This window comes from Flavobacterium potami (assembly GCF_020026915.1).
Lineage (GTDB): Bacteria > Bacteroidota > Bacteroidia > Flavobacteriales > Flavobacteriaceae > Flavobacterium > Flavobacterium potami.
In genome coordinates, this window is the sequence record NZ_JAINUY010000001.1 from 173,015 (window position 1) to 288,357 (window position 115,343).

General features: G+C 33.6%; 102 protein-coding genes and 1 riboswitch (1 of these 103 cut by a window edge). Of the genes, 50 read left to right on the plus strand and 52 right to left on the minus strand.

Annotated elements, in window-relative coordinates:
* Positions 1 to 119: 119 nt before the first annotated feature.
* The 6 genes from K6T82_RS00810 to K6T82_RS00835 all read right to left on the minus strand — a co-directional run bounded on the left by K6T82_RS00810 (position 120) and on the right by K6T82_RS00835 (position 4,462).
* Positions 120 to 713, minus strand: a complete 594-nt coding sequence (locus K6T82_RS00810) for an HPP family protein (RefSeq protein WP_223704126.1) — start codon at positions 711 to 713, stop codon at positions 120 to 122.
* 53 nt (positions 714 to 766) lie between these two features.
* Positions 767 to 2,047: a chloride channel protein gene (locus K6T82_RS00815; protein WP_223704127.1), complete on the minus strand. Its 1,281-nt coding sequence runs from the start codon at positions 2,045 to 2,047 to the stop codon at positions 767 to 769.
* Positions 2,048 to 2,419: 372 nt separating this feature from the next.
* The gene (gene gloA2 / locus K6T82_RS00820; protein ID WP_160782056.1) at positions 2,420 to 2,809 is read right to left on the minus strand and encodes an SMU1112c/YaeR family gloxylase I-like metalloprotein; all 390 of its coding nucleotides are present in this window, start codon (positions 2,807 to 2,809) and stop codon (positions 2,420 to 2,422) included.
* Positions 2,809 to 3,384 carry a sugar O-acetyltransferase gene (locus K6T82_RS00825; RefSeq protein ID WP_223704128.1) on the minus strand — a complete coding sequence of 192 codons (576 nt, stop codon included), beginning with the start codon at positions 3,382 to 3,384 and terminating at the stop codon, positions 2,809 to 2,811. The genes gloA2 and K6T82_RS00825 overlap by 1 nt, the downstream gene beginning before the upstream one ends.
* Before the next feature lie 3 nt (positions 3,385 to 3,387).
* Complete coding sequence (locus K6T82_RS00830) at positions 3,388 to 3,846, minus strand: YciI family protein (protein ID WP_223704129.1); 459 nt, start codon at positions 3,844 to 3,846, stop codon at positions 3,388 to 3,390.
* 157 nt (positions 3,847 to 4,003) lie between these two features.
* A complete protein-coding gene (locus K6T82_RS00835) occupies positions 4,004 to 4,462 on the minus strand; it encodes a DinB family protein (protein ID WP_223704130.1) in 459 nt (152 codons plus the stop codon).
* Positions 4,463 to 4,602: 140 nt separating this feature from the next.
* On the opposite strand from K6T82_RS00835, the gene K6T82_RS00840 reads away from it, so the two are divergent.
* The 8 genes from K6T82_RS00840 (at position 4,603) to K6T82_RS00875 (ending at position 11,170) form a co-directional block, all read left to right on the plus strand.
* On the plus strand, positions 4,603 to 6,756 hold the full coding sequence (locus tag K6T82_RS00840; protein ID WP_223704131.1) for a TonB-dependent receptor: 2,154 nt from the start codon (positions 4,603 to 4,605) through the stop codon (positions 6,754 to 6,756).
* Positions 6,757 to 7,027: 271 nt separating this feature from the next.
* Positions 7,028 to 7,648: a hypothetical protein gene (locus K6T82_RS00845; RefSeq protein ID WP_223704132.1), complete on the plus strand. Its 621-nt coding sequence runs from the start codon at positions 7,028 to 7,030 to the stop codon at positions 7,646 to 7,648.
* A gap of 21 nt (positions 7,649 to 7,669) precedes the next feature.
* Positions 7,670 to 9,022: a histidine kinase gene (locus K6T82_RS00850; RefSeq protein ID WP_223704133.1), complete on the plus strand. Its 1,353-nt coding sequence runs from the start codon at positions 7,670 to 7,672 to the stop codon at positions 9,020 to 9,022.
* A complete protein-coding gene (locus K6T82_RS00855; RefSeq protein WP_223704134.1) occupies positions 9,022 to 9,348 on the plus strand; it encodes a 2TM domain-containing protein in 327 nt (108 codons plus the stop codon). The genes K6T82_RS00850 and K6T82_RS00855 overlap by 1 nt, the downstream gene beginning before the upstream one ends.
* On the plus strand, positions 9,329 to 9,658 hold the full coding sequence (locus K6T82_RS00860) for a 2TM domain-containing protein (protein WP_223704135.1): 330 nt from the start codon (positions 9,329 to 9,331) through the stop codon (positions 9,656 to 9,658). Before K6T82_RS00855 ends, K6T82_RS00860 begins: the two co-directional genes overlap by 20 nt.
* Entirely contained in the window at positions 9,649 to 9,966 is a 318-nt protein-coding gene (locus K6T82_RS00865; protein ID WP_420828323.1) for a 2TM domain-containing protein, read from the plus strand. The genes K6T82_RS00860 and K6T82_RS00865 overlap by 10 nt, the downstream gene beginning before the upstream one ends.
* Positions 9,967 to 9,984: 18 nt before the next feature.
* Positions 9,985 to 10,365: a 2TM domain-containing protein gene (locus K6T82_RS00870; RefSeq protein WP_223704137.1), complete on the plus strand. Its 381-nt coding sequence runs from the start codon at positions 9,985 to 9,987 to the stop codon at positions 10,363 to 10,365.
* Between the two features lie 37 nt (positions 10,366 to 10,402).
* Entirely contained in the window at positions 10,403 to 11,170 is a 768-nt protein-coding gene (locus tag K6T82_RS00875; RefSeq protein ID WP_223704138.1) for a LytR/AlgR family response regulator transcription factor, read from the plus strand.
* 114 nt (positions 11,171 to 11,284) lie between these two features.
* Here the strand turns inward: K6T82_RS00875 and K6T82_RS00880 are convergent, their stop codons facing one another.
* On the minus strand, positions 11,285 to 12,310 hold the full coding sequence (locus K6T82_RS00880) for a COX15/CtaA family protein (protein ID WP_223704139.1): 1,026 nt from the start codon (positions 12,308 to 12,310) through the stop codon (positions 11,285 to 11,287).
* 15 nt (positions 12,311 to 12,325) lie between these two features.
* The gene (locus K6T82_RS00885) at positions 12,326 to 13,759 is read right to left on the minus strand and encodes a CCA tRNA nucleotidyltransferase (protein WP_223704140.1); all 1,434 of its coding nucleotides are present in this window, start codon (positions 13,757 to 13,759) and stop codon (positions 12,326 to 12,328) included.
* A gap of 541 nt (positions 13,760 to 14,300) precedes the next feature.
* Between K6T82_RS00885 and yaaA the strand changes: the two genes are divergently transcribed.
* The gene (gene yaaA / locus K6T82_RS00890) at positions 14,301 to 15,059 is read left to right on the plus strand and encodes a peroxide stress protein YaaA (protein ID WP_223704141.1); all 759 of its coding nucleotides are present in this window, start codon (positions 14,301 to 14,303) and stop codon (positions 15,057 to 15,059) included.
* Between the two features lie 195 nt (positions 15,060 to 15,254).
* On the opposite strand, the gene K6T82_RS00895 is transcribed toward yaaA, so the two are convergent.
* The 24 genes from K6T82_RS00895 to K6T82_RS01010 form a co-directional block, all read right to left on the minus strand.
* Positions 15,255 to 16,841 carry an MDR family MFS transporter gene (locus K6T82_RS00895; RefSeq protein ID WP_223704142.1) on the minus strand — a complete coding sequence of 529 codons (1,587 nt, stop codon included), beginning with the start codon at positions 16,839 to 16,841 and terminating at the stop codon, positions 15,255 to 15,257.
* Between the two features lie 4 nt (positions 16,842 to 16,845).
* Complete coding sequence (locus K6T82_RS00900) at positions 16,846 to 17,925, minus strand: HlyD family secretion protein (RefSeq protein WP_223704143.1); 1,080 nt, start codon at positions 17,923 to 17,925, stop codon at positions 16,846 to 16,848.
* 12 nt (positions 17,926 to 17,937) lie between these two features.
* Positions 17,938 to 19,260, minus strand: a complete 1,323-nt coding sequence (locus K6T82_RS00905; protein WP_223704144.1) for a TolC family protein — start codon at positions 19,258 to 19,260, stop codon at positions 17,938 to 17,940.
* Positions 19,250 to 19,879: a TetR/AcrR family transcriptional regulator gene (locus K6T82_RS00910; protein ID WP_223704145.1), complete on the minus strand. Its 630-nt coding sequence runs from the start codon at positions 19,877 to 19,879 to the stop codon at positions 19,250 to 19,252. Before K6T82_RS00910 ends, K6T82_RS00905 begins: the two co-directional genes overlap by 11 nt.
* 174 nt (positions 19,880 to 20,053) lie before the next feature.
* A complete protein-coding gene (locus K6T82_RS00915; protein WP_223704146.1) occupies positions 20,054 to 20,767 on the minus strand; it encodes a hypothetical protein in 714 nt (237 codons plus the stop codon).
* Between the two features lie 10 nt (positions 20,768 to 20,777).
* Positions 20,778 to 21,539, minus strand: coding sequence for a tryptophan synthase subunit alpha (trpA, locus tag K6T82_RS00920; protein ID WP_223704147.1), 762 nt, complete (start codon positions 21,537 to 21,539; stop codon positions 20,778 to 20,780).
* A gap of 155 nt (positions 21,540 to 21,694) precedes the next feature.
* Entirely contained in the window at positions 21,695 to 22,432 is a 738-nt protein-coding gene (locus K6T82_RS00925) for a carbon-nitrogen hydrolase family protein (protein WP_223704148.1), read from the minus strand.
* 11 nt (positions 22,433 to 22,443) lie between these two features.
* Positions 22,444 to 22,761, minus strand: a complete 318-nt coding sequence (locus K6T82_RS00930) for a gamma-glutamylcyclotransferase family protein (protein ID WP_223704149.1) — start codon at positions 22,759 to 22,761, stop codon at positions 22,444 to 22,446.
* An 80-nt stretch (positions 22,762 to 22,841) separates the two neighbouring features.
* Complete coding sequence (trpB, locus tag K6T82_RS00935) at positions 22,842 to 24,023, minus strand: tryptophan synthase subunit beta (protein WP_223704150.1); 1,182 nt, start codon at positions 24,021 to 24,023, stop codon at positions 22,842 to 22,844.
* Between the two features lie 12 nt (positions 24,024 to 24,035).
* Entirely contained in the window at positions 24,036 to 24,668 is a 633-nt protein-coding gene (locus tag K6T82_RS00940; protein ID WP_223704151.1) for a phosphoribosylanthranilate isomerase, read from the minus strand.
* Positions 24,669 to 24,835: 167 nt separating this feature from the next.
* Entirely contained in the window at positions 24,836 to 25,615 is a 780-nt protein-coding gene (trpC, locus tag K6T82_RS00945; protein WP_223704982.1) for an indole-3-glycerol phosphate synthase TrpC, read from the minus strand.
* An 87-nt stretch (positions 25,616 to 25,702) separates the two neighbouring features.
* The gene (gene trpD / locus K6T82_RS00950) at positions 25,703 to 26,695 is read right to left on the minus strand and encodes an anthranilate phosphoribosyltransferase (protein WP_223704152.1); all 993 of its coding nucleotides are present in this window, start codon (positions 26,693 to 26,695) and stop codon (positions 25,703 to 25,705) included.
* 119 nt (positions 26,696 to 26,814) lie between these two features.
* Complete coding sequence (locus tag K6T82_RS00955; RefSeq protein WP_223704153.1) at positions 26,815 to 27,222, minus strand: GNAT family N-acetyltransferase; 408 nt, start codon at positions 27,220 to 27,222, stop codon at positions 26,815 to 26,817.
* Between the two features lie 79 nt (positions 27,223 to 27,301).
* A complete protein-coding gene (locus K6T82_RS00960) occupies positions 27,302 to 27,868 on the minus strand; it encodes an anthranilate synthase component II (protein WP_223704154.1) in 567 nt (188 codons plus the stop codon).
* Positions 27,869 to 27,960: 92 nt separating this feature from the next.
* Positions 27,961 to 28,401 (minus strand): hypothetical protein, encoded by a 441-nt coding sequence (locus K6T82_RS00965; protein ID WP_223704155.1) that lies wholly within the window; start codon positions 28,399 to 28,401, stop codon positions 27,961 to 27,963.
* A gap of 142 nt (positions 28,402 to 28,543) precedes the next feature.
* On the minus strand, positions 28,544 to 29,944 hold the full coding sequence (locus K6T82_RS00970) for an anthranilate synthase component I family protein (protein ID WP_223704156.1): 1,401 nt from the start codon (positions 29,942 to 29,944) through the stop codon (positions 28,544 to 28,546).
* A gap of 298 nt (positions 29,945 to 30,242) precedes the next feature.
* The gene (locus K6T82_RS00975) at positions 30,243 to 31,520 is read right to left on the minus strand and encodes a hypothetical protein (protein WP_223704157.1); all 1,278 of its coding nucleotides are present in this window, start codon (positions 31,518 to 31,520) and stop codon (positions 30,243 to 30,245) included.
* A 210-nt stretch (positions 31,521 to 31,730) separates the two neighbouring features.
* Positions 31,731 to 32,297, minus strand: coding sequence for a YceI family protein (locus K6T82_RS00980; protein ID WP_144218559.1), 567 nt, complete (start codon positions 32,295 to 32,297; stop codon positions 31,731 to 31,733).
* Positions 32,298 to 32,335: 38 nt separating this feature from the next.
* Positions 32,336 to 32,968: an NAD(P)H-dependent oxidoreductase gene (locus K6T82_RS00985; RefSeq protein WP_223704158.1), complete on the minus strand. Its 633-nt coding sequence runs from the start codon at positions 32,966 to 32,968 to the stop codon at positions 32,336 to 32,338.
* Between the two features lie 4 nt (positions 32,969 to 32,972).
* Complete coding sequence (locus K6T82_RS00990; RefSeq protein WP_223704983.1) at positions 32,973 to 33,434, minus strand: MarR family winged helix-turn-helix transcriptional regulator; 462 nt, start codon at positions 33,432 to 33,434, stop codon at positions 32,973 to 32,975.
* 299 nt (positions 33,435 to 33,733) lie between these two features.
* Positions 33,734 to 35,311, minus strand: coding sequence for a glycerol-3-phosphate dehydrogenase/oxidase (locus tag K6T82_RS00995; protein WP_223704159.1), 1,578 nt, complete (start codon positions 35,309 to 35,311; stop codon positions 33,734 to 33,736).
* A 265-nt stretch (positions 35,312 to 35,576) separates the two neighbouring features.
* Positions 35,577 to 36,053 carry a DUF6691 family protein gene (locus tag K6T82_RS01000; protein ID WP_223704160.1) on the minus strand — a complete coding sequence of 159 codons (477 nt, stop codon included), beginning with the start codon at positions 36,051 to 36,053 and terminating at the stop codon, positions 35,577 to 35,579.
* Positions 36,054 to 36,063: 10 nt separating this feature from the next.
* Complete coding sequence (locus tag K6T82_RS01005) at positions 36,064 to 36,627, minus strand: YeeE/YedE family protein (protein ID WP_223704984.1); 564 nt, start codon at positions 36,625 to 36,627, stop codon at positions 36,064 to 36,066.
* A 153-nt stretch (positions 36,628 to 36,780) separates the two neighbouring features.
* Positions 36,781 to 38,199 carry an MBL fold metallo-hydrolase gene (locus tag K6T82_RS01010; RefSeq protein WP_223704161.1) on the minus strand — a complete coding sequence of 473 codons (1,419 nt, stop codon included), beginning with the start codon at positions 38,197 to 38,199 and terminating at the stop codon, positions 36,781 to 36,783.
* Positions 38,200 to 38,454: 255 nt separating this feature from the next.
* Here K6T82_RS01010 and K6T82_RS01015 point away from each other — a divergent pair, with 255 nt between their 5' ends.
* From K6T82_RS01015 to K6T82_RS01045, 7 genes are all read left to right on the plus strand, one after another.
* Positions 38,455 to 39,045: an HD domain-containing protein gene (locus K6T82_RS01015; protein WP_223704162.1), complete on the plus strand. Its 591-nt coding sequence runs from the start codon at positions 38,455 to 38,457 to the stop codon at positions 39,043 to 39,045.
* A 163-nt stretch (positions 39,046 to 39,208) separates the two neighbouring features.
* A complete protein-coding gene (locus K6T82_RS01020) occupies positions 39,209 to 40,555 on the plus strand; it encodes a cytochrome ubiquinol oxidase subunit I (protein WP_223704985.1) in 1,347 nt (448 codons plus the stop codon).
* 2 nt (positions 40,556 to 40,557) lie between these two features.
* Complete coding sequence (cydB, locus tag K6T82_RS01025) at positions 40,558 to 41,634, plus strand: cytochrome d ubiquinol oxidase subunit II (RefSeq protein ID WP_223704163.1); 1,077 nt, start codon at positions 40,558 to 40,560, stop codon at positions 41,632 to 41,634.
* A gap of 282 nt (positions 41,635 to 41,916) precedes the next feature.
* Positions 41,917 to 42,378 (plus strand): hypothetical protein, encoded by a 462-nt coding sequence (locus tag K6T82_RS01030; RefSeq protein ID WP_223704164.1) that lies wholly within the window; start codon positions 41,917 to 41,919, stop codon positions 42,376 to 42,378.
* A gap of 2 nt (positions 42,379 to 42,380) precedes the next feature.
* On the plus strand, positions 42,381 to 42,752 hold the full coding sequence (locus K6T82_RS01035; protein WP_223704165.1) for a hypothetical protein: 372 nt from the start codon (positions 42,381 to 42,383) through the stop codon (positions 42,750 to 42,752).
* Positions 42,753 to 43,028: 276 nt separating this feature from the next.
* Entirely contained in the window at positions 43,029 to 43,433 is a 405-nt protein-coding gene (locus tag K6T82_RS01040) for a hypothetical protein (RefSeq protein ID WP_223704166.1), read from the plus strand.
* Positions 43,434 to 43,662: 229 nt separating this feature from the next.
* Positions 43,663 to 44,049, plus strand: a complete 387-nt coding sequence (locus K6T82_RS01045) for a helix-turn-helix transcriptional regulator (protein ID WP_184160094.1) — start codon at positions 43,663 to 43,665, stop codon at positions 44,047 to 44,049.
* Positions 44,050 to 44,174: 125 nt separating this feature from the next.
* On the opposite strand, the gene K6T82_RS01050 is transcribed toward K6T82_RS01045, so the two are convergent.
* Together K6T82_RS01050 and K6T82_RS01055 are read right to left on the minus strand one after the other, a co-directional pair.
* The gene (locus K6T82_RS01050) at positions 44,175 to 44,960 is read right to left on the minus strand and encodes a sulfite exporter TauE/SafE family protein (protein ID WP_223704167.1); all 786 of its coding nucleotides are present in this window, start codon (positions 44,958 to 44,960) and stop codon (positions 44,175 to 44,177) included.
* Positions 44,961 to 45,141: 181 nt separating this feature from the next.
* Positions 45,142 to 45,771, minus strand: a complete 630-nt coding sequence (locus K6T82_RS01055) for a Crp/Fnr family transcriptional regulator (RefSeq protein ID WP_223704168.1) — start codon at positions 45,769 to 45,771, stop codon at positions 45,142 to 45,144.
* A 360-nt stretch (positions 45,772 to 46,131) separates the two neighbouring features.
* On the opposite strand from K6T82_RS01055, the gene K6T82_RS01060 reads away from it, so the two are divergent.
* The 9 genes from K6T82_RS01060 to K6T82_RS01100 all read left to right on the plus strand — a co-directional run bounded on the left by K6T82_RS01060 (position 46,132) and on the right by K6T82_RS01100 (position 58,021).
* Positions 46,132 to 46,443: a rhodanese-like domain-containing protein gene (locus K6T82_RS01060; protein ID WP_095951866.1), complete on the plus strand. Its 312-nt coding sequence runs from the start codon at positions 46,132 to 46,134 to the stop codon at positions 46,441 to 46,443.
* A gap of 73 nt (positions 46,444 to 46,516) precedes the next feature.
* Positions 46,517 to 48,097 carry an NADP-dependent glyceraldehyde-3-phosphate dehydrogenase gene (locus tag K6T82_RS01065; protein ID WP_223704169.1) on the plus strand — a complete coding sequence of 527 codons (1,581 nt, stop codon included), beginning with the start codon at positions 46,517 to 46,519 and terminating at the stop codon, positions 48,095 to 48,097.
* A 289-nt stretch (positions 48,098 to 48,386) separates the two neighbouring features.
* On the plus strand, positions 48,387 to 50,264 hold the full coding sequence (locus tag K6T82_RS01070; protein WP_223704170.1) for a M1 family metallopeptidase: 1,878 nt from the start codon (positions 48,387 to 48,389) through the stop codon (positions 50,262 to 50,264).
* 159 nt (positions 50,265 to 50,423) lie between these two features.
* Positions 50,424 to 51,038 carry a tetratricopeptide repeat protein gene (locus tag K6T82_RS01075; protein ID WP_223704171.1) on the plus strand — a complete coding sequence of 205 codons (615 nt, stop codon included), beginning with the start codon at positions 50,424 to 50,426 and terminating at the stop codon, positions 51,036 to 51,038.
* A gap of 80 nt (positions 51,039 to 51,118) precedes the next feature.
* The gene (locus K6T82_RS01080; RefSeq protein WP_223704172.1) at positions 51,119 to 51,523 is read left to right on the plus strand and encodes a GNAT family N-acetyltransferase; all 405 of its coding nucleotides are present in this window, start codon (positions 51,119 to 51,121) and stop codon (positions 51,521 to 51,523) included.
* Between the two features lie 154 nt (positions 51,524 to 51,677).
* Positions 51,678 to 52,052, plus strand: a complete 375-nt coding sequence (locus tag K6T82_RS01085) for a hypothetical protein (protein ID WP_223704173.1) — start codon at positions 51,678 to 51,680, stop codon at positions 52,050 to 52,052.
* Between the two features lie 175 nt (positions 52,053 to 52,227).
* Complete coding sequence (locus K6T82_RS01090) at positions 52,228 to 53,310, plus strand: efflux RND transporter periplasmic adaptor subunit (RefSeq protein WP_223704174.1); 1,083 nt, start codon at positions 52,228 to 52,230, stop codon at positions 53,308 to 53,310.
* Between the two features lie 99 nt (positions 53,311 to 53,409).
* The gene (locus tag K6T82_RS01095; protein ID WP_223704175.1) at positions 53,410 to 56,577 is read left to right on the plus strand and encodes an efflux RND transporter permease subunit; all 3,168 of its coding nucleotides are present in this window, start codon (positions 53,410 to 53,412) and stop codon (positions 56,575 to 56,577) included.
* Positions 56,570 to 58,021 carry a TolC family protein gene (locus tag K6T82_RS01100; RefSeq protein WP_223704176.1) on the plus strand — a complete coding sequence of 484 codons (1,452 nt, stop codon included), beginning with the start codon at positions 56,570 to 56,572 and terminating at the stop codon, positions 58,019 to 58,021. Before K6T82_RS01095 ends, K6T82_RS01100 begins: the two co-directional genes overlap by 8 nt.
* 93 nt (positions 58,022 to 58,114) lie before the next feature.
* Here the strand turns inward: K6T82_RS01100 and K6T82_RS01105 are convergent, their stop codons facing one another.
* Positions 58,115 to 59,584, minus strand: coding sequence for an ATP-binding protein (locus K6T82_RS01105; RefSeq protein ID WP_338083342.1), 1,470 nt, complete (start codon positions 59,582 to 59,584; stop codon positions 58,115 to 58,117).
* 291 nt (positions 59,585 to 59,875) lie between these two features.
* The gene (locus tag K6T82_RS01110) at positions 59,876 to 60,055 is read right to left on the minus strand and encodes a hypothetical protein (RefSeq protein ID WP_223704178.1); all 180 of its coding nucleotides are present in this window, start codon (positions 60,053 to 60,055) and stop codon (positions 59,876 to 59,878) included.
* 562 nt (positions 60,056 to 60,617) lie between these two features.
* Between K6T82_RS01110 and K6T82_RS01115 the strand changes: the two genes are divergently transcribed.
* Together K6T82_RS01115 and K6T82_RS01120 are read left to right on the plus strand one after the other, a co-directional pair.
* Positions 60,618 to 61,247 (plus strand): hypothetical protein, encoded by a 630-nt coding sequence (locus tag K6T82_RS01115; RefSeq protein WP_223704179.1) that lies wholly within the window; start codon positions 60,618 to 60,620, stop codon positions 61,245 to 61,247.
* A 338-nt stretch (positions 61,248 to 61,585) separates the two neighbouring features.
* Positions 61,586 to 61,951, plus strand: coding sequence for a hypothetical protein (locus K6T82_RS01120; RefSeq protein WP_223704180.1), 366 nt, complete (start codon positions 61,586 to 61,588; stop codon positions 61,949 to 61,951).
* Between the two features lie 281 nt (positions 61,952 to 62,232).
* Here K6T82_RS01120 and K6T82_RS01125 read toward each other — a convergent pair whose 3' ends face one another.
* Positions 62,233 to 63,585: a GH1 family beta-glucosidase gene (locus tag K6T82_RS01125; RefSeq protein ID WP_223704181.1), complete on the minus strand. Its 1,353-nt coding sequence runs from the start codon at positions 63,583 to 63,585 to the stop codon at positions 62,233 to 62,235.
* A 395-nt stretch (positions 63,586 to 63,980) separates the two neighbouring features.
* Here K6T82_RS01125 and K6T82_RS01130 point away from each other — a divergent pair, with 395 nt between their 5' ends.
* A complete protein-coding gene (locus tag K6T82_RS01130; protein ID WP_223704182.1) occupies positions 63,981 to 64,394 on the plus strand; it encodes a lipocalin-like domain-containing protein in 414 nt (137 codons plus the stop codon).
* A 100-nt stretch (positions 64,395 to 64,494) separates the two neighbouring features.
* Here K6T82_RS01130 and K6T82_RS01135 read toward each other — a convergent pair whose 3' ends face one another.
* Both K6T82_RS01135 and K6T82_RS01140 read right to left on the minus strand, forming a co-directional pair.
* The gene (locus K6T82_RS01135; RefSeq protein WP_223704183.1) at positions 64,495 to 68,514 is read right to left on the minus strand and encodes a PAS domain S-box protein; all 4,020 of its coding nucleotides are present in this window, start codon (positions 68,512 to 68,514) and stop codon (positions 64,495 to 64,497) included.
* Positions 68,515 to 68,525: 11 nt separating this feature from the next.
* Positions 68,526 to 68,975, minus strand: coding sequence for a response regulator (locus tag K6T82_RS01140; protein WP_223704184.1), 450 nt, complete (start codon positions 68,973 to 68,975; stop codon positions 68,526 to 68,528).
* A gap of 535 nt (positions 68,976 to 69,510) precedes the next feature.
* Here K6T82_RS01140 and K6T82_RS01145 point away from each other — a divergent pair.
* On the plus strand, positions 69,511 to 70,956 hold the full coding sequence (locus K6T82_RS01145; protein WP_223704185.1) for a glycosyltransferase family 2 protein: 1,446 nt from the start codon (positions 69,511 to 69,513) through the stop codon (positions 70,954 to 70,956).
* A gap of 74 nt (positions 70,957 to 71,030) precedes the next feature.
* Here K6T82_RS01145 and K6T82_RS01150 read toward each other — a convergent pair whose 3' ends face one another.
* Together K6T82_RS01150 and K6T82_RS01155 are read right to left on the minus strand one after the other, a co-directional pair.
* Complete coding sequence (locus K6T82_RS01150) at positions 71,031 to 71,738, minus strand: AAA family ATPase (RefSeq protein WP_223704186.1); 708 nt, start codon at positions 71,736 to 71,738, stop codon at positions 71,031 to 71,033.
* A 29-nt stretch (positions 71,739 to 71,767) separates the two neighbouring features.
* Positions 71,768 to 72,499, minus strand: a complete 732-nt coding sequence (locus tag K6T82_RS01155) for a YggS family pyridoxal phosphate-dependent enzyme (RefSeq protein ID WP_223704187.1) — start codon at positions 72,497 to 72,499, stop codon at positions 71,768 to 71,770.
* 455 nt (positions 72,500 to 72,954) lie between these two features.
* Here K6T82_RS01155 and K6T82_RS01160 point away from each other — a divergent pair, with 455 nt between their 5' ends.
* The gene (locus tag K6T82_RS01160) at positions 72,955 to 73,218 is read left to right on the plus strand and encodes a DUF2024 family protein (protein ID WP_223704188.1); all 264 of its coding nucleotides are present in this window, start codon (positions 72,955 to 72,957) and stop codon (positions 73,216 to 73,218) included.
* Between the two features lie 210 nt (positions 73,219 to 73,428).
* Here the strand turns inward: K6T82_RS01160 and pdxR are convergent, their stop codons facing one another.
* Positions 73,429 to 74,841 carry a MocR-like pyridoxine biosynthesis transcription factor PdxR gene (pdxR, locus tag K6T82_RS01165; RefSeq protein ID WP_223704189.1) on the minus strand — a complete coding sequence of 471 codons (1,413 nt, stop codon included), beginning with the start codon at positions 74,839 to 74,841 and terminating at the stop codon, positions 73,429 to 73,431.
* A 160-nt stretch (positions 74,842 to 75,001) separates the two neighbouring features.
* Here pdxR and K6T82_RS01170 point away from each other — a divergent pair, with 160 nt between their 5' ends.
* Entirely contained in the window at positions 75,002 to 75,955 is a 954-nt protein-coding gene (locus K6T82_RS01170; RefSeq protein ID WP_223704190.1) for a glycoside hydrolase family 43 protein, read from the plus strand.
* A 68-nt stretch (positions 75,956 to 76,023) separates the two neighbouring features.
* On the opposite strand, the gene K6T82_RS01175 is transcribed toward K6T82_RS01170, so the two are convergent.
* Positions 76,024 to 76,485, minus strand: a complete 462-nt coding sequence (locus K6T82_RS01175) for a DUF1810 domain-containing protein (RefSeq protein ID WP_223704986.1) — start codon at positions 76,483 to 76,485, stop codon at positions 76,024 to 76,026.
* A gap of 451 nt (positions 76,486 to 76,936) precedes the next feature.
* Between K6T82_RS01175 and K6T82_RS01180 the strand changes: the two genes are divergently transcribed.
* The 4 genes from K6T82_RS01180 (at position 76,937) to K6T82_RS01195 (ending at position 81,757) form a co-directional block, all read left to right on the plus strand.
* A complete protein-coding gene (locus tag K6T82_RS01180; protein ID WP_223704191.1) occupies positions 76,937 to 77,245 on the plus strand; it encodes a hypothetical protein in 309 nt (102 codons plus the stop codon).
* 101 nt (positions 77,246 to 77,346) lie between these two features.
* On the plus strand, positions 77,347 to 79,002 hold the full coding sequence (locus tag K6T82_RS01185; protein ID WP_223704192.1) for a peptidase domain-containing ABC transporter: 1,656 nt from the start codon (positions 77,347 to 77,349) through the stop codon (positions 79,000 to 79,002).
* A gap of 3 nt (positions 79,003 to 79,005) precedes the next feature.
* A complete protein-coding gene (locus K6T82_RS01190) occupies positions 79,006 to 80,358 on the plus strand; it encodes an HlyD family secretion protein (RefSeq protein ID WP_223704193.1) in 1,353 nt (450 codons plus the stop codon).
* A 1-nt stretch (position 80,359) separates the two neighbouring features.
* Positions 80,360 to 81,757 carry a TolC family protein gene (locus K6T82_RS01195; RefSeq protein WP_223704194.1) on the plus strand — a complete coding sequence of 466 codons (1,398 nt, stop codon included), beginning with the start codon at positions 80,360 to 80,362 and terminating at the stop codon, positions 81,755 to 81,757.
* Between the two features lie 110 nt (positions 81,758 to 81,867).
* Here K6T82_RS01195 and K6T82_RS01200 read toward each other — a convergent pair whose 3' ends face one another.
* Positions 81,868 to 82,434: a helix-turn-helix domain-containing protein gene (locus K6T82_RS01200; RefSeq protein ID WP_223704195.1), complete on the minus strand. Its 567-nt coding sequence runs from the start codon at positions 82,432 to 82,434 to the stop codon at positions 81,868 to 81,870.
* A gap of 110 nt (positions 82,435 to 82,544) precedes the next feature.
* Here K6T82_RS01200 and K6T82_RS01205 point away from each other — a divergent pair, with 110 nt between their 5' ends.
* The 14 genes from K6T82_RS01205 (at position 82,545) to metQ (ending at position 100,069) form a co-directional block, all read left to right on the plus strand.
* Positions 82,545 to 83,204, plus strand: coding sequence for an HAD-IA family hydrolase (locus K6T82_RS01205; RefSeq protein WP_223704196.1), 660 nt, complete (start codon positions 82,545 to 82,547; stop codon positions 83,202 to 83,204).
* 14 nt (positions 83,205 to 83,218) lie between these two features.
* Complete coding sequence (locus K6T82_RS01210) at positions 83,219 to 86,017, plus strand: TonB-dependent receptor (protein WP_223704197.1); 2,799 nt, start codon at positions 83,219 to 83,221, stop codon at positions 86,015 to 86,017.
* 63 nt (positions 86,018 to 86,080) lie between these two features.
* Positions 86,081 to 87,595, plus strand: a complete 1,515-nt coding sequence (locus tag K6T82_RS01215) for an alkaline phosphatase D family protein (RefSeq protein ID WP_223704198.1) — start codon at positions 86,081 to 86,083, stop codon at positions 87,593 to 87,595.
* A complete protein-coding gene (locus K6T82_RS01220; RefSeq protein ID WP_223704199.1) occupies positions 87,588 to 88,673 on the plus strand; it encodes a zinc-binding dehydrogenase in 1,086 nt (361 codons plus the stop codon). Before K6T82_RS01215 ends, K6T82_RS01220 begins: the two co-directional genes overlap by 8 nt.
* A 2-nt stretch (positions 88,674 to 88,675) precedes the next feature.
* Positions 88,676 to 89,875 (plus strand): MFS transporter, encoded by a 1,200-nt coding sequence (locus tag K6T82_RS01225; RefSeq protein WP_223704200.1) that lies wholly within the window; start codon positions 88,676 to 88,678, stop codon positions 89,873 to 89,875.
* 105 nt (positions 89,876 to 89,980) lie between these two features.
* Complete coding sequence (gene nagA / locus K6T82_RS01230) at positions 89,981 to 91,102, plus strand: N-acetylglucosamine-6-phosphate deacetylase (RefSeq protein WP_223704201.1); 1,122 nt, start codon at positions 89,981 to 89,983, stop codon at positions 91,100 to 91,102.
* A 154-nt stretch (positions 91,103 to 91,256) separates the two neighbouring features.
* Complete coding sequence (locus K6T82_RS01235) at positions 91,257 to 92,471, plus strand: hypothetical protein (protein ID WP_223704202.1); 1,215 nt, start codon at positions 91,257 to 91,259, stop codon at positions 92,469 to 92,471.
* A 14-nt stretch (positions 92,472 to 92,485) separates the two neighbouring features.
* On the plus strand, positions 92,486 to 93,490 hold the full coding sequence (locus tag K6T82_RS01240; RefSeq protein ID WP_223704203.1) for an NHL repeat-containing protein: 1,005 nt from the start codon (positions 92,486 to 92,488) through the stop codon (positions 93,488 to 93,490).
* A gap of 211 nt (positions 93,491 to 93,701) precedes the next feature.
* A riboswitch (SAM riboswitch) is annotated at positions 93,702 to 93,802 on the plus strand.
* Between the two features lie 243 nt (positions 93,803 to 94,045).
* A complete protein-coding gene (locus tag K6T82_RS01245) occupies positions 94,046 to 95,044 on the plus strand; it encodes a TlpA disulfide reductase family protein (RefSeq protein ID WP_223704204.1) in 999 nt (332 codons plus the stop codon).
* Between the two features lie 81 nt (positions 95,045 to 95,125).
* Positions 95,126 to 96,604, plus strand: a complete 1,479-nt coding sequence (locus K6T82_RS01250; RefSeq protein WP_223704205.1) for an aminotransferase class V-fold PLP-dependent enzyme — start codon at positions 95,126 to 95,128, stop codon at positions 96,602 to 96,604.
* Positions 96,605 to 96,767: 163 nt separating this feature from the next.
* Positions 96,768 to 97,238 carry a cupin domain-containing protein gene (locus K6T82_RS01255; protein WP_223704206.1) on the plus strand — a complete coding sequence of 157 codons (471 nt, stop codon included), beginning with the start codon at positions 96,768 to 96,770 and terminating at the stop codon, positions 97,236 to 97,238.
* Between the two features lie 273 nt (positions 97,239 to 97,511).
* Positions 97,512 to 98,543, plus strand: coding sequence for a methionine ABC transporter ATP-binding protein MetN (gene metN / locus K6T82_RS01260; RefSeq protein ID WP_223704207.1), 1,032 nt, complete (start codon positions 97,512 to 97,514; stop codon positions 98,541 to 98,543).
* Positions 98,536 to 99,189: a methionine ABC transporter permease MetI gene (locus K6T82_RS01265; RefSeq protein WP_223704208.1), complete on the plus strand. Its 654-nt coding sequence runs from the start codon at positions 98,536 to 98,538 to the stop codon at positions 99,187 to 99,189. Before metN ends, K6T82_RS01265 begins: the two co-directional genes overlap by 8 nt.
* 67 nt (positions 99,190 to 99,256) lie before the next feature.
* A complete protein-coding gene (gene metQ, locus K6T82_RS01270; RefSeq protein WP_223704209.1) occupies positions 99,257 to 100,069 on the plus strand; it encodes a methionine ABC transporter substrate-binding lipoprotein MetQ in 813 nt (270 codons plus the stop codon).
* A gap of 49 nt (positions 100,070 to 100,118) precedes the next feature.
* On the opposite strand, the gene K6T82_RS01275 is transcribed toward metQ, so the two are convergent.
* Positions 100,119 to 100,604 (minus strand): hypothetical protein, encoded by a 486-nt coding sequence (locus K6T82_RS01275; protein ID WP_223704210.1) that lies wholly within the window; start codon positions 100,602 to 100,604, stop codon positions 100,119 to 100,121.
* 263 nt (positions 100,605 to 100,867) lie between these two features.
* Between K6T82_RS01275 and K6T82_RS01280 the strand changes: the two genes are divergently transcribed.
* A complete protein-coding gene (locus K6T82_RS01280; RefSeq protein ID WP_223704211.1) occupies positions 100,868 to 103,012 on the plus strand; it encodes a catalase in 2,145 nt (714 codons plus the stop codon).
* Between the two features lie 519 nt (positions 103,013 to 103,531).
* On the opposite strand, the gene K6T82_RS01285 is transcribed toward K6T82_RS01280, so the two are convergent.
* The 7 genes from K6T82_RS01285 to K6T82_RS01315 all read right to left on the minus strand — a co-directional run.
* Positions 103,532 to 105,022: an aminotransferase-like domain-containing protein gene (locus tag K6T82_RS01285; protein WP_223704212.1), complete on the minus strand. Its 1,491-nt coding sequence runs from the start codon at positions 105,020 to 105,022 to the stop codon at positions 103,532 to 103,534.
* A gap of 284 nt (positions 105,023 to 105,306) precedes the next feature.
* A complete protein-coding gene (locus K6T82_RS01290) occupies positions 105,307 to 106,578 on the minus strand; it encodes an acyltransferase family protein (RefSeq protein ID WP_223704213.1) in 1,272 nt (423 codons plus the stop codon).
* A gap of 64 nt (positions 106,579 to 106,642) precedes the next feature.
* On the minus strand, positions 106,643 to 109,639 hold the full coding sequence (locus K6T82_RS01295) for a serine hydrolase domain-containing protein (protein ID WP_223704214.1): 2,997 nt from the start codon (positions 109,637 to 109,639) through the stop codon (positions 106,643 to 106,645).
* 17 nt (positions 109,640 to 109,656) lie between these two features.
* Positions 109,657 to 111,162, minus strand: coding sequence for a sodium:solute symporter (locus K6T82_RS01300; protein WP_223704215.1), 1,506 nt, complete (start codon positions 111,160 to 111,162; stop codon positions 109,657 to 109,659).
* 165 nt (positions 111,163 to 111,327) lie between these two features.
* Entirely contained in the window at positions 111,328 to 112,155 is an 828-nt protein-coding gene (gene murQ / locus K6T82_RS01305; protein ID WP_223704216.1) for an N-acetylmuramic acid 6-phosphate etherase, read from the minus strand.
* 255 nt (positions 112,156 to 112,410) lie between these two features.
* Positions 112,411 to 113,613: an exo-beta-N-acetylmuramidase NamZ family protein gene (locus K6T82_RS01310; protein ID WP_223704217.1), complete on the minus strand. Its 1,203-nt coding sequence runs from the start codon at positions 113,611 to 113,613 to the stop codon at positions 112,411 to 112,413.
* Between the two features lie 252 nt (positions 113,614 to 113,865).
* A protein-coding gene (locus K6T82_RS01315) for a RagB/SusD family nutrient uptake outer membrane protein (protein WP_223704218.1) crosses the window boundary here: on the minus strand, positions 113,866 to 115,343 show its 3' portion. Its footprint extends 259 nt past the window's final position; 1,478 of the gene's 1,737 nt are visible here — the last part of the coding sequence; the start codon falls outside the window, past its right edge; its stop codon occupies positions 113,866 to 113,868.

Here is a 115,343-nt window from a genome sequence, read left to right on the forward strand (position 1 = left end):
TGAAAAGATTTTAGAATGTTGATTTTTAATAGTTTGTCAGGCTGAGCGAAGTCGAAGCCCTTTTTCCAATTGGAACGCCCTTCGACTTCGCTCAGGGTGACATTCGATAAAACAAAAAATTACTTTCTCGCCAATCTTTTTCGAATTTTATGATAATGTTTGTGGTAATTACTAGGATAACTTCTGCTCGGCGTCATGTTATTAAAAACCAAAGCGGTTAAAAGTAAAATCAGAACTCCTGTAAAAACTGGAGAAAGCACATACATATAACCTAAAGCTTTTACTTTTTCTGTTCCGATAACTGCGATTAAAGCTGTTGCTCCTCCGGGTGGGTGAAGCGTTTTGGTAATCTGCATTAAAATAATGGCAATTGAAACTGCTAAAGGCGCAGCAATCCACATAATATCTGGAACCAATTTGTGAACCGTAACTCCAACAAGTGCTGAAATTACATGTCCGCCAACTAAATTACGCGGTTGAGAAAACGGACTCTGAATAATTCCGTAAACCAAAACACTCGATGCTCCAAAAGAACCAATAAGATAAACTGCATCAGGACCGGAAAAATGTATGGATTGTACATAAGCCAGAATTCCAATTCCGACGAAAGAACCTAAAAAGGACCAAAAGTGCTCTTTATAATCAATTAAAGTTTCTTTGTAAAGGATGTAACGTGTTTTGCGATAGCTTCTTCTTATTTTTTCAGTTGGCATTGTGGTGGTATTTATTTTGCGTGTTATGCTTTTTAATGTACTTTGCTCTGAGATTATTTAATTAAACTTGGAGAATAACTGTAAACGGTATACGGATAAATTGTTTTTGCAGTATATTTTGAAATCAAACAAACTACCAAAATTGGAAAAAACAAAGTATAATCGTTTGTAAGTCCGCAAACTAAAAATATTGCTGTAAAAGGGGCGTGAATACTAGCACTTAGAACGGCCGCCATTCCGATAATCATAAAGTTAACCGGAATTACATTTACATGGAAAAAGCTGTTTAAGATAGAAGCGACTAATAAGCCTAAAAATGCTCCAATGAACAAACTTGGTGCAAAAACACCTCCGTCGCCTCCAGAAGCCAATGTTATAGAAGTAACAATTGGTTTTAGAATTAAAATTCCGATAAAGGTTAAGGCTAAAGTTATAGTCAATTGCATTTGTGCAGCTCCTCCAAAAATTCCTTTAATAGCATGATAACCTTCTCCGTACAATTGCGGGAACATAAATAATGAAGCACTTAAAACAATAGACCCTAAAATGATTTTGTAATAATGTGTGTCGATTTTACCGAATTGTGATTTAAAGAATAAAACGCAACGTGTTAAGTAAACCGAATTCATTCCTGCTAAAATTCCTAAAAGAATGAAGTACGGAATTGCTTTTAGATTCCAAGTTGCAATTGAAACAGCAAACAATGGTTCTTCTTTTAAAATGGTCAATAAACCAAATGCGATAGAAACTGCAATTAAATTTGAAATTACAAATGCACGAGTTACTTTTCTAGAAATAACTTCAAAAGCAAATAAAACTCCCGCAATCGGACTGCTGAAAAGTGCTGTAACACCAGCCGCAACTCCTGCACAGATTAATTCTGTTTTATATTGACGGAAAACATTTTCTTTTTCGTGAGCAACAGAACCAATTGTTGCTGTAGCGACAACGGTAGAAACTTCGATTCCTGTAGAACCTCCAAAAATAACCGTTAATAATCCGTTGATGAAGTGAGATGGAATTTTGTAAGAAGGAAGATTTTTTGATTTTGATGCTGTACTTTCAAAAACTTCTTTGATTCCTTTGTTTTCTTTTTTCTTGAAAAGATATTGTCTTAAGAAATAAATTACTGATAATCCGAAAACTGGAAATACGATGTAGAATATTGGGTGAACCGAAACTTCATGAAAGAAGATTTCTTCGTAATACTCTGTTATTTTTTTAAGTGAAATTCCGAGGAAGGCTGAAAGAAAGCCAATTAAAATAGAAACAATAACTAATTTTCGGAATTTGATTAATTGATGATTTTTTTTGATTTGCGCCGTTTTGTTCATCACTATAAATTTGAAGATCCGCATTTTTTTTCTGCGGGTTACAAAATTAAGCATCAAAATCGGTTTTTTCTAGGAAATATTCATTTTAGTGTGTTAAAACTGATATAAACAGGAAAAATCTTTCTTTTTTTGTTAAAAGGAACAAAGGTTCAAAGTTACAAAGTTACAAAGGTTTTTTGAATTGGTTCCACCTTTAGCTGGATGTAGGGTAAATAAAAAGAAGGGCTTTAGCCAAACAATACGTTATTTGCCTAAAGCCCTTCTCTCAGGTTATATTTATTCATCCAGCTAAAGGTGGACGCAATTCATAGAAAATTATTGCTGCAAACCTCTGTCCCTCTGTTCCTTTGTAACTTTGAACCTTTGAAAAACCTATCTCTCATAGAATTCTATTGGCAACAAATCTGGATCGGCAATAAAAGTAAAACGTTTTTCTGTCGTTTCATCAATTCTGATTGGCTCAGATTCTATGTTTTTTGAAGTTAAAAAAGCAATGGTTTCTTCCAGATTAATTACTTCAAAAGCCAAATGACGCAAACCAACAGCTTCTGGTCTTGAAGGTCTTTGTGGCGGATTTGGGAATGAGAATAATTCGATAACATACGAGCCATTTAAAGCCAAATCTAATTTATAAGACTGGCGTTCTTCGCGATAGATTTCTCTAATTATCGTTAAACCCAAAATCTGAGTATAGAAATATTTCGATTTTTCGTAATCGGAACATAAAATGGCAATATGATGGACTTTATTAAGGGTAAGCATTATTTTTCTGATTCAGGTTCTGGATTTAATTTTCGAATGACTTTCGCTGGATTTCCAACTGCTAGTGAATTGTCTGGAATATCTTTTGTAACAACAGATCCAGCTCCAATAACACAACCTTTTCCGATGGTTACTCCCGGACAAATAACCGAATTTCCGCCAATCCAACAATCGTCGCCAATGGTTACAGGATAAGCATTTTCTAATGTTTTTCTCAATTCAGCGTCAAGCGGATGAGAAGCAGTGTAGATTTGAACATTTGGTGCAATAAACACATTCGATCCGATATTTACCGGTGCACAGTCCAAAACGACACAATTTACGTTGAAATAAACGTTTTCTCCGCAGAAAATATTATAACCATAATCGCAATGAAAAGGAGGTTCGATATACAAACCAGCTCCAGCATTCGGAATTAGTTCTTTTAGAATCTCTTTTGCTTTTTTGGTAACTCTGTATTCTTTTACGTTTAAGGTGTGCAGTAAATTTTTAGCATTTCTGCGTCCTTTAAACAATTCTGGATCAAAGGCGTTGTAATATTCGCCAGAGATCATTTTTTCTTTTTCTGTTTTCATATTTTACATTTTCGTCTTGGCAATTTTATCATGCATTTTCGGGATTTCCTGTAAAGCTGCGGTGCAATACCAAGGCGTTAATTCGGCTTCAAGTAAATTGGCTTTTATTGCAGGATCGGTTGCGACAAGTGCTTTGGCCTCGTCAATGGTCTCTACATTAAAGATGTAAATGCCACGATAATTTCTATCATTTTTCATGAAAGGTCCAGCTACAACGAGTTTTCCTTCTTTGGCTAATTTCCCAATGTTTGCCATATGACCTTCAAATAGTTTTTTGCTTTCTTCTTTTGAAACAGTTGTATTGCTTCCAGATTTTAAGAGACAAAAAACATATTTCTTCATTCCGTATTCGTCAGCGTGAAGCGATTTTGCTAAAGCTTCATCGTATTTCGCTTCGGTTTCTTGTGAAAAACCGATTGTACTGAAAAGTAAAAATGCTAAAATAAAAATGGAGTTTTTCATATAATGTTTTTTTATTTTAACACATAGAAACATAGTTGTAAAACGTGTTGAAGGCATTTCATTTGCATATATTCACATAGCTATGGGTAAAATCTAGATTTTCTAAATATTCTTTTCTAGAAATAAAAAATCTATGTTTCTATGTGTTTAAATTAAATTAAAGCAATTTCTTCAAAATAACAATCTGTCCTAAATGGTAAACGTCATGCTGAATAATTCCATGAAGATGTTCATAATAAGTATGACCGTTATTGACATAGATTTTGGCTAAATCAGCATCATCAAAAGTTTCAAAAAAAGTGTTCCAAGAATCTTGAGATTTTGCCAATGTTTGGAGTGATTGTTCCCAAGCTACTTCAGAAGGATCAATGACAGGAACAAAATAATTATGATCAGGAGTTGTAATTACTTCTCCTTGCATGCGCTCTAAAATATTTCTTCTCCATTGAATCAAATGATTCACTATTTCCCAAATTGTATTCAGGTTTGGATTTATTTTTCTGTACGCTTGCTCAGCGGTTACATTTTGTAAAGTGTTGGCTAGATTAACTTCCAACCAAGGATTTCCATTATAAATGGATTGATATAAATTTGAAATTCTAGTACTTTCTGACATAGATGGTAATTTTTTGGAATTGCTAGCTAAGATACAAATAAGTTCATTTACAACTCATCCTTAAAATTCTACAATTGGGTTATTATATATTTTTTAACAGGAATTGTTAAAATACATTTGCTTCATCAAAAACCAATATCATGAAAACCAGAATTACTTTTATTTTATTATTGTTAAGCACTTTTACTTTTGCCCAGAATATTATTTCAGGAAAAGTAACAGATCCAAAAGGGAAACCAGTTGTAGGTGCCAACATTTATATTGACGGAACTTACGATGGAGCTACAAGTTCTGAAACGGGAGAGTTCTCTTTTGAAACTACCGAAACTGGAAATAAATTTTTAGTAGTAAGCTTTCTAATTTTCGAAACTTTCAAAACCGAAATAGATGTTGCTAATTATAAAAATCAAATCATAAAACTGCGAGAAAACATGAATGCGCTAGATGCAGTTGTCATTACGGCAGGAACGCTAGAATCTGGAGATAAAGCAAGAGTTTCTGTCTTAAAACCTTTGGATATTGTAACAACTGCTGGTTCTGCTGGAAATATTGTCGCTGCTTTGCAAACTTTGCCAGGAACACAAAGTGTAGGCGAGGACGGACGTTTATTTGTACGTGGAGGAGAAGCAAACGAAACGCAAACTTTTGTTGACGGAATTCGTGTTGCACAGCCTTACGGCGCTACAACTAATAATTTGCCAACAAGAAGTCGATTTTCTCCTTTCTTATTTAGCGGAATCGCTTTTTCTACGGGAGGGTATTCTGCAGAATATGGTGAGGCTTTATCGAGTGTTTTGCTTTTAAATACACAAGATGAAGAAGATCATGAAAAAACAGATATCGGATTTATGACGGTTGGATTGAGTTTAGGAAATACACAAAAATGGAACAAAAGTTCTTTGAGTGTTAATATGATGTACGTTAATCTAGCACCTTATCAGGCAGTTATTCCTCAAAACGTAGATTGGAATAATCCTTATCAGTCTTTAGGAGGTGAAACGGTTTACAGATATAAGTTTACAAACGGTATCTTCAAATTGTATGCTTCTTTTGATTCAGAAAAATTCGATTTAAACCAAAAGAATGTCAATTTTGAAAACCCAATCAGAACGGATATGAACAATAATAACTTCTATTTGAATTCGTCTTACAAAGGAAGTATTGGACCAGGCTGGCAGCTAACATCTGGAATCAGTTACGGTTATAGTAAAAATAAATTGAAATATGATATTACAGGAATTGACAGTCAGGAAAATGCAGCTCAGTTAAAACTAAAATTATCAAAAAAGGTGTCAAACTATTTTAGATTGTCTTTTGGTTCTGATTATTTCATTACCAGATATAATGAAGATATTGCTAGTACGACAGCTATTCAAAACGGTTATGACTCTAATATCTTTGCATCTTATGCAGAAGGAGATATTTCGTTTTCTACAAAATTGGCTTTAAAAGTAGGTTTAAGATATTCGAACAATAGTTTGTTAAATGAAAATAATATTGCACCGAGAGCTTCATTAGGTTATAAGCTTTCAAAAGCTAGTCAGTTTTCTTTTGCCTACGGAGATTTTACGCAGACACCGGTTGTAGATTACGTTAAGTATTCAAAATACCATCAGTTCGAGAGCGAAAAAGCAAGACATTATATTTTGAATTATACGTTTTCAAAACCTGGGCAATTACTGAGAACAGAGTTGTATTATAAAGATTATAACAACTTGGTTCAATACGATACGAGAGATATTCAATACAATTCGGTTTTCAATAACAATGGATCAGGTTACGCAAAAGGATTCGATTTGCTTTGGGGAGATAGTAATCTGTATAAGAACTTAGAATATTGGATTTCTTATTCTTACATCGATTCAGAAAGACAGTATAAAAACTTTCCAAGTATGGTAACGCCAAGTTTTGTTGCCAATCATAATCTATCTGTTGTAACAAAATATTTTATTACAGACTGGAAATCGCAAATTGGTTTTACAAACAGTTTTAGTTCAGGACGTCCGTACAACGATCCAAATCAAACACAATTTATGAATGGAAAAACAAAATCATACAATAGCTTGAGTTTCAACTGGGCCTATTTATTAACCACTCAAAAAATCCTTTATTTCTCGGTTTCCAACCTTTTAGGAACAAAAAATGTTTTCGGATACGATTATGCAAGAAATCCAGATCCAAGCGGAGTATATCAAAGACAAGCAGTAATTCCAACCGCAGACAGATTTTTCTTCGTAGGTTTCTTCTGGACGATCAGCCAGAATAAAAATGAGAATCAGTTGAAGAATCTTTAATTAAAGGGACAAAGGTTCAGAGGCTCAAAGGTGCAAAGGCTCTCTAGAATTAGCAAAGAAACCTTTGCCACTTTGTAACTCTGAACCTTTGTAACTCAAAAAGAAACAATTCAGTAACCAAAATCAACAACTCAGTATCATTTAATTTTATAAGACTAAAAACCGACATACTTTTGAAGTATAAATTAACAACCAGAGTTTTAATCATCAACAAAAGAAAAACTCAGAATCTTAGAATCTCAGAACCTTAGTAACTTTAAAAAAAGAAATCATGACCAAAATTATCACCATTATTACATTGTTTATTTGCAGTTTATTATCTGCTCAAACACAATTTGAACAAGGAATGACAAAAGCTTTCGGGCTTTGGAAAGAAGGAAAAAACACAGAAGCTTCTCAATTATTTGAAAGAATTGCTGCTGCAGAAAAAAACAGCTACTTGCCAAATTATTACATTGCTTTAATTAATACAACAGCGGTATTTACAGAAAAAGATAAAACAAAAATAGATTTGTTATTGACAAAAGCGCAAGATGCCTTAGATGCTGAAATGATAAAAGATCAAAGTAATTCAGAATTGTACGTAATGCAGGCTTTAATCTACACTGGATATGTTGTAGCAGACCCAATGACAAACGGAATGAAATATTCTGGAAAAGTTATGGAGGCTTACGCAAAAGCAAAAGCATTAGATCCAAACAATCCGAGAGCCGTTTTTGGTGAAGCTGATTATCAATTAGGCGGTGCAAAATGGACGGGAGTTGATACAAAACCTTTATGTGCACAAGTTGATAAATCTATTGAACTTTTTAATAATTTTAAACCAGCAACTCCTTTTTCTCCAAAATGGGGATTAGAAAGAGCTTTGGAAATTCAAAAAACTTGTAAATAATAATCCTATAAGCAGTATATAATGAAAGAAAGAACATTTACCGATCTAAAAAGTGGAACAATAGTCTGTTTCAAGATTTCTATGATCTTTGCCGTAATATTTTCAGCTTCTTTAGGAGATGATCTTAATGTTAGAAATGTTCTTTTAACTTTTTTTATAAGCTGTTTGTATTCCTTTGGATTAGGCTTTGGTAACGGATTTCTAAATGTACTACTAGATAGAAAATGGGACTGGCTGGAGCAAACAAATCTTAGAGTTTATTATGGGATTTTGGTGACTGTTTTGTATACCGTGCCTGTAGTTTTAGCCATCAACTATTTCATTTTTGTGGTACTTCAAGATGTGAGTTTAGAAGTGTTTTTTGGAGGAAGAATGGTATGGGTTCATCTTTTTTATATCATCTTATCTTTGGGAGTTTCCACTTTTTTGCAAGCGAGAAGTTTCATGGTAAAATGGAAAAAAGCTTCAAAATTTGAAATAACACAACAAAAAATTATTGCAGGAACAGCGAGTGCAAAATTTGAAAGTCTAAAAAATCAGATCGACCCACATTTTCTTTTTAATAGTTTGAATGTTTTAAGTTCTTTAATTGAAGAAAATCCAGATAATGCACAACGTTTTACCACTTCTTTGTCTAAGGTTTACCGATATGTTTTAGAACAAAAAGACAAAGAATTGGTTTCTGTTGAAGATGAATTATCGTTCGCAAAAACCTATATGAACCTGCTGAAAATGCGTTTCGAAAATAGTTTGTTTTACGAATTACCAACAGAAAATAGTAATCCAGATGCAAAAGTGGTACCGCTTTCTTTGCAGCTTTTATTGGAGAATACGGTAAAGCATAATATCGTGAGCGAACAAAAACCGCTTCATATTAGAATATTTATTGATGGAGATTATTTAGCAATACAAAATGATTTTCAGAAGAAGGAAGTTCTGCAAGATAGACAAGGTGTAGGATTGCAGAATATTGTAAATCGATACGGAATTATAACGGATAGAAAAGTGAAAATTGACCAGGACGAGAAAAATTTCACAGTTAGAATTCCAATTTTAACCAAACAAATTACAGTTATGGAAATGAGTGCAGAATATACAGACGAAGCAAAAGCATATTATAGAGCCAAAAAGAGAGTAGAAGAATTGAAAGGATTTTATGGAAATGTAATTTCATACCTATGTGTAGTTCCGTTTCTGGTTTTTATCAACCTAAAATATTCGCCAGGATTTCAATGGTTTTGGTTTTCTGCTTTAGGCTGGGGATTTGGAGTTGCCATGCATGCTTTTAAAGTTTTTGGATACAGCTCAGACTGGGAAGAACGAAAAATCAGAGAAATTTTAGAAAGAGATAACAAACAAAAAACGTGGAAATAATGACTGAAAAAGATTTTACTGAAGCGGATCGTTATTACGACGCTCAGAAAAAGGTAAAAGAAATAAGAGGATTTTACGAGCATCTGACCGTTTATGTTTTGTGCAATCCGATTGTAATTGTGGTCAATTATATGGTGTCTCCAGAATACCTTTGGTGGATTTGGTCGGTAATGGGATGGGGAATAGCAATAGTTTTACACGGGTTGAAAGCCTTTGAATTTCCACCTTTTTTCAATAAAAAATGGGAGGCTAGAAAAATTCATGAACTTTTAGAAAAAGAAAACAAACGCAGACTTGAAAGTAATCATGGAAACAAATTTGAATAGCGATCAGGAACTAGCTATTTTGAAGGAACTGGCTAGTAAAAAAGTAAAACAGCTGAAAGGTTTTTACAATCATTTGTTTGTGTATGTTATCGCAATGATTGTATTTCTTCTAAAAGAGTATACCAATCTACCATTGCAATTTTTTCCAATAAAATATATCAATTGGGTAGTAATGATTATTTGGTCGGCGGTAATATTAGGCTCGGCAATCGATTTGTTCGCATCGTATAAGATTTTCGGGCAGCAATGGGAAGAACGTAAATTGAAAAGTATCTTAGAAAAAAAATATAAAAAACAAAAATGGGAATAATCATGGAAAGGAAATTAAGCGAAGAAGAAAGATATATTCAGGCTAAAAAGAAAGTCGAAAATATAAAAGGTTTTTATGGAAATTTGGTTTCTTACATTTTAGTAAATGCCATTTTAGTTTTCATAAACTTATATACATCGCCACAATATTTATGGTTTTTCTGGCCGATGCTATGGTGGGGAGTTGGTGTTGTTTTTCACGGATTAAAGGTTTTCGAGGTTTTTCCTGGAATGGGAAAAGACTGGGAAGAAAGAAAAATCCAGGAATTTATGGAGAAAGAAAAAGAGAATAAAAATAAGTGGCAATAATTATTAAAAAAATATACAATGGGACGTTTTAGAAGACAGATGTACGAAGAATATGCAAACCAGCATTCAAACGAATACAGCAATGACGAAAGTTACAATGCTGCATACAAAAAAGTGAAAAAAATAAAGGGTTTTTACTCGCATTTGAAAGTTTTCATTATTGTAAATTTGATCATTATTGTATCGAGTTTAACGAGAGATAATTTGCATGGAGGAATTGATTTCAGCGGTTTATCACAATGGCATACCTATTCGACTGCATTTTTTTGGGGAATTGGTTTAGTAGCGCACGGCTTGTCTGTTTTTGGATCAGATTTGTTTTTTAGTTCAGATTGGGAGCAAAAGAAAATTCAAAAATATATGGATAAAGACGCCGAAAATAAAAATAAATGGGAGTAGTTTTGAATTAGTATTTTTTCAAATTTCACAGTAGTAAATGATCACTTTAATTATAGAAGACGAAAAACCAGCGGCAAGATTGCTGCAAAGAAAACTTGAAAAGTTAGACGTAACCGTAGAAACAATGCTTCATTCTGTTGAAGAATCTGTTGAATGGTTTGAGAATAATCCGCATCCTGATTTGATTTTTCTGGATATTCAATTGTCAGATGGTTTGTCTTTTGAAATTTTTGAAAAAATAGACATAAAAAGTGCCATCATTTTTACAACGGCATATGATGAATATGCTTTAAAAGCATTCAAACTAAACAGTATCGATTATCTTTTAAAGCCAATTGATGAAGATGATCTCGAAACTGCGGTTTCAAAATATAAATCAAGAATTCCTAAAGCTACTGCCGAAACATCAAATCTGCAATTAGATTTTGAACAGATTCGTCAAATGCTGTCCAATCCTTTTGAGAAAACCTATAAAAAGAGATTTACAGTAAAAATAGGGCAGCATTTAAAAGTAATTACCACTGAAGAAATCGAATGTTTTTTCAGTGAAAATAAAGGAACTTACATTCATACATACGACAATCGCGATTACTTAATCGATTCTACTTTGGAGATTTTAGAACAGGAACTCGACAAGAAAGAGTTCTTTCGCGTAAGCAGAAAATTTATTGTTCCGCTAAAAGCAATCAAAGAAATTCAGGTTTACACCAATTCTCGTTTAAAAGTTATTTTACCAAGTTACAAAGAAGATGAGGTAATTGTAAGCCGTGAAAAAGTTCAGGATTTTAAAAGTTGGTTGGGATAGATTTTTTTTGTTAGAAGAAAGAAGAAAGATGTGAGATGAAAGAGCTTCATGTACGACATATAAAAAAAAGGGACGAAAATTTTCGCCCCTTTTTTTTTATCTAAAATCTCTTTATTATTTACTCAATCTGTGCAAGGTAAATGTCATCGCGCTCAAAAGGAAAAATGCCATAATCTGGTGAATTAATCCTAAAGCCAATGGTACGCTATATAATAAAGTGAATACTCCAAGTAAAAACTGAATGAAAACAAAAACAACTAATAAGTTAATTCCATTCGCCTGAGTTGTAGTAAGCGTATATTTTTTGCTTTTGAAGAAAAGGAAAAGAATAATGGCAACTACTACATAAGCAAAAGTTCTGTGTACAAACTGAACACCACTTTTTCCTTCAATTAAATTTTTGATTAAAGAAGATTGTTCAATAAAAACCGACTCATGAATAAATTCTCCATCGCTCATTAAAGGCCAGTGATTGTGAATTAATCCAGCATTCAAACCCGCTACAAATCCACCATAAATAATTTGGATCAATAAAGCTACTAAAGCAAAACGAGCAATTTTACGAAGTGGTAAAATCTTATTGATATTTCGTTCCGGATAAATCAAATCTAATGCTACCCAAAGCGTATAAGCAAAAGTAATAAAGGCAAAAGTTAAGTGTAATGAAAGTCTAAAATGGCTTACATCTGGATTGTCAATTAATCCGCTTCTTACCATAAACCAGCCTAAGAATCCTTGAAAACCTCCCATCGCCAAAAGAACGATGCATTTTTTGATGGTATCTGTGTCTAATTTCTTTTTAGCTAAAAAGTAAACAAAAGGCACAAAGAAAACCAAACCAATAATACGGCCGATAAAACGGTGAAACCATTCCCAGAAATAAATGAATTTATAATCGGCTAATTGAAAATCGTTGTGAATGTTGATTTTTTGGTATTCAGGGAATTTCTTGTATTCGTCAAAAGCAGCTTGCCATTTTGACTCGGTTAAAGGCGGGAAGGTGTCGGTTACCAAATGCCAATCGGTCATAGATAAACCTGAATTAGTTAAACGTGTTATGCCACCTACGACAACCATTAAAAATAATAAAACACAACCCGATAGTAACCAAATGATTACTGATTTATTTTCTTTTTTCATTTTATTAAATAATACTTATTTCTCAACTTTTTTTAAGCCTAACTTTTCAGCTCTTTTAATCACAAAATCGTAAGCCGCTTGATATTCATTTGGAATATCTCCTTCTAAAATGGCTTCTTTTACAGCCTCTTTTAAAATACCAATTTCTCGAGAAGGTTTCAAATCAAACATTTCCATAATTTCTTCTCCTGTAATTGGCGGTTGAAAATTACGAACCTGATCGCGTTCTTCGACTTCAACTATTTTTTTGCGAACCAGTTCGAAGTTTTTGTGATATTTCTTGAATTTAGCAGGATTTTTGGTTGTGATATCCGCTTCGCATAAAGTCATTAAATTTTCTACATCTTCGCCAGCATCAAAAACCAAACGACGAACTGCACTGTCCGTTACAATATCTTGCGCCAAAACAATCGGACGAGAGCTCATAATAACCATTTTTTGAACGAATTTCATTTTATGGTTCAAAGGCATGTGTAAACGTTCGAAGATTTTCTTCGCCATTTTTCCACCAAGAAATTCATGACCGTGAAAAGTCCATCCTTGTTTTTTGGTGAAGCGCTTTGTTGGCGCTTTTCCAATGTCATGCAATAAAGCAGACCAGCGCAACCAAACATCATCAGTATTTGGGCAAATGTTATCGACAACTTCTAGCGTATGATAAAAATTGTTTTTATGGGTATGACCTTCAATTTCCTCTACCTGATTCAACGCTGTCAATTCAGGTAAAATAATATCTAAAAGCCCAGTTTTGTATAAAAGTAAAAATCCAGTTGAAGGTTTATCCGTCATGAGGATTTTGTTTAATTCATCAACGATTCTTTCGCCTGAAATAATTTTGATTCTTTCTGCATTTTTTGTGATGGCATTCAATGAATTTTCTTCGATTTCGAAATTCAATTGAGTCGCAAAACGAATCGCACGAAGCATTCGCAAAGGATCATCAGAATATGTAATGTCTGGATCCAAAGGCGTTTTGATTGTTTTGCTTTCTAAATCTGTTAAACCATTAAATGGATCTAAAAGATCTCCGAAATTATTTTGATTTAAAGAAAGTGCGAAAGCATTGATCGTAAAATCACGACGATTTTGATCATCTTGTAAAGTTCCGTTTTCAACAATCGGATTTCGGCTGTCGCGGCTATAAGATTCTTTTCGTGCACCAACAAATTCAATATCGGTATCTTCAAAACGAAGCATTGCTGTTCCATAACTTTTAAAAACCTGAACTTTTGGTTTGTTTGGGAGCAAATCTGAAACTTTAAGTGCTAATTCAATTCCGCTTCCAACTGCTACAACGTCAATATCTTTTTTAGAACCTCGGTTTAAAAGCAAGTCACGAACAAATCCGCCGATCACGTATGAGTCAACGTTTAATTCCTGAGAAGCTTTCGAAATAATATCGAAGATTTTGTTTTGTAAAGCAGATTTATAATTTGTTTGTACAGCCACGAATTCACTAATTTTTTGAGTAAAAATGCAATTTGAATTTCAGACGAAATAAATTGCACGCAAATTTACAACATAGAAAATGCCTATTATAATCTATCGCTCACTTTTTTGAAGAATTTAATAGTTTTTGATGTTGATTTTTGTGAAAATTGGAAAAGGGTTGCCACGAATTACGCGAATTACTTGAATTTCTTTTTTTCTGCCACAGATTAAAGGATGAAAAAACTTGATAATATTTGTATAAGAATAAATTATGTATTTGTGCAGGTAAATGATCTACCACAAATTACACAAATTAACACAAATTTATTTTTAATAGTTCAGATTTAAAATGATTCAGAATCTTTGTAAATCTTATATCTCGATCACTATAGAATGACAATTAATTTAGTCAATGTACGGAAGATTAATTTGTGTTAATTTGTGTTAATTTGTGTAATTTGTGGTTAAAAAATATTTATGCGGAAATAGAACAAATCAATTGCGATAATCTATTTTTAGAAATGCAATTTGTATTTTTGAAACATACAAAAACGTACAAATGAAAATTGTTATATCTCCAGCGAAATCATTGAATTTCGAAAAAGAATTACCAACATCTCAATATACAGAACCGTCTTTTTTAAAAGAAGCAAGAGTGGTTCATAAAGTAGTAAAACAAAAAAAGCCATCTGAATTATCAGAATTAATGTCGATTTCAGACAAACTAGCCGATTTAAATTGGAAAAGAAATCAAGATTGGAAAACACCTTTTACGCCAGAAAATGCACGCCCTGCAGTTTATACTTTTGATGGCGATGTTTATACGGGTTTAGATGCTTATACCATTCCGTTAGATAAATTAGAGGTTCTGCAAGATAAACTTCGAATTTTATCTGGACTTTACGGACTTTTAAAACCTCTAGATTTAATGCAGGCATACCGCTTGGAAATGGGAACTAAAATGCCAGTTGCAGAATCTAAAAACCTACACGAATTCTGGAAACCAACAGTTACAAAAGCTTTAAACAAAGAATTGAAAAAAGATGAGTTATTTGTGAATTTGGCAAGTAATGAATATTTTTCTGCAGTTGATGTAAAAGCTTTAAAAGTACCCGTTATTACGCCAGACTTTAAAGATTACAAAGACGGAAAATTAAAAATGATCAGTTTTTTTGCTAAAAAGGCGAGAGGTATGATGGTTCGTTATATAATCGACACAAATGCTGAAACTATTGATGATCTAAAAGGTTTCAATTACGAAGGATATCAGTTTGATGCGAATCTTTCAAAAGGGAATCATTTGGTTTTTACGAGATAGATTTTTTGAGGTTCTAAGGAGCTAAGATGCTAAGGTTCTAAGTTGCTAAGATTCTGAGTTTTTAAAAGAGCCGGAGGCTCGATGCATATTGTATGCAGGGATTTCAATCCCTGTGGATTTCGAAGAAATCAATAAAAAACAACGCCGAATTCAATTAAGAATTCGGCGTTTTTGCGTATTATAAATCTATTATTATTAATGCATTGCGTCGGCTGCACTAATTTTGTTCTTTCCTTTTTTAATGAAAAGGATGATAGGAATACAGCATAAAAACATAATTCCTAGATACATGAAAATATCCATGTAGGCCATTACGGTACTTTGTTTCATTATAGAATATTCTATTGCCTGATACGCTTTTTTCAAAGCAACATCTGCGCTATATCCTTTAGCCATAAAGGCGTGTTGCATTCCTGCAATACGTTGTTGTACGTCAAACTTTGCTGGATCTAAATTGTTTATTAAATCTACTCTGTGCGACTGACTGAAACGAGTAATAAAAGTGGTAATAATTGCAATACCGAAAGATCCGCCTAACTGACGCATCATTCCTGTAAATGCTGCTCCTTCACCAATTTGTTTTCCTTTCAAAGTAGAAAGAGAAAGTGTTGTAATAGGTACAAAAAGTAATCCTAGACCGATTCCTCTTAAAATTAAAGGCCAGTACATATGTTCAACTCCGGTGTCTGGTGTCATACGGCTGTACATCATAAAGGTAAAGAAGAAGAAAACTAAAAACCCAACTCCAACCATGTAAGCTTGAGGAACACCTTTTTGGATCATATTTCCAACAAATGGCATCATAATCGCGGTTGTTATCGATCCCGGAATTAATAATAAACCGGCATCAGTTGCTGTCCATCCTAAAATAGACTGCGTATAAATTGGTATAATTAATGTCGAACCATATAAACCAAAACCAAGAATGAAACACATTACGGTTCCGATTCTTAAGTTTCCGTCTTTTAAAACACTTAAGTTCACGATTGGATATTTATAAGTAAGCTCTCTCCATATAAATAATACCAATCCAAGAACTGTTACAACACTTAAGGTTACAATTAAAGAATCGTTAAACCAGTCATCTTGCTGTCCGTGTTCTAGTACGAATTGTAACGAACCGATAAAGGCACTCAACAAAATAATTCCCCACCAGTCAACCTGATTGGCTTTTAATTTTTCTCCATATTTTGGACTTCTAACAAAAGTTAAAGCCAAAATAGTTGCAATAATTCCTAACGGAATGTTGATGTAGAAAATATAAGGCCAAGAATAATTATCAACCAAATAACCTCCTAAAGGTGGTCCCAGAGTTGGTCCAACAATTACACCCATTCCGTAAATCGCTTGCGCCATTCCACGTTTTGCCACAGGGTAACTTTCTGTAATAATCGTCTGGGCTGTTACTAGAAGCGCTCCACCACCCATACCTTGTACGAATCGGAAGGCTACTAGTTCCCATATATTTGTGGCATTACCACACAAGAAGGAACAGACTGTAAATATTATGATCGAAGCCACAAAATAATTTCGTCTTCCAAATTGCTGCGATAGCCAGCTCGTCATCGGAATTACAATAACATTCGCAATTGCGTATGCTGTAATTACCCATGCAACATCGGTCAAGGTAGCACCAAGACTCCCGCGCATGTCTGTTAGTGCAACGTTTACAATCGTCGTGTCAACAATCTCCAGCAATGCACAAAGTACTGCCGTAATCGTAATGACAACACGTCTGAAACCGTATTCTACTAAATCGTCATCTTGTACTGCTGTTGCCATTTATTTATTTTACATGTACATCTACATCAACGTTCATTCCTGGGCGTAATAATTTTACTTTTTCAGGATCGTTAGATTGATCTAAACTAATTTTTACTGGTAATCTCTGAATTGTTTTTACGAAGTTTCCTGTTGCGTTATCAGGAGGTAACAATGAAAAACGAGATCCTGTTGCAGGAGAAAATGATGTTACAATTCCTTTGAATTCGTAGTTTGGATAAGCATCAACTTTTAAGCTTACTTTTTGTCCAACAACCATTTTGTTCAATTGCGTTTCTTTAAAATTAGCTACAACCCAAGCTTCGTTGTTGTTGATGATGTAGAATAAAGATTGTCCTGGCTGAACCAATTGTCCTGGCTGAATATCAACTTTAGAAACCTGACCGTCAATTGCAGCAGTAACTACAGTATAAGAAAGATTTAAGTGAGCAACATCAAGCATAGTTTTTGCTTTTTTAATGTTTGCTGCAGCAACTTCTGTTTGTTTGTCTGAAACTTTAGATTTTGACTGAATAACAGACTTTTGGTAAGAAGTAGCTTTTTGTTGTTGTTCTAAAACACGTACTTGATTTTCAGCTTCGTCTTTTGCTGCCTGAGCTTGCTCAAATTGCTGTTTTGTAATTGTATGTGTTTTGTACAAGTTATTGTAACGGTTAAAATCGTTTGTTAATTGTCTCAATCTAATTTTTGCACTTTCGATAGAACCGCTTGCAGATCTCATTTGAGCATCTGAAACAGATATGCTTGCATATGCACTTCCAATATCAGCTTTTGCAGCTTCGTATTGACCTTCAGCTCCTAGTAATGCAGCATTAGCTTCATCAATCTTCAATTGATAATCTCTCTTGTCGATAGTAAATAAAGTATCTCCTTTTTTTACATAATCATTATCTTTCACATAAACTTTGCTGATATATCCAGAAACTCTCGGGATAATCGGATTCATTTTTTTCTCGATCTGAGCATCATCTGTTTCTTCGTGTGCTTGACCGTGTAAGTATTTAGATATTCCGTAAGTTCCTCCCAATAAAACCATTACGGTTAGTATGATGATGAATTTTTTATTTGTCTTTTTCTTTTCCATGAGAGCTATCGATTATATTTTAGAAAGATTGAATGATTGTGATAATTGTCCTGATACTGAAAGTAATTCGTAGTATTTTTGAATGATTGTTGCTTTAGATACAGCGGTATTAATTTTGGCACTTAAATGTTCAACATCTGCTTCAACTAAATCATTAGTATCAGCAAGACCATTGTCGAACTTGTCTTTTACCAGTCTGTAATTTTCAGCAGCTTGCTGAAGAGCTTCATTGTAAACCACACTTTGGTTGATTGCTAAGTCATAATCTTCAAGAGATTTTTGAACTTCAACTTTAATACGGTCTGTCATAATAGCTTCAGTATTTTTTACTTCCAAAGCTCTACTTTCTGCCTCTTTTACGTGTGCACTGTTTTTTAAGATTCCAGATAAATCATAAGATAAACCTAAACCAAAATTCATTGCATATTTTACTGTAATAATATCTTTAAGATCTAAAGCAGTATAGCCTCCAAGTAATGAAAGAGTTGGGTAGTAAGCCGCTTTTGCAATTCTAATATTGGCTTCAGAAGCTTTAGATTGCAAACGAATTGCTTCTAAATCTTTTCTACTTTCAAGTGCCAATGCATCTGTTGTTGGGGCATTGTTTGTTTTTAAATTAAAGAAATCATCTTCGTTAACTTGAAGCTTTGTTTCTGGAGCTAATTTAAGTAAAGTTGTTAGATAAAAATTGATATTGTTTAAGTTGTTAGTAGCTTCGTCAATAGATAATTGAGTTTTTGAAACTAATAATTGTGCTTTCAACAAATCATTTCTCGGAATAATTCCGTTTTTTTCTAATTCAGTAAAATCAGTAACACGCTGTTTAGCGCTTTTTTGATTTTCGTTTAAAACATCCAAAGTTTTTTGTGCTTTGTATAAAGCTGTGTAATAGGTGATTACTTTTAAAGCAACATCTTCTTTTGTTTTTTCAGCAGTAGCGGTTTCTGCTTCATACATGCTGTCGTAAGCATCAATACTGCTTTGAATTTTAAATCCTGCGAAAATTGGTAAGCTTAAATTAGCCATTCCAAGCATTGCGCGATCTGGAGAAGCTAGAGTAGCAGCACTTTCACCTTCGTTGTGCATGTCAATCGAAGCTTTAGTAAGGCGCTGATATTGTCCAGAAATTTTAAGATCTGGATACTGATTGTTTTTTACGGTTTTTAACTCGTACATTTTTGTGTTTACCTTAGTATTGGCAAGTGTAACCTCGTTACTTTTTTCCCACGCCATCTTCACGGCTTCGTCTAAGGTTAAACTTGTTTTTTCTTGTGCTTCTATTGAAGATATTCCGATAAAGAAAACTCCAAAGAGCATTAATTGACTAATTTTCATAAACAAGTAGCGCTTTTATAGTTTGTTGAATGTGCTTTGTAAGATCGTTTTTAATGTAATTGTTAAACTTTTCTTCTGTTTTTAAATCCAATAATTCTTCGAAGAAAGAGCGATTCATGTGAAAGTGAAAAAAGGTTCCAATAATCGTTGGTGTAATAAGTTGGATATTAATATCCTTTCTAAAAACGCCCTGCGCTTGTCCTTGGTTGATAATGCTTTCAACAGATTTTAAGTTTCCTTTTTTTAATTCTGTAAAAGCTTGAAGACTTTTTTCTCTCTTTTTGTTGTAAAGTTCAAAATGTAACACTCTGTAAATCCCCTTGTTAAGGCAAATTCTGTTAATGTAAATTTCGATTAATTTATTGACTTTTTCAAGCGGTTGAAGATTTTCCTGCAATAAATTTTCAAGTTGTAATTTTAGATCAACAGTTTTGTAGAAAATTAGGGCTTCCAGAAGCCTTTCTTTTGAACCAAAATAATACGAGACCATGGCAATGTTGATTTTTGCCTCTTTAGAGATATCTCGTATCGATGTTCCTTCAAATCCTTTCTCAGAAAACAGCTTTTCAGCAACGTTAAGAATCTGAATTTTTTTATCGTTTAATTCGATGTCTGACATGGTATTGTTTCTAATCGAATGCAAAATTAAACACTTGTTTAATTTAAACACTTGTTTAATTTTATTTTAACATAATATTAACATAAAACGGTTTCGATATTTGTGGTTTTGAAATTGTTTCTAAAGCATAAAAAAGCCTGAAAAACTAAGTCTTTCAGGCTGTTTGCTTTCAATTTAATTCTTTGGTAATTTCACTTGCTTAAAAATACCAATATTAGAAAATGATAGAATATCAGTTTTGTTTTTTGGTGTCAGATCATATCTGATATTAGAAATAATTTCATCTTTTGGTGATAGTTTTAGATCTTCAATAGATATTGTAGAGACAATACTAGAGCTTTTCGTTCTAATGAAAATATTTGTTTTTTTGAATTTTAAAATATCTAAATGTTCAGGTTCAAAACTCACAACGTCATTTAAATTATAAAAGAAAATACTATCGCGAGATTCTTTAAATGTTTCAAATTGATATCTTTTATAACCTTGATTTTTAAATGTAAAACCTTCATTTTGAAAAATCTTAGTTTTAATTTTAATGCCTTTTTCCTCACTATCCTTAATTTTTAATGGTATAAAGGTTTTGTTAGGAGCTATTTGATCATCAAGTTCTTCACAGTCAACACCAGAAATATTTTGTTTTGTGGGAATGGTTTCAAAATATTGAAAAGGTAATGATTCTACATTATTGATATCAAATACTTGAGTTGAATCTAAAATAGTATATCCAAATATGTATGAATCGCGTCCCCCCCAAGCATCATATTTATAAATAACTTTAGAGGAATTTTCAATTTTTTGAACAAATAATTCTGAAATCTTCCAGCTACGGTCACAACTCATATTCAAGAATAAGGATGCAATAATTATGAAGATTTTAAAATATTTCATTTGAATTTATTTATCGAATCTCCCCAACAAATTCAGCAATTTTCCCACTTCCGTTTTCTGCTAAATGCTTAATAAAAGCACTTCCGATAATAGCACCTTTTGCATATTTTGTAGCTTGATTGAAAGTTTCTTTATTTGAAATTCCGAAACCAACAATTTGAGGGTTTTTCAAATTCATGTCGGCAATTCTTTCAAAATACGTTTCTTGAGTATCACCAAAACCAGCTTGAGATCCTGTAACGCTTGCAGAACTTACCATATAAATAAATCCGTTTGAAACGCTGTCGATAAAACGAATACGTTCTTCTGACGTTTGTGGTGTAATTAAAAACACATTAATTAAACCGTATTTTTCGAAAATTGCTTTGTATTCGTCTGCGTAAACATCAACTGGAAGATCTGGAATAATCAGACCGTCAATTCCGATTTCCGCACATTTTTGGCAGAAAGCTTCAACGCCGTATTGTAACATCGGATTAAAATATCCCATAATAATCAACGGAATTTTTACGCTTTCGCGGATGTTCTTCAGCTGATCAAAAAGAATTTGTGTTGTCATTCCGTTATGAAGCGCCGTTGTGGAACTTGCCTGAATGGTTGGCCCGTCTGCCAAAGGATCACTAAAAGGAAGTCCGATTTCAATTAAATCAACTCCGTTTTTTTCTAAATCCTGAATCATCTGCACCGTATCGTTTAAGTTCGGATATCCGGCAGAAAAATAAATAGAAAGTATCTTTTTATCTTCTTGTAATTTCTGAGTTATTCTGTTCATTTTAATATCTTTTTATCCTAACAGGTTTTAAAAACCTGTTAGGTATGTTTATTTATGTTGTAGTTTTTACTCCTGCAAGGTTTGCTAAACCTTGTAGGTTTCTTATTTTACGTAATTCAATTATACCTACAAGGTTTTGAAAACCTTGCAGAAACCTAAAAAGTTACGATTTTACTCGTCCAATCATCGCCTTGTTTTTCAACAAGCAGTAATCCTGAGTCAGAATCATTCATTTGAGCAACTAATTCTCCTTTATTATTCCAGAATGCACTTTGTCCTGCAGAAGGCGAACCCCAAGATTCTCCGCTGAAATTAGACATCAAAACATTCATTTTGTGTTTTTGAGCGTAGTTTTGTAAATCTATATATGCATTAGAAATTCCGTTTGGCGAAAAGAATATACTGGCAATATAAATATCAGTATTGTTTTTAGCTGCACTTTCTGCATGCAACGGATTATCTATATCAGCGCAAATTGCAAAAGAAATGTTTTGATCTTCAATTCGAACCATCGGATTATAATCAAAAGAAGATTTGAAAAATTCATTTTCGCCTTCATGCAAAAATTGCTTGGTGTAAATAGAAACCGAGTCGTCTGGAGAAATCACAAATTCACCAATAAACATTTCGGATTCTATCAGAATAGGAGCACCGGCAACAATGATTATATTATGTCTAGCAGCCAATTCTTTTAAATGATCAATTCTGTAATCGTCTTTTGTAAAAGTTAATGCTGCAGCATTTTCTCTTTCGTAACCAGTAATTGACAATTCTGGAAAAGCAATCAAATTGGCACCATTTTGGACAGCCAATTCGATAAGCTTATAATGATTCAATAAGTTAGAAGATATATCTCCGCGTTTTGGTTTTGTTTGCGCCGTAGCTAAAATCATTTTATAATTCGTTAATTTTCAATGTAAATCCAGGCAGTTTCTCCCGAATGTAATGTGACTTGAACTCTCCTATAAGCATTCGATTCGAATAGATCTACTTTGGCCAAATCTGCATTAGAAATAGTGAAAACTACGCCATGAATAGTATCTGTAGAATTTTCACTTGCTACAGCCACAACGTAATCGGCCATTCCAAATTCTTCTTCAATTTTTAAGCTTTTGAGTTTGTAACCCATTACTTGGTCTGCAGTACCAATTAATATTTTATTAAAAATTTGTCTTTGAATTTCTTTTGATCGTAATGTTCCGTATGAGAATAACTTTTCCATAATTACTATTTTCTCGTTATTTGTTGAGTTTTGAATAAATCTGATTCGTTAAAGCAGATTATTCAAAAGTATAACTTTTATTACAATTTAAAATATTCAATGTAATTATCTAAATCTTTATCTCCACGACCAGAAAGACTAATTACGACAACATCTGTTGGTTTAAATTTTTTCTGATCTAAAACTGCAAAAGCGTGTGCACTTTCAATTGCAGGAATAATGCCTTCTAGTTTTGTTAACTGAAGTCCCGCATTCATTGCATCATCATCTGTAACAGAGAAAAACTCTCCTCTTCCTGTTTGTGCCAAATGCGCGTGTAAAGGACCAACTCCTGGATAATCTAGACCAGCTGAGATAGAATAAGGTTCGGTAATTTGTCCGTCTGGAGTCTGCATTAAAAGGGTTTTACAACCATGAATAACACCAACTTTTCCTAATTTACTTGTTGCAGCACTGTGTCCGCTGTCAACACCTTTTCCTGCTGCTTCAACAGCAATGATTCCAACTTCTGGTTCGTGTAAGAAATGATAATAAGTTCCGGCAGCATTACTTCCTCCACCGATACAAGCTACTACGTAATCTGGATTTTCACGTCCTTCTTTTTCTTTCAATTGCCATTTAATTTCTTCTGAAATAATGCTCTGAAAACGAGTTACCATATCTGGATAAGGATGTGGTCCAATTGCAGATCCGATAATATAATGTGTGTCAACCGGATTATTAATCCAATCGCGAATGGCCTCGTTTGTAGCGTCTTTTAAAGTTCTAGAACCTGAAAGTGCCGGACGTACTTCTGCGCCTAACATTTTCATACGAGCCACGTTTGGAGCTTGACGTGCAATGTCAATTTCACCCATATAAACGATACACTCAATTCCCATTAAAGCACAAACTGTTGCCGTTGCCACTCCGTGTTGTCCAGCTCCAGTTTCGGCAATAATTCTTTTTTTGCCTAGACGTTTTGCTAATAAGATTTGTCCAATTGTATTGTTTACTTTGTGAGCACCAGTATGGTTTAAATCTTCTCTTTTTAGATAAACTTTGGTGTTGTATTTTTCAGACAAACGTTTTGCAAAATACAACGGACTAGGGCGTCCAACATAATCTTTCAGCAATTGGTTGAACTCTGCTTTAAAATCAGGTTCGTCCATAATATTTAAGTATTTCTGACGCAATTCTTCTACGTTTGGATACAGCATTTCAGGAATGTAAGCTCCTCCAAATTCTCCGTAATATCCTTTTTCGTTAACGTTAAAACTCATTTTATTTAAATTTTAAAAGTTGGCAACATCAAATTTGCGTTTGAAATTGCTTAATCTATTTTTATTTTTCAGCCCTGGTTCGATTTCAAATTTACTATTTACATCGACAGCATAAATAGGTAATTTGGTTTTTGAAATTTCTTCAATTGCTTTTAATTCATTCATTCCAATTCCGCCGCTCAAAAAGAAAGGCTTTTTCGAATTGTATTTTTTTAAGATCGTCCAGTCGAAAGTTGTTCCGTTTCCGCCTGGAAGTTTTCCTTTTGTGTCAAATAGAAAATAATCGCAGACATTTTCAAAAGGTTTGATTGTTTCAAAATCAAAATTTTCATCGGCAGAAAAGACTTTGATAATTTCGATTTTCTTTGGAAGTTTTTCTTTTAAAGTGGCACAAAATTCAACCGATTCTTCTCCGTGCAATTGAACGGCTTGTAGATTGTATTTTTCGACTTTTTCTAGAATTTCTTCCTGACTTTGATTGACAAAAACACCCACTTTTTTGATGGTTTTTATCAATTCGGGAACATTCCCATTGCAATATCTAGCGGATTTTTCCCAGAAAATAAATCCCATATAATCGGGTAGGAGCGCGCCTACTTCGAGGATATTTTCTGGATATTTCATGCCGCATATTTTGAGTTTCATTTTCGTTGTGTGTTTTTTACCGCAAAGTGCGCTAAGGTTTTTTGCTTTTGATTATGCTTAAAAACGCAAAGTTCGCAAAGCTTTTTGTTGATTTTTTTTGCCACGAATTACTCGAATTACACTAATTTAATTCGTGGAAATTTGTGTAATTCGTGGCAAACTTAAATTTATAGTTTACTAATAAAATCCATTGCAGCTTGTCCAGCATTTTCGGTTTTCATGAAGTTTTCTCCAATTAAAAAACCTTTGTATCCGTAAGGTTTCAGTTCTTGAATGGCTTCAATTGATGAAATTCCGCTTTCAGATACTTTCACAAAGTCATTTGGAATTTTTGATGCTAATTCTTTACTGAAATCCAAGCTAACTTCAAATGTTTTTAGGTTTCTGTTATTTACACCAATCATATCTAAAGTCGGCATAATTGATTTCTCTAATTCTTCTTGATTGTGAACTTCTAAAAGAACTTCTAGACCTAAACCTTTTGCGAATTCAGATAGAGATTTTATTTCGTCACGAGTTAAAACTGCAGCGATTAATAGAATTAAATCGGCTCCATGTGCTTTTGCTTCTAAAATCTGATATTCATCTACAATAAATTCTTTTCGCAAAAGCGGAATATTTACTGAAGCTCTAGCCAAAAGTAAATCGTCCAACGATCCTCCGAAATATTTTCCGTCTGTTAAAACTGAAATTCCGCATGCGCCTGCATTTTCGTAACCTTTTACCACTTCCTCAACTGTGAAATTGTTGTTGATGATTGATTTTGAAGGAGAGCGACGCTTGTGTTCTGCAATAATTCCAGAATTGATTTCTCTTAATTTCTGACTAAGCGAAATAGTTTGTTTTTCAAAAAACACCGAAGCTTCTAATTGTGAAACCGGAATAATCGATTTCTTTAAAATCACTTCTTGTTTTTTGTCTATTATTATTTTATCGAGTATGTTCATTGTTTTTATTTGTTTCAAGTTTCAAGTCTTTTTAGTTTCACGTTCCAACAACTTGAAACTTGAAACCTGAAACTTGAAACTAAAAAATTATTTACTTAATTCTTGTAATTTCTGTAATGCTTTTAATCCTTTTCCTGATAGTAAACTTTCTTTTGCTAGTTCAAAACCTTCTTGTGGAGAACATTTTGTAACGGTTGAAATTGCCATTGCTGCGTTTGCACAAACTACATTATTCTGTGCTTCGTTTCCTTTTCCTGAAATAATATTCGTAAAAATTTCAGCAGATTCTTCAATAGTTTTTCCGCCTTCAATTTCGGTTTGAGATAAAAGACGAACACCAAAATCTTCTGGATTCAGCATTCCTTCCATGTGGTTAGAAATTGTTTTGGTTGGACCAGTCAATGAAATTTCATCATATCCGTCAAGCGAATGTAGGATTGTGAAATTCGTATCTGTGTTTTGGTACAAATAAGCATACATTCTAGCCAATTCTAAGTTGAAAACCCCAACCAATTGATTTTGTGGAAATGCTGGATTTACCATTGGTCCCAACATATTAAAAAAAGTTTTTACAGCCAATTCTTTTCTAATTGGTCCAACGTTTTTCATTGCTGGGTGAAATAGGGGAGCGTGCAAAACGCAAATTCCAGCCTGATCGATACATTTTTCTAAAAATGATGGATCGTTGCTAAATTTGATTCCCATTTTTTCCATTACGTTGCTTGATCCAGAAATAGAAGAAACGCCATAATTTCCGTGTTTTGCCACTTTTATTCCAGCTCCAGCTGAAACAAATGATGCTAAAGTCGAAATATTGAAAGTGTCTTTTCCGTCACCGCCCGTTCCGCACAAATCAATTGTGTTGTAAGCTGATAAATCAACGCGAACACATAAATCTAATAATGCCTCGCGAAAGCCAGAAAGTTCATCAATGGTAATGCTTCGCATCATAAAAACAGTCAAAAATGCCGAAATCTGACTTGAATTGTATTGACCGCTTGATATATTAATCAATACGTTTTTTGCTTCTTCTTTAGTAAGCACTTCGTGGTTGATTAATTTGTTTAATATAGTTTTCATTTTTTTTTAAGATTCTAAGTTGCTAAGGTTCTAAGATGCTAAGGTTTTTGTTTTTTATTTGTTTCATGTTTCAAGTTTCAGGTTAATTGCATTGCGCAAACTTGAAACTTGAAACTTTTTCAATGTTCATTTCCTTGATAAATCCACATGGATTCTGTTTTTCCAGCTCTTTCAAAACCATTTTTTTTATAAAATTCAACTGATTTTCCGTCTGCTGTTAGCATTTGCATATGAAAGTGTTTGTATTTCTCCCGCATTCTGTCCAAAATCAATTTCCCGATTCCTTTTCCTTGATATTCAGGAAGCACCAATAAATGCGGATAATAAACAGTTAAGAATCCATCTGAAATCGCATTTCCAAGTCCGATAAGCTTTTTTCCTTCCCAAGCCGTTACTAAAGTTTCAGAATTTAAAAGACCATTATAAAGTTCGTTTGGCTTGCTCGCAGAACTCCATTCATTTGCTTTATACAAAACTAAAATGTCATCAATTTTGATTTCTCGGGTTTCTAAAATTGTTATTTTCATTGGTTTTTTTGTTTTGGGTTTCAGGTTTCAAGTTTCATGTTCCAACAACTTGAAACCTGAAACTTGAAACAAAAAGTTTCTAGCTTTTAATCCAATTCTCTAAAATCCTTTTTCCGTTTGGTGTCAAAACGCTTTCTGGGTGAAATTGAACGCCTCTTACATCGTAATTTTTATGTCTTAAAGACATGATTTGTCCGTTTTCGTCTATTGAAGTTGCTTCTAAATCTTCTGGTAAGTTAGCATCTACAACCCAAGAATGGTATCTTCCAACTTCGAATTCGTTTCCTAAACCTTCAAACAAAATTTCGTCTGAAACTACTGTTTTTACATTTGTAGCCACTCCGTGATACACTTTGTCAAGGTTAGAAAGTGTTCCGCCAAAAACTTCTCCAATGGCTTGCTGTCCTAAACAAACTCCAAGAATACTTTTCGTTGGACTGTATTTTTCGATTACTGCTTTTAATAAACCTGCTTCATCTGGAATTCCAGGTCCTGGAGAAAGCAAGATTTTTTCAAAAGAAGCAATTTCATCAATATCAAATTCGTCGTTTCTGTAAACGGTAACTTCGCAGTTTAAATCTTCTAAATAGTGCACTAAATTGTAAGTGAAACTATCGTAATTGTCTATAACTAAAATCTTTTTCATTGTGTTGTTTTTTGTTTCAAAGTTTCAGGTTTCAAGTTTCACGTTCCAACAACTTGAAACTTGAAACGAAGAAAACTTGAAACTAAATTTTCTTATTTCTCTCGAACGTATTTTTCGATAATAACTCGATCTACGCCTAATTTTTCTACTTTTTCTACTCCTTTTTGAATCAAAGTGTCGTTTTGCACTTTCACTACAAATTCAAATTTGTTGTTTTCCCAATCACGGTTGTTGAAGAACTCTAAATTTTCGGTGTAAATACTATCTTTCAAAGTATATTTTCCACCTCCAGCAAAGTACAATGCCGATGTTGAATCTTTTCCGTTTTTTAAATCATGGTTCAAAAAAGCAAAATGTGTATCATTAATAATTTTAATCATTTTTGTTTTTGAATTGAAAGTCGAAAAAGTGGAGTCTTTCTCTGTCGTTTCAGCCGAGATAAGACGCCAGGTTCCTTCAATCGGATTCTTCTTCTCAGAAGTACAAGATGTCAAGCCAATAATTAAAACTAAAATGGATACTGCTTTTTTCATGGTTTATTATAGTTTGTTTGTTAATTGTTTAAAGTTTCAAGTTTCAAGTTTCAGGTTTCAAGTTTCAAGTTTCAAGTTTCAAGTTTCAAGTTTCACGTTCCAACAACTTGAAACTTTAAACAAAGAAAACCTGAAACAAAATTTAAATTTTCTCTGCCATTTCTAGCGCTGTATTTAAGGCTCTTAACTTATTATAAACTTCTTGCATTTCGCTTTCTTCGTCAGAACTTGCAACAATTCCAGCTCCTGCTTGACAATGCAATTGATGATTTTTAGAAAGAAAAGTTCGAATCATAATCGCGTGGTTGAAGTTTCCTTCAAAATCCATAACTCCGATGGCACCTCCGTAAAAATTACGATTTGTTTTTTCGCAGTCTTCAATTAATTGCATCGCTCTGTGTTTTGGAGCTCCGCTCAAAGTTCCTGCTGGAAAAGTATCTGCTACAACTTGCATTGTAGTTGCTTTATCGTGTAAATGTCCCGTAACTTTAGAAACCAAGTGAATTACGTGAGAGAAAAACTGAACTTCTCTGTATTTCTCAACATTTACATCGTGCCCGTTTCTGCTCAAATCGTTTCTTGCCAAATCAACCAGCATGACGTGTTCGCTGTTTTCTTTTTTATCTTCCGAAAGCTCTTTAGCTAAAAGCGCATCGCGTTCGTCATTTCCAGTTCTTTTGAACGTTCCTGCAATTGGGTGAATTTCGGCTTTTCTATTTTTTACGATAATTTGTGCTTCTGGTGAAGAACCAAATATTTTGAAATCTCCGTAATCAAAAAAGAATAAGTATGGAGAAGGATTGATACTTCTTAAAGCTCTGTAAACATTAAATTCATCTCCTTTGAAACCTTGTGTGAATCTACGAGAAAGAACCAATTGGAAAACATCTCCACGGTAGCAATGTTTTTTTGCTAAAGCAACATTGGCTTTAAATTCTTCATCGGTTAAGTTTGAGAAACCTTCACCTTCTTTAGAGAATTTATAAGAAGCGATATTTCTAGATTGTAATAATTGCTCAATTTCTGCAATATTATTTTTATTGTCAACGCTGTGGCAGAAAATATAAGCTTCGTTTTTGAAGTGATTGATGGCAATAATATTTTGATATACTGCATAAAAAACATCTGGAATTGAAGTTGTATTGTCTTTTTTAGCTATTGAAACCTTTTCAAAATAACGAACGGCATCATAAGAAATATATCCGAAAAGACCATTATTGATAAATTTAAAGTCATTTTTTTCGGATTGAAACTGACTTGAAAATTCCTGAATTACTTGTGGAATATTGGTTGAAGCATCAATTGCGATTTTTTCTGAAGTTCCGTCAGGAAAAGTTTTAGAAATAACTTCATTTTCGATTTTAATCGTTGCAATTGGGTTGCAGCAGATGTAAGAGAAACTGTTGTCATTTCCGTGGTAATCACTACTTTCTAGTAATAAACTATTTGGGAATTTATCTCTGATTTTGAAATAAATGCTTACTGGCGTAACCGTATCTGCTAGAATTTGTTTGTAATGCGTATTAAGAATAAAAGGTTTCAAAATATTTAGTTTTATGTTGTTCGTTAATTTGTTTTCAATTGGATCAAAAAAAAAAGGGCTTGTCGTGATGACAAGCCCTTTAAATTTATAGTTTTAACAATACCATAGGAAGCTTCGTTCACGACGTCTGACGTAAATTACTCCACCACCAAGTATTGTTTAAAATTGTTCTCATTTCTTTATTTTGATTTGACAAATATATAAATGTAATTTGAATTGAAGTATATAAATTTTGAAAAAAAAATTATCTAAAATCGAAATTTTGTTAAATTTTAAATGTCAAAGTTGTTATAAAGTCTTAATTTCCAATTGCAATTGTGTTGTTTGTACTGGCTCTAAAATCTGGATTTCCTTTGATGTTAGGCGTTGCAAACAACTCTGTGTTTTTCATTTTTGTATATTCTAAACCTGAATTCGGGTTGTAATAGTTTTGGATAGAACTGTCGCTACTTGCCGATTCGCTTGTAATTCCTCCGTTACAATTGTTTACAATTGTATTTTTAAAGCTCATTTTAGACAGATTTACATCTCCATTACCAATGGCACCTTCTAATAATACAAATGGAGCAAAACCAGAAATAATACTGTTGTTTAAACTAAAGTAAGTGTTTTCTTTGATAAAAATAGACTCTCTTACCAGACCTTGATTGTTTTCTTCTAAATTAATCAAAGTGATATTGTTGGCGTTTATTTTAGTCATTTTTTTATTCATGTCTGTATTTGCCACTTTTTCATAAGAATCAACTTCAAAACATCTTGATCCTGAAATATCTGATGAAAAAGGATGACGGATAGCAATACTATTAGAAATGTTGATTTGTGCACCTTGAGTAAAATCAAAATCATCATCTGTTGTACGGTAAGAAATTAAATTTGTCATATTTAAGTCTCCGCCATAACATTCGAAAGAATCGTCATTCGAAAAACTGATTTGAATGTTGCTTAAAATAGTTTTTCTACCAACTCCCGCTAAAGAAAGACCATTTAATTCTTTTGTTGAACTTAATTTTCTACCTGCATATTCAATACGAACAAATTTCAAAATACCTGAATTGTCTTCTGCATCTTGGCCTCCATAATGATTTAGGTTTGCTTCTAGATCGAAAGGTAATGTGTGTACGCCACCTAAAGAATTGATTGGAGCTTTTCCTAAAACAATAATTCCACCCCAGTCTCCTGGCTTTCTAATGTTTTTTTCTTTATTAGAAGTAAATACGATTGGGTCGGTTTCTAAACCTTCAGCAAGAATTTTAGCACCATTAGTAATTACAAGAGTTCCGCAGGTTTTATCGTCTCCACGAATTACAGTTCCTGGCTCGATTGTTAAAGTTGCGTTATTTGTAACATAAACAACACCAACTAATTGATAAGTGTTTCTTTTTACCAATCTGGTATCTTTATCAATAGTTCCGGCAATTATGTTTGTAGCTTCATTATATTCGTTGGCAGCTGGTTTAAAGTTTGTCCAGTTGTTCATCCAGTTATTAGTACCAATAATACCTTTTGGTTGTTGTTGGGCGTGTACGAAAAAGCTGATTGTGAGAGTAATAAGAGCAATGCGTAATTTTGTTTTCATAACTATGATTTGGATTTCTAGTTTTTGATTTTTTTAATTGTCCCAAAATTAGAAGCCGTATGTTAATCAAAGTCCCGATGTTTATTACGAATGAGTTACTTCATTGTTAACAATGTTAAGTTTATGGAAATTTTTTGTTAACAAAATAAAACCCCGACAGTTTTGATACTGCCGGGGTTTATTATATTTTGAATTAGTAAGTCTAAAATATTAGAATTTTAAAGCTACAGCCAATTCGAATTCGTCGTTGATAGTTTTATCTCCTAAACCATCGAAGAAGCTACCTGAACCATATTTAATATCGTATTTAGTTCTGTCAACTTTGAAAGCAGTTGTAGCAGTGTTTCCTTTTACAGTGATATCAAAAGTTACTGGTTTAGTAATTCCTTTGATAGTTAAGTCTGCAGTTACAGTGTAAACGTCAGCAGATTTTGCACCGATAGTTTTGAAAACTAATTTTGAAGTTGGGAATTTATCAGTTCCGAAGAAATCGTCAGCTTTTAAGTGACCGTTTAATTTTCCTTGGTATTCTCCAGTTAAATCTGTAGCAGTTAATGAAGTCATGTCAACAGTGAAGCTACCACCAGCTAATTTTTTTCCTTTGAAAACTAAAGAACCCTCTTTAAAGTTTACAGTTCCAGAGTGCTCTCCAGTTACTTTTTTACCTACCCATTTGATAGTAGATGCTTTTACGTCGATTTTTTTAGTTTGAGCGTTTACTGAGATTCCAGCTACAGCTACGAATAATGCTATTGCAATTGTTTTTAAATTTTTCATGTTGTTAAAATTAAAATTTGAATTTGATTAATAAATAATTATAGTGTGATAAATAATTCCTCTTGAGATTTTCTAACTTTTTTGTAATGCTGAGTGTCATCTTCATTATGTCTGTAACCAACAGTTGCAATAACAGAAGCGCTTAAGCCTAATTTGTCGAAACCTAAAATTTCGTTGAATTGAGCAGCATTGAAACCTTCCATTGGTGTAGCATCTATTTTTAATTCAGCTGCCGCTCCTAATAAGTTTCCTAAAGCAATATAAGTTTGTTTTGCAGTCCAAGTATTTTTTGCATCGCTTGATAAATTTCCAACTACATTTTTCATCATGTCGCTGAAACCTCCTAAAGCATCTACAGGAACTCCTCTTGTTTCACTGATATTGGTGATATATTTATCAACAGAAGCTGCGTCTAAAGTAACATCGCTTGCAAAAATGAATAGGTGGGAAGCATCTGTAATTTGAGTTTGACCCCAAGCTGCCCCTTTTAATTGTTCTCTTAGTTCTGGATTTTCTACGATAACAACTTTATAAGGTTGTAATCCGTATGAAGAAGCACTTAATCTAACCGCTTCTTTTAAGGTATTTAAATCAGCATCAGAGATTTTTTTTGCTGCATCAAATCTTTTTGTTGCATATCTCCAATTTTGACTTTCTAAAAATGTGCTCATGATATTAATTTTGTTGAGTTCGGTATTTTTCTAATAATTTGTTTAATAATTCTAATTCTTCCGGGTTTATGTTTTCTGCAAACGCACGCTCGTGTGCATCTACCTTCGGATCTAATTCTTTTAAAACGTCTAATCCTTTTTGCGTAATCGAAACTTCAATTTTTCTTCGATTATCAGGGCAAACATTTCTTGTTACGAATTCTTTCAGTAATAGTTTGTCAACTAATCGGGTTGTGTTACTCGTTTTTGCCAGCATACGTTCCTGAATGACACACATATTAGCAGGATTTCCTTTTTGTCCTCTTAATATACGCAGCACATTGTATTGTTCTCCAGACAGATCATACGGTTTTATTAACTCGTTGAAATGATCCTGAATCACATTTTGTGTGTACATGATATTCAGAATAACTTTTTTCGCATTATCCATCTTAACTGTACTCTTAATAACTTCTTCAATTGTCATAGTTGTAAGTGTATAATTTGTATATACAAATGTAGAACTTTTAATATTTGTATATACAAGTGTCATGTTAAAAATTTGTTAATTCGTTCAGTTGGTAGTAATCACTGGTCAATTTCAACACTTTGTTTTTATAAAAGTAAAGTATTTTATGTTTTTAAAGTGTTGATATTTTGAGGTTTAACTTAAATTTAAAATTAAAAATGCTGAGAAATACTCCAAGTATTTAAAGATAGCTTTTTGTAAGGCAATTTGAAAAGATAAAAGAGATAAGTAATTTAAAATCAATCGAATTTGAAGTTTTATTGAAATTCGGAAAGAAGATATCCTTTGGCAATTGCTCTAAAATTTGCGATTTCTTTGATAATCCAGGCTTCATCGTGACCTAATTCTTTCGCAATTAATCGTGCTGTTTTTTCAGCGGCTTCAATAGCAGCTCGTGCATCTAAAAATAATAAACGAACACGCCTTGCCAGAATATCATCTACAGTTCTTGCCATTTCATGTCGAATTGCCCAAACGACTTCTGCGATTGTAAATTCATAATTTGGATGGAGTTTTTCTTTTAATTCAGTTTCGCTTTCCTTTAATTCTATAATTTTAGAAATATCAGAACCATATATATAAAGGTGATTTTCTCTGTCGGCAGCATTCGTCGATTTATTTCCATGAATGGAAAGATGCTCTGTAATACATTCTTTATTAGGTAATTTTCCAGTTTTGATTGCTTTATCAATAATATCTTCAGCGATTTTTCTATAGGTGGTCCATTTTCCGCCGGTAATAGTAATCAATCCAGTTTCAGAAACAATAATTTTATGACTTCTAGAAACTTCTTTGGTGCTTTTTCCTTCTTCTTTTGGCGCGGCAAGGGGGCGCAAACCTGCAAAAACAGACAAAACATCTGCTCTTGTGGGTTTCTTAGCAAGAAAGCGTTGTGCAGTTTTGAGAACAAATTGAATCTCGCTTTCTAAGGCAATTGGTTCTAGACTTTGCTTTTTTATTAAAGTATCGGTAGTCCCCACAACAACGCGATTGTGCCAAGGAACAGCAAATAAAACTCTTCCGTCTTTTGTTTTCGGAATCATTAATGCATTTTCGCCAGGCAGAAAAGATTTATCAAATACCAAATGAATTCCCTGACTCGGAACAATGTATTTTTTATAAACGTTATCATTTAATTTCATGATCGCATTGGTAAAAACTCCTGTGGCATTTACAACGACAGAACCTTTCAAATCATAAGTTTGACCGTTTTCCTGATCTTGAACTTGAACACCGATAATTTGGTTTTTATCGTCTTTTAATAAATTGACAACTTTAGTATAATTAAGCACACAAGCTCCATTTTCTATAGCAGTTTGTGCCATGTTTATTGCCAATCGTGAATCATCAAATTGTCCGTCATGATAAATTACTCCATTTACCAAACCATTTTCTTCTACATTAGGAAGCATTTCAATAGTTCTTTTTTTAGAAAGATATTTTGAACTTCCTAAACTTAAACAACCCGACAATAAATCATAAACTTTTAATCCTATAGTATAAAAATAACCGCTCCACCAATTGTAATTCGGAATAACAAAAGATTGATTTTTGACTAAGTGGGCAGCATTTTTAGCTAATAGACCTCTTTCTTTTAAGGCTTCTCGAACCAAATGTACATCTCCTTGTTCGAGATAACGCACGCCGCCATGAACTAATTTGGTACTTCTGCTCGAAGTTCCTTTTGCAAAATCTACTGCTTCAAATAAGATTGTTCTGTAACCTCGGCTTGCCGCATCAACAACAGTTCCAAGTCCGCTTGCACCTCCGCCAATTATGATTACGTCCCATTTTTCGGTATTCTGTAGTTTGTTTAATTGTTCAGCGCGATTCATGCTTTATTCTTGTTGTTTATTTTGCGAAAATATTGTTTGAAACAAACTTAACGAAATGAAATTAAAAATTGATGAAGAAAAATATTTAACCGCAAAGCACGCAAGGTTTTTTGAAAATAGAGCTTTATAAAAAACGCAAAGTTCGCAAAGCTTTGTAAATAAAACTTTGCGAACTTTGCGTCTATCTTTGTGTGCTTTGCGGTTAAATTATGTTCAGAGTATTCCAACCTGAAACTTGAAACAAATAAAACCTGAAACAAATTTATTAATGAGGTAATTTGTCTTTAATCAAACCATAAAACCAAGTTCCGACAATAGCACTTAATAAAGTTACCACAATTACAGTTGCTCCTGTACCGATTTGAGCGAAAAGTGGACCCGGACAAGCTCCTGTAATTGCCCATCCAAAACCAAACATCAATCCGCCATAGATTTGTCCTTTGCTGAATGTTTTAGGTTGGATTTCGATTTTTTCTCCGTCAAGGGTTTTGATGTTGAATTTTTTAATCAATTGTACTGAAATTAATCCAACAGCAACAGCGCATCCGATTACACCATACATATGAAACGATTCCAAATGAAACATTTCCTGAATACGAAACCAGCTGATGATTTCTGCTTTTACGAATACAATTCCGAAAAAGATTCCAACGATTAAATATTTAAGGTTTGCAAATGCGTTTTCTTTTTTCTGGCTTGCGTTGATTCCTTCGCTGTCTATATTTTTATTTTCTAAATTCATTTTCTAAATTTTAAAGTGAAAGAATATAAGGTAAAATCAAAAGGGACATTACAAAACCGCCAATCATAAAACAGATTGTTGCTACTAATGAAGGCCATTGTAAGTTTGATAATCCCATTATCGCGTGTCCGCTTGTGCAGCCGCCGGCATAACGAGTTCCGAAACCAACTAAAAATCCACCGACAACCATCATGATAAATCCGCGAAGCGTTAATAAACTTTCCCACGAAAATAATTGTGACGGAACCAAACCGCTATGATCTGTGATTCCGTAAGTGGCTAATTTCTCTGATAATTCAGGCGCAATTTCCACCGGATTTGGATTTGATAAGAAATAAGCAGCGATAAATCCGCCAAGAAATATTCCTAATACAAAGAATAAATTCCAACTTTCTTTTTTCCAATCGTATTTAAAAAACGAAATATTCGCAGGAATACAAGCCGCGCAAATATGACGAAGAGAAGAACTTATCCCGAAAGATTTATTTCCGATAATTAATAAAATTGGAACAGTTAATCCAATTAACGGGCCTGCAACGTACCAAGGCCAAGGTTCTTTAATGATTTCGAGTATACTCATTTATTTTTAAAATTTAGATTTTTTCATTTAACCATTAAGAGATTAAGAAAATTAAGCCAATCTAACTTAATGAAACTTTAAAAAGGGTTAAGAAAAATTAAGCATTCCAACTTAATTAACTTAATGCCTTAATGGTGAAACTTATATTTATGCTTTTAAAACCTTACTTTGGCAAACAAAATCTGATTTTGGAACATTCGTTTTTGAAATTGCTCCGAAACCGCCTTCCACTTCAGAGAAATTTCTGAAACCTCTTGCTTGAAGTATTGAAGCAGCAATCATACTTCTGTATCCGCCAGCACAATGCAAATAGAAATGCTCATTCGGATTAATATCTTTTACCCAGTCATTAATATAAGCGAGAGGTTTGCTGTAAGCTTCGTCAATATGTTCTGCTTCGTATTCTGATTCTTTACGAATATCTACCACTTTATCTTCACCAAATTTAAATTCGTTTGCAAATTGTTCAGCAGTAATTCTGTTTACGGTATCTGTTTCAAAACCTGCATTTTGCCAAGCTTCAAATCCACCTTCCAAATGTCCAATGATGGTATCAAAACCAACACGGCTTAAACGTGTAACAGTTTCTTCTTCCATTCCTGCTGCAGTAACCAAAATAATTGGCTGTTTTACATCAGCAATTAAAGTTCCAACCCAAGGAGCAAAATCACCATTGATTCCAATATTAATAGATTGCGGAATAAATCCTTTGCTGAAATCAGCTGCGCTTCTGGTATCTAAAATTAAAGCGCCAGTTTCTTCTGCAATCGCTTCAAATTCTTTGGCATTTATCGCTTTCATTCCGTTGTGTAAAACCGTTTCAAAGCTTTCGTAACCTTGTTTGTTCATGGCAACGTTCATACTGAAATAGGCTGGAGGAGGCAATAATCCGTCAGTTACTTCTTTGATGAATTCAGCTTCGGTCATATTAGCACGCAAAGCGTAGTTTGTTGCTTTTTGATTTCCGATTGTTGAAACTGTTTCTTTGCTCATGTTTTTTCCACAGGCGCTTCCCGCACCGTGCGCAGGATAAACAATCACGTCATCAGCCAAAGTCATGATTTTATCTCTTAAAGAATGAAATAAAATCCCAGCCAATTGATCTTGTGTCATTCCAGCTGCTTTCTGAGCTAAATCAGGACGACCAACATCTCCAATGAATAAAGTATCTCCAGAGAAAATCGCGTGATCTTTTCCGTTTTCATCAATTAATAAAAAAGTACTACTCTCCATAGTATGTCCAGGAGTATGTAAAACTTTAATCGTAACTTTTCCAAGTTTGAATTCCTGTCCGTCTTTTGCAGAAATGCAATCAAATTCGCAAGCTGCGTTTGGTCCGTAAACAATTGGAGCTCCAGTTTCTTTACTTAAATCAACATGTCCAGAAACGAAATCGGCGTGGAAATGTGTTTCAAAAATATATTTCAGCTTTACTCCGTCGCGTTCCAAACGATCTAAGTATGGCTGCGTTTCTCTAAGCGGATCAATAATGGCCGCTTCGCCATTTGAAGTGATATAATATGCACCTTGCGCAAGGCATCCGGTGTAAATTTGCTCTATTTTCATGATAGGTATTGTAAAATGATGGGATACAAAGGTAACTTTGTTTTTTAAAAAAATAGGTGACTAATGTTACAGAAATTAGGTTTTTGTGTAAAAAAATGTAGTTTAACCATATAAGCGATATAAGTTCATTTTAGATTAGGGTTTATTAATTTAAGTAATATGAAAAACTCCAGCTTACAATTACTTATATCACTTATATGGTAGAAAAAAATCTTTGTATTTTTGCAATTCCACAAAGTCATTTATAAATTTCTTATGAACACACAAGATTTATTAGATCAAATTGCTTTTATAAAAGAAATTGATAAAGTAAAATACATCCAACGCAAGACAAAATTATTCAACAGCGACAGATGCGAAAATGATGCAGAACACAGCTGGCATTTGGCTCTGATGGCGATTGTTTTGGCAGAACATTCCAACGAACCGATTGATGTTTTGAAAGTGGTGAAAATGGTTTTGATTCACGATATAGTAGAGATAGATGCAGGAGATGTTTTTATTTATGATACGGTAAAAAATCATTCAAATACAGATGAAGAACGATTGGCTGCCAATAGAATTTTTGGTTTACTTCCTGAAAAACAAAAGGAAGAATTTATTGCAATCTGGGAAGAATTTGAAGCTGGGGAAACCAACGAAGCTAAATTCGCAAAATCAATGGATCGTTTAGAACCTTTACTGCAGAACACTTCAAACAACGGCGGAACTTGGAAAGAATTTGGAGTGAAATATGATAAAGTTTACGAAAAGAAAAGTGTCATAAAAGAAGGTTCAAAATCGATTTGGAATTACGCTGAAGGCTTGATCAACGAAAGTGTAGAAAAAGGAATTTTGGAGAAATGATTTTTCACCATATAAGTTATATAAGTTCATTTTAGTTTTACGCAAAAATATATTTACTTATATAACTTATATGGTTTAAAATTTTAAAAAGAAACTCATGTTTTAAGAGGCAATTCGGGTTCTAATGGTTAAATTTGTGGAACTTCATAAACAAATTACCATTATGGAAGAAATGCTCTTTTATGATCGAATGCAATTTGCCTTCACCATTACTTTTCATTATCTTTTTCCGCAACTTACAATGGGTCTTTCGCTCATCATTGTTTACTTCAAGTGGAAATTTCTCAAAACTAAAGACGAACAATACAATCATGCCACCCATTTCTGGATGAAGATCTTTGCCCTCAATTTTGCAATGGGAGTTGTAACCGGAATTCCGATGGAGTTTCAGTTTGGAACCAACTGGGCAAAATTCTCCGAATTAACAGGTGGAATCATCGGACAAACCCTTGCAATGGAAGGAATGTTTTCTTTCTTTCTTGAATCTTCATTTTTAGGAATATTTTTGTTTGGAGAAAAACTCCTCGGACATAAATGGCATTTTGTAACCGGATTATTGATCATGATTGGTTCCTGGGCCAGCGGATTTCTAATCATCGCCACACATTCCTGGATGCAGAATCCCGTTGGTTACGAAATCTTAGAAAACGGAAAATTTGTTCTGAATAATTTTCAGGCTTTATTTTTAAATCCGTGGCTTTGGCCTTCTTATTTGCACAATCAAGCGGCTTCTATGGTAACGAGTTCTTTTGTTGTTGCCGGAATTGGAGCTTTTTATATTTTAAGTAAAAAGAATGTTTCTTTCGGGAAATTGTTCTTAAAAACAGGTGTAATATTCGGATTGATTTCGAGTATTGTTGTGGCTGTTCCAACGGGAGATTTAGCTGCGAAAAACGTTGTGAAATATCAACCAGTGACTTTTGCCGCTATGGAAGGAATTTTTCATACCGAGAAAAAAGGTTCTGAAATTGTTTTAATAGGTCAGCCCGATGTAAAAGACAAAAAACTTGATAACAAAATTGCTGTTCCAAATATTTTGAGTTTCCTAACTTATGGAAATTGGGATCAGGAAATAAAAGGTTTAGATCAGTTTGAAGAAGATTTACATCCAACAAATATTTCTGGATTGTATTATGCTTATCATATTATGGTAGGTTTAGGAACTGTTTTTATTGGTTTAATGGCATTGTCTCTTTTCCAGTTAATACGAGGAAAATTGTTTCAAACCAAATGGCTTTTATGGTCATTAATGTTCATGATGCCATTTCCTTACATTGCCAATACAACGGGTTGGTACACGGCCGAGTTAGGAAGACAACCTTGGTTGGTTTACAATTTATTGCGAACATCAGAGGGTGCTTCGCCGACTGTTTCTTCTGGAAATACTTTATTCACGTTACTTGGTTTTATAGGTTTATACCTTTTACTCGGAATGTTGTTTTTGCTTTTGGTTGGAAAGATTATCAATAAAGGACCGCACAATGTGGAACTTTCAACAGAAAAAATATAAATATGGAATTTTTTTGGTACGTAGTTTTAATGGGAATTCTGGCTGTTTATCTGGTTTTAGACGGCTATGATTTTGGCGCAGGAATTATTCATTTATTTTTTGCCGATACAGAAAAAGATAAAAAAGCAATTACAAGCGCCATTGGTCCGTTTTGGGATGCCAATGAAGTTTGGCTGATTGCAGCGGGAGGGGTTTTGTTTTTTGCTTTTCCAACTTTATACGCGTCTTCTTTCAGTGGATTTTATCTGCCTTTAATCATGATTTTATGGTTGTTGATTTTCCGAGCAATCGGATTAGAAATGCGCGGACAAGTACACAATCATATGTGGGAAGCAATTTGGGATAAAGCGTTTGGAATTGCAAGTTTACTTTTGGCTCTTTTCTTCGGAATTGCCTTAGGAAATATCGTTCGCGGCGTTAATCTCGGAATGGTGCAAAACGGAGTTTCAACACAGGAACCGCATTTTTTCTTTTTGCCTTTGTGGAATCCGACTTTTAGTCCGCAGGCGAATGAATTGGGAATTATCGATTGGTTTACGCTTTTCCTCGGAATTGTGAGTGTTGTAGCATTGACGATTCACGGTGCCAACTGGATTATTTATAAAACAAATTCGGCTTTAAATCCGAAATTGAAAAATGTGGTTTTTAAATTGAATTTTGTTTTGCTTGTTTTGGTTTTTATTTCCTTAGGAATTTGGCATTTTATCGAACCAAAACCGTTTCATAATTTCGTAGAAAATCCGATTCTTTGGTTTTTTCCTTTACTGACTTTTGTTGGAATTGCTGGATTGTTCAAAGTTCGCTCTTTCAAAAAAGACGGTCACGGATTTGTTTTTTCAACCTTATTTTTATTGGGCGGATTTGCGTCAACAGCGGTTTCGATTTTTCCGAATGTTTTGCCTTCAACCAATAATGTAAATCCGTCATTAACAATTTATAATACTGCCGCTCACGAATACGGATTAAATGCTGGATTGAGTTGGTTTTTTGTGGCTTTGTTTCTGGTGATTATTTATTTTATTATTCAATATCGCGTTTTCAGTGGTAAAATGGATGATATTGGGTATGGAGAACATTGATTTTTTTATAGCCGCGACTCGAGCGATAGCGAACAGACGAAGCAACTCAAGAATTTTTATTTAATATAAATGAATTCTGAATTTTGCAGCTATGAATTACACGAATTTTAATTTCTTCAATATAGGATGAATTGCCTCCAGCTTTAGCTGGAGGTTTTTTGTTTGCATTTGAATTAGGCTTTAGCCAAAAAAAACGTAAAGTTTGGCTAAAGCCTTTTTTGTATATATTTGATTACCTCCAGCTAAAGCTGGAGGCAATTCAAGAAAAATATAAATTAAACTATGAAAAAACTAATTTTAATGATAATCTGTTTTTTAGTTTTAAGTTGTAAAAAACAGGATTTAGATCAAGATAAAAGTTTTCCAAATAAGGAAAATGAGGCTTTGAAGAAAAAGAATGATTCACTAAAACGAAAGCTCGAGATTGCAGAAGAAGCTATTGTAATTCTTCAACATCGAAATATTTGGTATGATGCTGAAAATGATAATCCCAATTTTAAAAATAAAGGAATAAAAGATCCTGAAGAATTTATAATTACGGAATTAAAAAAAAGACCTGAATTGATTCCAATGAAAGCTACATTAGGTGGAGAAATGTCTTTTGGAGCCGTTCAGCTTTTAGGAAGCAAATATTTAATTGCCTTTTATGAAGATGGACATATAGAAGGAAAAAGTATTTATAGTTATAAATTGAATGATTCTGGCAAAGTTGAGTTTAAATTGGTGGCTTCTGAAGAAAATTGAAGATGATAAATTTGAGCAATAAACAATTAAAAAAGATTGTAAATGTTATTGTTGCTATATTTGCGATTGTTCTTTTTGTCAAGTCCTTTGTAATTGACACAAGACAGGAAAGACTTAATCGTGGATTGGAAAACATTAAGGAAGAAGAATTTCAAGGTGTCGTTATCAAAAAAGGTTTTGAAAAATATAATCACAATGCCTCAATGATATATTTAAATAATGAAAGTAAATTTGCTATTTTTGGTCAGTTTTGGTCACAAATAAAAATTGATGACTCCATAGTAAAAAGAAAAGGCGAAACTTTTTTTACAATATATAGAAATAATAAAATGTTTGTACTGGATAATAGAGAGATAATCGAAGCTTGTAAATAGTAAAAATTCATAAAAAAATAAAAGAACAAGCGGATAGTCTTCGATAGGCATTTGGATTTAAACCGACTACAAAAACAGCCTGATTCAGGAAACTTTATAAGCATAATCATTTATTAAAGATTTAATTACAACTATTAGTTATATTCTATAATTTTTATTGTAAGAAAAAAAACTGGCTAATGTTTAATTTTACGTATCTAAGAATTTTTCCCCCAAAGAATTTTTAGAAAATGATTTTTACTAAAAGCTTAAATCCTTTTTTACCTACAAATTATTATGCCCTTAACGATTTTACCAGACAAGATTAGATTTTCATACAAATCTAAAAATTGGCAATACCACTTTGATGAAATTAAAGAAATTGGACTACTGAAAAAAAAGAAAAAGTACTTTCTAGAAAACGGTGCTTTTGTTGCAGTAACTGCTGTAACGTATTATTGTATGTTGTTTTCTGACTTAATGGATTTATATTATATCATTCCAGCGATTTTGTGCTATACACTTATTATAGCAATCAGATTTAATGATTCTACAGAATTTGTATATTTTATTTTTGTGAAAGATATTTATCAAAAAGAAATAAAAGCCAAAATTGAATCAAAAGATCATACCTTGGTCAGCAAACAAATAGATTATTATTTGGATCTTCAGTTCGAAAGAAATATTCAAAAAACAGCTTAAAAAATTATAAATGTTTGTATTTGATATTTCCCGTTATGATGTTTTATTCATAATGGCAGCTTTGATTTATGGTTATTTTATAACCAACAGGAAAAAATTAACGAAACGCTAAGTCATATATTATAATTTATGAAGTAGTTTTAGAATACCAAAAATAAGTATAGTTGTGCTGTTAATGAATTTAATAGCGGGCTGTTTTAACTATACGTGATCCCTAAGCAAAAAAAATATGGCCGCAACGATTAAAAACAAAATTAAAAATATTAGAGAGCTAAAGAATTACACTCAAGAATATATGGCAGAAAGATTAGGTGTAACGCAGGCTGGTTACAGCAAAATTGAAAAAGGAAAAACGTCTCTGAGTTATGAAAAATTGGTTGAGATTGGAAGAATTTTGGATGTCAGCGTTGAAGATATTATTAGTTTTGATTATGATAAGTACTTTAATAACTTCAATAAAATAACAGGAAACAATAACGGTAGTATTTTAATCAATGCCGATAATTCATCTGAATTAAAAGAACTTTATGAAGACAAAATCCAGTTATTAGAAAAACTTTTAAATATTACAGAAAACGAATTAGAACGTTATAAAGATAAATTCGGAGAGATTTGAAATAAAGTTTAGTTTCATCTTTGTCAAAGTTTCAGGCTTTGACAAAGATTACTCTACAAGTAAAAAACTAAATTCAAAATATTTAAAAATCTATACAGATTAGCACAATCTGAAGACATTAAATTCTAAAATAAAACTTCTTTGGCGATTATATAAAATCCCATAACAAGAACAAACCAACCAAAAAGCGGTTTCAATTTTGTTCCGTCTATTTTTTTAGAAAGCTGACTACCAATAAACATTCCGATTAAAGCCATTGCAGAAACACTTAACAAGAAAGTATAATTGATAGGTGTTCCGATGTATAAATCGCCAGCAAAACCGATTGAAGAATTAATGGTGATAATTAATAAAGAAGTTCCAACGGCTTGTTTCATTGGTAAATTGGCAAAGAACAATAAGGCTGGAATAATTAAGAATCCGCCTCCAGCGCCCAGAAACCCAGTTACAATGCCAACTAAAAACCCGATTATACTCAATTGAATATAATTGGTTTCTTTGGTTTTAATATCTGGCTGTCTTCTTTTAATCATAGAAATTGCAGCCGTTATCATAAGTACCGAAAAGATAATCATAATCAGAAAATCTTTGGAAACCGTATAAGAAGCCACGCAAAATAAAGTAGCCGCAATCTGTGGAAAAATAACTTCGCGAATAATTAGAATCGAAATAATGGAAGGAATGGCAAAATATAATGCCGATTTCAATTTCAGATTTCCCATTTTATAGTGACTGTAACTGCCAAAAAGCGCTGTTAGTCCGACAATAAATAAAGAATAAGAAGTGGCTTGATCTGGATTTACTTTAAATAAATACACTAAAATTGGAATAGTGAGAATAGAACCACCGCCGCCAATTAAGCCAAGCGAAATTCCGATAATGATTGAAGCAAAAAAGCCTAAATATTCCATTGCATTTATTTTAATGCAAAGTTGCTTCGGAAATTAAGATTCTACAGTAACATTTATCACAGATCTTGAATAATTTTACCATTAAGATATTAAGTTAATTAAGCTATACTGTCTTAATGATGCTTTTTAAAAGTTAAGAAATATTAAGCAATCCAACTTAATTGCCTTAATGTCTTAATGGTTAAAAATTTAGCAGTTCAATCTGGTTTCGGTTGAGTTTAACCAAACCTCTTTGTTCCATTTTTTTTAATAATCTCGAAACCACTTCACGAGAAGTATTCAATTCTGTAGCGATTTCTTGATGCGACAAATTAACTTCAGAACAGCCGCAGGCATCAGAATGTCTTTTTAAGTAAAACTCTAATCTTTCATCCATAGAACGAAATGCGATATTATCAACAACTTCGAGAACTTCTTCAAAACGGCTTCGGTAGGTTTCAATTACAAATTCGTACCAACTTCTGTGTTCCATCATCCATTTATCCATGAGTTGCAACGGAATCATCATTACCGAAACATCTTCAACAACTTTTGCCATAATTTGACTTTTCTCGCTTTTGGCGGTGCAAATCATAGAAATAGCACAAGCTTGTCCTGGTTGTAAATAATACATTAAAAACTCTCCACCATCTTCGCCTTCGCGGTATATTTTAATTTTACCTTTCGTAATCAGAACCGTGTTTTTAATGTATTGTCCAGTACGCATTAAAATGGTTCCAGTTTCAAAATTCTGATGACTTCCGTTTTCTTCAATGGTAGCAATAAGTTCGTTGGAGAAATTAGGAAATATGGTTTTTAATGAATGCTGCATTGTGTGTTTTTTTTGCCACGAATTGCACGAATTGACACTAATTAATTTGTGAAAATTGGTGTAATTCGTGGCTGATATATTTATCAAAATCGAATTAAAAAATGTATTTGTTTACAAAGATACTAGTTTGAAATGGGATTAATTATCAGAAAATTAGATTTAAGATTAATTTTATGTAAATGAAAAAATCCTATTTTCTATCGATTTTGTAGGCTGAATTTTTAAAAATAGTAACTAAATTTGTAATTCACTGATTATAATAGTTTCTCTAAAACGTTTTCTGAGAATAATAATCGAAATCGCATTTGGTACGTTTTTTATATATAGAAACGTCGTAATTTTACAAAAACACATTTTATTATGAATTTATCACAAGAAGATTGGGTTGCTCAGTTAGAAGCTGACGAAAATGCAGTTATACTTGACGTAAGAACTGAAGACGAATTCAATGATGGCTACATTGAGAATGCTCTAAATATTGATATCAATAAAGGGCAGGGTTTTATTTATGAAATTGAAGAATTAGATAAAAATAAAAACTATTATGTATACTGTCGTTCTGGGGCAAGAAGCGCAAAAGCTTGTCAGGTTATGAACGAATTGGGTATACAAAATGCTTACAATCTGCTTGGAGGAATCCTGGATTGGGAAGGCGAAACAGTACAACCATAAAAGAAGAAGAGGCATAAAAAAGCCTCTTTTTTCTTTTGAAAATAGAATTACCAGACCATTAAATAACCAAACTATGAGCTTTATACCAGAAGAATATCAGATTAATACGCTGATAAACCAAGAAACTTATCTTGTAAATGGAGAATTGAAACAATGGACAGGGCAAACCACACCTGTGTTTTCTACTATTTCTTCAACAGAAAAATATTCGCCGACTTTATTAGGATCTATTCCTTTTATGGGAGAAAAAGAAGCAGCAGAAGTTGTAGAAGCTGCTACCAATGCTTACGATATGGGACAAGGTTTATGGCCAACCATGAAAGTTGCCGATCGTATTAAAAGCATGGAAAATTTTGTGAAACAAATGAAGGAAACCCGAGAAGAAGTTGTGAAACTTTTGATGTGGGAAATTGGAAAAAACCTTGGTGATTCGCAAAAAGAATTTGATAGAACAGTAGAATATATTTACGATACAATTGCTAGTTACAAAGAACTAAACGGACGCAGTTCTCACTTTGAAAAAGTACAAGGTGTGAATGCTATGATTCGTCGTGGACCTCTTGGCGTTGTTTTGTGTCTTGGACCTTACAATTATCCGCTAAATGAAACTTTTTCATTATTGATCCCAGCTTTGATTATGGGAAATACTGTAATCTTCAAACCTGCTAAACACGGTGTATTATGTATTTCGCCATTATTAGAAGCTTTCAGAAGTAGTTTTCCAAAAGGAGTAATCAATATTGTTTACGGAAGAGGACGTGAAGTAGCTTCGCCAATTATGAAATCTGGAAAAATTGATGTTTTGGCATTAATTGGAAACAGTAAATCGGCTATTGCATTACAAGATCAGCACCCGAACAAAAATAGATTGCGTCTTATTTTAGGTTTAGAAGCTAAAAATCCAGCGATTATTCTTCCAGATGCCGATTTAGATTTGGCTATTCAAGAATGTATCACAGGAAGTTTGTCTTTCAACGGTCAGCGTTGTACGGCTTTAAAAGTATTGTACGTTCATGAGTCTATCAGAGAAGAATTCAATAAACGTTTTGCTGAAAAAGTAGATGGTTTAGTTTTTGGAAATCCGTGGGAAAAAGGAGTTTCTTTAACACCGCTTCCAGAAACAGAAAAACCAGCATACATTCAAGGACTAATTGACGATGCTACTTCTAAAGGAGCGAAAATCATCAATGAAAAAGGAGGAAAACATACGGATAATTATATTTTTCCAGCTGTTTTATATCCGGTAAATAAAGAAATGCGAGTGTATCATGAAGAGCAATTCGGACCAGTTGTTCCTGTTCTTTCATTCAAAGATATAAAAGAACCTTTGAAAGATATGGCAGAATCAAACTACGGACAACAAGTAAGTTTGTTCGGAAAAGATATTAAAACGCTTGCTCCGCTAATTGATGCTTTGGTAAATTTAGTTTGCAGAGTAAACCTCAACAGTTCTTGCCAAAGAGGACCAGATGCTTTCCCTTTTACAGGAAGAAAAGATTCTGCTGTAGGAACTTTAAGTATTCCTGATGCTTTGCGTTCGTTCTCCATCCGTACGTTTGTAGCTTCAAAAGATATCGATTATAACAATGAGATTCTGCAGGAATTGCTTAACAGCAAAGAATCGAACTTTATTAATACCGATTACATTTTGTAATAATCAAAAGTTATATATTATTTGTAGATGCCGTCTGTTGCTTTTGTAGCAGGCGGTTTTTTATTTTTTAGGGACAAAGGTTCAAAGGTTCAAAGGTTCAAAGGTCCAAAGGTCCAAAGTAGCTAAGTTTTTTGAGTATATTTTAGATTTAGTTTTTGCATTTTACAATCAACCAGAAACTATTAACCATCAACAATTAACAATTAATAACTAAATTTGTAACATTCGTAGAAAAAAATCCACTAATACGTTACCAAAAATTAATTTTAAAAATACCTAAGAACTACTTATGAAAAAGAAAATATTGCAATTTGCAGTACTCGCATTTGTTCTTTTTACTCAAAATATTTTTGCACAGGAGCTTTATATGCCAAGAAATATAAAAGAAGCTTACGCAAATGAAACTCGTTCTAAAGACGGAAAACCGGGAAAAAACTACTGGCAGAATCATGGGAAATACAACATGGAAATTGCTGTTGATCCTAAAACCAGATTGGTAACGGGAACCGAAACCATTATCTATGAAAACAATAGTAATGATACCTTAAAAAGTTTGGCTATTCGTTTTGTAAACAATCTTCATAAGCCATCTTCGCCACGAGGAAGTGAAGTAAACGACGATTTCTTAAGCGACGGATTGACCATTACTTCTTTCAAAATAGAAAATGAAGTTTATAAAGAAGATGCCAGAAAATGGGGGACGGTGGGAACTGTAAAATTAAAAAAGGCAATTCTTCCACATTCTAAAACTATTTTGAATATTCAATGGAATTATCCTTTGTCGAAAGAAAGTGGAAGAGAAGGGCAAATTGACGAAACTACATTTTTTGTAGCATACAGTTATCCTAGAGTTTCAGTCTATGATGATTATAACGGATGGGACAAGCTACCTCATACGGATCGTCAGGAGTTTTATAATGATTTTAATGATTATGTTTTCTCTGTAAAAGCACCAAAAGATTATGTGGTTTATGCGACTGGAGATTTATTGAATCCAGATGAGGTTTTGCAGCCTGATTTTGCATCTAGATTAAAAAAATCATATGCAACTGATGAAATTCTGCATATTGCCAACGAACAAGAAATGAAAAGCGGCATTGTAACTAAACAATACGATTGGAACGTTTGGAAATTTGAAGCTAAAAATATTTCAGATGTTTGTTTTGGCTTAAGCGATCATTATTTATGGGATGCAAGTAGTGTAATTGTAGACAAAAAAACTAATCGAAGAGCAAGCGTTCAAGCCGCGTATGATATCAAAGGAACAGATTTTGTCAATTCGGTAAAAAATAATCAATATGCTTTAGATTGGTTTTCTAACAATTGGCCAGGAGTTCCATATCCGTTTTCTAAAATGACCGCTTTTCAAGGTTTTGCAGATATGGAATATCCAATGATGTGTAACGATTCTGAAATGGGGGATCCGGTTTTTGCACAATTAGTTCAAGATCATGAAGTAGCACATACGTATTTCCCTTTTTATATGGGAATTAACGAAACCCGTTATGCGTTTATGGATGAAGGTTGGGCAACGACTTTCGAATATTTAATCGGAATTGCTGAACATGGTAAAGAAGCAGCAGATAAATTCTATAAGGACTTTAGAGTAAAAAAATATATAACAGATCGATCAACAGAACAAGATCAGCCCATTATAACAATGTCTACTCAGGTGTCAGGCGCGGGTTACGGAAATAATTCATACGGAAAAGCATCACTTTCGTATCTTGCTTTAAAAGATATGTTGGGAGATGATTTGTTTAAAAAAGCGTTGCATTATTACATGGATACATGGAATGGAAAACATCCTATTCCGTGGGATTACTTTAACTCCTTTAATACCGCAGCAGGAAGAAACCTCAACTGGTTTTTCAACAATTGGTTCTTTACTAATAATTATTTAGATATTGCGGTTAAAGGAATTTCTGCAGATAAGAAAGTAATTACGGTAGAAAATATTGGTGGTTTTGCAATTCCGTTCGATGTTATTATTACATACGCTGATAAAACAAAAGCAACTATTCATCAGACACCTGCAATTTGGGAAAAAAGCCCAAAGACGGCAAAAATTATCTTAAAAAGTACGAAGAAAATAGAACAGATTGAACTTGATGGAGGAATCTTTATGGATGCAACTCCCGAGAACAATATTCTGCATCTTAAATGATTACTTCAAAATTAATACATCTAAAAAGCCTCTTTCTAATAAAACAGAGGCTTTTTTATTTTAAAATAAGTAATAAATACTACAAAATGTGGAAAACCGTAAAGTCTTTTATTTGAAAAAAATGTAGGTTTGTAAAAATAAACTAACAATACCAAATTAATGAAAAACACATTTATTCTCATCGTTCTTTTAACGACTTTTAAGTTTTATGGGCAAAATGATCAAAAAACTGCATTTCAAAAGACCAAATACGAATTAGCTGTTTCCTATTACCAAAAAGCCGATTTTGTTAAAGCGATTGATTTATTTTCTTTAGCATCGAAAATTAAACCTGAAAATGAGATTGGTCTGGAAGCTGCCAAAAGAGTAGATACCTTGCGTGAGTTTTTAAGAAAAGAAATTTTGGATCAAGCATTGGGATCTTGGAAAAAATCGGGAAATAAACCAGTTTGGGCAAGCACCGCAAACGATACAACCGAGCAATCCAATGTTGATGAAATTGTGGAAATCTCCGAAACTGAAATTGCTTTTTATGAAATAGATAAAAAAACAAAAGAAAAAAAACTGATCAAAAAAGAAGATTTAATTTATAATGATCAAAGTAATACAGCTTCTTTATTTTCAGAAATTATACTTTCAGATGGAACGATCTGGAACTGCAGTATTGATGAGAAAGCAGATGTGCTTCGCGTGACAAACGTGGCTGTAAAAACAGAAAACGGAATTGAAAAAATAGACAGTGATAACGAAGAGGGTTATTATGTTAAAATATAAACAGAAAAGGGAGTCAGTTGGCTCTCTTTTTTTTATTCCAATGCGAATCGAGTATTTTTGAAAAAACATAAAATAAGGAAATGGAAATAAAAGCAATTAAACCATCAGATACTTGGCAGATCAGACATGAAGTAATGTGGCCGGATCAGCCATTCGAATTTGTTCGGCTCAAAGAAGATGATTTTGGTTTGCACTATGGTGCTTTCGAAAATGATAAATTAGTAGCTATCGTTTCTTGTTTTATTACTAAAGATGAAATGCAGTTTAGAAAATTGGCCACTTTACATTCTTATCAGGGAAAAGGAATTGCATCTAATTTGTTAAAGTATATTTTTGAATCTGCTAAAGAAAAAAATCTACGAAAAGTTTGGTGTAATGCCAGAACAGAAAAAAAAGAATTCTACGAAAAGTTCGGTATGTACGATACAAAACAAACTTTTACCAAAGCCGGACAAGAATTTACTATTATGGAAGTTTTGTTTTAAACTGTTGGTTATTAGGTTTTTGAATTGTGTTTGGGATTTTCAAAATGGATGTTTTTATTTATTTCAAAATGAAAACGTTTTCGTTTGATAGCCAATGTTAAGACTTTCTTATTTTATTTTTTTTGTTCCAATCTTTTATTACTTTCGCACCGAAATGAGAAAGTTAATAGTATTTTTAGTATTCATGAATATGCTTCTGTTCGGCGGAGGCCAATATTTGAATGCCAATACTTTTGGTTCTCATAATCACCATCATCTGCAAAAACACAGAGTGAAATTCACCAATCAGGATCGCGGATCTTCAATTCTAGAAGATGCAGCAGATGTTGATCTAGAAGAAGATCTTTTAGGAGGTGATGATGTTATTCTTACGAACAAGTATTTTGTTTCGTATAGTTTGGTAGACGAATTGTATCTGGCACTTTCAGATCAGTCTGCAACGAATGATTCTAATCGTTTTAAATTTTCTACGCCTGTTTTAGGGCATTCAAATCCTTTATACATTACTCAACGCGTATTAAGAATTTGATTTTAAAGTATACATCGGTTACCTGGGTTTCGATCTGCGTATCTGCTGTTGTATATTTTCTACTTCCGCTTATATGACTTTCAAGGTCTGGACTAAGGCTGACTGATGCATTTTAACATCCAAAAGGAATTTTCATTCCAAAAAGCATTCATTCGCTTAATTTCCAAACTAAATCATGAAAAAAATCATTGTTTTCACAGGCTTAATGGCCTTGGTGTGCTTAACGAGCTGTACATCTAAAAAAGAAGAAAAAGAAGAAGTTGAAAAATTTACGGTTACTAATCCCGTTAAAATCGATACTTCATTTACAAAAGAATATGTTTCACAAATAAAATCTGTGCGAAATATCGAGTTGCGCGCACAAGAAAAAGGTTTTCTACAAAATATTTATGTTGATGAAGGGCAGTATGTAAAAGCTGGCCAATTGTTGTTCAGAATTATGCCAAATATGTATCAGGCAGAATTATTGAAGGCACAGGCAGAACAAAAATCTGCCGAAATCGAATTGCAAAACTCTAAATTATTGGCCGACAAAAATATCGTTTCTAAAAACGAATTGAGTGTTGCCCAAGCTAAACTACAATCTGCAAAAGCAGAGGTTTCATTAGCAAAACTTCATTTGTCATTTACAGAAATCAGGGCTCCGTTTGACGGAACTATCGACCGTATTCCTTTAAAATTAGGAAGTTTAATCGATGAAGGCGAATTGTTGACAAGCCTTTCAGACAACAGTCAGATGTTTGCTTATTTCAATGTTTCTGAGCCAGAATATCTTCAATACGAAACTAATATCAAAGATCGCGCTGATAACAAAGTGGCTTTAGTTTTAGCCAACGGTGATATTTTTAAAGACAAAGGAAATGTTGAAGTTATAGAAAGTGAATTCAACAACGAAACCGGAAATATCGCTTTTAGAGCAAGATTCCCAAATTCTGGAAAACTACTTAGAAACGGAGAAACTGGACAGGTTCAAATGAATGTTCCGCTTAAAAATGCTATTGTAATTCCACAAAAAGCAACTTACGAAATCCAGGATAAGAAATATGTTTTTGTTGTGGGTAAAGACAATAAAGTAAGTTCTAGAGAAATTACTATTACGGGCGAAATTCCTGATTTATATGTAATAAAAACAGGTCTTTCAGAAAATGACAAAATCTTATTAGAAGGAGTTCAGAAAGTAAAAGAAAATGACAAAATTAAATTCGATTACGAAGCTCCAAAAGAGGTTTTAAATCATCTACGTTTAAAAGCAGAATAAGTTTTTTGTTTTTAATAGTTTCAAGTTTCAAGTTCCACGTTGAACCTGAAACCTGAAACTTGAAACAAAAAATACTTTAATCATTTAAAAAATATACAAATGTTTAATAAATTTATACAAAGACCTGTTCTGTCGATAGTAATATCGTTGATTATTGTCTTTTTAGGGGTTTTGTCGGTATTGAGTTTGCCTATTACACAATTCCCTACCATTTCACCTCCAATGGTGAATGTTACCGCAGATTATCCTGGATCTAATGGTGAGTTAATGGTTAAGGCCGTTGTAATTCCGTTAGAAAGAGCTTTAAATGGAGTTCCGGGAATGAAATATATGGCTTCTGATGCCGGAAACGATGGTGAAGCTACGATCAAAGTAGTTTTTAATTTAGGAACCGATCCGAATCAAGCAGCGATTAATGTTCAGAACCGTGTGGCTTCGGTTACGAATAAACTTCCGCCTTTAGTAATTCGTGAAGGTATCAAAATTACTCGTGAAGTACCAAGTATGTTGATGTACGTAAACCTTTATAGTACAGACAAAAATACCGACATGAAATTCTTGTACAATTACGCTGATATCAACGTACTTTCAGAATTAAAAAGGGTAAATGGTATTGGTTCTGGAGACATCTTAGGAACACGTGAATATGCAATGCGTATTTGGTTGAAACCAGATCGTATGTTGGCTTATAAAATTTCTGCCGATGAAATAATGGAAGCATTATCTAGTCAGAGTTTGGAAGCTTCTCCAGGTAAAACAGGAGAAAGTTCAGGTAAACGTTCTCAGGCTTTCGAATATGTATTGAAATATTCAGGACGTTTTACAACGAAAGAGCAATATGAAAATATTGTAGTGAAAGCCAATCCAAACGGAGAGCTTTTAAGATTGAAAGATGTTGCCAAAGTAGAATTCGGAAGTTCAATGTATGATATTTATTCTAATTTGAACGGAAGACCATCTGCCGCAATCGTATTGAAACAATCTTTTGGTAGTAACGCCAATCAGGTTATTGAAGAAGTAAAAGCTAAACTGGAAAAAATTAAAACAAGATTTCCAAAAGGAATGGATTATGAGATTTCTTATGACGTTTCTAAATTCCTTGACGCTTCTATAGAAAAAGTAATCCATACTTTGGTTGAAGCCTTTATTCTTGTTGGTTTAGTAGTATTCCTTTTCTTAGGAGACTGGCGTTCTACTGTTATTCCGGCCATTGCGGTTCCGGTATCGTTGGTAGGAACGTTTGTATTCATGACATTTTTCGATATTTCGTTAAACTTAATTACGTTATTCGCTTTAGTATTAGCAATTGGGGTCGTCGTCGATGACGCGATTGTAGTTATCGAGGCCGTTCACGCCAAGATGGAAGAAGAACATCTGTCGCCATTCAAAGCAACTAAGAAAGCAATGCATGAAATCGCGGGGGCAATTATTGCAATTACCTTTCTTATGGCGGCAGTATTTATTCCGGTAGCGTTTATGTCTGGTCCGGTTGGGGTATTCTACAGACAATTCTCTGTAACGATGGCAACGGCTATTATTCTTTCTGGTATTGTAGCATTGACATTGACACCGGCACTTTGTGCGATGATGTTGAAAAACAATCACGGTCAACCTAAAAAGAAAACACCTGCAAATAGATTTATTGATGCTTTCAACGAAAAATTCAATTTAGCACAAGGTAAATACCAAAATCTGTTGGCGAAAATTGTGAACAGAAGAGTGGTTACCATTGTAGCGCTTCTTGTTTTTTGTGCTGGAACATGGTTAATCAGTAGCTCAGTTCCTTCAGGATTTATTCCAAATGAGGATCAGGGAATGTTTTATGCTGTAATTCAGACTCCTCCAGGTTCTTCTTTAGAAAGAACAAATAATATCGCTGAAAGAGTTCAAAAAATTGCTGAAGGTATTGACGGAGTAAAATCTGTTTCTTCTTTGGCGGGTTATGAGATTCTTTCTGAGGGTACAGGAGCTAACTCAGGAACTTGTTTGGTCAACCTGAAAGATTGGAGCGACAGAAAAGAATCTGTTGTGGAGATCATGCATGATATGGAAGAAAAATGTAAAGATATTGCTGGTGCTAATATCGAATTCTTCCAACCGCCTGCTGTACCTGGATATGGTGCTGCCGGAGGATTTGAGCTTCGTTTGCTGGATAAAACTGGTTCTGTTGATTACAAGAGAATGGAACAAGTAAATAATGACTTTGTTGCTGAATTGAACAAACAACCAGAATTATCAAACGTATTTAGTTTCTATAGTTCTAGTTTTCCTCAATACATGATGAAAGTAGACAATGATTTGGCACAACAAAAAGGTGTTTCTATCGAAAATGCGATGAACAGTTTGTCAACTCTTGTGGGAAGTAACTACGAAATCAGTTTTATTAAATATGGTATTAACTATAAAGTAATCGTTCAAGCCGCACCAGAATATCGTGCGCAACCAGATGATATCTTGAAATTGTATGTGAAAAATGATCGTGATGAAATGGTTCCTTATTCTGCTTTTATGAAATTAGAAAAAGTATATGGACTTTCAGAAATCACTCGTCATAACATGTATACCTCAACGCAGATCAGTGGTTCTCCAGCTGCGGGATATAGTTCAGGAACAGCAATTAAAGTAATTCAGAGAGTAGCGGCTGAAAAATTACCAAGAGGATATGATATTGACTGGGCAGGTATTTCTGCCGATGAGGTGGCACAAGGTAATCAGGCTATTTGGGTATTCTTAATCTGTTTAGGATTCGTTTACTTGGTATTAGCAGCTCAATATGAGAGTTTTATTCTGCCATTATCTGTAATTTTCTCTTTACCGGCTGGTATCTTCGGAGCTTTCCTTTTATTAAAATTAACTGGATTAGAAAACAATATTTATGCTCAGGTTGCCATGGTAATGCTTATCGGATTATTAGGTAAAAATGCCGTATTGATTGTAGAGTTTGCGATACAAAGGCATGCAGCAGGATTATCTGTTTTAGAGTCTGCAATGGAAGGAGCAAAAGCAAGGTTCCGTCCAATTTTGATGACTTCATTTGCCTTTATTGCAGGTTTATTACCACTTACTTTTGCTACTGGTCCAGGTAAAATTGGTAACAGAACAATTGGTACTGCGGCGGCAGGAGGTATGCTTATCGGAACCATTTGCGGGGTATTTGTAATTCCGGGCTTGTATTTCATCTTTGCTAAAATAGCAGAACGATACAAACTCGTAAAACATGAAGAAGAAAATCCATTAACAGAAGAAATTGACAACAATCATGTATAAAGTTAAATTATATCAATATAGTATTGCATTAGCTGTATGTCTGGCAGTTGCAGGGTGTAAAACCCCTGCGCCTGAGGCAGCAATTACTACAAGTACAGCTGTTCCTGATTCGTTTGGCAAAACAACTCAAACTCAGGATGCGAACAATAATACAGCTGCACTAGCTTGGAAAGATTATTTTAAAGATCAAAACCTCATCGATTTAATTGATATTGCTCTTAAAAATAATCAGGAACTAAATATCACTTTGCAAGAAATTGAAATTGCTAAGAATGATATCCGTGTTCGAAAAGGGCTTTTATTGCCAACTGCAGGTTTACGTGCAGGAGCAGGAGTTGAAAAAGTAGGAAGATATACAAGCCAAGGAGCTGGTGACGCTACTACAGAAATTAAACCTGGCGTAGAAACTCCAGATCCGTTAGGAGATTTTACCATTTCGGCTTATGCAAATTGGGAAGTAGATATCTGGAAAAAACTTCGTAATTCTAAAAAAGCAGCTTTAAACCGATATTTAGCTACTGTTGAAGGTAAAAACTTTGTAATTACAAACCTTATTGCCGAAGTTGCCGATTCTTATTACGAATTAATAGCTTTAGACAATCAATTGGATATTGTAAAACAGACCATCAAATTGCAGACTAACGCTTTAGAAATTGTAAAAGTTCAGAAACAAGCAGCAAGAGCAACTGAACTTGGCGTTAAGAAATTTGAAGCTGAAGTGCTGACTTCTCAAAGTATGGAGTTTGATATTTTACAGCAAATAAAAGAAACAGAAAACAAAATCAACTTTTTGCTGGGAAGATATCCGCAGGAAATTAAAAGAACGAATAACAATAATTTCCTAAGTCTTTTACCAGCAGCGGTTAGTTCTGGAATTCCATCTCAATTATTAGAGAATCGTCCAGATGTAAAACAAGCAGAATTAGAATTAGTAGCGGCAAAATTAGATGTAAAAGTAGCTCGTGCAGAGTTTTATCCTTCTTTGGATATTACGGCGGCAATTGGTGTAAATGCATTTAAACCTTCTTATTTGTTTACAATGCCAGAATCGTTGTTGTATTCATTAGCTGGAGATCTTGTTGCGCCTTTGATTAACAGAAATGCGATCAAAGCGGAGTTTGCAAGTGCGAACGCAAGACAAATTCAAGCGTTGTACAATTACGATCGTACGGTTTTAAATGCTTATCTAGAAGTTTCAAATCAATTGTCTAAAATTGAGAATCTTCAAAAAGGATATGATCTAAAGTCTAAACAAGTTGATGCCTTAAATACTTCTATTGATGTTTCTAACGATTTGTTTAAATCGGCAAGAGTGGATTATTTCGAAGTTTTGATGACGCAACGAGATGCATTAGAAGCAAAACTGGAATTAGTAGATACTAAAAAAGAACAATTAAATGCTGCAGTCCATGTTTACAGAGACTTGGGCGGCGGATGGAAATAAATTGCCAATTAATTTGTAGAAAAAAAGCCTTTCGGGAGTAAAATCCTGAAAGGCTTTTTTTATTTATTGCTAATCAAAGAACTGTAATTTGTTTTATTTAGGAATTACGATTCTCGCTTTAAATCCGTTATTGGGTTCTGTTTCAAATTCGATGATTCCTTTAACAGCCTGAATTCGATTTTCCATATTCTGAAGACCATTCTTTGAGATTTTTGTTTTTTCGCAGCCAATTCCGTTATCCGTGTAGTTTATATAGATTGATTTTGGATCGTTTTCAAATTTGATTACAACAAGATTAGCCTTACTGTGTTTTTTCATATTCACCATTAATTCTTGTAAAACGCGACCAATGGTGATTTTTTTAATGTCATCAACCGTTTCCCAGTTCACACTTTCCAAATTAGTGGCAATAATATTTCTTTCGCCGGTATGATAAGCAGAAAGCATTTCCTTGATATTTTGGGTAAAAGCGATACCAATATCAATTTTATTATTTTCTTTTGAAATTCCTCTCACACGACCATAAATATCATCTAATTTTTGAAGCAGATTCTCTTTGGTGTTTTCTTTTGCTAATGACTGAGATTCTGCAAAAGCAATTACCTGAAAAACATCATTGGCCAGTTCGTCGTGTATTTTTTTAGCAATTCGGGTTTCTGTGTCGTACGAACTTTTAAATTCGATAGCCTTATTTTTGTTTTTGTAATAACGGATTAAAATTGCGATTAAAATCAGTAAAAAGAATAAAACAATAGCGAAAACAATTCGAAGGTATTTGGCGGTTTGAAGCGATAATTCGTTTTCTGCTTTTTCTAAACGAAGTTGTTCGTTTTCATCTTTCTCTTTTTTAGAATCATACTTAATTTTAGCAAATTTGTTTTTAAAGTTATTTCTAACCTTAATAATGCTATCATTTATTCTAAAGTATTGTTGTGTATATTTATGATTTTGACCGCTATTATTATTTGAAATTAAAATTTGAAGTGCTTCTAATCTTTCATCTACGCTATTTAATTTAGAGGCAATAGCATAAGCTTCAAGCGCATTTTCGTCTGATTTATGAAGGTCTTTTTGAGAATAATAATCAGCAAGGTGGAGATGACTTTCAATACTTCCATAATTATCATTAGTTTCAATTCTCATTTTAAGTCCTTCACTCATTAAATGAAAACCTTTTTCATCTTGTCCATTTTTAAAATAGGCAAAACCTAGATTGTCTTTAATTATGGCTTTAGAACGTTCTTTAGATTTGTCATTTAAAAATTTTTTATCTAAAATAGATTCCAGCAGTATGATTGCTTCATTGTATTTTTTTTGATAAATATATACCGCTGCAATATTACTCAAAGGTGCTTGTTTGCCTTCAAAACTTTCAGATTCTTTAACAGATTCATTATAATAAAAAATAGCATCATTATAAAGAGAAAGTTCCTTATCAGCAATACCTAAAATATTGTTTATACAGCTTATATGACCTTTGATTTTTTTGGCAAAAGGTAATGCTTCAGTTACAGTTTCTTTACTGCCATAATAGTCACCGTTTACTTGTTGTATAGTTGCCATTTGAATAAGCACATAACTAATATTGGCACTATCTTTTATAGTTTCAAAAAGTAACTTTGATTTATTAAAGTCGTAAAATGCTCTATTGAAATTTTCTTTTTGATAATTTTCATCTGCGTTGTCTCGTAAACGAAGTGCCTCTTTTCTCGAAGATTTGATGTTAGGGTCTATGGTCTTTTTTTCTTTGCAGGAAAAAAGAAAAAGTAGCGGTATTAAATAAAAAAACGGGGACCGTAACATATAAATTTACTTTCCCCGAAAATAGTAATTAATTGCATACTAAATACATTTTTATTCATCTGGATCTGCTGGTTTTGTTGGTGGAGTTTTATCGTCACCAGGACCATCAGCTTTCAAAGTATCGACAGGTTTTTCTATCTTCTTTGTTGGTTGTGTCTCATACTCATCCGGAGTACAAGAAAATATAGTAAATAGTATCGTAAAAGCGATAAATAGTATTAGTTTTTTCATTTTGATTTAATTTAGAAATTAGACATAGGTATTGCTGTCCGGATTTGATCCAGATCTTAATTTGGGCAATACCAAATTGTTTTAGGGAAGTGATTGTGTAGAACGGTAAGACGTAATTTATACTTCCCGAATAAAGTCGGTCTTACGGTTTTCCACAATGATAATTAGAACTAGTTTTATATTTTTGTTTTAGTCTGCAGACAAAACTTGAACTAATTTCTGATGCAAAGGAAAGGCGTTTCTAAGCTATTGTAGATAGGGTATTCCTAGAATTCCCGCGTTTTCCTGAGATTCCCAGGAATTCCCGATCAAATAAAAATGCCAAGCCTGTTTTTGTATTAAATGTTATTTAATTTCATATAAATCTCTATTAGTATAGATGCAAAAAGTCGGGTAAAAGTTGGTTGCCTATGCATAAAAAAAATATAGAAATACTATAGAATTGGAACAAAAATTGAATGTGTAGTAAAGATTGAATAGTAGAGAAATAAAAGGCATATAAATAAAGGTTTTGGTGAATAATAAAAATACAGACTCGAACGAAATTCCTAAAAGACAGAAGATGCACAATTCATTGGAAGCATATAAAAAAGCGATTAAAAATAAATACGAGATAGAAAAAGAAGGAGAGCATTTTGATTATCTCTACAATCCTTCCCGCGGAAAACTTCGCGATTTGTGCTGGCTTATTTTCGAAAACAACCCAACGCAAGACGATCTAAATGTCTTTAAAAATTTACTGTGCTTAGATTTTGATCATTCTAAAAAGAATAAGTTTAAGGAACAAAAAGATAAGTTCAGACCGATTGAAACTTTCTTTAAAGGAGAAACCGATCCATCAAATATTGATGCTATAAATCTGGCAGCCGTGATTGTCGATTTTCAACCGCGCCCTTTTAAGAAGTTTAATGAAAAGTGCAGAATTGAAGAAACAAAACCAATTGAAGTTGTTGGTAAAGAAAAAACGACTGAAATAGAAATTAATGGCATAGAAAAAAGTGTTTTGGTGAATAATGAAAATGAAGAGACGAAAGATGTTCCTAAAAAGGCCAATCTTTTGTTTAATTTCAAAGATTTACTTTCTAAAAAAATAGCTCAGAAAATATATCCTCGCAAAATAATTACGATTGCAATTGGAGCGGTCGCCCTGGTGTCTTCTGCTTGTTTGTATTTTGTGCAGAAAAAAGATTAATTGGAAAAATTTCTAAATGAAATTGAAAAGCATTTTGAAAATTAAAATGCATGAAGTTGTAAAAAGAATGACTTTTTGAAGAATAATTTAGGCTTTTAAAAAATGTGTTTTTCGGCATATATTTACTGTTATTTACACTATAAAGATAAGAAAAAATATCCGTTAAACCTAATAAAAATCAAGGAAATAGCGATTTTTTTTATACTTTTTTACACTTTTTTTTCTTCAAATATTTTTTTCTTTTTTTAGTAAATCTTGCTTTTCTTTCGTAGCCAAATTCTAATAAATTATTTATATTTATAAATCAAATTTTGATTTCGATCGTCAATAAATAAAATATGAAAAAGCTTCTACTTCTATTACTTGTTCTTTGCGCTTTTGGGTGTGAAAAATATGTCGTTTCATTTGAACAACCAACCGATATGAAACTCGACAATTTAAAGTTGGAAGTATTTCTGGATAAAGAAAAGATTCAGGATATTAATTTGAAAGCTACAGAAGCATTACCGACCTATCAGACAATAGAACTATCAATAAAAGAGGAAGGAAAACATCAGCTGCAGATTAAAGCTAAAGACACCACGTTTAGTTACGAGATAAAGTATCCGGAAGAAAGATATATTATGTTAACTTCTCACTTGAAAAATAACGGCAAAATACACATTGGAATCTTAAAACAGAGCTATAAGTATAGATTTCAATAAAAGATTTTTTCTAACCGCAAGGAGCGCAAAGAAAAACGCAAAGTTCGCAAGGTTTAGATAAAGCTTTGCGAACTTTGCGTTTATGAAAGTATCTGTAAATAAAAAACCTTATGTTCTTTGCGGTTAAATCAAGATAGGTTTGTAATTTTTCTAACCGCAAAGAGCGCAAAGAAAAACGCAAAGTTCGCAAGGTTTAGATAAAGCTTTGCGAACTTTGCGTTTATGAAAAGTATCTGTAAATAAAAACCTTGCGTTCTTTGCGGTTAAATGATCACTATCTTTTAAGATAAGAAATCCTTAAACCACAATCCTGAGTTTTTAATGGTTCTTTTCTGTGTTTCAAAATCAACGTGAATCAATCCGAATCTTGCATTATATCCTTCAGCCCATTCAAAGTTATCTGTCAAACTCCAAACAAAGTAACCATCGACATTTAAACCGTCATTTTTGGCCTTTAAAATTTGTTCCAAGTTATCCTGAATAAAGTGCGTTCGTTTGATATCGTGTACTTTTCCGTTTTTTACAATATCTGGAAAAGCCGCTCCATTTTCGGTAATAATGATTTTTTTGATGTTATCATATTCATTAAATTTTTTAAGAATATGATACATGGCAGGCGGGTAAACTTCCCAACCCATATCGGTCGAAATCACATTTCGTTTTTCGGCGCTTACTAATTCAGCACCAATGTAAGGTGTCAAAATCGAAGATTTTACAACTTCTCTAGTATAACATTGCAGACCTATAAAGTCAAAATCGAAAGCGAGATTGTCTAAATCTTCTGGCGCAATATAGTTGTTCAGTTTTTTTAAAACAGAAAGATCTTTTTGCGGATAACCCATTCCTAAAATAGGTTCGATAAAAGTTCTGTTTAATAAAGTGTCGACACGTTTTGCGGCTTCAATATCTTTTGCACTGTCTGTTGCAGGTTCGATATGAGTACACGAAAATGTAGTGCCGATATTAGCATTTGGAATACGTTCCCGAATTATTTTAGCCCCTGCAGCAGTTGCCAAAGTAACATGATGCATGGCTTTTAGATAATTTGTGATTCCTTTTCTGCCAGGAGCATGAATACCTAAAAAGTAACCAGCACCAGTAAAAACGGAAGGTTCGTTAATTACCATCCAGTTTTTTACACGATCACCAAAATATTGTATGCAAACTTCTACATAATCTGAAAACCATGAAACCGATTCGCGATTGGTCCAGCCGCCTTTTACTTCAAGAGCATGTGGCAAGTCCCAATGGTAAAGTGTGATCCAGGGCTCGATTCCAGAAGCAAGCAACGAATCTATAATTTTATTGTAGTAATCAATTCCCGCCTGATTTATCGGATGAACTCCAGTTGGCATAATTCGCGGCCAGCTGATGGAGAATCTAAAATTCGGAATATTTAATTCGTTAATCAGATTAATATCGTCCTGATACGTATTGTAGAAATCGCAGGCAGTAAGGGCATGATGTCCGTTTTTTATTTTTCCTTTCTGAGAGGTAAAAACATCCCAAATAGAAGAACCTTTTCCGTCAGAATCATGCGCTCCTTCAATTTGGAAAGCGGCGGTTGAGACACCCCACAAGAAATCTTCACCAAATTGGTTTTTGTTCAAAAATGAGCTTTCAATTTTATTCATTCAATCTGTACCTTCCTTTATTTAAAACGGTTTATTAATGTAGGAAAGAAGATTGCATTGCTCTTAAAAAAAGCCATTCTTTGAATGATACTAGAAATTTTAGATTGAAAAGTTTCATAACAATTAGTTTTATATCAAATTAATAAAACTAATGTGAAATTATTGTAAATTGATTATTATCAAATGATTAAATAAAAATATAAACAAGAATACTCATCAATTCAGCAATATTTAAAGTAAAATAAGCCAACTTGAATTTATTGAATAATGTTGAAAATTAATTCAATATAATGCGATTTATGTAATATAAAACTGAAATCATGGAATTTTCTGTAGGATTATACATTTAATTTAGCAGTATTAAAATTAATAACAAATCAAACAAAAAATCTACCATGAAAAATAAAGCATTTTTATTAGGACTATTAAGCATCGGTTTTTTTGCAACTTCTTGCAGCAGCGATGATAACGAAGGAGAAACAATTATTCCACTACAAGGGAAATACAACCTTAGACAAACAGGAACAATTGTTGGGGGACAAGAAGTATTAATTGATGCTCCGGCAAACCAAAGTGGCTGTCCTATGGATTATTTAGATCTTAGATTGAGTAATGCTGCCGTTTACGGAGATTATAATGGATCTGAATGTGCCCTTACTGAAAGTACAGGAACGTACGTGAGATCTCATAATGATTTAACGCTAACTATTAATGGTATTACTACAACTAGTGATATAATGAATCTGACAAACAAAGAATTAAAATTAAAAGACAAAACAACTGGTGCTATTACAGTATACAGTAGATAAGAAAAATTGTTTTGAGATAATTTCAATGTGCTTTGAAATGGAAAACGGAAACGACTTTGCAGTTGTTTCCGTTTTTTTATGAATTTTATAATGTGAATTGTTAACTCACCGGAATGTAAATATCAAAAGAAGCACCTTGATTTTGGACACCAGAAGCAGAGATAATTCCGTTATGGTTTTCTACAATCTTTTTTACAATCGCCAATCCGATTCCGGTTCCGTTGTAACGATCTCTTCCGTGTAGGCGCTGGAAAACTTCGAATATTTTTTTGTTGTATTGTGATTCAAAACCAATTCCGTTGTCTGAAACCTGAATGTGACAGTATTTTTTTGTCGGAATCAATTTGTCATTATTAAATTTTTCTGCTGTATCAATTTCACTTTTTATTTTAATGACAATTGGAATTTCAGGATTAGAAAACTTCAATGAATTGCTGATAAGATTATACAACAATTGCTTGAACTGAAACGGAATGATATCAACTTTTGAAGTTTTTTCTACTTCAATCACTGCATTTTTTTGCTCCAGTTCTTCCGTTAAATCTTCTTTTACTTCTTTAATGATTTGAGAGAGATCTGTTTTAATAAAAATTCGTTCCTGACTATTCGTTCTAGAATACGCTAATAAATCATTAATTAGAGTCTGCATTCGCTGTGCCGCGTTTTGCATTCTTCTAAATTTATCTTTCCCGTTTTCAGATAAGCTTTCAGATTCTTTCTCCATAATCTGAGAAGCAAAAGTCTGTATTTTTCGAAGTGGTTCCTGTAAATCGTGACTAGAAATATAAGCAAACGACTGGAGTTCTTTGTTCATTTCTTCCAACTCATTATTTTTCTGCTCCAATTCCAGTGCATTCATTTTCAATGTGTCATCGGCTTTTTTTCTTTCGGTCAAATCATGCGTAACTTTAGAAAATCCGATAATTTCATGTTGTTTATTATGAACGGCAGTAATAACCACACTTGCCCAGAATTTACTTCCGTCTTTTCGTGCGCGCCAACCTTCATGAATCACTTTTCCATTTTCAATAGCAAGTTGTAAAAGTTTTTCAGGCAACTTGCTTTTTTGATCTTCTGGAGTATAGAAAATGGCAAAATATTTCCCGATAATTTCGTCTGCTTTATAACCTTTTATTTTTTCAGCTCCAGCATTCCAGTTTTCGATAATTCCGTGGGCGCTGAGGTATAAAATCGCATATTCCTGAACTTCTTCGACCATTAGATGATAACGTTCTTCACTTTTTCGAAGCGATTCGTTTATCTGAATTAATTCTCTGGTTCGAGCTGTAACCTGTTGTTCGAGTTCGTGTGTAAATGCTTTTTCGGTATGAATATCCGTAAAGGCGCCAACCCATTTTATAATTTTATTATCAATATTGTACACGGGTTCTCCAATTACAGTATGCCATCTGTAACTGCCGTCTTTTCTTCGCATTCTAACATCACATCGATACATTTCTCCAGTAAGAAGTGCGTTTTGCCAAATTCTAACGTTTTCTTGAAAATCTTCTGGATGTATCATGGCTTCCCAAGAGCCTTCAACACCGGGCTGGATTCCAGTATATTCAAGCCATTTTCCAGAAGTAAATAAAGCACCCCCTTCTGCATCGGTTTCCCAAATTAACTGCGGAATACTTTCTGTAAGAGAACGGAAACGCATTTCACTTTCTTCAATTTTCTTTCTGGCTTCTACCTTTTCCGTAACATCAATCAGCGTCATTCTGATTCCTGAAATCGAATTATCGCTTTCGCGGAGTGGTGCAAACTCAAAATCGACATAAAATTGAGAGCCGCCGTTTTCATTGTCAATAAAAAGCAAAGATTCTGATTCAGCATAAACTTCTCCCGATTCGTAGACTTGCTTAAGTAATTTTCCGTATTTCTGTTTTTTAAGTTCTGGAAATAATTTTAAAAGATTTTTTCCTTCAACGTCAGCCATTTGTTTTTTCCACATACGATCCAAAAGAACATAATTGGCCATTTCAATAACAAAATCATTTCCTCTTAAAATAACTTTCGGAACAGGTGACTGCATGATGAGGTTTCGTAGTTTTTTCTCGCTTTCCTCTATTTTCTGCTGGTATTTTTTCTCTTCGGTAATTTCTCTAATTGTCCCGATTAGTTTTTCAGGTTCGTTGTTTTCATCATAAAAAACCTTTCCTTTTCCTTCTATCCAATGAATCGATTGATCTTTCCAGACTACTCGAACTTCATAATTCAAAAAGCCGGAATTTAAAGCCTCTTTAAAACCTTTGTTTCGAATATGTAAATCATCAGGATGCAAATGCGCCAATAATTCTTCATGCGTTAAAGACACTTCTTCGGTATAACCACCAACAATTTCCAGATATCTTTGAGAATAAATTGGAGTTCTGGTCTTTACATTTAATTCCCACGTTCCCAACTCACTGGCTTCTACCACAATTTTAAGACGATCTTCATTGAGTTCGATTTTTTTGCGTGCTTCAACCTTTTCGCTTACTTCTGTAACAGTTACTAAAATTCCAGAAATGGTTCCGTTTTCTTCTTTTAATGGGTTATAAAGAAAGTCAAAATAACAAATTTCGATTTTTCCATAGCGATTAATTGGAACAGGAACTTCATTTCCATGAAAAGGAATTCCCGTATTTAAAACACCGTCTAATAAGTCGCTAACGGTTTCTTTTACTTCTGGAAGAGATTCAAATAATGGTATTCCAACAAACGATTTTTCGTCTCTATCTATCAATTTAAGATAGGCTTCGTTTGCCATTTCGGCTACATAATCTGGACCACGAAGAATTGCAATTCCAACAGGAGCTTGTCGAACAGTATTTCTAAAACGTTTGTCGCTTTCTTCGATTTTTTGTTTAGCCAAAAATAAATCCGTGATTTCTACAGCAGTATTCATTACGCCATAAACTTTTCCATTTGTATCGTAAAGTGGCGTAAAACTGTAATTGAAATAAGAGGTCTTTAATACATTATCAACCAGAATATCAATTCGGGTATTTTGAGAATGAAAAGATTGTCCTGTTTCATAAACGGTTTGCACTTGCTTAAAAATTGGAGCGTCTTTTAATTCTGGAAGAATTTCAGTGTATGTTTTTCCAATTACATCAGGACCTTTTCCCCAAATTTTTATGATAGATTCGTTTGCTAGTTCGATATGCATTTCTTTGCCCACATAAACACCAATAGGAAAAGGAGCGTTTTCTACCAACTGTCTTATTTTTTGTTCACTTTCTTCTACTTTAGAACGAGCCAAAACCTGAGCAGTAACTTCGGTCGCAATTGCTGCAACGCCAGAAATTGTTCCGTCAGCTTCTCTGAGGGCTTCGTAAACAAAATTGATATACGTGTTTTCCGTTTTTCCGTTTCGGTTTAGTTGAACAAAGTGTTCGTCGGTGGTAATTTTTTTTCCATCATTATAAACGCTTTGGAGGATTTCTCCAAGACCTTGTTTTTTTAATTGGGGCAGAACCGAAAAAATGGGTTGATTGATGATGTTTTCTGCTTTTGTTTCCCAAAGCTGCATCATTTGTCCATTGGCGATTTCAACGATAAAATTTTCGCTTCTAAAAATGCACATTGCCACGGGAGCCTGCATAATATTATTGACAAAACGGGAATTGCTTTCTCGTAATGCATCGGCGACAATTTTCTTTTCTGTAGTTTCAATCACGGTCACTAAAATACCGCCAACCGAACCGTCTTCTATTTTGATGGGACTGTATGAAAAATCAAAATAACAATCTTCGATGTAGCCATTTCGATGAAGTGAAACTTTAAAATCAGGAAAACTAACAGCATTTCCTTTCATTACATCGGCGAACATCGGTTCTATCGTTTCCCAGATTTCAGAAAATGTATTTTGAGAACTTCCTCCAAGAGCTTCGGGATGTTTTGAAGTACCAAGAATTGGATGGAAAGCATCGTTGTATAACTGTGTATAACTTTTTCCCCACGCAATGTACATCGCAAAAGGATTGGCAAGCATCATTGCCGTCATGGTCTTTAGACTTTGAGGCCATTTTTCAGGATTTCCCAAAGGGGTTTTACTCCAGTCTTTGGAACGAATTAAACTGCCCATTTCTCCTCCTTCGGACATAAAATAATGTTCCTTTTTATTGCGGTTCATCCAAAGAAGATTTAAGGTTGCAGGATAAAATTGGCTCTTTCGGGCTGTTTGAAATTATTTTCAGATGCTATTGTTAATGCTTTTTCAATAACTGTTTTTAGTTTAGAAAATTCTCCAGGTTTGCGAATGTAATACGATGCGCCTTTCAGGTATAAATTATCAACAATATCATTATCAAGTGACGTAGAAAAAATGATAACCGGAAGATTTCTTAATGTTTCATTTTCTTTGATTTCCGTTAAACATTCTATACCATTTTTACGAGGCATGTTTAAATCAAGAAAAATAAGATCCGGAAGATTATTTATGGCATTGATTTTTAAGAAATCCATCAATTGTACACCATCATGTACCATAGAAAGATCCGTTTTAATAGCTATTTCATCAAGAGCTTCTTTAAAGAAAAGGCAGTCATCCTCGTCATCATCTGCCAGTAAAAGATAGTAGTGCTCCTTACTCATTTTTTTAATCTTTCAATTTAGGGTTAAATTATATTCGGTTAAATTTACTTTTTTTAACTAATATTTCCTTGTTTTTTGTGAAGAATGTTTTCAAGTAAACTATAAAAAGTATTAAATAACGGATTTTTTTTTATGTTGTTTAAACAATTTTGTTTAACGTTTGACGTTTTTATATGTACTTAGGATTTTATTTTTCTTCCTTGATATTCATTTTCCGAAATCTACTTTTTTGCAGAAAAGAAGTATCGAAAATCCTTTCTAAACCTCACTTTTCAGACCCGATTTTTATAATTTATGTGTATACCGTATCCAAAAAGTGTGAAATAATTATACACTATTTTTTGACCTCTTTTTTCTAAATGCCTCTACAATAGCTTATAACTGTATTGGCACGCCGCTTGTAAATTGTGTTTATGTCAAAATCTTTGATGAGTCTGTTTTTTAATTGTTTCTCCCCATACGAGTTTCAAATAAATTAGAAAAGAAGAAGATTTTACTAAAAGCCAAATTAAAAGAATTAAAAAGGAGTATAAGCATGGAAAGCGAAACAATTATCTCAGAACAATTTTATTCGAACAATAGTTCGACTATCAGCAAACAAGCATTGAATGGTTCTTTTTTTAGAACTAATGAAAAAGCAAAGCAAATTCACGTAAAAAGACCTACAAGTCCAATTGGATTAACAATTATTATTGCAACATTTTTATTGATGATTGCAGGTGTATGTTCGGTTTTTTTATTACAAGACGAATTCGAACAATTTCATTTTGAAAGAATCGCTTCGACTTGGGGATTACCATTTTTAATCATCACAACAATTTTATTCTTCTATCAAACAGGAGTTTTCTTGTATAGCTCTTATTTGTATTTAAGATATAAACCAATCGAATCTGTTTCAGACGAATTATTGCCAACTTGTACAATCATTGTTCCAGCATACAATGAAGGAAAATTAGTTTGGGATACTTTATTAAGTCTTGCAGATAGTGATTACCCGGCAGAAAAATTACAGCTTTTGGCTATTGACGATGGAAGTAAAGATGATACATGGTACTGGATGGAACAGGCAAAAGCAAAATTAGGAGATCGTGTAACGATTTTCCAACAACCAAAAAACCAAGGAAAACGTCAAGCTCTTTACAGAGGATTCAAATTAGGAACTGGAGAAATCTTTGTAACAGTAGATAGTGATTCTATTGTGAAAAAAGATACACTTAGAAACTTGGTTAGTCCGTTTGTGGTAAATGAAAAATGTGGTGCTGTTGCAGGAAATGTTCAGGTTTTAAACAACAAATCGGCTATTTTACCAAAAATGCTTAATGTTAGTTTTGTAATGAGTTTCGAATTTCAACGTTCTGCAGAAAGTCAATTGGGTTCTGTGTTATGTACACCAGGAGCTTTGGCAGCTTACAAAAGAGATGCAGTATTCAACTGTCTTCCAGAATGGATCAATCAGACTTTTATGGGAGAACCATCTGATATTGGAGAAGATCGCGCTTTGACAAATATGATTTTAAAACAAGGTTTTGAAGTTAGATTCCAGAGAAATGCAGTTGTATTGACAAATGTTCCTGAAGAATATAAAGGATTGTACAAAATGTTCATCAGATGGGCGAGAAGTAACGTTCGTGAAAACTTGATGATGGCGAAATATGTTTTCAAAGATTTTAGAAAAGAGTCAAAATTTGGTCCAAGAATGTTGTTCTTAAACCAATTCTTTAAAATCGCAATGACGTATCCGTTTATCTTATTTATGTTCTATTTCATTGCCGTTCATCCAATATTATTCTTAAGCTCAACATTTTTAGGAATCTTAATTTTTTCAAGTTTCTCTATGATCTTTTATGCAAAAAGATACAACTTGGCAGAGTCTTTCTGGGCGTATTCTTACAGTGTTTTCTACACTTTCAGTTTATTCTGGATTGCACCTTATGCGATAGCAACTGCTAACAAAAAAGGATGGCTGACAAGAGGGCTTTAAAATTGTACACTATCATTCTATTATATAAAACTCCGTAAAGAAAAACCCGCTGTATTTGCAGCGGGTTTTTTGATTTATTGTTGAATATCTAAAGAAGCGATAATCTGTTTTTTCATTGCAGTATGAATATAATCTAAAGCTTCGGCATATGAAATGGAATAACGTCTTTCGATGTTTTGAAATTGCTGAGGGAATTCATTTAAAATTTTATCATAATAAATATCCAGTTGTTTTTCTGTCGGCATTTCATATTTCAAACGAAGCTGAAATCTTCTCAATAAAGCACTATCAATTATTTCGTAATGATTGGTTGCGCAAATCAATAAACTATCTGAAGGGAAATAATCTATAAGCTGGATAATAGTATTAACCAAACGTCTCATTTCGCCTACATCTTTATCATCACTGTCACGACTTTTTCCGATTTGATCAAATTCGTCCAGAAACAAAACTGCTCTTTCGCGAATTGCTTTGTCAAAAATCGCTTTTAAGTTTTTAGAAGTTTCCCCGATTCTGGCGTCAATAACAGTGCTGAGGTTGATAATGATAATTTTTTTATCTAAAGTATTTGCAATCGCTTTTGCTGTTGTTGTTTTGCCACAACCAGAACTTCCGTGCAGTAAAATCTTGTTGTCAACCTTAAGATTGTATTTTTTTAATTCGTCGATATATTGATGCTCTTTGATAATCTGAAGCAAAGACGCTTTATTTTTATCGCTAAAAAATAAATCGTCCAAAGCAATTTTTTCAGTATCAATTACAGTAAGATCATTCAGGTTCATCTGCGTTTTATTTGCTGCAAAATTAAGTTTTATTCTGCAATGTTTTCATTCCAGATTTCTTTTCCCAAAAAGCGATTTCCAAAGATTGAAGTTCCGACTCTTACCATATTAGAACCTTCTGCAATGGCAAGTTCTAAATCTTGAGACATTCCCATAGAAAGTTTTAAATCTTGTAAACCGTCAATTCCTTCCGAGTAGATTTCGTCGCGAACAGTTCGTAAAAGTCGTAAAGACGGAATCATTTTTTCTTTCTCCACATCCAAAAGTCCGATGGTCATTAAACCTTTGATATTTAGAGTTTCGTAAGTTTTTATTTTTTTTATGAATGATAAAACCTCTTCAGGAGCCAGTCCAAACTTACTTTCTTCATAAGAAGTATTCACCTGAACGAAAACATCTAATTTTCTATTTTGGTTTTGAAGTTGTTTGTGCAGTTCGTCAGCGAGACTTAAACGGTCTAGAGATTGAATGCACGTTACGTATTTTAAAACATCCTTTACTTTATTGGTTTGAAGATGTCCAATAAAATGTCTTTCTATAGGAAGATGTTGCAAAACATCATTTTTATCTCGCAATTCCTGCATTTTATTTTCGCCAATTAAAGTTTCGCCAGCCTCGATCGCAAGACGTATTTGTTCTGCAGCAACAGTTTTGGTAGCCAATAAAAGTCGTACATCGTTGGGGTTTCTTCCAACAATTTTGCAAGCGTTTTCGATTCGCTGGTGCACTTTAATCAAATTAAAAATAATATCGTTTTTCATAAAGCAAAATTAATTCTAATCTGGAAGGTGTTTTGATCCAGTTTTTATAATTAAATGTGGTCCAGTTGAAATCAAACAAATATAAATTGTGTTAGTAAGTCATTGAAGTTTTTCAGTAGCCCCTAGTTTTAACTAGGGGATTTTTAGAAGTTACCAAAATTCGGCTTTAGCCAAATAGATATATTTTAGGCTAAAGCCATTCTTGAGCTAATTCTATATACCTCCATCTAAAGATGGAGGCAATTGAATTTCAAAACAAGTTTATTTAAAATTTTGACTGGACCAGTACATTAAAAAAAATGAAAAAACTGGACGATTCGCCAATTCCAAAACCAATATAAATTTGCAGAGTAAAATGAAGTCTCTAAGTTTCTGAGATTTTAAGGTGCTAAGTTATTTAGCGAATAGAAAACCTTAGAAGCTCAGTATCTTAGCTACTTAGAACCTTAAAAAAAATGAAAATAGCAGTTTGGGATACCTATGTAACCCGTAAAGATGGAAAAATTATGCATTTTGATATTTTAGTTGATGAAAATGTTAACGATGCAGAACAAGTATATGAATATGGAAAAATATACTTAAAAAGTGTTGATCAAGAAGGACAAGCATTGTCTTCTAAAGAGTGTCGTTTCTGTCACATTGATAAAGCGCCTATTGAAGTAGAAAACCAAGTTCGGGAGAATGGTTTTTCTATTATTGAAATGGAGAACTGTAATTAAATTTTTTAAACACATAGAGACATAGTTATAGAGACTTTGAAAAAAGACGTTTCACTTTCATAAATTCACATAGCTATGTGTAATGACGAGTCATTCTATTTTTGTCTTTTCAAGCAACATAAAATCTATGTTTCTATGTGTTATAAAAAAGCTTCGACTTCGCTCAGCCAGACAAACTTTGTGTCACCCTGAACGAAGTCGAAGGGCTTTTTACAACAATTTAGAAAGTGCTTTTATACCTTCTTCAATCTGTTTTTCTGAAAGAGAAGCATAACCCAAACGAAAACCTCGTATTGTTTTATCGAAACTAAATCGGTCTGGACTCATTATCTGAATGCCTTGTTGTTTTAGTTTTTCGAAAACTTCCAAAACATCAATTTCTGCTTTCGGAACAATCCAAAATGCAAGTCCGCCTTCGGGTTTTGTAAAAATGATTTTGTTTTGAAGATATTGATTTAGAATACTTTCAAAATAGTCTCTTTTAGTTCGGTAAACCAAATTAGCTCTTTTAAGATGACGCTTTATTTTGCCTTCATTGATGAGGTTCAGAATTGCTTCTTCCATAATATTATCGCCCTGAACATCGATGATTTTTCGATGGTTTCCGATTTTTAGAATGTTTTCGGAAGAACTTACTAAATAACCAATACGCAAAGCAGGCGCAACTACCTTACTAAAACTTCCAATGTAAACATAATTCTTCAAAGCAGAATAACTAGAAACAGGAAGAATTGGGCGTTGTCCAAAATGAAATTCGTTATCGTAATCATCTTCAATTATCGTAAAATTATATTGATTGGAAAGTTCAATCAATTTCAATCTCTTTTTTAGAGACAAAGTAACCGTAGTAGGAAATTGATGATGAGGTGTAACATATATTGCTTTTATGTTTTTGTGTTTCTGCAGATATTTTTCGACCTGATCAGTATTTAATCCGTCCGATTCAACATCGATAGGAAGTAATTTTGCACCAGAATTTTCAAAAGTTTCCCAAGCGGGTTTATAACCAGGATTTTCAACCAAAACATAATCGCCTGATTTTAATATACAATGCGAAGCCAAATACATTGCCATCTGACTTCCTCTTGTAATACAAATTTGTTCAGACGAAATGCTCATACCGCGTTTGAAATTCAGCATTTGAGCAATTGATTTTCTAAACTCCGGATTCCCTAATTCGCTGCTGTAACCCATAATCTGCCAACGCGATTTTCGGCTAAACAATTCACGATAGGCTCTTGCCAAATCATTCATCGGTGCCAAACGGCTATCAGGAAGTCCATCATCAAAAACTAAAAAACTTTTAGAGGTTTCGACGCTAGTTTTTAGGTCGTTTTTGTTTACTGTAGAATGATCGATTTTGGGTAATGAATGCGTAACAAAAGTTCCTTTTCTGTCAAAGGTTTCCAGCCAGCCTTCGGCAGTTAAAACGTCTAAAGCTTCTACAACTGTATTTCGGTTTACTTTTAATAATTGTGCCAATTGTCTGCTTCCTGGAAGTGCGTTGCCACTTATTAGTTTTCCTGTTTTTACAGCATCGATTACAGCATCGGCAATTTGAAGATAAACTGCTTTATCTGATTTTTTGTCAAGCTGAATTTCTAATGGCCAAGGTCGAAGCATCTGGACTGTTTTTTTAATTATAAATAAAGATAATTCACTAGTCCAAAATTACAACATTCTAAAATAAAAGATAGATCGAAAGTGCATTTTCTGAAAAAGTTTGAAACTCAAATTCAATACTTTAAAATGTTTTGTTACATTTAAAATAAAAAAACATACTATGAAAAAGATTTTCTTATTGTTTCTGATTATTACCTCGTTGCATACTTATGCTCAAAATAATCCCATTTTTAAAGGATTGTACGCAGATCCCGAAGGAATTATCTTTGACAAAACCTATTGGGTATATCCAACTTATTCGGCACCTTTTGACGATCAGGTTTTTTTTGATGCTTTTTCTTCTCCTGATTTGGTAAACTGGACAAAACATCCAAGAATTCTGGATACAACGGCTGTAAAATGGGCAAAGCGTGCGATGTGGGCGCCATCCATCATTAAAAATAAAAATAAATATTTCCTGTTTTTTGGTGCGAATGATATTCATGAAGGGGAAACAGGCGGAATTGGAGTTGCAGTTGCCTCTAAACCAGAAGGACCTTATAAAGATTATTTAGGAAAACCTTTAGTAGATAAAATTATAAATGGTGCGCAACCCATTGATCAATTTGTTTTTAAAGATAAAGACGGTCAGCATTATTTAATTTATGGCGGTTGGAGACATTGTAATATTGCTAAACTCAAATCCGATTTTACTGGATTTATTCCTTTTGAAGATAAAACGATTTTTAAAGAAATGACACCAGATAATTATACAGAAGGACCTTTTATGTTCATCAAAAACAACAAATATTATTTTATGTGGTCTGAAGGTGATTGGGGTGGACCAGATTATTGTGTGGCGTACGGAATTGCAGATTCGCCAATGGGACCTTTTAAAAGAATTGGAAAAGTATTAGAATCGGATCCGAAAATTGCTCGTGCCGCCGGACATCATTCTGTAATAAAAGTGCCCAATAAAGAGCAATATTATATTGTGTACCACAGAAGACCTTTGACAGAAACCGTAATGCATTCGAGAGAAACGTGTATAGAAGAAATGTTTTTTGATGAAAATGGTTTTATCAAACCTGTTGTTTTGACCAATGAGGGGGTAAAAGCTAATCCTTTAAAATAAAATAGGAAAACGTAAAAAATGAAAAAGGGAATAGCTTAAAAACTATTCCCTTTTTTTACCTAAGAATATTAAGAAAGTACTGCAATTGGCAGATTGACAGTGTTTTTTTGAGTAAAATTTAAGGTCAGCTGATCTAAATGACCAAAGAAGAAAGTATCTAAAACTTGTTGGAAAACAGGATGTGCATTTTCTACCTGTACAAACAAACTCATAGAAGAATGTAGTTTTTTTGCGCCTAATTCTCCTAAAATACCTTCAGCCGATTTTTTGTTTAAAGTCAGCATCAGTTTCGAAATTTCGATTAAGTGTTTGGATAAAATCGGATGATTTAAAAACTCTGTTGCTTCTTTCAAATCAGCAACAGCATAATAATCAGAAATAGGACTTTTTCCTAAACCTTTGATTTGAGGAAAAATAAACCACATCCAGTGTGTTTCTTTTTTTCCTTTTTTAATTTCAGAAAAAGCAGTTAAATACAATTTATTTTGTGCATCTAAAAATCGGGTCAAATCATTCTGTGCGTAAGTCATATCTTGATTCTGTATTAAATCGTTTATAAATGGAGTTTCTTGTATGGGTAACACTTTTATATTTCTTTATTAAACTTCAAATTTTCGAATTCCAAAAGTAGAATGTAAATCGGTTTGAGATTTATAGAATTGCCATTTGGAGTTACATAATTCCGATAATTTTGAACTGTAGGAATGTCTTGTTAATTTATTTTTAAAGTTTCGTAAAGACCCAAATTCTAATGTTATTCTAATGTTGGAGAAATTATTTAGGTCTAAATTGCGCGCTTAGAAAAATGATAATAAACGCCTTAAATCACTGGGATTTTAAATCAAATTGAAGTCAATTGATTAAAATCGTGGCCTTTTTTAGACTATGTTGAATAAAATTAAAAATAGCTTTTTATGTAAATGCCTTCAGGCGTTACTTGTCGGCTATTTCTTAATTAGCAGTCTAAATCTTTCCAACAGTATGGCTCAAATCATCAGTGATAACGCCGAGACTTATACTGTAAAAGGCATTACATGTAATTTTCTAAAAAAAATCTTCAAGTGCGACGGTATTCCGGAAGAACTGGATGACTACAAAACAAAAGATACCAAAACAGCCAAATTAGCAAAAGGAATTCCCTTAATGGAATATTTAATTTCATCAGAATCATTGATGCCTAATTTTTATTTTTTGATAGAATCAGAAGGAAATAAATATATTGACAATACAATCTTCTCGTTTGGTTTTCATGGTAAAATAGATATACCGCCTCCTCGGGTAAACTCATAAATACTTGTTTTTTTAAGGATTAGGAAAGAAATCTTGATCTTAAATGCGGTTTTTGCCGTATATTTATTCTATGTAATAATCTTGTATTTATACTTAAATTCATGACACCATTTAAACGTTTTTATAACTTATTGCAGCTCGATAAGCGCGATGTTTATCAGATTATCTTTTATGCTGCATTTGCGGGTTTAGTAAACCTTTCACTGCCTTTAGGAATTCAGGCAATTATTAATTTCATTCAAAGCGGACAACTCAGCGTTTCTTGGATTATTCTGGTAATTCTAGTAACGGTTGGAGTAGGTTTTGGTGGAGTTTTAACGATTTTACAATTGAGGATTGTAGAGAATTTACAACAGCGAATTTTTGTACGTTCTTCATTTGAATTTGCATACAGAATGCCTTTAATTAAATTTAAAGAAATGTATTCAGAATATGCTCCAGAAAAGGCCAATCGTTTTTTCGATACTTTGATGGTTCAGAAAGGAACAGCAAAACTGCTTCTTGATTTTTGTACGGCATTTTTACAAGTTGGTTTAGGTATTATTTTGCTGGTACTTTACCATTCTTTCTTTATGGTTATCGGGCTTCTTTTCATTGTTATTTTATGGGTTATTTTTAAATTTTCTTATAAAGATGGTTTAGAAACCAGTTTGAACGAATCGAAGTTTAAATATAAAGTTGCTGCGTGGCTTCAGGAAATTGCGAGAAACAGAGAAAGTTTCCGTAGAAAAGGCGCTTTTGAATATGCTTTAGAAAGAAACGACGGTTATGTGAGCAACTACGTCAATTACCGTGAAAAACACTTTCAGGTAATGAAAAAACAATATATTCAGCTTACTATATTTAAAGTAATTGTTACAGCTGCCTTATTATCGATCGGTGGTTTTCTGGTAATTCACCACCAAATGAACATAGGGCAGTTCGTAGCAGCTGAAATCGTAATTGTATTGTTAATCAACTCTGTAGAAAAAATCATTTTCGGATTAGAGTCTTTCTACGACGTTTTGACTTCTGTTGAAAAAATTGGTCAGGTTACCGATATGGAGATTTCATGCATTCCTGAAACTTCAGACAAAACTGAGAAAGGAATCAATATTGAAACCGAAAGTATCAATTACAATTATCCAGAACACAGTAAAAAATCGCTTAAGAATATTAATCTTAAAATTTCTCAAGGAGAAAAAATCATTCTTACCGGAACAAACGGTGCTGGAAAAAGTACTTTATTGCGATTACTTTCTGGTGTTTTAGAACCAGAAAGCGGTGCCATGTATGTGACAGATAATTATATGAATCGTTTAAGCGAAGATACATACCGAGCGCAGGCAGGAACGTATTTGCAAGGCGATACTTTATTTGCAGGAACAATTCGTGAGAATATTGTTTTTGGGAATGAAGAATTAAATAGTGACGATTTAAAATGGGCTTTAGATAATGTTGGTCTTACACCATACATTAAGACTTTCGAGAATGGATTAGAAAATCAGATTCATCCCGGAGGACGCGAACTTTCTGCTTCTGATGTTCAAAAAATCCTTTTGGCGAGAAGTATTGTGAGCAGACCAAATATTTTATTCTTAGAAGATCCGGTTGATAAAATGGACGAATTGACTTCGAATAAAATTGTTGATTTTTTACTTTCCGAAGAAAATGACTGGACTGTAATTGTAACTTCTAAAAGTGATATTTGGAAGAGCAAATGCAGTCGTATGATCACCATCGATGACGGAAAAATTATTAACGACATAAAGCTTTAATCCATGCTTAATATATCTAAAGATAATAACGTACTTATAACTCCGGGGAAATACAAATCGATTACAAGTGTAGCCCGAAGACCACATTACAGAATTTTAAATAAAGTAATCATCGGATTTCTGATATTTTGCGTTTGCTGTTTATTTCTGCCTTGGACGCAGAATATTTCAGGAAGTGGTTCTGTTACTACTTTAAAACCAGATCAAAGACCGCAGACAGTGCACAATGCAATTGCTGGTCGAATTGAAAAATGGTTTGTAAAAGAGGGTGATTATGTAAAAAAAGGAGATACTATTCTTTTTATTTCTGAGATCAAAGAAGATTACCTGGATCCAAATTTGGTTAACAATACCAAACAACAGGTTGATGCTAAAAAAATGGCAGCAGAATCATACAGTGATAAAGTAGGTTCCCTTGACGTTCAGGCGCAGTCTTTGAATACAGAAAGACAATTGAAATTGCAACAGGCTCAAAACAAAATTCGTCAGTCACAGCTGAAAATAAAAAGCGACAGTATGGATCTTGTGGCGGTTAGAACGCAGTTGAGAATCGCAAAAACACAGTTTGATCGTTCAACGGCTTTAAATAAAGAAGGTTTAAAACCAATGACAGATGTCGAGCAGAAAAGATTGAAACTACAAGAGGCAGAGGCTTATATTATTACACAAGAAAATAAACTGTTAAGCAGCAGAAACGAATTGATAAATGCAAAAGTTGAAATTAACAGAATTACGGCTGAATATGCAGAGAAAATTTCGAAATCTAGAAGTGATAAATTTACCGCTTTAAGTACTCAGTACGATACAGAAGCTCAAGTAAATAAACTTGAAAATCAGTATACTAATTACAGATTGAGAAATGGTTTATACTACATTACAGCACCTCAAAGTGGTTATATTAACCGTGCTTTATTAGCAGGTCTTGGAGAAACAATTAAAGAAGGTACTTCTGTAGTAAGTATCATGCCTTCTCAATATGATATCGCAGTAGAAACCTATGTTGACCCAATCGATTTGCCATTGGTGCACCGTGGCGCAAAAGTTCGTGTTTGGTTTGACGGATGGCCGAGAATTGTATTTTCTGGTTGGCCTGGATTGTCTTACGGAACTTATGGCGGTAAAGTGGTAGCTATAGAAAACTTTATTAGTCCGAATGGGAAATACAGAATTTTGGTTTCACCAGATGGAGAAGATCGTCACTGGCCAAAAGAATTGAGTATTGGTGCCGGAGCACAAAGTATTGCTTTGCTGGAAACGGTTTCGGTATGGTATGAAATTTGGCGAAACCTGAATGGTTTTCCACCAAATTATTATAATTCAGGAGAAAAAGAAGCAAAAGGAAAGGAGAAAAAGTAAAATGAGAAATCTTGTAAAATTGTTTTCTTTCTTAATGCTGTTCTGCTTTTCTACATTGCAAAGTCAAAATTTTGATCAAGAAGAATTGACTTTTATTGAGTTTTTGGGATATGTAAAAAAATACCATCCGCTCGTAAAACAAGCCAATCTTGAAGTGACCAATGCACAGGCAAAATTGATGGCAGCAAGAGGCGGATTTGATCCGAAAATTGAAGTAGATTACAATAAGAAAGAATTTAAAGGCACAGAATATTATTCGTTGTTAAACAGCAGTTTTAAAATTCCGACTTGGTACGGAATTGAAGTAAAAGCCGGTTTTGATGATACAGACGGACAATATTACAATCCACAAAACCGCACGCCAGAAGCAGGTTTAACTTCGCTTGGTGTAAGTGTGGCTTTGGGGCAAGGAATGTTCATCAATCAGCGAATGGCTGATGTGAGAGAAGGAAAACTACAGGTAAAATTAAGTGACGCACAGCGAAAACTAAGAGCCATTGAAGTTTTATATCAGGCAAGCGAAGCTTATTTTGAATGGAGAAAAAGCTACAATGAGGCAGAATTGTATAAGAGTTATTTAGGTTTTGCAAGCACTCGTTTTGTTGGTGTTAAGAAACTTATAGAATCTGGAGATTCACCTGCAATTGATAGTGTAGAGGCTAAGATTACGGTGCGAAATAGAGAGCTGAACGTTGAAAACGGAAATTTAAAATTAGCGAAAGCAAAATTGAAATTGGCTAATTTTTTATGGATTGAAAATGTTCCGGTTGAATTGGGCGAAATGGTAAAACCTGAGCAGAATCTAGGTCAGACAATCGAAGAAACTTTACGTACAGATGCCATGATGGTTGATGTAGAGTCATTAGATTCACATCCGAAAATCCAGTCTATGGAAACCAAATTATCTATCTTGGAAGTAAATCGTCAGTTGAAAGCCAATTCGCTATTGCCAAAAATAAACGTGGGTTACAATTATATTTCAGAACCAAATTACTGGAATACTTTTAACGCTGATGATTATAAGTTTAATATCGATTTTAGTTTTCCAATTTTCTTAAGAAAGGAGAGAGGGAATTTAAAAATGGCTAAAATTAAGATTCAGGATATGCAATTTGATATTGGACAGCAAAGATTGGAGTTAAAGAATAAAATCAAGGCGCAACAAACCGAAATTGCTTCTTTAAGAAAACAAAAAGTCGTTATTGATAATTTGGTTAAAGATTATATGACGATGTTAAACTCAGAAGAAAAACTATTTTCTTTTGGTGAAAGTTCGATTTTCTTAATCAATTCGAGAGAGAATAATTTGGTAAGTGCGAAGTTATCTCAAATCAGTTTGGAAAACCAGTTTTATCTTTCGAATGCCGAATTGTACAAGATATTGGCAAACCCAGATTAAGACATAAAATATACGGTTCGCGATAGCTGTATTATATTAATTTTTCGATTTAATTTTAAAAAAAAGCTTCAGATATTTTCTGAAGCTTTTTTTATTATCTCTTGTGAAATTTAATTGTCAAAGAAATAAACAATCAGCATTTTACATGGCTTAGAACTTTTGTTTACAGGCACGTGTTTCAATCTTCCATCAAAGAAAAGAGAATCTCCTTCTTTTAAAGTATAGGTTTCATTGGCAATCAAATAATCTACTTCGCCAGAAAGAATATATTTGTATTCATAAGCATCTGTCGTCACTTGATCTCTGTAGCTGTTTGGTTCTAAAGTCAAAAACACTATATCTACTGTTGAGTTTTTTATCGTACGCGTCAAGAAACGTTCGTACAAGAAACCACTTGAACCTTCTTTTTGAAACTGATCATAGGTATCTTTTCTTTTGATAATAACCAATTCTTCTTCCTGTGAAATGTCTTTAAAGAATTCGCTAAGGTTAACCTGCAGTGCCGTTACGATACTCAAAAGAACAGTCAATGAAGGAATACTTCTCCCATTTTCAATCTGCGAAATCATACCTTTTGTTACCCCGCTTAAATCTGCAAGTTCCTGTAAGGTAAAGCCGTTATCGGTTCTATATTGTTTTATTCGTTTGCTAATTTCTAAAATTACTACTCCTTCCATGTTTAGTATGTGTATACAAAGTTTATTTAAATTAAACATTATTTTACCTTTTGTTTACATATAGTAAACAAAGGTATAGTAATATTGCACTGTAAAAATAAACAAAAAATATGGAATTAATTGTATTTGACATGGCTGGTACTACAGTCCAAGACGAAAATAAAGTTGGGTTAACATTGCAGACTGCTTTAAAAGAATTTGGTTATGAATTTTCAATAGAGGAAATAAATGTTGTAATGGGATATGAAAAACCAGTTGCAATTTCAATTTTAATAAATGATGAAAATGTTGAAGCTACTTTAATCAACAAAATTCACCAATCGTTTGTAGAGAAAATGATTGCTTACTACAAACAAAGCAATGAAGTAAAGTCAACTCCAAATGCTTATGAAACGATTCAATACTTAAGAAGCAACGGAATCAAAGTAGCTTTCGATACTGGATTTTCAAGGCCAATTGCCGATGCTATTTTCGAGAAACTAAACTGGAAACAAGGAATCGATTTTGATTTCAGCATCACTTCAGACGAAGTAGAGCACGGTCGTCCTTACCCAGATATGATTTTCAAAGCAATGGAACATTTTAATATTTCTGATGCTTCAAAAGTTGGAAAAGTCGGCGATACAATGTCTGATTTGCAACAAGGAGAAAACGCAAAATGCGGTTTAGTAGTTGGTGTTACAACTGGAGCTTACAGCAGAGAAGAACTGCAAAATCATTACCACAATTACATTATTGATAATCTTTCAGAGTTAAAAAACAATCTTTAATTTTTTAAAAAATCATGAAAACATTCCTGTATGTTGTTATTGCATTGATCTTTGGCTCTTCGTACGCGCAAGAGGTCAAGGGTAGAATTAGTACTGAATCCGGCCCCTTACATCCGGCTTCCATTTTGGTTGTTGAAAAATCAAAAACAGTGGACAATGATCGTCATGGTAATTTCTCGATAAAATTGGAACCAGGAATATATCATTTAGAAATTTCAAGTGAAAATTATGCTTTAAAACATATTTCGGTAACTGTTTCAAATAAAAATGTTGATTTAGGCAATGTAATAATGACAGGACAGGAAGAGAAATTAGATGAAGTTGTCTTAGAATATTACACCAGTGGAGAAAAAAAGGCGATTGAAATGCGTCAGAAATCAAATGCTATTATGGATGTAGTAAGTGCTGATGCCATGGGAAAAATGCCCGATATCAGCGCTGCAGAAGCTGTTCAGAGAATTCCTGGTGTCAGTATCGACCGAGATCAAGGAGAAGGAAGATATGTTACTGTAAGAGGTACGCCGTCGCAATGGAGTTCGGCTACTATTAATGGTGATCGTATGCCGTCTGCTAAAACTTCGGGTGATTTGTTAGGAAATCGTACCGTTCCGATGGATTTGCTTCCGACCGAATTCTTAGAATATATTCAGGTAATTAAAGCGATTACACCTGAATATGAAGGCGATGCTATTGGAGGAACGATTAATTATATTCCGAAATTTTCGCCTAAAAAAGAAACCCTTCGTATTACAGGAAGTATTCCAGTAAACCTTCGTGCCGACGATAAAGTAGGATTTAACAGCACTGTTTTGTACGGAAACCGATTTTTCAATAAAAAGTTTGGCTTTTTGGTCATGTCCAATTACAACCGTCGTACGTATTCGACTGATGATTATGAAGTGGTTTACGGAAATGAATTGCACAACGTAAACACGCTGGACGTAAGAAATTATCAGGGAGTTAGAACCAACACAGGATTTAATGCAGCAACTGATTTTCGTTTCAATAAAAGAAATAAAATCTACGCAAGAGGGTATTACAGCCAATTTTTGGATGAAGAAGGAAACAGGAAAACCATGCACTATTTTAATAAAACCACAAATAATGCAGTTTTGAGATGGAGTACTGTTGATTATTTATTTAAAAATTATGGAGGTGAATTTGGCTACGAAAGCAAACTAACTGACAAATTAAAAATGAATGCAAAAGTAGCGGCGTATACATCTTGGGCAGGTTATAACGGACCTTCATCTGCAACTAAAAACGATCGTGGTTATTATTATGGAAACTGGATTCAGACTGTCAAATATGATAATCTGGTAAAAGTGGATGGCAAAGATTACAAGTTTCTCGAAGGAGACGGGCCAGCAGGTTATGTTGGTGATCCGGCCAATAATATCCAACCTCATTTTAATAAACCTTATGATCCTGAAAAATATTATTTGGACAGATACGTGACTTCAATTCGTAATGTGGAGGAAAAGGACAAAGTTGCTGCTTTAGATTTTGATTACAATGCCAATAAAGATTTAAAAATTAAATTCGGAGGAAAATTTAGAGATAAAAGCAGCACTTATGATTATCGTTACATCACTTGGATTTACGATACCAAAGCGCCAAAAGCCTATTTGAATCAATGGGAAAGAGAAGCATTTCCATCCAACAATTGGTTTCCTGAATTGAATAATACGTATGATAATCTGAAATTCAATTATCCAACAGAACGTTCTTTTATCGATCCAATGGGAAATCCTGCGATTGCCAAAAACTTAAAATACAATTATCAGGATGCGACGAATTCTAGTTATGCAACAGGAAATTATGATGCAACAGAGAAAGTTTGGGCAGGTTACGCATCTGGAGAATGGGATATTAATGAAGATTTCCGTTTTGTGGGAGGTATTCGTTATGAAAACACAGCGGTAGATGCCAAAAGTTACGAGTTCAATGACATTACAAAAGTGGTTACGCCAGTTTACGGAACAAAAAATTACGGCGCTTTTTTACCAATGGCGCATTTAATTTATAAACCGTCTAAAAAATTAGATTTAAGAGCGGCGGTAACGAGAACTTTTGCACGTCCGGCGTTTAACGAATTGAGTCCGAGCACGAGAGTAAATCCAGATAATCATACGGTTGTAGAAGGAAATGTGGATTTAAAGCCAACCTTCTCTTGGAATTATGATGTAATTGGAACGTTTTATTTAAACAAAACCGATTACCTGACTGGAAGTGCTTTTTATAAAGATTTGTCGGATCTTATCTATACACAATCGCATGATGAAATTAGAACGGTTGGAGGTGAAACTTTCTTGTATAAAGTCTCAAAACCATTAAACTCTGATAATGCCTTTTTATACGGATTCGAAGTTGGTTTCAACAAAAAGTTCTCTGAATTGCCTGGATTTTTAAGATTTTTCAGTTTTAAAGGAAATTACACTTTTACCAAATCTCAAACGACATTAGAAGAAAGAGGAGATGAAAAAATCGGATTGATGAACCAATCGCCAAATATCTTCAATGCATCGCTTATTTACGAATACAAAGGATTTGCCGCAAGATTAGCAGCTAATTATCGTGAAGCTTTTTTAGTAGAAATTCGCGATAATCCTGGAGCAGACAGATATCAGGATAAAGATTTTCATTTGGATATGAACCTTTCGTATACGACATCAAACAAAATCACTTTTTTCATCGATTTGAACAATTTGAACAATCAAGAATTACGCTATTATCACGGTGTAGTGTCAAGACCTGAACAAGTTGAGTATTATGGAATTAGAGGACGAGTGGGAGCGAGTTACAGGTTTTAAAGATAATAATAAGCCAACATACAGATAACATTCAAGCAGTAATATTGCCAATTTTATAATAAGATGAACAGAAGACGTTTTGTAAAACAATCAATGCTGGGGATGATGCCGATACTGTTCCCTTCATTATTTTTATCGCTGCTAAATTCAAATGAAAACAACTATTTCATTCACGGAATAGCTTCAGGAGATCCAACTGAAAATGCGGTAATTATTTGGACACATATTAACACCAATTCTATTGGAGAATGCAAAGTAGAATGGCAGATTTCAACCGATAAAAATTTCAATTCAGAGATTAAAAAAGGTTTTACCATCACTTCGCAAGCAAGAGATTATACGGTGAAAGTAGATGTGACCGATCTTAAAAAGAATCAGGTTTACTATTACCGATTTATTTACAACAATGCTGTTTCAGATATTGGAATCTGTAAAACGTTTCCAGATTCGGCTGTAAAACCTTTGCAGATTGCCGTTATCAGCTGTAACAATTATGAAGATGGTTATTTTACCTCTTTCCAACATATTGCAGACAATCCAGAAATCGATTATGTTTTTCACTTAGGCGATTACATTTATGAATACGGAACAGGGCAATATTGCAATAAAGTCTTTTTGGAACAAAGTCATAGAATAAATGATCCGCTGCACGAATTGGTTTCGTTGTCAGATTATAGAAAAAGATATGCTCTTTATCGTAAAGATAAAGAGCTTCAAAAAGCGCATCAGCACAAACCTTTCATCTGTATTTGGGACGATCACGAATTGGCCAACAATGCTTATAAAGACGGTGCTAAAAACCATCAAAGTGACGAAGGAAATTGGACTGATAGAAGTGCTGCTGCTATGCAAGCTTATTTTGAATGGATGCCTGTAAGAGCTAAATCGGCTTCAGAAATGATTCGTTCGATAAAAATAGGAAATGATGCTAATTTCGTTTTTATGGAAGAAAGATTGGACGGAAGAGACAAACAGCTCTTAAGCAACGATCTTGGAAAACAAAGTCCAGACCGAAAAATGATTTCGTACAAACAGTTCAAATTTTTATCTGATGAATTAAAAAACAGCAATGCACGTTGGAACTTTTTGGTCAATCCTGTAATGTTTACAGGTTACAAAAGTAAAAAAGAAGAGTCTGTAAAAGAAGAAGATTGGTGGACAGGTTATCCGTATCAAAGAAACCGACTTATTGAAGTTTTTCAAAGCTTAAAAAATCCACCGATTATTTTAACTGGAGATCATCATCAAAGTCATGTTTTAGAATTGTATGCTAAAAATCAGATTTCAAAAGAAAATTTTGCAGCATGGGAATTTCTAACGCCGTCAATCACTTCAAAAAATGACGATCGTCTTTCTGAAGAAAAAATAATCAAAAAAAGTGAAATGCTTTATAAACTGAATCCCCACATGGTGTACAATAATATCGCGGCTCATGGTTATTTTATTCTGAAAGTGGCTCAGAAAGAAATCAATATAGACTACAAATTCAATCAAGATATTTTACTGCCCAACAGCGGTGAAAAAAACGGACCTCAATTTAAAATTGATAATTTAAACAACTTAACAAAAAATGTGTAATTCATGCGTAATGCTCTTTGACGACAGAGAGCGAAGCATTCTTCCAGAATTTACAGCACTTCCTAAACTTAAAAGCGGTGAAATACTAGTAAAAAACAAATACGCAACCTTATGCGGAAGCGATTTACACACCTTCACAGGAAGAAGAAAAGAACCATCTCCAATTGTTTTAGGCCACGAAATTGTGGGCGAAATTATAGAAATGGCTTCTAACGAACCTTTTTATGATTTGAATGGAAACATCTTAAAACTAGGAGATATTGTTACTTGGACCATTTTTGCAGCTCCAAACGAAGATGAATTTGTAAAAGATAAAATGCCTCAAAAATCGGCTAGTTTATTTAAATACGGACATGTAAAATTTACCAAAGAAGAAAAATTCAACGGTGGTTTAGGAACGCATTGTGTACTAAAAAAAGGAACGGGAATTCTAAAAGTTCCTTCATCAATAAACGAAAAATTCGCCCCAATAATCAATTGTGCGGGAGCTACAGCAATGGCTGCTTTTCGCTTAATCGATAAAATTGAAAATAAAAATGTACTGATTCTTGGCGCAGGAGTTCTTGGATTAATTGCTTCATCAATTGCAGAACAAAAAAAGGCAGCTTCTGTTACTGTTTTTGATATTGATAAGGATCGACTTGAAAAAAGTAAATCTTTTGGAGCCAAATATATTTATAACGCTTTATCGCCAATTGAAGAATTAGAAAACATTATGTCTCAATTTTATAAAAAAGGTTTTGATGTAATAATCGATATGAGCGGTTCTGTTGATGCTATAAAAACAGGATTAAAATACAGCGCAATAGGAACACAGCACATTTGGATTGGAGCGGTAACGCCAACAGAAGATATAGCTGTAAATCCAGAAATGATGATAAGGAAATTGTTGAGCATCAAAGGAATGCATAATTACAATTTTGAAGATTTTGTAAATGCCGTTTCCTTTTTTGAAGAGCATTTTTCAGCTTATCCTTTTCAAACTTTCATAGAAAAAGAATTTGAACTCAAAGAAACCAAAGAAGCATTTGAATATGCTGTAAAATACAAACCTTTCAGGGTTTTAATCAATATTTAAAAATGAGAACAATCTCAAAAAAATATCAAATGCTTTTTCTAACCATGTTTTGTTACCTGTTTTTTTACACAGGCAGACATAATTTTGGATGGGCAACAAAAGCAATGCGGGAAGACTTAGGGATCTCGTACACTTTCATTGGCTGGATCAGTTTTGCCATGCTGATTGGTTATTCAATCGGACAGTTTATTAATGGAAACTTAGCGGATCGTTTCAGTCCAAAATACATGGTGCCGCTTGGCGCTTATCTTTCCATTGCTTGTAATTTAGGAATCAGTTTTACGCATTCGTCTTACATTATTCTGATTTTATGGTTTTTAAATGGTTATTTTCAATCGATGGCTTGGGCGCCAGGCGGAAGAATTATCGCCAATTGGTTTTCAAGCGAAGAAAGAAACAAAGCCTTCGGAATGTATACAATGGCTGCAGGATTTTCATCGGCAGTAACTTTTGCCATTTCGATTTATATTACCTCACTGCATTTAGAATGGCGAATGTTGTTCAGAATTCCAGTTTTATTACTTCTAGTTTCGGCAACCGTTTTTCTGATCTTTATAAAACCATCGCCAGTTGCAATTGAAAAAAAAGCAACAGGATTCGATTTCGATGCAATCAAAAAAAGCTATAAAGATGTTTTAGGAAATAAAAAGTTCCGAATTGTCTGTCTGTCATTCGGCTTAGAAAGCATGGCGCGTTATGGATTGATATTTTGGATTCCAGTTCACTTTTTAGGAAACGATTGGCAAAGTGATCCATCTTTAATTTGGGTAACCTTTCTGCTTCCACTAGGAATGGCTTTAGGCGCTTTTTCCTTCGGACAGCTTTCTACTTATTATTTCAAAAGTAATTACCGTTCTATTTTCTTCGGAATGTTGATTTGTTCTTGTCTTTCTTTTTTATTGTTCTTCACTCATAATGCAAGTTTAGTTGTAATAAGTCTGCTTTTAATAACCTGTGGTTTTTTTGTCTACGGACCACAGGCAAACTTTTGGGCTTTGTGTCCAGAAATTATGGGAACCGAAAGAACAGGAACTTCAATAGGAATTATGAATATGTGCGGTTATTTATTTGCCGCTTTCGGCGAACCGCTTTTAGGATTTATAATTGAAAAAACAGGAGAAACAAAATTCTTGTTTATGATCATTGCTTTAATCTGTCTGCTTTCTTCCTTGAGTATTTATGCTGTCAGAAGAGAAAATTAAAATATTGTGTTTATGTTTTTAAATTTTTGCCAAGTGATATTTCATTTGGCAAAAATTGCTTTTTTTAATCATTACTTATTTAAATTTGAAAAAAAGAAATAAAAGATGAAACAAGCAATCGTAAATGCAATTATACATACAGGAGAAGAAATAATCGAAAATGGAGTCGTAATTGTAGAAAACGGTACTATTACTTCGGTTCAAAAAGAAATTCCCACTGATATTGAAATAATAGATTTAAATGGAAAACATCTTGCTGCTGGTTTTATAGATATTCAGATTAATGGTGGAGAAAAATACTATTTCAGCCAAACTCCAAACGAAGAAACCATTCAAGATATTTACGATGCAAGTATGAAATACGGTACCACTCATGTTTTGCCTTGTTTGATTTCGTCGTCGAAAGAAACCATTTTGCAAGGAATTGAAGCAATTCGTGATTACAGGAAAAAACATAATAACGGTGTAATTGGAATGCATTTGGAAGGACCATTTTTGAATCCGCAAAGAAGAGGCGCACACAGTGTTGACCAAGTTAGAAAACCAACGAACGAAGAACTTCAGGAAATTATCAGTAGAGGGAAAGACGTTATAAAAGTCATTACAATCGCTCCCGAATGTTTTACAGAAGAACAACTGGATATGCTAATAGAAAGCGGTATTACAATTTCAATCGGACATTCCACCATTACACACAAAGAAGCACAGCCATATTTTGCAAAAGGAATAAACCTTGTTACGCATTTATTTAATGCCATGACACAATTTGGTCATCGCGAACCTGGTTTGGTCGGAGCTGTTTTTGAAAATGAAGACGTTTTTGCTCCCGTTATATTAGACGGAGTTCATTGTGATTATGCAGCAGCAAAAGTGGCCTATAAAGTAAAGAAAGAAAAATTCTTCCTTATCAGTGATGCTACATTTTTAGGACGAAAAGTGGCCAATTTTAAATGGGATAATTTTGATGCACATTTAGTAGATGGTTTTTACAGAAACGAAGATGGTAATCTTGCAGGTGCAACAATTTCAATGACAGAGGCGGTCCAAAATGCTTTTAATCATTTGAATGTACCAGCAGATGAAGCCATAAAAATGGCAACGACAAGAGTTGCTGCGGCCATAGGAATTCAAGATGAAATTGGAAAAATTAAAGCTGGTTTTCCTGCCATTTTTGTTCAGTTTGATCCAGATTTAACCGTTATCAAAACTTTAGATTTGACGGAATAATAAGTTTGAAATCTGATCATTAAGTATAGTATTGGTTTACATAAGTTTATTATTTATACACTTTTGGTTAATATTTTTCTTGCAATTCACTTGTTTATATCAGACATATTTATAGTTTTGCAACATATTTAACCCCAAACCTACATACTTACAGATGAGAAAAAACACTCACTATTTTTTGCTTGCATTATTGTCAAGCATCATTTTTGGTTGCAGTGACGATGGAGATTCGTACCAACCAAATTATCTGCCAAGCATTGATGCGACAACTTTGCCTGCAGAAAATCATCCGATGACCATGTTTGAAGATGATGAAAGTCCTTCAAAAATGTATGATAAAACCGATCGTTGGTTTAGAGTAAATGAACCGCTTCAGATTATTCAGAAAGGAAAAGATTCGGTACAAGTTTCACTGTATTCGCCAGTCGGACTTTCAGATGTAAAAATATACGCGAAACTGCCAAATTACAGCAAACGATTTCTGATTTACAATTTTTCTAAAATTCCTGCTTTTCATCGTTCCTTTCACAAAATTCCTTTGACGGATCAGAAAAACGATTATTTGTTGGAAACAGGAAATACAGTAACCATCGATAAAATTGAAGGATTCTCTTCTGGAGCAATTGAGTTTTCTGTAGAATCGGAAGATCCGTTATTTCAAAAATTCAAAAAAATAAAATCCAATCATTTGGTTCAGTTTCATGATGGCTATCATATTAACGAACTAGGGAAATTTCTTCCGATGAATCCGGTTTTGGCTAAAGAAGCTATTACTATGATTATCAATTATTCTTATGCTTTAAGTCATCCGTTGTATTACAATACATTTACCAATTTTGACAAATACAAACAAGAACAGGCAGCAACTGCTGGTACTGCCATAAGCGGAGCGTTGAACTGGCACGGAAATGCGGACGATGTTGACGGAGTTTATGATTATTATTCTAAAGAAGAAATCGAAAAAATCTACTGGAATTATTTGGATAAAAGAACGGTTTACATGGCAATGGTAGGCGGAGATTCTGCTTGGGGAGGAGGAAATTTAGCTTCGCAATGGGAGTCAGGATATGTTACAGGACATTGGGTTGGAGAAATGTCAGTTTGGTCGCATGAATATTCGCATCATATTGGTTTTAGTCACAGCAGTAATTTGGCCAACAGTGGAGAAGGTGGAGGACAACAAGAAATGCTGACCCATTTTTATAAGTATTTAATTTATTTGAATGATCTTCCTTTTATAGACCCAGACGTTTTGAAGACGTATTCTAAAACAAATTATGTAAAAGGAGCTTATAAGAAACCAGTATTTGCGATCAATCCGAAAAATCCGTTTTTGCTGAAATATAAAGGTGAAGGAAAATGGAATTAAAATATAAAATGAACATGAAACATATTTTGCCCTTAATCTTTGCGCTTTGTTTTTTTACAAGTTGCAGTAAAGACGATATCGAATCTAAAAATTACGATTATTATTATCCAACAGATGAAGCGTCGATTAGTGCCGAAAGTATTCCGGGAACTACAGCTGCATTTGACCCAAAAGGAATTGCCGTTTCAAATGAGAAATTATATGTGATAAATGGCGATGTTTTAGAAATTTTTAATGCTGTAACGCTTTCTCATATCAAAACTATCAAGGAATTTACAAAAGGAACTACGACAATTCCGTTAACGGCTTTAACTTCAGTTTCTGTTGATAACGGACGTATTTACGTTGGAAGTACAGAATCAAGATTATTTGTTTTTGATGAAACGACAAATGTTGGAATCAGTACTGTTGGAAATGGCCAATGGTGGCAGACTTTTGTGCACGTTTTCGGTGTTGTGGCCAAAGACGGATTGGTATTTGTAAAAGAAAAAAACAACATTATAAAAGTACTTGATGCTTCTCAAATTACAGAAACCAGTAATTGGAATTTAGAACCAATCGCAAAACTAAACACTTTAAATGGGTATACAGAAGTTTATTCTTTAGATGTTTATGATGGAAATCTGGTTGTAGCCGGAAGAGACGCGAAGAGTTATTTGTATTATAATATTGCCAATATTAAAGCGAATGCAGCCAATTCATTAACGACGCCAATTGAACCAGAAAAAGTTCAATTTACCGATATTAAACCCATTGCTGTTTCTTTCAGTAAAGATTGGGCAGTAACTTCTGAAAATGTAGGAAGCGCTTCTTATTTGCGATTGTATCCAAAAGAAGAATTCAGTAAAAAGAATTATAAAGCGGTGGTAAATGCCTCTGATATTTTGGGTAAAAATGCATTTGGCACTATAGTAGGAACTGCTCAGTTAAATGATCGCATTTTTTTATCGGATAATACGAATAAAAAAATCAGAGTGATAAAACTCAATAAATCCACAATTGCAGAACAAAACAATTAATCGTTTAAGATTTAAAATTTGAAAAGCCTGTAAATTACTCTTGTTTACAGGCTTTTTTTAAATTATTTTTTTTATTGTAAATCATTGTTTTGTAGTTGTTTAATGAGTGTTTAAAAGTTCGTTTTAAATAAAAATTAAAAAAACATAATTAAAACTTGACTAATTTGGTAGAATTAGTATATATTTGCATAATAGAAAATTTATAAAATGATACTTATCCAGAAAGACTGAGGGAATGGGCCCGATGAAGTCTTAGCAACCTGTTGCCGAATAAGGTGCTAAATCCTTCCCGTTTTGTGGGACAGATAAGAAAAGAGATTGCTAAATCTGAATAAGATCATTAACATTAAAACTTTATTTTTTAAAATGGAAATAGAATCAACTATATACGCCGGTTACGAAGTTTTGAATACCATTTTCGAACAAAATAGTCTTGTTTTTTTTCGAATGCGAAAGCGCTAGTTTCTCTCTTAAAAATTATTTTCAAATAAATACGCTGATGACTTTTGGCATTGGCCTGAAATTCTTTTGTCTAATCTTAAAACTCAAAATAAAATGAAAAAAATACTACTAGGTTTTGCCTTATTTTTTGGAATATTCCAAACGCAGGCGCAAGAAAACAATTTGCAATTAAAAGGAACTGTTGTCGATACTGTTGCAAAATATGTGTATCTGCAAAAGTTTCACAATAAAATGTTTACGACTATTGATTCGGTAAAAGTAAAAGATGGAAATTTTAGCTTTAAAACTAAAGTGAAAACACCAGAACTATACGGATTAAGCGTAAATACAGCAGATTCACCATTGTATATTTTCCTTGAAAAAGGACCTATTACAGTAAAATTAAGTCCGAAGAAATATTACACGAATTCGGTTGTAGAAGGTTCTGCTACACAAGATTTGTTTGAAACGTACAAGAAAACAAAAGAGGTAGAAATTAGTAAATTCATTACAGAGCATCCTAATTCCATCGTTTCGGCTTATGTATTATACAGAAACTGGTCGTACCGTTTGACTCCAGAACAAATCACGCAAAATATTGCTTTACTAGACAAAAGTCTTCAGAATAGCACTTACGTGAAAGAACTAAAAGATTTAGCCATTGTTTTAGACGGATTAGCAGTAGGAAAAAAAGCCCCAGATTTTACGGCCAATGATACTGAAGGAAAACCGGTTCATTTTTCTGAAAATTTGAAAGGCTACACTTTAGTCGATTTTTGGGCTTCATGGTGTGGTCCATGCCGAAGAGAAAATCCCAACATTGTGGCGGCTTACAAAGAGTTTCACGATAAAGGATTTAACATCATCGCCATTTCTTTAGACAAAAAGAAAGAAAACTGGATCAAAGGAATTCAGGATGATAATTTAACTTGGACGCATGTTTCAGATTTGCTTTTCTGGAATAGCGCTGTTGCTAAATTATACGGGGTAAGAGCCATTCCAGCCAATTATTTAGTGGATTCTAAGGGAACAATCGTAGCTAAAAATCTTCACGGAGAAGAATTGCAATCGACACTTAAATCTCTTTTAGACAAAAAAGTCAGCAACAACTAATAAAATTAATTACTTCTGAATTTTGAATTCATTCGAAATTCAATCTAAAATACAATTTGTTAATTTAAAAATGATAGGGAAATGAATGCTATTGAGCCAACAACAAAACCAACAGAATCTCAGTGTTACTTTTTTAAATTTAGAGAAAACACAGTAGGAATAGATCATATTTTTGAATCGGTTTATGGAGAACAAAATCTGATATATGCAGATTGGGTCGCCAGCGGAAGATTATACACGCCGATTGAAGATATTATGCTAAATAAAATTGGTCCAATGATTGCCAATACGCATTCACTTTCAAGTCAAACCGGAAAAACGTCGACTTATGCTTATCAATATGCGAGAGAGATTATTAAAAAATCGGTCAATGCAAATGAGTCAGATGTTTTAGTAACAACAGGAACCGGAATGACAGCCGCTTTATCAAAATTGCAACGAATTATCGGCTTAAGAAAAACATACGAAAATGAAAAAGATAAACCAGTTGTTTTTATCACACACATGGAACATCACTCTAATCAAGTTCCTTGGTATGAAACCAATGCAGATGTGGTCATTCTTCCTGCTGATGAAGACAATTTAGTCGATCCGGAGAGTCTTTCTACAGAAATAAAAAAATACGCAGACAGGAGTTTAAAAATCGGTTCGTTTACCGCTTGTTCAAATGTTACGGGAATTATTACTCCTTATGATGAGCTAGCCAAAATCATGCATCAAAATGGTGGATTGTGTTTTGTAGATTTCGCTGCCTCTGCACCGTACGTTAAAATCGACATGCATCCGAAAGATCCTGAACAGCAATTAGATGCCATTTTCTTTTCGCCTCATAAATTCTTGGGCGGACCTGGAACTTGCGGAATTTTGGTTTTCAATAAAAAATTATATCAATCTGATTTTCCCGATAATCCGGGTGGAGGAAATGTAAAATGGACCAATCCGTTGGGGAATTACTGTTACAGCGATGTAATAGAAGTAAGAGAAGATGGAGGAACTCCAGGATTTTTGCAGGTAATTCGTGCTGCTTTGGCTTTAGAGCTGAAAGAAAAAATGGGCGTTGAACAAATTGCAAAAAGAGAAAAAGAACTTTTGAATCTGTGTTTTTCGAAACTTCAAAAAATACCAGGTTTGTCCATTTTAGGAGATTTAAAAAGCAAACGAATTGGCTGTGTTTCTTTTGTAATTGAAGATATTCATTACAATTTAATCGTACGACTTTTAAATGATCGTTTCGGAATTCAGGTTCGTGGCGGTTGGTCGTGTGCAAGTACATACGCACATTATTTGTTCAATATTGATGAAAAACGTTCCAAAGCCATTACCAATGAATTGCTAGAAAAGAATCAAACCAATAAACCAGGTTGGGTTCGTTTGTCATTGCATCCAATAACAACAGATGAAGAGCTTTTATTTATTTGTAATGCCATTCAGCAAGTAGCTCTACATTATAAAAAATGGCAGAAAGAGTACGAATATAATCCTGCCACAAACGAATTCGAGAATCCTAAAATCAACAATACAATCGAAAGAGAAGTAAAAGAATGGTTTGAACTGGATTAAAATTTAACCACATAGAAACATAGATTTTTAATTCGTGAAAAAAAGATTGCTAAAGAAAAGCAAGCTTTTCAACACATAGCTATGTTTGTTTAAACAAATGAAATGCCTTCTCTAGACAAAGTAAATCTATGATTCTATGTGTTTCAAAAAACGAAAATAAAGAATGAAAACAATACCAAGAAGAGTTGTAACGGGTTTAAAAAACGGTAAATCAATTATAGAAGAAGATGCCACTGTAACCAATGTTTCAGAACATTTTCCAGGATTAATTATTTCTGATATATGGTCAACAAATACTAGTCCTGCTAAATTTGAAGAAGAAATTATAGAAAATACCGCTTTTCCGAACACACCCAAAAACGGTAGTTATTTTCGATATGTACAGATTCCTCCCGATAAAGATTTAGGAATCGTTGCTACTGAAGGTCAGCCGCATCCTTTAATGCATCAAACAGATACGTTGGATTATATTATCATTATTTCAGGTGAAATTTATTTGATTGTCGATGAAGAAGAAACGCTATTAAAAACGGGAGATATCGTAATTCAGCGCGGTACCAATCATGCATGGAGTAATCGCTCTGATTCGCCTTGTATTCAATTAGCGATTTTATTAGATGCTAAGAATGATTAAATTAAGGTGCAAACGATGTAGTAGTCTATTAGGTTGATAGGGAAATAAAAGTTTTGATAGATTTTGCATTAAAATTGAAAATAACTGCTTAAATTTGCAATCGCAATGAGAAAAAACAACCAGAATATGAAGAATTATTATAACAGCGCTATGATGTGCTGTGTTTTTGTAATGCAATTCATAGATCTGGCTTCTATATAAAACTATATTATTTATTTCAAAAAGCCTTTCATGAATATTTGAAAGGCTTTTTGTTTTAACCTTGATTACGAAATGATTGAATTAAAAAATGTAACCAAAACTTTTCATCAGAAGGATAGGATTGTTACTGCCTTGTCTGATGTCTCGCTGCGAGTTCCGCAAGGGAAAGTTTTTGGTGTAATTGGCACTTCGGGTGCTGGAAAAAGTACGCTGATTCGCTGTGTGAATTTGTTGGAAAGGCCCACTTCGGGAGAAATTATTGTAGATGGAAAAGCTTTGATGCAATTGTCAAACTCAGAATTGGCGATCGAAAGAAGACAAATCGGAATGATTTTTCAGCATTTCAATTTGCTTTCTTCTAGAACTGTTTTCGAAAATGTGGCTTTCCCTTTAGAGTTGGCAGGAATTTCAAAAAACGAAATCAAAAGCAGAGTTTTAGAATTGCTGCAATTGGTTGGTTTGGCAGAAAAGGCAAACGATTATCCGGCAAGTCTTTCGGGCGGACAAAAACAAAGAGTAGCGATTGCGAGAACTTTGGCCAATAATCCGAAAGTATTGTTGTGCGATGAAGCTACAAGTGCTTTGGATCCTGCAACGACACGTTCTATTTTGAATTTACTGAAAGATATTAACAAGCGCTTAAACATCACGGTTTTATTGATTACACATCAAATGGAAGTTGTAAAGTCAATTTGTGATGAAGTTGCGGTTATCAGTCACGGAAAACTTATAGAACAGGGAAGTGTTGGTGAAATCTTCGCTGATCCGAAAGAGGAATTGACTAGAGAATTTATTTCTTCTTCTCTCCATATTGAAGTTCCATCTGTTTATCAGGAAAAATTACAGAAAGAAGATAATGGAAATCTGAATCCGTTACTGAAATTAGAAATGACTGGAAAATCGGTTAACGAACCAGTTATTTCAGAAGTTTCAAGACTTTTTGATACCGATTTCAAAATCGTAAGCGCACAAATGGATCAAGCAGGCGAAGTAAATTTTGGTGTAATGCTGATTGAGCTTTCAGGAAAACGCGAAAATTATGATGCTGCGATTCAATATTTTAATTCAAAACACATTAAAACAGAAATTATAGGTTATGTCTGATTCTCTTATAGATTTATTATTAAAAGGAACATGGGAGACCATTGTTATGACCTTTGTATCTGGCTTTTTCGGTTTTTTATTGGGACTTCCAACAGGAATTTTGCTTTTCCTTACCCGTAAAAATCAAATCTTGGAACAGCCTGTTTTAAACCGTATTTTATCGGTTTTGGTAAATGTTTTTCGTTCCATTCCATTCATCATTTTAATCGTTTGGATGATTCCTTTTACACGCGCTATTGTTGGAACTTCAATTGGTGTTAGTGCGGCTTTGGTTCCTTTAAGTATTGGAGCGGCGCCGTTTATTGCTCGTTTGGTAGAAAACAGTTTGCTAAGCTTGCCTTCTGGTTTAATCGAAGCAGCAAGAGCTTTAGGTGCAACACCTTTTCAAATAGTTTACAAAGTTTTACTTCCAGAAGCTTTACCTTCTTTAATCAATGCGGCTTCAATTACGTTAATCACGCTTGTGGGGTATTCTGCAATGGGTGGAGCAGTTGGAGCTGGAGGTTTAGGACAAGTTGGCTATCAATACGGATATATCGGTTATGATGCCGTAACCATGAATTCTGTTTTAGGTTTATTGGTCATCCTAGTATTTATAATTCAGTTTGCGGGAGACAAATTATCAAAACGATTCGATCATAGATAATTTAGACTAAAGTCAAAAGTCGAAAGTTGAAAGAGAAATTTTAGAAATTAAAAAATATACAATTATTATGAAAAGAAATATTTTAAAAACAGCTGGAGTTTTGGCTTTGGCACTTATTTTATCAAACTGTGGAAATGATAAAAAAAATGATCCACATTTTATTAAAGTTGGGGTTGCTGCTGGACCAGAATTGAAAGTAGCGGAAGCAGCTAAAAAAGTAGCCAAAGAAAAATTCGGATTGGAAGTCGAACTAGTATCGTTCAACGACTATGTGATTCCAAATGAAGCCTTAAGTCAAGGTGATATTGATGCAAATGCTTTTCAGCATAAACCGTACATGGATGAACAATCTAAACAACGCGGTTATAAATTAGCCATTATCGGAAAAACGTTTGTTTACCCAATTGCAGGGTATTCTAAAAAAATAAAAAGCCTTTCTGAATTGAAAAATGAAAGCACAATCATTATTCCGAATGATCCAACAAATGGAGGACGTTCTCTATTGCTTTTACAGAAAAATGGTTTATTGAAATTGAAAGATGGTGTCGGTTTGTTGCCAAAGGTAACAGACATTGTTGGTAATCCTAAAAATCTAAAGATATTAGAATTGGAAGCACCACAATTGCCACGAGCTCTAGACGATGCAAATGTTTCAATTGCAATTATCAATAATACTTTTGCTTCTCAGGCGGGATTAGTACCATCTCGCGATGCACTATTTGTTGAGGACAAAGAATCTCCTTATGTGAATTTAGTTGTGAGTCGTGAGGACAATAAAAATGAAGAAAAAATAAAACAGTTTTTACAAGCTTTCCAGTCTCCAGAAGTAGAAAAAGCAGCCGAAACCGAATTTAAAGGAGGAGCAGTAAAAGGCTGGTAAAAATTGATATTTTCAATTAAAAAAAACAGGGATTTTTGTCCCTGTTTTTTTATGAATATGTAATATAATCTTTGGTAACTATTACCAGAATTAAGGTCATATAATATAAAAATACTGCCACCAAAGCGAAAACAATATGAGCAAAGAATAATTGAATGTAATACCCTGTAAAATCAATTCTTGGTTTGTAATTGGTATTTTTAAAGATAATAAACCAGCCAATTATTCCAATGATACCACTAATACTTCCTAACAAAATGGCACTTGGAATTGAAATGGATAAAATGTTTTCATCCAGTATAATATGATATCCGGCGACGAATAAAAAACCAATCAGAAAATGTAGCATCCAACCTACTTTTCTTTTAATGCCACCAGAAATATTAAAATTAAATTCACCAAATACGGTTGCTAGAATTATGGGCTCTTTGTACTGTTTTTGGAATATTTTTGAGATAAAATAGCTAAACCAAGTCATAGCAGAAGTTGCGCCAATTGAAATTAAAATTAATTGTACTATTAGATATGGGTCCATTACAAAATATTTTTAATCCTATCAAAGTTACTATTTAATTGTAATATTAAACTTATAATAAAGGATTTTTTAGTTACATAATTATAAGAAAGTTAATAATTTGTTGATTATCTAATTTCAATTTGAATGTTATAAACCAAAGGCTTAATTCTATAAATTTTAATTTAAAAAGCCTCCTACCTTTGATAACCTATTTTTTGAGAAATGTCTCATAATAGGAGAATTTATTAGTTCATTGAATGAAAAATGTAAATCAAAGGAAAATGAAAAATTCAAAAAAAACAAATCAAGACAATGCTGATGGAAAGCAAAAAGATTTAGAATACAATAAATCTACTGCCGAAAATGAGTTTTTAACTACAAACCAAGGAGTTAAAATCAACGACAATAACAATTCTTTGAAATCTGGAGAAAGAGGTCCCTCACTTTTAGAAGATTTTATTTTAAGAGAAAAAATTACACATTTTGATCACGAAAGAATTCCAGAACGTATTGTACATGCGAGAGGTTCTGCTGCACACGGTTATTTTGAACTTTATAAGCCAATGGGAGAATATACCAAAGCGGGTTTTCTAAATGATACGACTATTAAAACACCAGTTTTTGTTCGGTTTTCTACTGTTGCTGGATCAAGAGGATCTACAGATTTAGCGAGAGATGTTCGTGGTTTTGCTGTAAAGTTTTATACTCAGGAAGGGAATTTTGATTTGGTTGGAAATAATATGCCAGTGTTTTTTATTCAGGATGCTATGAAATTTCCAGATTTGGTTCACGCTGTTAAAGCAGAACCACATAACGAAATTCCACAGGCGGCATCGGCTCACGATACTTTTTGGGATTTTATTTCTCTCATGCCCGAATCGATGCACATGATTATGTGGGTAATGAGCGACAGGGCGATTCCAAGAAGTTTAAGAATGATGGAAGGTTTTGGCGTTCATACTTTTAGATTTATAAATGACAAAAATGAATCTCATTTTGTTAAATTCCATTGGAAACCAAAATTAGGAACACATGGAGTTGCTTGGGACGAAGCACAAAAAATATCCGGAAAAAATTCAGATTTTCATAAGCTGGATTTGTGGGAAGCGATTGAAGCAGGAAACTTTCCAGAATGGGAGTTAGGTGTACAGATTATTCCGGAAGCCGATGAACATAAATTTGATTTTGACTTATTAGATCCGACAAAATTAGTTCCAGAAGAATTAGTTCCCGTTACGATTATCGGAAAAATGACTTTAAATAAAAATCCGGATAACTTTTTTGCAGAAACAGAGCAAGTTGCTTTTCATCCTGGGCATATTGTGCCTGGAATCGATTTTTCAAATGACCCTTTATTGCAGGGAAGATTATTTTCTTACACCGATACACAATTATCGAGATTAGGGAGTCCAAACTTTCATGAAATTCCAATTAACAGAACAATTGCTCCAATGCATAACAACCAGCGTGACGGACATATGCGTCAGGAAATTGCAACTGGAAGGGTAAGCTATCATCCCAATTCTTTAGGAGGTGGATGTCCGTTTCAGGCAAAAATGGATCAGGGTGGATTTACCAGTTTTAACGAATGTGTAGATGCACACAAAGTACGAGCTCGAAGTGCGAGCTTCGCAGATCATTTTAGTCAGGCTGTCCTTTTTTACAATAGTCAAACGCCAATAGAACAAGATCATATTGCAAGCGCTTTGTCTTTTGAATTAGGAAAAGTAGAAACAGTTGCGATTAGAGAAAGAATGTTGGGACTTTTAAATCAAGTTGATGGTGATTTGGCTGCAACCGTGGGAAAAAATTTAGGAATTCCAGTTCCAAAAAACATGGAAAAACCTGTAAATCATGGTGTAGGAGCAGATGATGAAGGCAAACAAGAACCAACGAAAGTAAAACAGAAAACGGGAAATTCGGATGCTTTGAGTATGTTGAAGAATCCAACAATTTCAGATACCATCGAAACGCGTCAGATTGCTTTTTTATGTAATGATAATGTAAGTTCATCTTCTGTTAAAACCATGAAATCTGCTTTGGAAAATGCAGGAGCAAAAGCTGTAATTATTGCGCCGCACTTAGGAACAATTGCAACAGAAGACGGAGCAGAAATTCCAGTTGATCAAACTTATAAAATTGCGGCTTCGGTACTTTTTGATGGTGTGTTTATTCCTGCGGGAAAAGGAATTTCTGAACTTTCAAAAGTAAAAGAAGTAAAAGAATTTTTGAATGATTCTTACAATCATTGCAAATTTATTGCCGCTGAAGCGGAAGGTGCTCAGATCGTGAAAAATCAAAACGATATCAAAGATAAAGATGCAGGGATTATAACCACCGAAAAAGCTGCTGATAAAGCGTTAAGTACATCTTTTATAAAAGCTTTGGGAAGACATCGTTTTTGGGAAAGAGAGAAAAGTCTTTAAGAAATAATATAATGGCTGTCTGAGAAGACAGCCTTTTTTTAAGTTCCAGAACGAAATATCTTTTGGTAAAAATGAATTTCAAGCCAATCTTATTCAAACATAGCCCACGGTTTCAACCGTGGGAACGCAACGGGAACACAATGTGGGTTTATTCTGCATGTCTCCCAAGGTTGAAACCGTGGGCTATGTTTTTAGATTCGATGAGGAGAAAGTCCCAGCGGGGCGAAATATTTATAGAAAATTATTCTGACAATTTTACGAAGCCCCAGCGGGGCGAAAATATCAACGTAATTAATATTAATTTCAAGACAATCTTATTCAAACATAGCATAGGGTTCCAACCTTGGGAATACAATGGGGTTTATTCTTCACGTCTCCCACGGTTGAAACCGTGGGCTATGTTTTAAAATCGAACTGAAATAAAACGCGAAAATTTCACCTCATTTAGCTATGTGTTTTCAGACATGTGAAACGCCTTTTTAGGCCTGGAATAACTATGTTTCTATGTGTTTAAAAAAATTATTTCTCAAGAATTACTTCCAAACATTTATTCAAAATAGAAACCGCTTTTTCCATTTCTTCTTTTTCTAAATGTCCGAAACCTAAGCGAGTCGCAGTAAGATTTTTGGTTTGATATAAAATGGTTTTCGGTAGAAATAATCCGTGATTGGAACATTCTTTTTGAAGTTGTATCAAATTAAATTGATCGAGCCATTCCACCCAAATCGCCAATCCTCTTGGCGGAATCTTAAATTTGATTTTACCTTTTAATTTTTCATTTAAAACAGAAACAAAATCATCACGGCGTTCTTTGTAGATTTTTTTATTCTTTTTAGAAAGTCGATGCACTTCGCCTTCGGTAATCCATTCGGTTAAAACTTGTTCTTTCAGAACATCAATTCGCGGTTCGAGAATGTTTTGATGTTTTTCGAGTTCTTTAATAAATTCTGCAGGAGCGGCAACAAATCCGTAACTAAATCCAGATGGAAGTGATCTTCCAAACGAACCAATATAAACCACTTTCTGATTGGAATCGAAAGCGGCCAAAGGCAGAACAGGATTGTTATCGTAATGAAAATCAAAATCATAATCGTCTTCCAGAATCACAAATCCGTATTGATTGGCCAGTTCCAGCACTTCGATTCTTTTTTTCGCACTAAGCGAAATTGTGGTCGGATAATGATAATTGGAGGTTAAATATAAAACTCGAATTTTGGTTGTTTCGCAGATTTCTTTCAGTCTTTTAGTATCAATTCCGTCTTCATTTACAGGAATAGAAATAATCTGCGCTCCCGTGTTCGTTAGCGTCATATTCGACATATAATAACCAGGAGAAGCAACGACCACTTTATCATTTGGAGAAATCAAAACTTTGGTAACCAAATACAAAGCAATTTCGTGACTGCTTGTGGTAAGCAAATTCGAAGTCGAAATTCGAATTCCTCGAGTAAGATTAAGATAATTGGAAAAATGAGTTTTAAAATTCGAATGCGAACGCAATTCTATCTGTTCGTAAGTTTTAGATGTTTTTCTTCTTTTTAATTTCGAAACATATAATCTTGCTAAAACATCGGTTTGCACTAATCTTAAATCGGGCATTCCGTCGTTAAACTGATACGGAAGACTACTAATTTCTATCGGATTTTCTAGAATAGTGGAGCGTTGAAAACTAAAACCGATATTTTCTTGAGATGGATTTTGTTCTTTCGAAATCGTAAATTCAGCTTTGTTTTTTTGTTTTTGTTGGGATAAAATAAAAGTTCCCTTGTTCGGAAGTGTTTCTATCCAGCCTTGCGATTCTAAATCTTGAAAAGCTTTGATTAAAGTATTTCTATTAACGGATAACACTTTGCATAAAATTCTAGTACCTGGAAGTTTGGTGCCTTCAGGAAGAAAACCCGTTTGTATGGCTTTGATAAACTCAAAAACAATCTGAAGATAAATTGCAGTGCTTTCTTCTGGTTTAAGCTGAATAAAGCTTTTAAAAGGAATTTCAACCGGACTATCCATAATTCAAATCTGATGCTTTTTATTAGTACGGCAAGATACTGCTTTTCTCAAAATTTTTAGAAAAAAGAAAAGCAGTTCTATTTTATAAAACCATCAGAAATCATAACTAACAACAATTACGTTAGTCCGGCTGAAATTATTTTGAAATAAATAAAATCTAAATTAATCTGCTAAAATCTTTTTAAATCTGCGTGAAATATTTTGCGTACAGATTTTTCACGCAGATTTATACAGATTAAAGCAGATGCCCGCAGATTAAATATAACCTGCTGAAATAAGAATTGTTAGACTTTGAAAATCAATTTCTTTTTGTAGAAAATCCATAAAATGAAAGACCAGAAAACAGCATACGCCAATGCGTAAGCCAATGATGCGTTCAACGGATTTTCAAAACATGGCACGATTCCGTGATTGTAGATATAAGCTTGAAGACCAATTTCTTCTCCAGAATTTGCAGGATCAGTAACTTTTATAGAACCTAAAACTCTCGGAATTATTCCAGAAAAGAAAAATACAATCATTGGGTTTACACCCCAAATCAGGAATAATTTCGTCCATTTTTTATGACCTTTAATATCGATAATGTAATATAAAAGCGTTAAGCAGATGGTTGCTATCCCAGCCGTGTATAAAACATAAGAACTTGTCCAAAGCGATTTGTTGATCGGGAAGAAGATATTCCAGATTAAACCTCCAACAACTAAAACAACACCTGCAATAGCGGTCTTTTTTACGATTTCGATTTTATCAATTGACAAGTTTAAAAGCTGCCCAATATACATTCCTAAAATTCCAGTTCCAATGGCTGGTAAAGTGCTTAAGATTCCTTCTGGATCCCAAGTTTTAGAAGATGCCCATAAATGTCCGTTTAAGAGCGTATCGTCTATCCAAGCGGCTAAATTGGTTCCTTTGTCGAAATTAGCAGAACCAAATCCGGGAACGGGAACAAAAGCCATTAAAAGCCAATATCCAATCAAAAGTGTCGCTAAAACTAAAAGCTGTGTTTTTAAATTAGTTTTTAAATACAAGATAGAAGTAAAGAAATACACAATGGCAATTCGTTGTAAAACGCCCGGAATTCTCGTGTCTTCAAAATGTTCTAATCCGCTAAATGATAAACCGATAAGTATTAAAAAGATTCCAATTGCAAGAATGGTTTTTACTTTCATGGAGAAGTTTCCTAAAAGGGCATAGGCAACGGCAAAAGCAATTACTAATCTCACGGCTAAAAGAGGAATTCCTTCTAGACCGAATAAATGAATTCTGCTGAAAACGCTTAAGAACAATCCTAAACAGAAAATTCGAAGTGAACGGACTAATATTTTATTGAAAACACTTCCGTCAAAATGTTTTACAGGCATTGCAAACGGAATCACAGTTCCCATTATAAAAACAAAAAACGGAAAAACTAGATCGGTAGGCGTGCACCCGTGCCATTCGGCGTGTTCTAGAGGCGGATAAATAGAAGACCAGCTTCCCGGATTATTTACGATCGTCATTAAAAAGATAGTAAATCCTCTAAAGACATCGAGTGAAGTTAAACGTTCTTTTGTCATTGGGAGTAGATTTTTGGATTTTAGATTTTAGATTTCAGAGTTTGGAATTTAAAAATTTGGAATTTTATTTGATTATCGCATTTTGAATTATCTGTTGGATTTCTTCTCTGATTTTTCCTTTGGCTAATTTATTTTCGTCGTTTACTACTTCTGGGTAGGTTCTGTTGGATAAGAAAACATACACAATTTCGGTTTCTGGATCTTCCCACGCCATGTTTCCTGTAAAGCCTGTATGACCAAAACTCGCTTCAGAAACACAATCGCAGGTTGGACCGCCTTTATGAACTCTTTTGTCAAATCCTAAACCTCTTAGAACTCCTTGATCTTTGTAATAGCAAGTATTAAAAGCATCAAAAGTTTCTGGAGAAAAATATTGAATGCCGCCGTAATTTCCTTTTTGCAAGAACAACTGCATCATTTTGGCTACATCCATACTGTTAGAAAAAATTCCTGCATGACCTGCAACTCCGCCTTCCATTGCGGCAGCCATATCGTGTACATAACCTTGAATGACTTGATGTCTGAAATAATTATCGATTTCAGTTGGAGCAATATTGCTTTTGTCAAATCGGTCTAGCGGATTATAAAGCGTATTTGTCATTCCTAGCGTACTGTAGAAGTTTTCTTTGCTCAAATCTTCCAACTTTTTATGCGTTTTTCTCTCTAAATATTCTTTTAGAATGATAAAGGTAAAGTCACTGTATTTGTATTCTTTTTTAGGCGAAACAGGACTTTCTGCAATGATTTTCATAATCGTGTCATGATAATCATTTCTAATATAAAGGTTCTCGGCTACTTTCGTAGTAAAATTAGGGCCAGCTATTTTTCGATAATATTTTTCAGAAGGCTGATTGTTGCTGTCTAAAGTTGCTTTGTAAAACGGAATCCAAACTTGAAGTCCGGCGTAGTGATTCAGCAAATCTTTGAAAGTAATGTTTTCTTTGTTTGTTTTAGCAAAAAACGGCAACATGTCTTTTAGCTTCGTGTCTAGCTCAACTTTGTTTTTATCGTACAATTGCATCACATTTGGCAATGTCGAAATCATTTTTGAAATCGAAGCAACGTCATACAAATCTGTATTAGTAACTTTTTTCCCGTTATCATAAGTCTGTGCTCCGTACGATTTCTGAAAAATGACATTTCCTTTTCTAGCTACGAGAACTTGCATTCCTGGCGCCATTTTGCCATCAATTGCTTTCTGTGCAACAGCATCAATTTTAGATAAAATAGCAGGATTCATGTTTACGTTTTCTGGAGCTGTAAACGCTAAACGATTCAGTTTTTCTGTAGTTAGGCCATCATTTACATGAAAGGCATCATTAATCGAAACAGGCAATTTTCCTTTGGCTTCAATAGCTCCAAAAAGCAATTCTGCCGAAACAACCTGACTAATATCTGAGTTTTGATATGAAACTACTAATCCTTCAATTTCATTAAAGTCAGAAATTGATAATAGTGAATATGGTTTTGCAAAAACATCCAAAATCACTTTGTTGTGTTTTGCAATTTCTTTCAGCCAAAGCATTTCTTGTAAGCTGAAATCTTGTTTTTCCCAAGGCTTGTTTACTTTATGAAAGCTGATAATTACTTTGTCGAATTTTTTCAGTTCCTTATTCAAACTGTCAAGATTGGTATCTTTAACTTCTGTAATATCAGTGTACTTTTTTAAGGTAGAAACAAAAGTACTGTTAGTGTCTTCACCCAATTTTACGTAAGCAATTTTTTCGCTTAAATCTTTTATCGGAAGAATTTCTTTTTCGTTTTTTAAAACCGTAATTGCATTTTCATACAAATTATATTGAAGCGCATCTTTATCGGGACTGTTGAGATCTTTTTGTAAGTTGCTCAAATCAGCAGGTTTGTATTTGTTTAAACCTGCTTTGAATTTGTAATGCAGAATTTTTTTAACGGAATGTGCTAAACGTTCTTCGGTTATTTCGCCATTAGCATAAAAAGTTTTTAATTTTTCTAAAGCTGCAGGAACGTTGTCTGGACAAAGAAAAATGTCATTTCCAGCTTTTAAAACCGCCAATTCAAGATCGCCTACAGGTTTGAAATTACTAGCACCTTTCATTCCCAAACCATCTGTAAAAATCAATCCTTCAAAGCCTAATTGTTTTTGAAGTAATTCGGTAACCACATTATATGAGGCAGAAGAAGGAATGTTTTCTCCAGATTCTAAACTCGGAATATTGAGGTGAGCAACCATTACAGAAGCTAAACCTTCATCAAAAAGTTGTTTATATGTATATAATTCGACTTCATTTATTCGCTCTTTGGTCAAAGTAACGGTCGGAAGGGTTTTATGAGAATCAACCGCCGTATCGCCGTGACCTGGAAAATGTTTTCCTGTACATAAAACACCTTGACTTTGAATTCCTCGCATTAAGGCAGCAGCTTTATTGGCTACATTAGTTTTGCTTTCGCCAAAAGAACGATTTCCGATAATTGGATTAAGCGGATTTGTATTAATATCTAAAACCGGAGCAAAGTTAAAATGGATTCCCATTCTTTTGCATTCGCTTCCCATATTTTTCCCCACTTTTTCAATTAGGTCTAAATTCTGAATTGCGCCTAAAGTCATGTTCCAAGGATAAGCATAAGTCGAATCTAAACGCATGCTTAAACCCCATTCGGCATCAAGGCCAATAAACAATGGAACTTTTGCTTTGGCCTGATATTCATTAGTTAATCTTGCCTGACGAACTGGTCCGCCTTGAAAGAAAATAACACCTCCGACATTGTATTTTGAAACAAGCTCTTTTACTTTATTTACATGAACCGAATCTTTATTGGAATAGGCATTTACAAAGAATAATTGACCTAATTTTTCGTCTAAAGTCATTTTACTGTAAATACTATCTGTCCATTGATTTTCAGCATTTGAATCTTCTAGAAATGATTTTTTTTGTGCTTTAGTTTTTGGAATATAAACTTCTTTATTTTCTGTTGGGATAGGCTTGTTTACTACAGTTGTTGTACTTTTTTTAGAAACACCACAATTGGTAATAAAAAAAAGCATAACTGCAAACAAACCTATTTTGATAACATAATTTTTCATGAAATGTTTTTTGGCAATTAAAATGAGATTCTTTCTGCTGAGCGTTTACTGGTGATGTAGATTCCTAAATAGGTGATTAATCCGTTTAGTACGATTAATTCGTTGTCAAAAACGTATCCTGCAAATAGTAATTTCGAGTTTTCATTAATTAAATAAGTAAAAAATGGAGACAATAAACAGATTATTGGAACGAGTTTATCATTTACATTTCTCGATTTTTGGAATAAACCAAAAGCATATAACCCTAATAATGGTCCGTAAGTATAAGAAGCTACTTTAAAGATCATTCCGACAACAGAACTGTCGTTGATTGTATTGAAAATAATAATCACAAAGAAAATTAATACAGAAAAACTAATATGCACTATATGTCTCGTTTTAACTGTATTTTTTGAGGTGTTTTCTGCTTTGTCCATTCCTAAAAAGTCAACGCAGAAAGAAGTTGTCAAAGCTGTTAAAGCTGAATCTGTAGTAGCAAAAGTTGCTGCAATAATTCCCAATAAAAATACAATGGCAGGAATAAGTGCTAAATGGTTTAAAGCAATTTCTGGAAATAGCAAATCGGTTCTAGGTTTTCCTGTCACTAAATCGGTTGGAATTGCGATTCCGTTTTTATTGGCATAGATGTATAATAAAGCTCCAACACTCAAAAAGAAAATATTGATGATCACAAAAATTCCTGTAAAAGTGAACATGTTTTTTTGTGCCTCGCCAATGTTTTTACAGCTCAAGTTTTTTTGCATTAAATCCTGATCTAAACCTGTCATGGCAATAGTTACAAACATTCCGCCCAAGATTTGTTTTACAAAATGGAATTTGCTTCCGATGAAATCATCGAAGAAAAAGATCTTAGAGTAGTTGCTGTTTTTTACTTCTTCAAAAGCGCCAATGGCACTTAAATCCATTCGATCACAAATAAAATTAATGGTTAAAAAAACAGAAGTAACCAAAAAGAATGTCTGTAAAGTATCGGTAATAATAATCGTTTTTAAACCGCCTCTGTAAGTATAAGAGAAAATAAGTAAAAGCGAAATTAGTACGGTAAATGCAAATGGAATATCATAAAAATCGAATACAAAACGTTGTAAAACAATAACAACCAAATAAAGTCTAAAAGCCGAGCTAATCGTTCTACTAATCAAGAAAATAGAAGCAGCAGTTTTATAGCTGAAAACACCCATTCTGTGTTCGATATAACTATAAATCGAAGTCAGATTCATTCGATAATACAACGGAAGCAATAATTTGGTAATGACGATAAAACCTAATGCATTACCCAAAACAAACTGAAAATATTTGAATTGCTCTCCGCTAGCAGCTCCAACTTCTCCTGGAACCGAAATAAAAGTCACTCCTGAAAGTGCTGTTCCAATCATTCCGAAAGCAACTAAATACCATTTTGAATTTTTGTTGGCGGTAAAAAAAGCTTCGTTTCCGCTGTCTTTTTTGCTTACTCGGTGTGAGATATAGAATAAGGTTCCGAAATAAATTATAATTAATAGAAGAATAGTGCTTGGTGTCATTTTATAATTTGGTAGTTTTTTGGTTTTTTATAAATAATTCATCAAGATTTTTTTAATTGACCTGACGGATTTTAGTCTGTCAGGTCGGTGTTAAAAACTCCAAAAAATGAATTTATTCAGCTTTTGAATTTGTATAAATCTATAAAAAGATTTTGATAGCGAGATTTATAATTTTTGGTTTTTACTATGCGCCAGTAAAACAGCTCTAACGCTCTTGTGTTGATGTAGTAATTCTTCGGCTACGTCATGTTCGATGTCAAGTTCTTCAACGATCATTTTAATAGCACGTTTTACCAGCTTTTCATTAGACAATTGCATATCTACCATTTTGTTGCCTTTTACTTTTCCTAATTTGATCATTACCGAAGTAGAAATCATATTTAAAGTAAGTTTTTGAGCCGTTCCTGCTTTCATTCTTGTGCTTCCAGTTAAGAATTCTGGTCCTACAATTAATTCGATAGGATAATCGGCTTCTTGAGCAATAAGTCCGTTACTGATGCAAGAAATACTTCCTGTTTTGATATTGTGTTCTTTTGCTTTTTTCAAAGCTCCTAAAACATAAGGTGTGTTTCCAGAAGCGGCAATTCCGATAATCATGTCCAAGCTTGAGATTTCAAATTTGGCCAAATCTTTCCAAGCTTGTTCGGTATCGTCTTCTGCATTTTCAACTGCTTTTCTAATCGCCGTATCTCCACCCGCAATAATCCCGATAATCATATCATGCGATACGCCAAAAGTAGGCGGACATTCTGATGCATCCAAAATTCCTATTCTTCCAGAAGTTCCAGCTCCAATATAAAATAATCGACCGCCTAATTGCATTTTTTTTACGATTGCCTTAACCAGTTTTTCTATTTTAGGAATTTGTTCTTCGATAATATGCGGAACTTTTTTATCTTCTGTATTAATGTTGGTAAGAAGTTCTTTCACGCTCATTTGATCCAAGTCTTTGTACAAAGATTCTTGTTCAGTTTCAGGATTTTTATTTTTCATTTTTCTTTTTTTTTGATTTCTGAAACCAAGATTTTTCAACTTTATGGTTTCGCTATTTTACATTAATAGGTTGTATTTCAGTTTTTAGGCGAAATTTTTTAACACATAGAAACATAGCCTTTATGAATTTATTAAAGGCATTTCACATAGAATAAAAAACATAGCACTATGTGTTAAAGCTTGCTTTTTCTGTAACCTTAAACAGAAGCAATACAATCTATGTTTCTATGTGTTTAAATAATTTAATCCAGTAAATTATTTATAAATCAGATATTTTGTTCGCATTTTTTTGAAAGCTTCAAGATCTTTTTGCCAAGTTTTTCTGATCTCACTTTCAGAAACGCCACTTTCAATTTGCTGCTGTAATTTTTTTGTTCCTGCGAGCTTGGTAAAAAATCCGTTGAAGAATTTCGTTTTGTCGCTTGTATTTTGATAGGCTTTTATCAGCCATTTCAGCTCTAGCTGTTTTAGTTTTGGATAAGCTGTTAAATCTTCACCAAAACATTCTTTTCCGTTGTATAAAGGATCTTTTGCGCCAAAGTTAGGTTTTGGAGTAAAGCTGAAGTTTGTTTTAGCTAAATAAGGCGAACCATAAATTTGAAATTGTTTTTCAGTTCCACGTCCCATGCTCACGTTAGTTCCTTCAAAAAGACATAAGCTGGCATATAAATTTATCGATTGATCGTTGGGTAGATTTGGAGATGGTTTAGTCAATAAACTATAAGGCATTGTTCTTTTATAATCGAGACAAGGAATTACGGTTAGTTTACATTTCGCACCATCTTTCAACCATTTTTCTCCATTTACCATTTGAGCATATTCACCAATTGTCATTCCGTGAAGGAGCGGAATAGGGTGCATGCCAACAAAACTTGTAAATTCTTTTTCCAAAAGTGGTCCGTCTACAATAGAACCATTCGGATTTGGTCGGTCAAAAACAATAAGCGGAATATTGTTTTCTGCACAAGCTTCCATTACATAATGCAAAGAAGAAATGTAAGTATAGAATCTTGCACCAACATCTTGAAGGTCAAAAATCATGATATCAAGACCAGATAACTGCGCTGGTTTTGGTTTTTTGTTGTCGCCATAAAGCGAAATAATGGGCAAACCGGTTTTAGGATCTTTTCCGTCTACAACATGTTCTCCTGCATCGGCTGTTCCTCTAAATCCGTGTTCTGGAGCAAAAATAGTATGAACCGCAATTTTTTTCTCCAAAAGAAAATCGACCACATGTGTTTTGTTGCTTAAAATTCCTGTTTGGTTGGTTACAATTCCGACCTTTTTATCTTTTAAAAGTGGGAGGTATTTTTCGTAATTGTCGGCTCCAGTTTTGATTACAGCGTAATTAAAATCTGCGGATTGCTTGACTTCAATTGATCTATTTTCTCCCGAGTAGGTTGGGATACAAAATAGAAATGCTGCAACAAAAGTACTTTTTGCTATAAATTTTATCATTTTAAATACAGTTAATAGTTAAAGACAAAAAATTGACCAAATAAAATTAAAGATTTATTGGAGTATATTTTAATGTTTTTTGGTAGAAGAGGAGAATCTTAAAACTAAGAGTATATAGTCTGAATTGCTCAGATCGAAATTTTATTTTGTCTTTTTTATCGATCACAATGTGTTTAAAAAAGAATCTTTTTAAATACTGCCTCCCAAAAAAGTCTTAGGAGGCAGTTATTTTAATTTTCAGTTTTTACTGAATTACCAGCCTGGGTTTTGTTTTAATTCTACACCTTCAGCAGCGTATAAATTGATGTCATTGGTTGGAATGGCACTCAGGTAATTTTTTGGCGATACAAATAATCGTGATACACCTGCTGCATAAGGAATTACATATCCGTTTGCATCCACTTTTGTTTTTGAGTTAGTTCCGATTAAAGCCATAATTCTAGCTCCTAAAACAACATCAGGATTTGCATTAGTATCCAGATAATCTCCTTTTTTCCAACGCATAAGATCTTCTTTTCTCATTGTAGTCCAGCTCATAAACTCAATTCGGCGCTCACGGCGAATCTCCCAAATAATTGGATTTACAATTCCAGCTTTTTGTTCTAATGCAGTTGTTCTTTGCGGATCATCTATTTGTACGCCATTGGCAGAAGCGTTTGTACCATCTGTAGTCAAAACAGCGATTCCTGCACGTGTACGCACTTTGTTGATTGATAAGTTAAGATCGTTATTGTTAATTGTGCCTAATTCTGCACAAGCTTCAGCATAATTCAAATAAACTTCGCTTAATGTAAATACTGGAGCATCAATTTGGTTTTGTCCAATTGTAGTAACCTCTGTACCTGATGTAGCAGGATTGTTATACAATTGAAACACATAACCTGTGATTGAAGTCAAACCATTATAAGGCTTGTCAGAATAAGCATAATCAGCTGTACTGAAGGCTTTAGCAAATCTTGGATCTCTGTTGGCAAAAGTATTAGCAATAGTATTATCGCCTAAATATTGCGCATTGCCAGCTTGTTTGATAGGAAGTCCATTTGTAGTAACATAACTTTCTGCAGCAAATTTCGTCAATCCGTTTTGAACAGTAGATGTGTTTGTATAGGCTTGTACTGAATTTCCTAAAACACCTTTGATGTATCTTTTTGTCAAAATTACTTCAGTGTTTCCTAAAAGCTCAACAGAGTTGTAAAGTGCTTTCCAATCTGCATTTAACTTATAAAAACTATTGTTCATCACAGCCAAAGAAGCATCTTTTGCCTTTTGAAGATAAGTATTTCCATTTTGTCCTCCGTTGTATTTTCTATAAGTTCCTTCACTTAAACATACGCGGCTTAATAAGGCATAAGCAGTATATTTATTTACAGTAATGTTGCTGTCATCAACGTTTAATAGCATTGGGATTGCTTCTTCCAGATCTTTGATTACGTTGTCTACAACTTCAGCTCTACTTAAAGCCGGTTTGTATACATTAGGATCGCTTTGAGCCAAATACTCAGCTGTATAAGGCACATCACCAAATTGTTGTGCTAAACGGAAATACGTATGAGCTCTAAAGAATTTTGCAACACCGATATAGTGATTTTTTTTCGTTTGATCCATTGGTACATTAGGTACTCTTACTAGCATAAGATTACAACGACGGATCAGAGTGTAATATTCATTCCAGTTTGAGCTAGTTGCATTTGCAGCCGTTGCAAAGTTTGTAAAAACGTTCATGGCCAAAT

Bases quoted from the DNA above. Each gene is read 5' to 3' on its own strand.
- K6T82_RS00810 (WP_223704126.1), bottom strand. From the start codon at position 713: ATGCCAACTGAAAAAATAAGAAGAAGCTATCGCAAAACACGTTACATC.
- K6T82_RS00815 (WP_223704127.1), bottom strand. From the start codon at position 2,047: ATGAACAAAACGGCGCAAATCAAAAAAAATCATCAATTAATCAAATTC.
- gloA2 (WP_160782056.1), bottom strand. From the start codon at position 2,809: ATGCTTACCCTTAATAAAGTCCATCATATTGCCATTTTATGTTCCGAT.
- K6T82_RS00825 (WP_223704128.1), bottom strand. From the start codon at position 3,384: ATGAAAACAGAAAAAGAAAAAATGATCTCTGGCGAATATTACAACGCC.
- K6T82_RS00830 (WP_223704129.1), bottom strand. From the start codon at position 3,846: ATGAAAAACTCCATTTTTATTTTAGCATTTTTACTTTTCAGTACAATC.
- K6T82_RS00835 (WP_223704130.1), bottom strand. From the start codon at position 4,462: ATGTCAGAAAGTACTAGAATTTCAAATTTATATCAATCCATTTATAAT.
- K6T82_RS00840 (WP_223704131.1), top strand. From the start codon at position 4,603: ATGAAAACCAGAATTACTTTTATTTTATTATTGTTAAGCACTTTTACT.
- K6T82_RS00845 (WP_223704132.1), top strand. From the start codon at position 7,028: ATGACCAAAATTATCACCATTATTACATTGTTTATTTGCAGTTTATTA.
- K6T82_RS00850 (WP_223704133.1), top strand. From the start codon at position 7,670: ATGAAAGAAAGAACATTTACCGATCTAAAAAGTGGAACAATAGTCTGT.
- K6T82_RS00855 (WP_223704134.1), top strand. From the start codon at position 9,022: ATGACTGAAAAAGATTTTACTGAAGCGGATCGTTATTACGACGCTCAG.
- K6T82_RS00860 (WP_223704135.1), top strand. From the start codon at position 9,329: ATGGAAACAAATTTGAATAGCGATCAGGAACTAGCTATTTTGAAGGAA.
- K6T82_RS00865 (WP_420828323.1), top strand. From the start codon at position 9,649: ATGGGAATAATCATGGAAAGGAAATTAAGCGAAGAAGAAAGATATATT.
- K6T82_RS00870 (WP_223704137.1), top strand. From the start codon at position 9,985: ATGGGACGTTTTAGAAGACAGATGTACGAAGAATATGCAAACCAGCAT.
- K6T82_RS00875 (WP_223704138.1), top strand. From the start codon at position 10,403: ATGATCACTTTAATTATAGAAGACGAAAAACCAGCGGCAAGATTGCTG.
- K6T82_RS00880 (WP_223704139.1), bottom strand. From the start codon at position 12,310: ATGAAAAAAGAAAATAAATCAGTAATCATTTGGTTACTATCGGGTTGT.
- yaaA (WP_223704141.1), top strand. From the start codon at position 14,301: ATGAAAATTGTTATATCTCCAGCGAAATCATTGAATTTCGAAAAAGAA.
- K6T82_RS00895 (WP_223704142.1), bottom strand. From the start codon at position 16,841: ATGGCAACAGCAGTACAAGATGACGATTTAGTAGAATACGGTTTCAGA.
- K6T82_RS00900 (WP_223704143.1), bottom strand. From the start codon at position 17,925: ATGGAAAAGAAAAAGACAAATAAAAAATTCATCATCATACTAACCGTA.
- K6T82_RS00905 (WP_223704144.1), bottom strand. From the start codon at position 19,260: ATGAAAATTAGTCAATTAATGCTCTTTGGAGTTTTCTTTATCGGAATA.
- K6T82_RS00910 (WP_223704145.1), bottom strand. From the start codon at position 19,879: ATGTCAGACATCGAATTAAACGATAAAAAAATTCAGATTCTTAACGTT.
- K6T82_RS00915 (WP_223704146.1), bottom strand. From the start codon at position 20,767: ATGAAATATTTTAAAATCTTCATAATTATTGCATCCTTATTCTTGAAT.
- trpA (WP_223704147.1), bottom strand. From the start codon at position 21,539: ATGAACAGAATAACTCAGAAATTACAAGAAGATAAAAAGATACTTTCT.
- K6T82_RS00925 (WP_223704148.1), bottom strand. From the start codon at position 22,432: ATGATTTTAGCTACGGCGCAAACAAAACCAAAACGCGGAGATATATCT.
- K6T82_RS00930 (WP_223704149.1), bottom strand. From the start codon at position 22,761: ATGGAAAAGTTATTCTCATACGGAACATTACGATCAAAAGAAATTCAA.
- trpB (WP_223704150.1), bottom strand. From the start codon at position 24,023: ATGAGTTTTAACGTTAACGAAAAAGGATATTACGGAGAATTTGGAGGA.
- K6T82_RS00940 (WP_223704151.1), bottom strand. From the start codon at position 24,668: ATGAAACTCAAAATATGCGGCATGAAATATCCAGAAAATATCCTCGAA.
- trpC (WP_223704982.1), bottom strand. From the start codon at position 25,615: ATGAACATACTCGATAAAATAATAATAGACAAAAAACAAGAAGTGATT.
- trpD (WP_223704152.1), bottom strand. From the start codon at position 26,695: ATGAAAACTATATTAAACAAATTAATCAACCACGAAGTGCTTACTAAA.
- K6T82_RS00955 (WP_223704153.1), bottom strand. From the start codon at position 27,222: ATGAAAATAACAATTTTAGAAACCCGAGAAATCAAAATTGATGACATT.
- K6T82_RS00960 (WP_223704154.1), bottom strand. From the start codon at position 27,868: ATGAAAAAGATTTTAGTTATAGACAATTACGATAGTTTCACTTACAAT.
- K6T82_RS00965 (WP_223704155.1), bottom strand. From the start codon at position 28,401: ATGAAAAAAGCAGTATCCATTTTAGTTTTAATTATTGGCTTGACATCT.
- K6T82_RS00975 (WP_223704157.1), bottom strand. From the start codon at position 31,520: ATGAAAACAAAATTACGCATTGCTCTTATTACTCTCACAATCAGCTTT.
- K6T82_RS00980 (WP_144218559.1), bottom strand. From the start codon at position 32,297: ATGAAAAATTTAAAAACAATTGCAATAGCATTATTCGTAGCTGTAGCT.
- K6T82_RS00985 (WP_223704158.1), bottom strand. From the start codon at position 32,968: ATGAGCACATTTTTAGAAAGTCAAAATTGGAGATATGCAACAAAAAGA.
- K6T82_RS00990 (WP_223704983.1), bottom strand. From the start codon at position 33,434: ATGACAATTGAAGAAGTTATTAAGAGTACAGTTAAGATGGATAATGCG.
- K6T82_RS00995 (WP_223704159.1), bottom strand. From the start codon at position 35,311: ATGAATCGCGCTGAACAATTAAACAAACTACAGAATACCGAAAAATGG.
- K6T82_RS01000 (WP_223704160.1), bottom strand. From the start codon at position 36,053: ATGAATTTAGAAAATAAAAATATAGACAGCGAAGGAATCAACGCAAGC.
- K6T82_RS01010 (WP_223704161.1), bottom strand. From the start codon at position 38,199: ATGAAAATAGAGCAAATTTACACCGGATGCCTTGCGCAAGGTGCATAT.
- K6T82_RS01015 (WP_223704162.1), top strand. From the start codon at position 38,455: ATGAACACACAAGATTTATTAGATCAAATTGCTTTTATAAAAGAAATT.
- K6T82_RS01020 (WP_223704985.1), top strand. From the start codon at position 39,209: ATGGAAGAAATGCTCTTTTATGATCGAATGCAATTTGCCTTCACCATT.
- cydB (WP_223704163.1), top strand. From the start codon at position 40,558: ATGGAATTTTTTTGGTACGTAGTTTTAATGGGAATTCTGGCTGTTTAT.
- K6T82_RS01030 (WP_223704164.1), top strand. From the start codon at position 41,917: ATGAAAAAACTAATTTTAATGATAATCTGTTTTTTAGTTTTAAGTTGT.
- K6T82_RS01035 (WP_223704165.1), top strand. From the start codon at position 42,381: ATGATAAATTTGAGCAATAAACAATTAAAAAAGATTGTAAATGTTATT.
- K6T82_RS01040 (WP_223704166.1), top strand. From the start codon at position 43,029: ATGCCCTTAACGATTTTACCAGACAAGATTAGATTTTCATACAAATCT.
- K6T82_RS01045 (WP_184160094.1), top strand. From the start codon at position 43,663: ATGGCCGCAACGATTAAAAACAAAATTAAAAATATTAGAGAGCTAAAG.
- K6T82_RS01050 (WP_223704167.1), bottom strand. From the start codon at position 44,960: ATGGAATATTTAGGCTTTTTTGCTTCAATCATTATCGGAATTTCGCTT.
- K6T82_RS01055 (WP_223704168.1), bottom strand. From the start codon at position 45,771: ATGCAGCATTCATTAAAAACCATATTTCCTAATTTCTCCAACGAACTT.
- K6T82_RS01060 (WP_095951866.1), top strand. From the start codon at position 46,132: ATGAATTTATCACAAGAAGATTGGGTTGCTCAGTTAGAAGCTGACGAA.
- K6T82_RS01065 (WP_223704169.1), top strand. From the start codon at position 46,517: ATGAGCTTTATACCAGAAGAATATCAGATTAATACGCTGATAAACCAA.
- K6T82_RS01070 (WP_223704170.1), top strand. From the start codon at position 48,387: ATGAAAAAGAAAATATTGCAATTTGCAGTACTCGCATTTGTTCTTTTT.
- K6T82_RS01075 (WP_223704171.1), top strand. From the start codon at position 50,424: ATGAAAAACACATTTATTCTCATCGTTCTTTTAACGACTTTTAAGTTT.
- K6T82_RS01080 (WP_223704172.1), top strand. From the start codon at position 51,119: ATGGAAATAAAAGCAATTAAACCATCAGATACTTGGCAGATCAGACAT.
- K6T82_RS01085 (WP_223704173.1), top strand. From the start codon at position 51,678: ATGAGAAAGTTAATAGTATTTTTAGTATTCATGAATATGCTTCTGTTC.
- K6T82_RS01090 (WP_223704174.1), top strand. From the start codon at position 52,228: ATGAAAAAAATCATTGTTTTCACAGGCTTAATGGCCTTGGTGTGCTTA.
- K6T82_RS01095 (WP_223704175.1), top strand. From the start codon at position 53,410: ATGTTTAATAAATTTATACAAAGACCTGTTCTGTCGATAGTAATATCG.
- K6T82_RS01100 (WP_223704176.1), top strand. From the start codon at position 56,570: ATGTATAAAGTTAAATTATATCAATATAGTATTGCATTAGCTGTATGT.
- K6T82_RS01105 (WP_338083342.1), bottom strand. From the start codon at position 59,584: ATGGCAACTATACAACAAGTAAACGGTGACTATTATGGCAGTAAAGAA.
- K6T82_RS01110 (WP_223704178.1), bottom strand. From the start codon at position 60,055: ATGAAAAAACTAATACTATTTATCGCTTTTACGATACTATTTACTATA.
- K6T82_RS01115 (WP_223704179.1), top strand. From the start codon at position 60,618: ATGCACAATTCATTGGAAGCATATAAAAAAGCGATTAAAAATAAATAC.
- K6T82_RS01120 (WP_223704180.1), top strand. From the start codon at position 61,586: ATGAAAAAGCTTCTACTTCTATTACTTGTTCTTTGCGCTTTTGGGTGT.
- K6T82_RS01125 (WP_223704181.1), bottom strand. From the start codon at position 63,585: ATGAATAAAATTGAAAGCTCATTTTTGAACAAAAACCAATTTGGTGAA.
- K6T82_RS01130 (WP_223704182.1), top strand. From the start codon at position 63,981: ATGAAAAATAAAGCATTTTTATTAGGACTATTAAGCATCGGTTTTTTT.
- K6T82_RS01135 (WP_223704183.1), bottom strand. From the start codon at position 68,514: ATGAACCGCAATAAAAAGGAACATTATTTTATGTCCGAAGGAGGAGAA.
- K6T82_RS01140 (WP_223704184.1), bottom strand. From the start codon at position 68,975: ATGAGTAAGGAGCACTACTATCTTTTACTGGCAGATGATGACGAGGAT.
- K6T82_RS01145 (WP_223704185.1), top strand. From the start codon at position 69,511: ATGGAAAGCGAAACAATTATCTCAGAACAATTTTATTCGAACAATAGT.
- K6T82_RS01150 (WP_223704186.1), bottom strand. From the start codon at position 71,738: ATGAACCTGAATGATCTTACTGTAATTGATACTGAAAAAATTGCTTTG.
- K6T82_RS01155 (WP_223704187.1), bottom strand. From the start codon at position 72,499: ATGAAAAACGATATTATTTTTAATTTGATTAAAGTGCACCAGCGAATC.
- K6T82_RS01160 (WP_223704188.1), top strand. From the start codon at position 72,955: ATGAAAATAGCAGTTTGGGATACCTATGTAACCCGTAAAGATGGAAAA.
- pdxR (WP_223704189.1), bottom strand. From the start codon at position 74,841: ATGCTTCGACCTTGGCCATTAGAAATTCAGCTTGACAAAAAATCAGAT.
- K6T82_RS01170 (WP_223704190.1), top strand. From the start codon at position 75,002: ATGAAAAAGATTTTCTTATTGTTTCTGATTATTACCTCGTTGCATACT.
- K6T82_RS01175 (WP_223704986.1), bottom strand. From the start codon at position 76,485: ATGACTTACGCACAGAATGATTTGACCCGATTTTTAGATGCACAAAAT.
- K6T82_RS01180 (WP_223704191.1), top strand. From the start codon at position 76,937: ATGGCTCAAATCATCAGTGATAACGCCGAGACTTATACTGTAAAAGGC.
- K6T82_RS01185 (WP_223704192.1), top strand. From the start codon at position 77,347: ATGACACCATTTAAACGTTTTTATAACTTATTGCAGCTCGATAAGCGC.
- K6T82_RS01190 (WP_223704193.1), top strand. From the start codon at position 79,006: ATGCTTAATATATCTAAAGATAATAACGTACTTATAACTCCGGGGAAA.
- K6T82_RS01195 (WP_223704194.1), top strand. From the start codon at position 80,360: ATGAGAAATCTTGTAAAATTGTTTTCTTTCTTAATGCTGTTCTGCTTT.
- K6T82_RS01200 (WP_223704195.1), bottom strand. From the start codon at position 82,434: ATGGAAGGAGTAGTAATTTTAGAAATTAGCAAACGAATAAAACAATAT.
- K6T82_RS01205 (WP_223704196.1), top strand. From the start codon at position 82,545: ATGGAATTAATTGTATTTGACATGGCTGGTACTACAGTCCAAGACGAA.
- K6T82_RS01210 (WP_223704197.1), top strand. From the start codon at position 83,219: ATGAAAACATTCCTGTATGTTGTTATTGCATTGATCTTTGGCTCTTCG.
- K6T82_RS01215 (WP_223704198.1), top strand. From the start codon at position 86,081: ATGAACAGAAGACGTTTTGTAAAACAATCAATGCTGGGGATGATGCCG.
- K6T82_RS01220 (WP_223704199.1), top strand. From the start codon at position 87,588: ATGTGTAATTCATGCGTAATGCTCTTTGACGACAGAGAGCGAAGCATT.
- K6T82_RS01225 (WP_223704200.1), top strand. From the start codon at position 88,676: ATGAGAACAATCTCAAAAAAATATCAAATGCTTTTTCTAACCATGTTT.
- nagA (WP_223704201.1), top strand. From the start codon at position 89,981: ATGAAACAAGCAATCGTAAATGCAATTATACATACAGGAGAAGAAATA.
- K6T82_RS01235 (WP_223704202.1), top strand. From the start codon at position 91,257: ATGAGAAAAAACACTCACTATTTTTTGCTTGCATTATTGTCAAGCATC.
- K6T82_RS01240 (WP_223704203.1), top strand. From the start codon at position 92,486: ATGAAACATATTTTGCCCTTAATCTTTGCGCTTTGTTTTTTTACAAGT.
- K6T82_RS01245 (WP_223704204.1), top strand. From the start codon at position 94,046: ATGAAAAAAATACTACTAGGTTTTGCCTTATTTTTTGGAATATTCCAA.
- K6T82_RS01250 (WP_223704205.1), top strand. From the start codon at position 95,126: ATGAATGCTATTGAGCCAACAACAAAACCAACAGAATCTCAGTGTTAC.
- K6T82_RS01255 (WP_223704206.1), top strand. From the start codon at position 96,768: ATGAAAACAATACCAAGAAGAGTTGTAACGGGTTTAAAAAACGGTAAA.
- metN (WP_223704207.1), top strand. From the start codon at position 97,512: ATGATTGAATTAAAAAATGTAACCAAAACTTTTCATCAGAAGGATAGG.
- K6T82_RS01265 (WP_223704208.1), top strand. From the start codon at position 98,536: ATGTCTGATTCTCTTATAGATTTATTATTAAAAGGAACATGGGAGACC.
- metQ (WP_223704209.1), top strand. From the start codon at position 99,257: ATGAAAAGAAATATTTTAAAAACAGCTGGAGTTTTGGCTTTGGCACTT.
- K6T82_RS01275 (WP_223704210.1), bottom strand. From the start codon at position 100,604: ATGGACCCATATCTAATAGTACAATTAATTTTAATTTCAATTGGCGCA.
- K6T82_RS01280 (WP_223704211.1), top strand. From the start codon at position 100,868: ATGAAAAATTCAAAAAAAACAAATCAAGACAATGCTGATGGAAAGCAA.
- K6T82_RS01285 (WP_223704212.1), bottom strand. From the start codon at position 105,022: ATGGATAGTCCGGTTGAAATTCCTTTTAAAAGCTTTATTCAGCTTAAA.
- K6T82_RS01290 (WP_223704213.1), bottom strand. From the start codon at position 106,578: ATGACAAAAGAACGTTTAACTTCACTCGATGTCTTTAGAGGATTTACT.
- K6T82_RS01295 (WP_223704214.1), bottom strand. From the start codon at position 109,639: ATGAAAAATTATGTTATCAAAATAGGTTTGTTTGCAGTTATGCTTTTT.
- K6T82_RS01300 (WP_223704215.1), bottom strand. From the start codon at position 111,162: ATGACACCAAGCACTATTCTTCTATTAATTATAATTTATTTCGGAACC.
- murQ (WP_223704216.1), bottom strand. From the start codon at position 112,155: ATGAAAAATAAAAATCCTGAAACTGAACAAGAATCTTTGTACAAAGAC.
- K6T82_RS01310 (WP_223704217.1), bottom strand. From the start codon at position 113,613: ATGATAAAATTTATAGCAAAAAGTACTTTTGTTGCAGCATTTCTATTT.